We start from the raw sequence: 109,440 nt of genomic DNA, 5'->3' as shown, positions 1-109,440 counted from the left end.
CGCCCAGAAGGGCAGCAAGAAGTTTTCATTGGCAGGCCGGTCCTCCCAAACTGGGCCGCCACCTGCTGTCCAATCTCACAACAACAACTATGGAGGACCAAAACACCACAAAAAATACGGGAATGAACCTAGATGTCCGATTTCGGACATTTCAGGAAGGGCATCAGAACGATGAAGTGATCAATAAATTTCACAAAACCTAGCAGGTTTTACCTATTATTTCACAGAGGGAAGGACCGCCGAGGAATCCGCCATTTCCCACCTAACTATCTAGAATACCTATGTAAAATATCAGCCATCACCGAGATAGATGAAAGGGGCATCAGGATTAACGCCAATCAGCTTTCGAAAAACAACATAGCTCTGTGCATATTTTGTCAATTTTGGCCCGGGAATTGGTCCATGACTGGAATTCATGGCGCACTCTGCTAGTCTCAATACGGGATTTCGGCACGCTTTTCGGGAGGAATCATGGAGGCCAAACAGGAAACGATACTGTCGCTACGGCACAGTACGGGTCATGACAAATCTCGATTCTCCCAGATAAACGTTGCTTTTCTCTCTTGTTTGCCGTGAGGCATCCAGAACAAGGGCCTACCTCAGATTGCAGAGCGATCGGCTTGCCCTTTCAAATCTGCCACCCGAATGGGCAAAAACAACTAATCTACCCGCCAAAGTGATCATGATTGTCATTTTCTGTTCTTTTTCTGGAACATTCTTGACTTTTTATGTATGAAATGGACAGATATATGTATTAGCTCTGATAGATTGCGTTCATTTATCGACTTACTGTGACCGACGAATGAAGCCAACTTGGCGGGTCATTGCATCTGGAGGAGATGCCAGACCATTGGGGCGCTCTACGTCATTGATCCGCTGAGCCCATGGAGGAATAGAATGTCTGTAGAAAGACCCCGCATTGGTGTTGTAGCTCTGGGGCGCCCAACATTCGATGTGCCGTTTGCGGAAGAAATTCTCGCCAAAGCCTGGAAGACGCTTGAAGGCATCAACGCTGAACTGATTGGCCAGCCGGAACTCCTTTTCGACGCCGACGCCGTACGTGGCGCGCTCCCTGCCCTAAAAAAACAGCAGCTCGACATGCTGCTTCTTCTGCAGGTTACCTTTACCGATGCGACCATGACAGTTGAGCTGGGCAAGGAAATTGATGCCCCCCTCGTCATGTGGTCGTTCCCTGAAGCGCGCACAGGCGGCCGTTTGCGCCTGAACTCCTTCTGCGGTGTGAACCTTGCAAGCCACGCGCTGAGCCGCAACGATCTGAGCATCGACTATGTTCACGCAGACGCGGACAGTGAAGCAGCCAAGGAAGAACTTTCCATCTTCGCCCGCGCTGGTGCAATCGCGAACGATCTGCGTGGCACCAAGTTGAAGCTCGTTGGCCAGCACCCAGACGGCTTCGATGCCTGTAACTTCAACGAGGAAGAACTTAAATCCAAGTTCGGCGTTGAGGTAGACCGGATCCCGGTAATCGACTTCATCAACGAAGTTAAAGAGCTTCCTGACGAAGTAGCGGATGCCCCATATGAGCGCCGCGCAAAGGACTTCCCGAACCTTGCCGAGCTGGATCAGGACGCAACGCGCAAGACCCTGAAGGTTTACTCCAAGCTTCGCGCCGAAGCCGACGAGAAGGGGTACAAGGGCATCGCCGTTCGTTGCTGGCCTGACTTCTTCACCGAATACGGTTGTGCAGCCTGTGGTGCTCTGGCTCTGCTGAATGAAGACCGTACCCCTGCTGGCTGTGAAGCCGACATGATGGGTGTTGTCACCTCTCTGACCCTGCAACATGCTGCTGGCGGCAGCGTCTTCAACACCGACCTGGTGGACGTGAACACCGAAGACGACACCGTTGTATTCTGGCACTGCGGTCAGGCCCCCATCGACATGGCGGACACTGATCAGCCAATTCAGGGCACAATTCACTCAAACCGCAAGCTGCCACTGCTTTCTGAGTTCGCTCTGAAGCCTGGACGCATCACCATGGCCCGCTTTAGCCAAGGCCACGGCAAAATGCGCCTGCTGCTTGCAGGTGGCGAAATGATCAAGGCACCACTGGCTTTCTCCGGCACAGCGGGTACCGCAAAGCTGGACGTTCCGGTCAAGCAGTTCCTTGACACCATGATCAATGAAGGTCTGGAACACCACACCGCTCTGACTTACGGCGAACACCGCCCGGTTATGCGCGCTGTCGCCAAACGCCTTGGTATTGAGGTCGTTGAACTGACCTAATCCAGTGCGCGATGGGGAGCGATATTAATTTTGGCTCTGTCTGCTCCCCATCCCGTTGGCTTGGATTTCTAAAACAAGGAAATCTTACAATGTTAGAAGCCATTGAAAACGGGCTTAACAAGATCAACGAACCACTGGGCAAGCTCGGGAGCTGGATCGGGGGAAGCCTGCTGGTCATCATGACCCTTATCGTGCTGCTGCAGGTGCTGTTCCGCTATATTCTGAACATGCCACTCAGCTGGACCGATGAGACCTCGCGTTTCATGATGATTTACATGACATACCTGTGTCTGCCGCTCATTTACTTGCAGGATAAAAACATTGCCATGACCTTCCTGATCGATGGTCTGAACGGCAAACGGGTGAAACATCTTCTGATGTTGTTCATCCATATCCTCGCAATCGCCGCTTTCCTCGTCTGGATCAAGTTTGGTTACGACTTCTACCTGAGAGGACAGAGCAACGCGGACAGCTTGCCAATCAAGATGTACGTCATCTATGCAATCCCGCCGCTCATGATGTCTGTGACGATCCTGTCAGCCATCCAGAAAATCATCAGCGAGCTTCGGTTGTTCGTGTACTTCCACTCACTCGATGAAAAGCCTGCGGCTTGATTGGTGCATGCGGACAATAAGGTAGAAACAACATGGTCTCTCCAATCTTTGCCCTCTACTTTCTGATCCTGCTGTTCGTCGGTGTCCCAGTGCTGTTCGCGCTTGGCCTCGCCCCAGCGATCGCCCTTTTCCAGGCAGATCAGATCCTCTTCATGAACATGCTGTATCAGCGTCTCTACGCTGGTCTGGACAACTTCCTGCTGCTGGCTTTGCCTTTCTTCATGCTGGCAGGTGAGTTCATGGTGAACGGCGGTATCACAAACCGTATCATCACCTTCTCCCAGACAATGGTGCAGCACATGCGCGGCGGCCTTGGTCACGTTGTGATCATTGCATCCACCCTGTTCGGCGCCCTCACCGGTTCTGCTGTGGCCGCAACCTCCGCCATTGGCAACATGATGATCCCGGAAATGGAACGCTACAAGTACGACCGTACTTACGCAGCTGCTCTGACTGCTGCAGCGACCGTTCTCGGCACCATCATTCCGCCCTCCGGCATCATGCTCATCTATGCCTTCGTCATGAACACCTCTGTTGCAGCGATGTTCATGTCCGGTATCGTTCCCGGCCTGCTGCTCTGCGGCGCCCTGATGCTGGTAAACCGTTGGCAGATCGTAAAGTATCCTGACGTTGAGCAGTTCCCTCGTGCAACGCCTGCTGAACGCATGGCGGGTTTCAAGGTCGCGATCCTGCCACTGCTGACCCCCGTTATCATTCTGGGCGGCATCTATGGCGGCATCTTCACCCCAACAGAAGCCGCTGCAGTTGCCGTACTCTACGCCTTCATTCTGTCTGTATTTATCATGCAGATCCTGAAGATGAAGGACGTGTTCCCAATGTTCATTCGCATCGCAATCAACGCGGCTGCGATCCTGATCATTGTGGCAGCAGCCAGTGGTTTTGCCTCGGCAATCAGCCTGTCCGGTGTTGCGAAGGATATCACCACATTCTTCTATTCCATCACCGACAACCCGTATCTTCTGTTCTTCATCATGAACATCTTCCTGTTCATCGTTGGCATGTTCCTGGATGCGGGCCCGGCGATTCTGATTTTTGCACCGATCCTGGCACCAATCATGACCAATCTGGGCATTGATCCGGTTCACTTCGGTGTGGTCATGGTGGCCAACCTGTCCATCGGCCTCGCAACTCCACCAATGGGACTGGTGTTGTTCGTTGCCTCTGGTGTGTCAGGCGTGCCGCTTCAGAAGATCTCCAAAGCAATCATTCCATTCCTGATTGCAGAGTTCCTGGTGATCTTCCTGATTTCGTTCTTCCCAGTTCTTGTCATCGGTCTCCCTCAGATGCTGGGCATGATGTAAGGCGGGATTTCTCGGAGGAAGCTGGCGCTCAACCTGTTCAGCAAGCGCCTGCCACTCCACATATTACTTGGAGGTAAGTATGAAACTCAAAGCACTTGGTCTCTCTCTTCTGACCTCAGTTTTTCTTGCTGCGGGAGCACAGGCAGCAGATTACAAACTGACAGTGCCACACGTAACGAACATCGACAGCTATAACCACCAGTCGCTGCTCGTGTTCAAGAACTTCGTTGAATCCCGCTCCAACGGCGCGATTGAAGTCGAAATCTACCCGTCTGGTCAGCTCTGCTCCACGGCTCGTGAGTGTCTTGCTGGTGTTCAGGCTGGCATGTTCGACTACTTCCAGACCACCATTCCAGAGCTCGCCAACTATTGGGCTCCAATGGGCGCATTCGACCTGCCTTACATGCTCCGCGATGACCGCGTTGCAGAGTGCGTATACGACAACGAAGACTTCCTGGCTGACATCCGCACAAACATTCTGGAAGAAACCCAGAACCTGCGCGTGATGATGGTTTCCAACTCCGGCGGTTGGCGTAACTTTGCAACCACCAAGACCCAGATCAAGTCACCTGACGATGTAAAGGGTCTGAAGCTGCGTACCGTTCCAGCTCCAATCCAGCAGGAACTGGTTAAGGCTCTCGGTGGCGCGCCTACCCCAATCTCTTGGCCAGAAGTTTACACCGCACTGTCTACAGGCGTTGTTGATGGTACAAAGAACGGTATCGTGGACATCACCACAATGAAGTTCGAGGAATCCCTGAAGTACATCGTGCTCGACGGTCACGCATACATGGGTGGCGTCTGGGTCATGAACAACGAAAAGTTCAACGGCTTCCCAGAAGAACTTCAGCGCGTTGTAATTGACGGCGTACAGGCACAGAACCAGTTCCTGCGCGCCTATCCAAAGTGGAAAGAATTCGACGCTTACGAAGTATTCCGCAAGGCTGGTGGTACTGTTTACACCCCAACTGCAGAAGAAAAGAAGGCTTTCCAGGAAGCAACCGCACCAGTGCGTGAATTCTTTGCTAATGCAAGTGGTGAAGAAGGCCAGGTATGGCTCGCTCGCTTTGAAGATGAAATCAAGGCTTGTGAAACTTCTATCGAAGCAGACTACGCGACTGCTGCGAAGTAATGATCAAGAAGGGTGGGTTAAACCCACCCTTCACTTCTGAACAAGAAACCAGTGCTGCTTGAATACTTAGCGCACTATTCACCGATTTTCGGCTCGCCGCAGCTCGAACACGTTACGGTACACACTCATGCAAATCGAAAAACTCGAGGCCGGCTTCGTGCTTTCGCACAAGGGTCAGGTCATCCTTCGTCATAGCTTCGACAATCCTACTCTGTTCCTCGGCGCGGGCTCTGCGAACTTTGATATGTATCGCGGTAACTTCGACATTACCGACTACGTGATCGAACGCCTGCCAATGCGCGCTTTTACTATCGAAGAAGCAGCGGGCAAGGCCATCATTACTTTCAGCGCTGAGGGTCAGGACTACATCGTCTTTACCGCTGAAGAGACCGCTGAAGGCCGTTTGAAGATCGCATTCACCAGCAAAAAGCCGGAAATGAACCGCTTCTGGCTGCGCATTGCCGCAAGCGCTGAAGAGAAGGTGTATGGCTGTGGTGAACAGCTGACCTACTTCAATCTACGTGGCCATAACTTCCCGCTGTGGACCTCCGAGCCAGGCGTTGGCCGCAACAAGGATACGTATGTCACATGGCAGGCGGACGTTAAGGACCGCGCCGGTGGTGACTACTACAACACCAACTATCCGCAGCCGACCTACGTCTCCAGCGACAAGTACTTTGCGCATCTGCAAACAACGGCGTATGCGGATTTCGACTTCCGTCACACTGACTTCCACGAGCTTCAAGCCTGGGACATTCCAGAGTATCTGCTCGTTGGAAAGGAAGACACATTTGCTGAACTGGTCACCAACATTTGCGGCGTTTTCGGCAACCAGCCAGAGCTCCCAGACTGGGTTTTGGACGGTGTGATCCTCGGCATTCAGGGTGGTACCGACATCACCATCGAGAAGGTCAACCGCGCAAAGGAAGCTGGTGTTAAGGTGGCCGGTGCCTGGTGTCAGGATTGGCAGGGCATCAAGATGACCTCCTTCGGCAAGCGCTTGCAGTGGGACTGGCAGTGGAACAAAGATCTGTATCCAGGTCTCGACACCAAGATCCACGAGCTGAAGAAGGAAGGCGTTCGCTTCCTCGGGTACATCAACCCCTACGTTCTGGAAGACTTCCCACTCTACAACGAAGCCAAGGAAAAAGGCTTCCTTGCTACCAAAGAAGACGGCAGCAAGTACGTTGTTGACTTCGGCGAGTTCTATTGCGGTGTTGTCGACTTCACCAACCCGGACGCTTTCGAATGGTACAAGGGCGTCATCAAGAAGAACATGATCGACTTCGGTCTGGACGGCTGGATGGCTGACTTTGGCGAATACCTGCCAACCGACTGCTACCTGTCCAACGGCAAATCCGCCGAGATCGAGCACAACAACTGGCCGACCCGCTGGGCACAGTGTAACCACGAAGCGATCGAGGAAGCAGGCAAGACCAACGACATCCTGTTCTTCATGCGTGCAGGTTACACCGGCATTCAGGGCTACTGCCACACCCTTTGGGGCGGTGACCAGTGTGTGAACTGGAACATTGACGATGGTATGCCATCCGTCATCAACGCAGCTCTGTCCTCCGGTTTGATGGGCAACGGCATCCACCATTCCGATATCGGCGGCTACACCACCTTGCACGGCATGAAGCGTGATCGCGAGCTGTTCATGCGTTGGGCTGAATTTTCTGCGTTCACGCCAATCATGCGCTCGCACGAAGGCAACCGCCCGGGCGACAACCATCAGTTCGACAGTGACGATGAAACCCTCGCACATCTGGCAGCGATGACCCGCATCTTCACTCACCTGAAACCGTACATCAAGGCAGCTTCAAAGGAGAATGCTGAAACCGGTATGCCTGTGCAGCGTCCGCTGTTCATGCACTATGAGGACGATGCTGAATCCTATGATGTGATGTACGAGTACCTGTTCGGCCGGGACCTGCTGGTGGCTCCGGTTTACGAGCAGGGTGCAACCACGCGTAAGCTGTACCTCCCAGCCGACGAATGGGTGCACGTATGGAGCGGCGAAACCTTTACAGGCGGTTGGGTTGAAGTGAACGCCCCAATCGGTCAGCCACCCGTGTTCTATCGCAAGAACAGCGCTGACGTGGCGCTCCTTTCCAAGATCGCTGAAGCGGCTGACTATAAAGCCTAATCTTCCGAGCGATGTTTCAGAGCAAAAGAACCCGTTCTTCTTTCGAAGGACGGGTTTTTTGTTGTTTGAAACCTGAGCGTTTTTGGGAGATCACCCCCTACGAGCGCGTTACTCCTCGGCGGTCTGGGCGGCTTTCATACGCGCTGATATCAGCTTCATAAGCTTGCCGTTTCGCGGAAGTTTGTCGGCTGTTCCCATATCCATGCGCCAATAAAAGTGGCCGGCTTTCAGATCGGTCGGCAGCTCATAATCCATGCCTTCCCACTCATCTTCGCGAAACGCATAGAACGCCCAATGGCCTACATGGGCATCGACGGCGTCCATCACATCCTCAAGATAAGTCGCGCAATCCTGCCACTGGCGCATACAGCCAAACTCAGCGGCCACAATGCGGTTCGCGCTCACCTGGTTCCTTTTCGCCCAATCGAAGGCCATGGAGATGTGCTGTCTGACAAGCTCTCTGTCCCAGGTAACCCATTGTCCGTCGTATTTTGTCACCGTGCCGGGATAGCGATTTGGATCCTGACGCTTGAGGTTGGGCGCGCTCGTGGCATCATATGGCTCATACATGTGGAATGCATAGAGCACCTTGTCATCCATAAGCTTGGATGGCCAAGCAGCAAGGTTGCGCGGATTGGCGTAGTAGCCGGAATCCACCATGATGGGCGTCTCCTTGTCCACGCGGCGAATGCTTTTGATCACATTCTCATAAAACCCAGGCAGATGCCGTGCAGACCCCACATTCTCGATTATGAACCCGCGCGCTTCTTCCAAACGGCCATTCTCCGTAACCCCGGTGGTCTTTTCAGGAGCAGGTTCATTGAGAATGTTGTAGGCGGCTATCGCGGGGTGGTCCTTCAACTCTGCCGCAAGGTCCTGCCAGAACTGCGCGCTTTGCTCCCAGTATTGAGTGTCAGACCACAACCGATCATCAAACTTCCCTCCGTTTTGCTGTGTCCAACGAGCGCCCGGCAAAGACAAAGGCACCAAGACCACCTTCATGCGCTCTTGATGGGCTGCGTCCAGCACATCCTTCAGCACCTTGAGGTCAGCTTTGACAAGGCCGGTATACTTGTCCGCGTTACCAATGAGGAAGTCACGTTTCGCCCCCTGCCATTTACTAAAAGTAAGGCGCACCCACGTCGCGCCGGTTTTCTTTAGCGCTCGGAAGTAAGTGGCATCCGGGGGAGATGCATTAAAGCTGTTGCCGCCATGCTGGGGCGTATCCCAAAAGGACATGAGCGGAGCCGCGGCGGCAGGTGTCAACATAACAGCGCACGCCAGAACAACTGCTGTACTGGCGACTTTGAGTGAATGTGTTGCAGCCCACATATCAACTCCAATCGAAATTAAGGTGAAAAGATGTTCCCTACGTCATGCTGCAACTTTATGGCGCAATTGTGTATGCTGCACAAGAGCGTTGTTCTAGTTCTTTGGGCGCCTCTCCCTAAATGCCTTTGAGGGTGTCCTGCAGACTGCCGGTTGGAGTTACAATGTCATTGATCCGCCAACCAAATGGCAGCTTCTTGAGTTCATAACGCAACGCATACCGACTGTCGAAGTTCTGAAAAAAGACCTCAACCACGGCTGTGTCGCCGTCAATTTGCGCAGGCGTCAGCCGCAGGTTGGAGATCTGAATGTCGTTGCCCGGAACAATCGGGTTGAAGAACAGGCCCGGTGCCCCGTAAAGCAAATCGCCGCGTTGCTCAGCATAGGCGATCAAATTCAAAACGCGCGGCGTGAACCAGCTCTTGCGCAGCGGTTCGTCAAAAACCTCCGTCTTCGGTTCTTCCTCACCATAGATGGTGGCCAACATTTCGTCCGGGCCGGGTGACCCTTCTTTTTCCTTGGCGAGCGCGCGTTCAGCCGTGTCAAGCAGGTTCAAAAGCTCCTCCGACACCTCACCTTCAAAGGCTACATCCTCCAGCGCCGCATACTTTTCCAGTGCCTCTCTGGTCATGGGGCCCAACTTGCCATCAACTGGGCCAACCTCATATCCAAGGTGTTTCAAAATGCGCTGCGCCGCGAAGATCCGCAGACCTTCCTCGGTAAAAGGGGAGCTGGGCGGCGCGGAGGGCGTGCAAAGGCCCAAGTCCTCGTAGGTCTTGAGCGTCGGCGCGTGCTGGAAACGGCTGTTTGTCCAACTGTCAACGATTGCACCGACACCCACATCTGCACCGCAACCGCTCACACACGCCTCACCAGAGGCAGAACGAAACCGGATGCCGTTCTCATCCTCAGAAAGCTGAAACTTGCACGCAAGGTCGTCGTAGCGCCAAATTCCGTCCTCGGCCTTGTTCATCTCGCCAAGCACCGAGCAGTTCAGCCCGTTCTCGAACCAGATATCATAGCCAAAGCTTCGGGCGTTTTCTTCAGGCTCTCCAAGAATGAAGGTCGCATCAGTCTCAAGCGGCGAAACACAATCTTCTGTCACCTCCGCTGAGCAAAGCGTGGCCCCCTCCTTTGCTGCGTCTGCGCCAAACACGCGGGCATCACAAAAGATTGCACCGCGCCCTGCTTCAGGCTCAGGTATCAAACGATCTGCCTTTTGCGCAGCCTCCGCCGATGTAACCAGCGCCAGCAACATTGACAGCGCAAGATGGTTCGCCTTCAGTCCCGTCATGCCAATTTCCTTTGGCGTTCTCGTTTTCCGGTTCAGGCGGCCGTCCACCTCCCGCGCTTTGTGCGCCGGTTCTACTGAGGAACAGCCGCCGAGAGTTTACATAGAACCAAAATCCGAGACGAGAACAAATCCAACAGTTCTGAGGGACACATAGTCAAAGTAAACGAGACCTACACCGTGAGGTGGCGTTTCACCTCCGGAAGGTCCAGATCACTTCCAGGTCCAGAGTGAACAATTTCCCCCCGGTCGAGAATGTAGGCGGCATCTGCCAGTTCGCGGCAAAAGTCCAGATACTGCTCGACAAGCAGGATGGTCAGCCCCTCGCTTTTCAAAGCACTGATCGCCCGCCCGATATCCTTGATGATCGAAGGCTGAATCCCTTCCGTGGGCTCATCCAGCACCAGAAGACGGGGCCGTGTTACCAAGGCCCGCCCGATGGCCAGTTGTTGCTGCTGCCCACCCGAAAGGTCACCGCCCCGACGGGAGAGCATGTCTGCAAGCACCGGAAAAAGCTCGAACACCTTTTCCGGAATGAAGCGGTCCTTGCGGGGCAGGCGCGCAAATCCTGTTTCAAGGTTCTCTCGCACGCTCAGAAGAGGAAAGATTTCTCGCCCCTGAGGCACATAAGCGATGCCTCTGCCTGCACGGTCATAAGGCTTGGTGGCACCAAGCTGTACGCCGTCTATGCAGATCCTGCCAGACTTGATGGCTTGATGGCCGGTGATAGCCTGCAAGAGCGATGTCTTGCCCACGCCATTTCGGCCAAGCACGCAAGTGATGCTGCCCGGTTCCGCATGCAAGGTCACCCCATTGAGGGCGCGTGCGGCACCGTAATAAAGATCAACGCCTTCTACATCCAGTGTCAGCATGGCCTCACCTTCCCAAATAGCTTTCAATGACCTTCGGATCGGCCGCCACGTGGGCCAGACTTCCCTCCGAAAGCACCGCGCCCTCGGCCAGGCAGGTCACCTTCACATCAAGGTCACGAATAAAGCTCATGTCATGCTCCACCACGATTACAGAGTGGTTTCGGGAGATCTCGCGAAGCAGCTTGGCCGTCTCCACGGTCTCTGCATCCGTCATGCCTGCCACCGGCTCATCCACCAGAAGCAGCTTTGGGTCCTGCGCCAGCAGCATCCCAATCTCCAGCCACTGCTTCTGGCCATGAGACAAGTCCGCCGCCAACGCATCCTTGCGGTGTTCAAGCCGGATGATCTCAAGAATATCCGCGATGGAATTGCGCTCTTGCCCATCTTCTTTATGAAACAGGGTAGAGAAGACACCGCGCTTGCCCGTCATGGACAGCACCAGATTGTCCATGACCGTGTGGCTTTCAAACACGGTGGGTTTTTGAAACTTGCGCCCGATGCCGAGGTTGGCGATGGCCGCCTCATCATGCTTGGTCAGGTCCGTATCGCCTTCAAAAAACACGGAGCCTTCGTCAGGGCGTGTCTTGCCGGTGATGATGTCCATCATGGTGGTCTTACCCGCTCCGTTCGGACCGATGATGGCGCGCATTTCGCCTTTCTCGATCACCATGGAGAGATTGTTGATCGCCTTGAAGCCATCAAAGCTCACCGACACCCCGTCTAGGTAAAGCAGAGGTTTGCGTTCTTTCAGGCTCATTCGGCAGCCTCCGGTTTCGCAGGAAGGGGCTTGTCCGCATTCTTGCGCGGCATCTTTGAAGCAAGGCCTTTCAGCTGGCCCAAAAGACCAATCACGCCCTTTGGCATGAACAGGGTCACAATGACGAACAGGCCGCCGAGCGCGAACAGCCAGAGATCCGGGAACGCAGCGGTGAAGTAGCTTTTCCCGCCGCTGACAAGAAACGCGCCAATAATCGGGCCGATCAGAGTTCCACGCCCGCCAACGGCGGTCCAGATCACCACATCAATGGAGTTTGCCGGGGCAAATTCACCCGGATTGATGATCCCGACCTGCGGGACATAAAGCGCACCTGCAAGGCCCGCAATCATGGCGGACAGCACAAAGGCAAACAGCTTCACATGTTCCACGCGGTATCCCAAAAAGCGGGTCCGGCTTTCGGCATCCCGCACCGCAATCATCACCTTGCCCAGCTTGGAGCGCACGATCAAAGAGCACAACACCAGCGTCCCTGCCAGCGCCAAGGCCGAGAGCGCAAAGAGAACCGCCCGTGTGCCGCTCGATTGCAAGGAAAAGCCAAGGATATCCTTGAAATCCGTCAGACCGTTGTTGCCACCGAACCCCATATCATTTCGGAAGAACGCAAGCAGAAGAGCATAAGTCATGGCCTGCGTGATAATGGAGAGGTAAACCCCGGTCACGCGAGAGCGGAAAGCCAACCAGCCAAGCACAAACGCCAACACCGCTGGCACCACAACCACCATAACCATGGCGAACCAGAATTGGTCAAAGCCATACCAGAACCATGGCAGGTGCTCCCAGTTCAGGAAAACCATGAAGTCTGGAAGAACCGGGTTGGCATAGACCCCGCGATCTCCAATCTGGCGCATGAGATACATGCCCATGGCATAGCCGCCGAGCGCAAAGAACGCCCCGTGACCCAACGAGAGAATGCCGCAATACCCCCAAACCAGATCCAGCGCCAAAGCCAACATGGCATAGCACAGGTACTTGCCGAGCAGCCCAACAAGATAGTCCGGCACGTGAAGCGGGTGGCCGTCCGGCACCACCAGGTTTAACAGCGGCACCAGAACAGCAAACACCATCAGGGCAACGGCAACCCAAAACGCCCGTTTATCAAGCGCTTGAAACAGATAGCGGGAAATCATAGGTCCACCGCCCTTCCCTTAAGCGCGAACAGGCCGCGCGGTTTCTTCTGAATGAAGAGGATGATGAAGACCAACACCAGGATTTTTGCCAGAACCGCACCTGCGTATGGCTCAAGGAACTTGTTGGCAACGCCCAGTGTCATGGCCCCCACAAGCGTCCCCCACAAGTTCCCGACCCCGCCAAACACCACAACCATGAAGCTGTCGATGATGTAGGTCTGGCCCAAGTTTGGGGAGACGTTCGAGATTTGAGAAAGCGCGACGCCAGCCATGCCAGCAATGCCGGACCCCAGCGCAAACGTCATGGCATCCACCCAGGGCGTGCGAATGCCCATGGACGCTGCCATGCGCCGGTTCTGGGTGACCGCGCGCATCTGCAAGCCGAAGTGTGTGCGCTTGAGCACCATGAGAAGGACCGCAAACACCACCAGTGCGAACACCAAAATCCACAAACGGTTGGCCGTCAGCGCAAGTCCGCCAATCTCGAAAGCACCAGACATCCAATCTGGATTGCCCACTTCCTTGTTGGTGGGCCCGAAAATCGTGCGCACGGCTTGCTGCAAAATCAGCGAGACGCCCCAGGTTGCAAGTAGTGTCTCCAGCGGCCGTCCATAGAGAAAGCGGATAATTCCCCGCTCCATGGCAAGGCCCACGCCTCCCGCAACAAGGAACGCCAGAGGCAGAGCGAACAGCAGAGAGAACTCAAAGAAGCCCGGAAAAGATGTGCGGATCACCTCCTGCACCACAAAGGTGGTGTAGGCGCCCAGCATCACCATCTCGCCGTGAGCCATGTTGATGACACCCATCACGCCAAATGTAATGGCAAGACCAATCGCCGCCAGCAACAAAACCGAGCCGAGAGACAGGCCATACCAAACATTCTCCACCGCATCCCACATGGCGAGGGACTTTTCGATAGATTGAATGGCAAGCGCCGCGGCTTCGCTTTCAGCTGCCGTTTTCGCTTGCGGCAGGAAGCTGGAAACAAGAGCCAAAGCCTCTTGGTCCCCTTGCGCTTTGAACTTGCCAAGCGCTTCAAGCCGTTCCGCTTCACTCGCTTTAACGTTCTTTAGAGTGATGGCCGCAATGGCGCGCTCCTGTGCGTCTTTGACGGTTTCATCAGTTTCTGTAGCTACGGCTGCCTTCAGCAGAGGAAGGGCCTCCAAGTCCTGGGATTTGTAAAGCGCATTCGCAGCTTCCAGACGCGTACCCGCATCCTGGCTCTGGAGAGTCAGCCCAGCCACAGCGCCGCGGATCAAGCGCCGCAACTTGTTGTTTACTTTCACCTTCTTCAAGGATCGACTGCCAACGACCTCGCCCTCCTCCAAACTCAGCGGATCGAGCAGCTGAAGCCCGTCCTCCGCTTTGCGGGTGATGAACACGGCATTATCTGACTTTTTGAAGTAAACATCCCCAGCGGCAAGCGCCTCCAGAAACGGGACCACTTGCGCATCACCGGTTGCGGCCAATGCCTCAATGTGGTTGCCCCTGTCTTTCAGTTTGGCGCTGGCCAGCGCGCTGATCGTCGCCTCGAGCGACGTGTCCGATGCTTTGCCATGCCCCGTCGATGCAACGGTGGCAAGGAAACTCAACAGCACAGCCACGGCCAGCTTTCTCAATTGCCTCATGTATATCCCCGGTCCTTGCGAGCATGAATGCCAGCGGAAGCGGGCCCCTCGCCTCCGCTGGCTGTTCATTTTGAGCTTTTGTTAGTTGGTGGCAGAGCCACCGCACTGACCGGTTTCAACGTTGAAGTTGCCGCAGGAGAACGGCTTGCGCCAATCGGAGATGAGCTTGGCGGATTCCGGCAGGAAGTCAGACCAGGCATCGCCAGCCACAAGACCATCGGTCTCAGCCACGATATCAAACTGGCCGTCTTCCTGAATCTCCCCGATCAAAACTGGCTTGGTGATGTGATGGTTCGGCATCATGGCGGAATAGCCACCTGAAAGGTTCGGGACGGCAACGCCTATGATTTCGTCAATTACCGTGTCGACATCTGTCGTTCCGGCCTTTTCAACCGCCTTCACCCACATGTTGAAGCCGATGTAATGCGCTTCCATCGGGTCGTTGGTGACGCGGTCTTCGTCGCCGATAAAGGCCTTCCAGGTTTCAATGAACTCGGCGTTGATCTCCGTATCAACGGATTGAAAATAGTTCCAAGCTGCCAGGTGACCAACCAGCGGCTCGGTGTCGAGGCCCGCAAGTTCTTCTTCGCCCACGGAAAACGCCACAACCGGAATATCTTCAGCAGAGATCCCTTGGTTTGCCAGTTCCTTGTAGAACGGCACGTTCGCGTCGCCATTGATGGTGGACACAACGGCTGTCTTCTTGCCAGCGGTCCCGAAGGCCTTGATGTCGGACACAATGGTCTGCCAGTCACTGTGGCCGAAAGGGGTGTAGTTGATCAGGATGTCTTCGTCAGCAACCCCCTTGGCCTTCAGGTAGGCTTCAAGGATCTTGTTTGTCGTGCGCGGGTATACATAATCCGTTCCCGCAAGCACCCAGCGCTCCACCTCTTCGTTTTCAAGCAGATAGTCGACGGCCGGAATGGCCTGCTGATTTGGCGCTGCGCCGGTGTAGAACACGTTGCGCTGGCTTTCTTCGCCTTCATACTGCACCGGATAGAACAGGATGCCATTCAGCTCCTCAAAAACCGGCAGAACCGACTTGCGAGAAACTGAGGTCCAGTTACCAAAGACAGCAGCAACCTCATGCACTTCAAGCAACTCACGCGCCTTTTCAGCAAACAACGGCCAATCGGAAGCTGGATCAACAACAACAGGTTCCAGCTGCTTGCCCAGCAGTCCACCCTTCTTGTTCTGCTCTTCAATGAGCATCAGCATCACGTCTTTCAACGTCGTTTCAGAAATCGCCATGGTCCCCGACAACGAATGCAAGATACCCACCTTGATGGTTTCTTCTGCATGCGCCGCCGTTGTCATAACGGCTGAGGCCATAAGACCAAACAAGGCAGCAGACGCGACCTTCTTGCTGTGTTGAAACATTCCCACCTCCGGTTGATTGGAGGCGGCCCCTAAGGGAGAGCGCGGGGCCGCCTCGTTTGCGCTCGCCAACATTTCGAGCGTTGAATGCAACGCAAGCGGTGTGCCAAACCGGATAAATCAACCTAAGGTCGTTTGTAGTTCCTTGAATTTGTGAAGAAAATTCCAAGGAAAGTCATGAGGCGCCTAAAAATGTGCACGCTACAACAAAGAGTAATAAGACTAAATAATATGCAACTATTTGACGTGACTGTTTTCTAATCAGTCAATCTTCAGCCCAGTCTTTCTATCCAACTGCGCATAAAAAACCCCGGAGACCTGAGGCCTCCGGGGTCATGAAAATCAGATCAGCACAGCGCCGATTAGAAGTTCTTGTAGACTTCTGCAATGCCGAGGAAGTCAGCAGCTTTCAAGGAAGCGCCACCGACCAGCGCGCCGTTGACGTTAGGCAGTGCCAGCAGTTCAGCGGCGTTGGAAGGCTTCACAGAACCACCGTAAAGCAGGCGGATCTTGGAACCATCCTCACCGAAGCGCTCTTCAAGGCTCTTGCGCAGGGCTGCATGCACTTCTGCAACGTCATCAGCGGTTGGCGTCTTGCCGGTACCGATCGCCCAGATTGGCTCATAGGCTACAACGGTGTTTTCGCTGTTGGAGGCGTCTGGCAGGCTCTTGGTAACCTGCTCGGTCACAACTGCGATTGTTTCGCCAGCTTCACGCTGTTCCAAGCTTTCACCGATGCAAACAACGGCAACAATGCCTGCGCGCCATGCGGCCTCTGCCTTCGCAGCAACATCCGCGTCGGTTTCGCCGTAGCCTTCGCGGCGCTCGGAGTGTCCAACGAGTACATATGTACCGCCAGCATCAGCAACCATTTCAGCGGAGATATCACCCGTAAACGCACCAGAAACGGCGCTGTGGCAGTTCTGCGCACCAACTGCGATGTTCTTAACTTCAGCGAACTTGGCAAGCAGTACAGCAGGAGGGCACACCAGCATGTCGATTTTCTCGGCAAGTGCAGCATCGTAGCCAGCTGCAATCTTGGAGAACTCTTCAAAGGACTCAAGAGCCCCGTTCATCTTCCAGTTACCAGCAACAAGTGGACGGACAGTCATTCTGGATTCTCTCCTGTAATCAAGGGTCCGGTTGAACCGGGGCACTCTGCCCGGGATGTGGTCAAGACCCGGGAATCGTTCAGGTCGCAGTATACGCGAGGAGCGACCATAGGCCTTTAGTTTAATCGGTTGAATCAACAGGCGCGAGACAAAGTCTACCCAATGGGAAGACCCGCGACATTTCAACTCAAGTCTATCCCCTGCAAACCGGAGGAGAAAGCGAAAGGCCCCGGACATTCCCGAGGCCTTTCAATAGCTTATTTAAAGTCAGCAGCTTTACCGGAGGAGCCGAAGATACGGATCTTTTCGATCACTTTTTCCTTCATCATTTCCTCACCGCGGCCCATAGAAGTCGCCAATACGAATTCTTCCGGATCCTTCGCCCAGATTTCCTGAACCCCGTAAGTGAAGGCCTGACGCAGCTCGGTGTCCACATTCACCTTGGCAACGCCAAGACGGATCGCTTCCTGAACCTGCTCATCCGGCACACCAGAACCGCCATGCAGAACCAGAGGCTTTTTGACGATTTCTTTGATCTCTTTGATGCGATCAAAAGCCAGCTTCGGCTCGGACTTGTAAACGCCGTGCGCGGTACCGACAGAAATCGCCAAATAGTCAACGGTCGTGCGGCTGGCAAATTCCTGAGCTTCCTCAACGGTGGTGATCATCGCGTCTGCTTCATCAACGGTGATGTCATCTTCGGTACCGCCGATCTTACCGATCTCGCCTTCACAGCCAACGCCTAGAGCGTGCGCGACATCTGCAACAGCCTTGGTAATGCGAACGTTGTCTTCAAATGCGTAGCCGGAACCATCGAACATGAGAGAATGGAAGCCCGCGCGTGCGGCTGCCATGGTCTGCTCAAACTGACGGCTGTGATCGAGGTGGATACAAACCGGCGCAGTAATGTCGCGCATGAAGGTATCAATCATGTCCTTCATTTCCTGCAGACCCATGACAGAAATCACCTTCTGACCAACCTGGATCATGATTGGTGCCTGTTCTTCTTGAGCACCCTTCAGGATAGCGCGGATTGTCTCAGCGTTGTGTGCACTGAACGCGCCAATGGAATAACCATTCTCCCAAGCGCGCTGGATCATTTCTTTACCGGATACGTAAGCCATGTTGTTTCCTCGAACTGGGCTCCTAATGAACTTCCATAGAGTGGGGGGTGCCCGCCACCATCGTTCATTTTGGGTTGAGACACCCCGATCTGTTTCTTGTGTTGTTGCGTTCAACACTACCGCACTATGATCATTATCGAAAGTCTATATGATCATATATGAGCATTTAATGACACAAAAACACACCAATCTCCGTATTTCTACCAGAGATGAAGATTCTTGATGATCAACATCGCGCCCACCACCAGCAGCAAGCTATGAATGATGCCGTGATAGTTGATCTTGTATTTGTGCAAGAGGTGGTATGCGAACATGCCCACGGTCATGCCCACGATGAAAGCTGGCATCGCATAAGCGACGCGCTCCATCACATAAGCGTCGATCAGCCCCTTGCTCCAAAAGCCCGCAATCGCGCCAACCATCTGAAGCATGAAGAAGAACACCAAAGTGGACTTGGTCTGATCAGCGGTCCAAGGCTGCATGGATGTGTAGGCAATGACCGGCGGGCCCGGCTCCCCAACGCTGGCACCAAGAGCACCGGAGAAAAAGCCCGTACCAAGGGTGATTGGCGGCGAGGTTTTCTTGAAAAGTGGCGCTTTGGAAAACAGGGAATACAGGCTGGAAGCAATCAGCACGACACCCATCGTGATCAAGATCGCTTCGGCTGGCATGCGCTTTAAAAGGTCAGCCCCCAGAAACGAGCCTGGAAGAGAACCGACAAAAAGGATCAAACCGGTCTTCCATTGCACATGCTCGCGCATTTTCCAGACCAGCGGAAAGGTCACGAGCCAGCCGAAGATACCGGCAATAGGCACAGCTGCTTTTACGTCAATTGCCATCGACAAAAGCGGCACGCTGACCAGCGCAAGACCAAAACCGGTCAAGCCCTGCGTAAAGCTGCCCAATGCGATGATCGCAGAGACGATGAGTATTTCGATATACATGATGGGTTCTCAAAACAGCGGCCCCGCCCGACTTACGGAGCCGCTTTCTTGTTGCCTGAATGATCAGCGAGTACCAAACCGGTGAATGGTCTTGTGCTCGTAGATCTCGCCTGGATTCAGACGTGGTGATGGGAAGTGGGCCTTGTTCGGGCTATCCGGGAAGCCTTGTGTTTCAAGGCACAGGCCGCCGAATGCTTCGTACTTGTAACCGCTGCGGCCAAACCAAGGTTTGTTGGAAAGCTTGAAGCCATTGTAGAACTGGATTGCTGGCTGGGTGGTCAGAACGGTCATGAAGCGACCAGATTCTGGATCATACAAATCAGCCGCGAAGGTGTATTCGCCTTCTTTCTTCGCGCCGTTCAGAATGAAGTTGAAGTCGAACGCGCCGCCTTCAACCTTTTCCATGTTGTCGCCGATCTTTGCCGCGGTGCGGAAGTCCAGACCGGTGTCAGCTAGCTTCAGAATTTCCCCTGTCGGGATCATGTTCTCAGCAACCGGGGTGTAGAAGTCTGCACCCAGTGTCAGCTCGTGGCCCGCCACGCTGCCGCTGTCATGACCGGCGAGGTTGTAGTAGCTGTGGTTGACGAGGTTGATCACCGTTGGCTTGTCGGTGTGCGCGCGGAAGTTGTAGTGCAGCTGATTTTCTTCATCCAAACCAATGGTGTGGGTCACATCCAGCGTGCCGGGATAACCGGATTCGCCATCCACTGAGATACGATGGAAGTGAACAAGGATCGCGCCCTCGGTTTCTTCCAGATCATACCCCCAAACGTATTTGTCGAAACCCTTGGAGCCGCCGTGCAGGTGCTGAACAGTTGGCGGTTCGTTGGTTTCCAGCTGGTAGGTGTAGTCGTCCAGGCTGAACTTGCCGTCTTGGATGCGGTTGGCGAAGCGACCCGCAATTGCACCGAAGAACGGATGGCCAGCGAGGTACTTTTCGAGGGACTCATAACCGAGAACCACGTCTGCCGCCTTGCCATCACGGCCAGGCACCTCGATGGAGGTTACGATGCAGCCGTAGTTTGTAACGCTGACCTTCATGCCGTTTTTGTTGGACAGAGTGATGAGATCGACAACCTTGCCGTCAACCTCACCGAATTTCACGATGGTCTTTTCCATGGTGTTCGCTCCCTGTGCGCCTTACTTGGCTTTTGTTTCCAAGCCAGACAGCTGACGCAGCTGTTCCAGAACGGCTGTCCAGTCCTGACGACCGCGACCAGCAGAACGGCTGATGTTGTAAAGCTCACGAGAAGCAGCACCCATTGGCATTGGAACGCCAACCTGGTTTGCCAGATCCATTGCGATACCAAGATCCTTGTGCGCGAGATCGATCATGAATGCAGGATCGAGGTTGCCAGCCAGAACCTTGTTTGGCCATGTGGTGGTGAAATGGCCTTTACCAGCCGGTGTTCCGCTCATCACAGACATGGCCGTATCGAAGTCGAGGCCAATCTTTTCTGCCAGAGCAATTGCCTCAGCCGACAGCGCGTTGAGCGCGATACTCATGTAATTGTTGATGATTTTTACGCGAATGCCTTTGCCGGGGCCGCCCGCATCTACAGTGTCAGAACCCATCAGATCAAACAGAGGCTGTGCCTTGGCGATCTGCTCCTTCGTGCCACCTGCGAGGATCAGCAGCGTACCGGCGATTGCATGGTCAGAGGTGCGGCCCACCGGCGCTTCCATCATTTCGACGCCCAGCTTTGCAAGGTCAGCAATGAGGGCATCGGTTTCCAGCGGATGAATGGTCGACATGTCAATAACCAGCGCATCCTTGGCAAGACGGGACACAACACCCTCTGCACCGAGCAGCACGTCACGCACAAGCGCCCCGTTAGGCAGCATGGTAATCACGAAGTCTGCGCCTTCTGCGGTCTCTGCAGGGGATGCACATGCATCCGCGCCCTGTGCGCCAAGAGCAGCCACGGCTTCTTTATTGATGTCAAAAACCTTCAGGGCGTGGCCTCCCTTGATCAGGTTGGCAGCCATTGCGGCACCCATCTGACCCAGACCAACAAAACCAACAGTCGCCATACCAAGTCCTCGCTTGTGATCGTTTATGTTCGTTATCCAACATTAGACCCGATCACAGGCATAATTCAACACATTCTGATTGTTTTTTGGCGATTTTGATGGTATTTTTTCATCAAATGAGTGTTTATCCGTCAGTATTTGTATGTATTTTCGGCAAAACGACGCTCCCAAAGTCAGAAAAGGTAAGTCAATGACGATCGCATGCGTGGGGATCACCGTTCTCGACCGAGTGTTCCGAGTCTCTCAACTACCAACAACAGGCGGCAAGTTTGTTGCGAAAGACTATTTTGAAGTTGGCGGCGGGCCTGCAGCTACTGCGGCGGTCGCAATCAGCAAACTTGGTACGCCGGTTGAGTTCATTGGCCGCGTAGGAAGCGATGACGTTGCGCAGACAATGCTTCGGGAGTTCGCCAGCTACGGTGTTGGCCATTCTCACGTAAAGCAATTCGAGAATGCAGCCTCCTCGTTCTCCGCGATTTTGGTGGACGATGCAGGTGAGCGGATGATCATCAATTACCAATCCGCCCAACTGAGTCGTGATCCTGAGTGGCTCAAAAAGATCAGTTTCGAACAATTCCAATCAGTTCTATGTGACGTGCGATGGATACCGGGCGCCAAGTATGCACTAGAGCAAGCTAAGTGCCTTGGGATTCCAAGTGTTTTGGACGCTGACATTACACCGGAAGACATCACCGAACTGGTCGAATTGGCCGATCATGTTGCATTTTCCGAACCCGGATTGGCGAAATTCTCACAGGTTGATGATCCTTTAGAGGGATTGCGCATTGCTCAAACGAAAACCAATGGTAAAGTCTATGTAACTGTTGGCTCAAAAGGCTGCTACTGGCTGGAAAATGGCGAGCTTTGCCATCAACCGGGCTTCAAGGTTGATGTTGTCGACACCACCGGTGCTGGCGATGTGTTCCACGGTGCCTTTGCTCTGGCTGTCGCGGACAAGATGGATGCACGTGCTGCTGTCACTTTCTCCAGCGCCGTTGCCGCTTTGAAGTGCACCAAGCTTGGCGGCCGTGAAGGCGTGCCGGACCGGAGCACCGCTGAGGCGTTCATCAAGGCCAACACCTAAGAAATCACAGGGAGCTTCCCGCCATTGCAATTGATCTGGCACTTGGGCACCCTGTTCAGACTTGGAACAAAGACAGATGCCGGATGCCGTGATTGTAGGGAACCTTCGCCACGAAAAGCTGATCAAAGAGGTCAATGAGAAGGGATATGTCAGCGTTGAGGAGCTCGCCGAGCTGCTTGATGTGTCAGCCCAGACCATTCGCCGTGACATCAAGAAGCTGAGCGAGCAAAAGCTTGTTGTCCGCCATCATGGTGGCGCAGGCCGCAGCTCCAGCGTGGTGAATCTGGATTACGCTGTCCGTCAGGTTTCGGAAACGGAAGAAAAGGAAGCGATTGGCGCGGCTATTGCTGAGCAGATCCCGGACAATTCTTCCGTTTTCATTTCAATTGGCACCACAACCGAGATCATCGCGAAGCACCTCTTGAAGAAACAAGGCTTGCGCGTGATCACAAACAGCCTGCGCGTTGCCAATGTTCTCTACCAGAAGGCAGACTTCAACGTCATGGTGCCGGGCGGCAAGCTACGCAGCACCAATGGCGGCATCGTTGGCTCAACCGCGCTGGAGTTTGTCAACCATTTCCGCGTGGACTACCTGATCACCAGCTGTGGTTCCATTGATACCGACGGAACCCTTTTGGACTATGATTTCAATGAGGTCGTGGTGGTTCAAAGCATGATGAGGACAGCACGCAACGTGTTCATCGCGGCTGACTCCACCAAGTTCAGCACCACCGCTGCGGTGGAAGTGGGCCACATCAAGGATGCCACCGCGCTGTTCACGGACGCCACACCGCCAGCGGACATCAACATGCAGCTCAACCAGCACGGCGTGAAACTCGTTATCGTTCGCTAGGCGCACTCTCCATTTGTCAAAAAAAACCGCCGACGCATGTACGGCGGTTTTTCTTTTTTGAGCGAAACAATCACGCTTGGCTTGGCGCATCCTCTGATATCGGCCGGATCAGCACCTTGTCGATAGCCCGGCCATTCATGGCAGTCACTTCAAACTCCAGCGCACCAGCCTTCACCCGCTGCCCAACCTCCGGCAGGTGGCCAAGTTGCCACAGAATGTAGCCTGCCAGCGTTGCATACCGATCCGCGGCGTCCGACAGATCCACCTCAAGGGCATGAGAGATCTTGCGAATGTCAATCCAGCCGCTCACCAGCCACGACCCGTCGTCGTTCTTCTGCATCAGCAGCTGCTCTTCGTCTTCCTCCGGAAAGTCACCCGCGATCACTTCAAGAATATCGATTGGGGTGATGAGCCCCTCCATCTCGCCGTATTCGTCCACCACAACGGCCATTTGCAGCGGAGAGTTGCGCAGCTGTTCCATCAAACGCAGCACAGAGACGCTTTCATGCACGACCAAGGGTTGGCGCAGGGAGCGCTCGTAGTTGATCTCTCCATCCTCCAGAAGATCCCGCAGCAAATCTTTGGCAAGAGCAACACCGAGAAACTCATCTAGCCGGCCGCGCGCAATTGGGTAACGGGTATGGCCTCCCTCAAGGATCTTGCGGCGAATTTCGTCCTTGGGTGCAGTGACATCCAGCCATTCCACTTCAATGCGCGGCGTCACCGCAGAGATGGCCGGACGGTCCGCAAGTGTCAGAACGCCCTCGATCATCTCCTTTTCCTCCGAAGAGAACAGGTTGTTTTCCGCCGCGCGTTCCGCGATCAAGTCCGCGCTTCCGCCAAGAACCAGCTCTTCTCGCCCGCCGCCAAGCAGGCGCAGAACCGCCCCCGCCGTACGCTGGCGCAGGTCGCCTTGTGTTACCAGGCGATCTCTGTTGCGCCGAGCAACCTGATTGAGCGCCTCGATCAGGATGGAAAAACCAATCGCGGCATAGAGGTAGCCCTTCGGGATATAGAAGCCGAAGCCTTCAACCACCAACGAAAAGCCAATCATCATCAAGAAGCCAAGACACAGGATCACCACGGTCGGGTGACGGGAAACGAAGTCCATCAAGGGTTTTGCCGCAAGCATCATGACTCCGATGGCAATTGTCACCGCGATCATCATCACGGAGAGTTCATCCATCATGCCAACAGCCGTAATCACGCTATCCAGCGAGAAGATTGCATCCAGCACCACGATCTGAACGATCACTTGCCAGAACACGGCGTGGCCCAGTTTGCCCTCGCTTTTTTGAGTGATGCCTTCTAGGCGCTCGTGCAGCTCCTTTGTTCCTTTGAACAACAAGAACAAGCCGCCGAACAGCAGGATCAGGTCACGTCCGGAAAAGTCCATGCCAAACACAGAGAACAGCGGTGCCGTGAGCGTTACCAGCCAAGCGATCGATGTGAGCAACAGAAGGCGCATGATAAGGGCCAGAGACAGACCAATCAGGCGCGCTTTGTCACGCTGGTGAGGCGGCAGTTTGTCGGCCAAAATCGCGATGAACACGAGGTTGTCGATACCCAAAACAATTTCGAGTAACACAAGCGTTGCCAGACCTGCCCAGATAGCCGGGTCTGACATCCATTCAAACATCATATGTGTGTGTTCGGCGCGTTTTGGCGCTACCGCTCCTTTTCGTTGAATAGAGAGATAATGCTGATGCGAAGATGTGACAACGTGGTCACGTTCTGGCTAGAAATGCTCAGTTTCATCTAAAGTTGCAAACAGTTTCTGTTGGCACGACCCGTTAATAACACTCTGTTCCTTGATATAGGTAGAGCGCGTTTGTTTTCATCAGCCCCTTTGAGATGCGAAGAGCCGCCAAAAAATTCAAGGCCGTTGTCTTCCCAATATCGTCTGTCTTGCAAAACTTACTCAAAAGCGCCCTACTATAACTCTGAGATCACGCCGCTGTTCAGCATAGCCGGGTAAGGAGTTTCGTTCCATGAGCCGCATTCGTATTGCCGTTGTGGGCCTTGGCATGGCCGCCCGCCCTCATTTTTTGGCCCTCACCGCTTTACAAGACGAAGTGGAGCTAGCGGGCGTTTACAGCCGCACGCTGGAGACCACAGAGGCGCGAGCTGCCCGACTGGGGTGCAAAGCCTACCCCAGCCCGCAGGCAATCGCTGAAGACCCGACGGTTGACGCAGTGCTGCTGCTCACGCCCCCGAACCAGCGGGTCGAACTGGTGAAGCTGTTCGCTGCGGCGGGAAAACACATCCTCTGCGAAAAGCCCCTGGAACGGGATTTGGAGGCGGCCCGGCAGATCGTTAAAATCTGCCACAAGGCCAAGGTCAAGTTGGGCGTTGTTTTCCAGAACCGGTTCAAGCCGGGTGCGCTGCACCTGAAGAAACTCATGGATGAGAACGCACTGGGAGATCTTGCTTTGGTCCGCGCGACGGTGCCGTGGTGGCGAGATCAGGCGTACTATGATGAGCCGGGTCGCGGCACCTATGAGCGCGATGGCGGCGGCGTTTTGATCACGCAGGCCATCCATCTTCTCGACATCATGTTGGATACCATCGGACCGGTCGCCCACGTTCAGGCCTTGTGCGGCACCAGCCGACTGCATGACTTGGAAGCGGAAGACTTTTGCAGCGCGGGCTTTGAGTTTGAAGGCGGTGCCCTCGGCAACCTTTTGGCGACCACGGCGACCTTCCCCAGCCAGCCGGAAAGCCTGATCATTGACGGCACCAAGGGAACAGCGCTGCTGCAAGGAGAACAGCTTGTTTTGCATTGGCGAGATGGCATCGAAGAGCGCATTGGCAACCCACCTGAGACCGGTGACGGAACCGACCCCATGGACTTTTCGAGTGCTTGGCACGAAGCCCTCATAAAAGACTTCGCCGGGGCAATCCGTGAAGACCGATCACCCAATGCTTCTGGTGGGGCGGCACTGGAAGTGCATGCCCTCATAGCCGCACTCACTGAATCATCCGAGAAAGGGACAAAACTGACGGTGCCCTCGACAGGCTTCTACAACAAGCGCCTTAGTCCTTGACTTTTCACCACATTCTTTGACTTGGGGGTGCGACGTCTTGCCCAAAACACAAAAAAAGCAGCCAAGCTGCTTTTTTAGTAAAGAGGTCGATGTCAGCTGCGGGCGCTGCTTCTTATATTTACCCTGACCACGTGCATAATTTTCTACGTTCTTGATGGGCGATCAGTTGATTTACCCTAGTATTACCTTAGTGATGATGCAAGTAAAATCTGGATAACTGAGCATTTGCATAAACTATAGGCATTACTTTCGCTCACAGTTTACCGGTTCTTAACATTTGCCTCTGCGTTATTTTTGCCCGTATACACACTAAGGAAATCGTTTTCTCTGCGGCATAAGGTGCAATGCGTAGTTGAGTTCTCCAGTAAATACCGTAGTCCCCCTCTGTTAAATTGAGGTCGCGCAAGTATGCTGTGATCTCTTCAATATCTGGCACGACCGCCCCACCCCATAGGGAGAATCAACGATGCTGAAAGACAAACAGATCAATTACATAGAGTTGCCCGCAAGCGACCTTTACGCCATCAAGACGTTCTACGGCACCGTGTTCGGCTGGACCTTCAAGGATTTTGGCGAAGAGTATGCCGCCTTTAACGACGGCACCATGTATGGTGGCTTCTATCACGCCGACCTGAAATCTTCCTCACAAGAGGGGGCCGCGCTCGTGGTGCTCTATGCTGAGCAGCTGGAAGACATGCTGGAGCAGGTCCAGACCCATGGCGGCACCATTGTCAAAGAGATCTTCTCTTTCCCGGGCGGACGCCGCTTCCATTTTGCAGACCCTTGCGGAAATGAACTGGCCATCTGGTCAGAAAAGTAACACCCGCTCTCAACCCGGACCGGTGGCCGCCTTTTCAGCGGCCACAAGTGTCATCAGCGATGCAGCACCCAGAATAGCAAATCCCATAACGATTGGGGTCAGGCTGTTATCGTAGAATGAACCGATAATCATCGACAAAAACAGACCAATAAAGGTGGAGACGCTGCCAACCATCGTGGCCGCGGTTCCTGCCACATGGCCAAGGGGCTCCATGGCCAACGCATTCAGATTGCCAAAAAGTAGAGGCAAAAAGAAAAAGGTCAACGTCAAGTAGACCATGAAGGTCCACAGTGGCGGCTGCCCGCCCAAAAGCATGACAGGCCCCAAAAACAGTATGGATATAACCACCACGCCGGAGAGCGCCACCTTGCACAGCAGCTGCATTCCAAAGCGGCGCACGATGCGACCATTCACAACCGAAGCTGCGCCAAAAACCAGCGCCAACGATGAGAAGTAAAGCGGAAACAGCTCGTTGATGCCATAGATGCCGCTGAAAATCGGCTGAGCGGTCGCCAAATAGGTCATGAAGCTTGCAAAAATCAGTCCAGTCCCGACGGTATAAAGCATGGTCGGTCGGCACCTGGCGATTTCCATGGCCGCCTGCCCGATGGCGCGCGGCGAAATGGGGCGGCGATGCTCAGGGGCCAAGGTCTCGGGCTGACGAAGCGCAAGCCACAGCGTCGCCACAGAAGCCTGCACCAGCATGGCATAAAAGATCGTCGGCCAATGGGCCACCATGAGGGTAATCTGGCCCATCATTGGTGCAACAGCTGGAACAGCAATGAATACCGCCATCACAAAGGACGTAATTCGCGCCATCTCGCGGCCCGAGTATTGATCGCGGATCAAGGCCACAATCACAACTTTCGGTGCCGCAGCGCCCGCCCCTTGCAAGAAGCGTCCCGCCAGCAGCATTGGCAGGCTTGTTGCCTGAGAGGCCAGCAAAGCCCCTGCCACAAAGATGCCCATGCCGATGTAGATGGCAGGTTTGCGGCCAATTCGATCGGATACCGGCCCAAAAACCAGCTGTCCGACCGACATACCCAGAAACACAAAGGTTACAAGAAACTGCAGGTGGTTTTGATCGGCCACATTCAGATCAGTCGCAATATAGGGAAACGCCGGCAAAATCGCGTCTACGGAAAGAGCAACAAGCGACGTAAGCAACGCCATCAGCGCAACGAATTCAGCAGTGCCAAGGGGCCTGCCTTGAGAGAGTACAGCCTGTGTCATGAAAACTCTTGTGGCGTGACCTACGTAATAGGACGGTTGCACACCCTATCCCGTCTTTGAAGGCAAGATCAAGACGCTGTTTACCAGCCAAAAGCCGTGCAATGGTGCCATCGGGCTCATCGCTGAGCACACCTCAATGGTGCATAGTGCACGGCAACAGGTGTCGCCGCCGCAGGACCATCAACAGTGATCGAATATCTCAGCTTTAGCCCAAGTAAATTCTCTTTTATTGCAGATTTGTGAAAAAGATCGCCGCGGACCTTCTTAATAGATCCAGTATATTCTTTGACACGCAAAATAAACTGATGCGGACCGTATCAGGCGCTTAAACGCATCACCACTAATAAACATGACGCATACGGCAACCTTACTGAATTGCGAGCAATACTTGGAGTTTTCATAAAACTGGTTGTTTTACTTAGTTTCCCAAGGTAGCTTATTTTTAAAGACAAGTGATTAAACGCCCATTTCAACCTTGAGTAAGGGAGTTTGGTTCATGGAGACTCTGGAAAGAGCATTACTGTGCACTGAGAATTTTTCCATCGATCGCGTGTCCCACACGCGTGATTGGTATCTGGTCGGTGACCTCTGTATGGGGCACCTCTACATTGAAGAAACAACAACCAACTCCATGTGTTCCGGCAGCGGTGCCGGTTACAGCCTGACCCGCGCTCATTCTGTTATGGAGATACTTAACCGCTCCCCCATGGACGAGGTAAAGTCCGCGCTTGAAAGCCGCCTTTTTGACGTCTTTCGGGAGAGCGCCTGACAGTATTCACTGGCCCCATCGCGCCACACAATTGAAAGGCAGCGCAAGTTAAAGATGCGCTGCCTCACCATCCTCCGATGCACGGGCTACCACTCCGCGATGGAACCATCCTCATGACGCCAGATCGGGTTCTTCCAGTTGCTGGCATCCTTGGAGCGCTCTTCAACAAACGCCTCGTTGATCTCCACGCCGAGACCCGGCTTTTCAAGCAGCGGCAAATAGCCATCAACGATCTGAAGCGGTGAAGGATCGACCATGTAGTCGAGCACGTCGTTTTCCTTGTTGTAGTGGATCCCCATGCTTTGCTCCTGGATGAACGCATTGTGGGAGACGAAATCCACCGTCAAACAGGCAGCCAGCGCAATTGGCCCAAGGGGGCAGTGAGGCGCCAGTGCCACATCATAGGCTTCCGCCATTGTCGCGATCTTTCGAGCTTCGGTAATGCCGCCGCAATGCGACAGGTCCGGTTGCAGCACATCTACATATCCGCGCTCCAACACGCCCCGGAACTCATAGCGAGAGAACATGCGCTCGCCCGTTGCAATCGGGTAGGAGACGTTTCCGGCGATCTCTGGCAAGGCGTGCAAGTGTTCCGCAAGCACGGGCTCTTCCACAAACATGGGGCGGAACGGCTCCAGCTCCTTCATAAGAATTTTGGCCATTGGCTTGTGTACGCGGCCATGGAAATCCACTGCAATGCCAACGCCCATGCCCACCGCTTCACGGGCTTCGGCGATACGCGCCACCGCATCATCAACCTTTTCATAGCTGTCTATGATCGCCATTTCCGGGGTGCCGTTCATCTTGAACGCCGTGAAACCTTTCTCGACCACTTCCTTCGCCTGACGGCCAATCTCGTTAGGGCGATCCCCTCCGATCCAGCAGTACATGCGCATCTTGTCCCGCACGGCCCCGCCCAGCAGCTCGTGTACGGGCACACCGAGCGCCTTGCCTTTGATGTCCCAAAGCGCCTGATCAATGCCTGCGATTGCACTCATCAAGATCGGGCCACCACGGTAGAAACCACCGCGATAGAGCATTTGCCAGATGTCTTCCACACGGCGTGGATCCTTGCCAATGATGTACTCGGAAAGCTCATGGACCGCAGCTTCCACCGTTGCGGCACGCCCTTCCAGCACGGGCTCCCCCCAGCCATGTACGCCTTCATCTGTTTCAATCTTCAAAAAGCACCAGCGAGGTGGTACGCGCCACGTCTTGATCCCAGTGATCTTCATTGGTCATCTCCCTGTTTGACTTGAAAATAAAATGCCGTCCCGCTCTTCAGGATTTCAGCCGGGCATGGCGCATCTCGCCAATGGCCTCCGCGGTAAGGGTGTCACCGAGATCGTTGGCGCTGCGCAGCAGGATCTTGCAGGAACACTCAAAGGCCGCATGCACATCACGAAGTCGAATGGCCTCAACCAACGCGCGGTGCAGCTCCAGGCTGGATGCCATATCGCTCTCGGCCTGCTGTGTGGTACGGCGAATACTGCTGAAAAAAGCCGGGCGCAGGCTCTTGGAAAACTGAAGCCAGATCAGGCTTTGCGATGCACGATACACCGCCTCGTGCAGGTCAATATCCCAATCGCTCAGACTGCGTCCTTGGTAGTGCATCTTGCCGCTCTCATGGGCTTGGACCATGCCCTCCAGAGCCGTTTCCATGGCAGCAAGGTCGCTCGCCTTTGCCTTGAGCGCCGCTTCTGCGGAAACATAAGGCTCGGTTGTCACGCGAAAACGGAACATCTCGCGGGAAAACGGCAGACTGTCATCACTATAAGCTGCAATCCACGACGCAACGGTTGGGGCCAGTATCATCCAGTCTTCATAGGGCTGAACATAGGTTCCCTGCCCCGAAGTGCGGCTCACGATACCATAGGAAACCAGCTCACCAAGGCAACTGCGGATGGTTGCGCGGCTTACGGCATACTGTGCGCACAACTCCAACTCTTTCGGCAGCAGACCACCCGGCTTGATGCCCCCGGAGAACAAAAGTTGAGCGAGGCGTTCAAGCACCTGCGCCTTGCGGTCTGAAGCTCCAGTACCAGCCATGAACAATCCTCCCGAGCAATGTCACCATAACCTATGCTATGTCTGACATAGCTTCAAGATAAATCGACAGCGCCGCCGAAAGGCGCCGTGTCAATCGCAGATCATGCCCCAATCACGCTCCAATCATGCCCATGGAGCGCGCAGTTGCGATGGCCTCGGACCGGCGTTTGCAGCCCAGTTTTCTGTAGGTGTTCTTGAGGTGAAACTTGACCGTAGCCTCTGAAAGGCCGAGCATATTCGCGGCGTACTTGTTGGAGGCCCCCTCGGCAACAATCATCAGGACGCGCCGTTCCATGCGGGTCAGCGGATCGGTCTCGTCCTTGCGCTCCGCCCGTGCGGTTTCATCGGCCTTGGTCAGCGAGTTGAGCGCGTCCTGCAGCTGGTCGCGGGACAAGATGAACGAGCGGATCTGGCGGTCATTGACCAGCTCCTCAAGGAAAATGATATCCTCGTAGAGCGAGCCGATGGAGTCCGATCGCGCGGCATCAGAAAGCAATTGCAGAAACACCGTCGACGCCAGCGTTGTGTTCTTCTGTCTGCGCGCCACAAATGCCTTGACCGAGGTCAGCATGCGGGCCTGATTGCGCGTCACCTCGTAATTGCCCAAGAACATGTCGAGCTGCTCCAGCAGCTCCGTTTTCTTTGGCCGCTCGAAAGCAATCTGGCGCATCCACGTAAGCGCCACCGAAATTTCGTTGGCATCTGTCAACTTGGCCAGTTCCTGCTTGGCGCTTTCAACCCACTGCCGGGTGATCCGGCCTTGAATGGTCTCAAGATGCTGCTCGGCTTCAATCCAGCGCCCGTTGTCTTGCAGCAATTCCACGCGGCGCATGATCATGGTGAAGCGGAAATGCGGAGCCTGCCAGTGGTTGACGCGCCACCCTTCCAGGAAACTGCGCGCTGGCCCCATGCCGCGATGGCGGTTCAGCACCTGCGCACCAAAGTAGACGGCAGAATCCGCAAGGCTAGGCCACATCTCGCCAATGGCAAATGCTTCCATGTCCCGATCGATGAACGTCAAGAGCGGCTGTGGGTCGCCCCTTTCATAGGCAATGCACCCCTTCACCAAGCGGTTGAACCGGCGCTCGGTTTCGGCTTCCATACCCATGCTTTCGAGCAGCTTTTCCGCCTCTTCCTGCATGGCGGCCGCCCGCGGGATCTCCCCTTCCTTTAGCGCAATGTTGCACTGGTAGATGCGCACACTCACCATCAGCAGGGGCACTTCCGCCTGCTCGTAGTGATAAATCGCCCACTTGGCTATCTTCTCAGCCTCTTCCATCTCTCCCGTTCGCATGTGCAGCTCCATCATCGAGTGATAAAAGCTGCCGCGAGAGAAATGGTCCGTGCTCGGAATTTCGCGGATCAAACCATCCAGCAAATGAACGGTTTCCTCTGAGACCATCTGGTCTTCATAGGTCGCCAGAATAAGGCGGACAGAGCGCAACAGCACGGAGAACTGCTGTGTGGCCCTGAACGCCGTGCTCAAGTCCGCATAGTCCTCGCCGAAGGCATCACTCATGATTTTCATGGCGCGACCGCTATCGCCTGCCTTCGCCGCAGCCAGTGCGCGGCTGGAGATCACCGCCTCGCTGCCATTGTCCGCTGCAAACCCGCGCAGCACATCGGCAAATGCCTGCCGCCCATAGCGAAACAGAAAGAACGGCCCCCCGTGACGCGCAAACAGACGCGTTGCTTCTTCCTCACGCCCGGCCAATTGCAACTCGCATATAGCCTGCGGTACCATCTTGTTTTCATAGAGCAAGGAAGAGGTGACAAGGCGAACCGGGGTTTCCTCATGCTCCTTGATGCGCAACCCGACCGCGACGCGGGCCGCGTCAACAAGGCGCGGCAATGCCCAGCACAGCTTGTCGCCGTGGGAGGTGATCAGTGGCTGAAAGTGCCGCTTCACTTCAAAGACTCGGTCTTTCAAAGCAGCGTCGCAGCGCAGCCCATCCTCGTGCTCCAGCACAAGACGCAAAACCGCCAGCTCTTCAAGGCTCGCCTGTTGCAAAAAGTAGGTCAGGAGAAACGAGACCGCCCGCTGTTCAGTCAGCGCACTGTCCTCCAAAACAGCCCGGATAAGCCACGGCCATCCGCGCGTATCGGCATAGAGCTGCTCCGCCTGTTCTTCCGGCAAGATCTCGCCCAGCTCTGCCCTGGACAAACAAAGGTCCTGCCACGAAAACACCCGCGCCGTCCCATAGAGCACAAGCTTGTCGCACCAAGGCTGGTTCCAGTTGGGCCGGCGCGTCAAAATGCACTTTTCAAGCTGCTCATCCAGCACGCTGCGCGCCTGCACCTCCCCCATGAGAGTGCGCATATCGCAGATCGCCGCTTGGTGGTTTTTGCCAAGGCGATAGCTTGGCGCCAACGTCAACTCAACGTTCAGGCGTTCAGCTAGTCGCTGAACCAGCGTCGTCTTGCCACTTCCTGCGGGCGCTTCAATCACCGCGACAGGTTCCGGCGCGGCGATGATTTCTTCAATCAAAGCCGCGTGTTTTTCGTCAAGACGCACCCAAATCCGGTCGCGCTGGTCAGCAGGCAAGGCAAGCAACAGATCACTCATTCTTTGCAGGTTTCCTGCATATATGGTCATATTACGCAGAAAACCGGCAGATGTTTCCGTCAGGCTTCCAAAGCTTTCTTGCCCGACAAAAGCAAGTACCGCTTTTTCCTCGGGTTTCCTTCAATATGAGGGGATCGTAGCCTGACACAATAACAGGAAACCCGAGGGCACACTTGGTCATTGGTACTAGGCATTTCGCAGTCGCATGCTTCCTTTGTCTGCTGGCAGGCTGCCAGACGGATGAAGAAAGGCTGCCCAAGGCTTTCTCAACCGAGGTCGCAATCCCGCCGGGCGGCTATCTGCTCACAGTCGCCACCAATCCAATTGGCGCGCGCTGTCATCTGGCCGGACAGCCCAACACCCTTTTCATCGAGCCGACACCGGGCTACATGGTCATCCCACCAGGCTATGAGAACAACGATCTCGTTTGTGCAGCGCAAGGCTACACCACTTTTCGCGGGGAATGGATCTCGCAGCCCTATCCAGCCACCAACAAAATCTTGATCGAGGTTCTGCTAAGCCCCGATGCCTAGCAAAAAGCCAGAGCGCGTGGCTCTGGCTTCAAGGGTCATCTAGGCCGCTGCGACGGGGTAGTCGGTATAGCCCTTTTCATCACCGCCATAGAACGTGGCATGGGCATCATAGCCCACAGGCGTGAGTGCAATCCCGTTTCGCAGACGATCAACGAAGTCCGGATTGGTAATGAACGGCTGACCGAATGCCACCAAATCCGCGTGGTTCTTGTCCAACAGCGCCTGCGCCTTTTCCTGTGTCAGCTTGCCTGCAACCATGATTGGGGCAGGATAGATCTGGCGCACCTTTTCGCGAAAGCTCTCCGGCACTTCGGTATAGGTGGAGATGTTCTCGCTGAAATGGATGTACGCCAGCTTGAGCGGAGCCATTTTTTCCAGCGCCTTCAGTGTCAGGTCAACAATCTCGTCGTCAGGCTCGGCAAAGCCCTCCGTCACAAACGGAGAGAGGCGAATAGCCGTCTTGTCGGCACCAATTGCACCCGCCACCGCCTCAACCGCCTCCAGCATGAAGCGCATGCGGTTCTCCTGAGTGCCACCATAGGCATCTTCGCGGTGGTTGCTTGCCTTGCGAAGAAACTGGTCGATCAGGTAGCCATGGGCACCGTGAAGCTCCACGCCATCGAAACCCGCCGCGATGGCGTTCTTCGCCCCTTGCACAAAATCGGCAATCGTCTGCTTAATGTCTCTGCCGCTCATGGCCCGCGGAACGCCGGTTTCAATCATGCCGTAACCGCCTTCAGGAAGAGGCCCGAACACCTTGTCTTCGTCTTTCAGCGCCGAGGGTGCCACAGGCTGCGCGCCAGCAATGGTCTCATGAGAGCGACGGCCCACATGCCAAAGCTGAACAAAGATCTTGCCGCCTTTTTCATGGACTGCGGAAGTCACCTTCTTCCAGCCCTCGATCTGCTCAGGCGTATAGATGCCGGGCGTCATGGAATAGCCCCGCGCAACCGCTGAAATTGGTGTCCCCTCAGAAATGATAAGGCCCGCACTGGCGCGCTGTGCGTAGTAGGTGGCCATCATGTCATTGGGCCGATCGCCCGGCTGCGACGTGCGCGAGCGGGTCATTGGGGCCATGGCGATACGATTAGAGACCTCAAAGCCTCCATGGCTAAAACGTTCAAACAACATTTGAAAACTCCTTGCACGGCACCGCCTCAATGCGCGGGAGGTGAAGCGGTGCCGGGCGTCAGGTCAGGCAGAAAAGGTCGGATAGTCGATCAAGCCTTTGGCACCGCCACCGAACAAGGTGTTCGGATCATGGGTCGCAAGGCTTTGGTTGTTCTTGATGCGCTCTGGCAAATCCGGGTTCGCCACAAAGGGCCGCCCAAATGCGATCATATCCGCAAGACCGTCCTGAAGCGCTTGTTCCGCGCTTTGCGGTGTATAGCGGCCCGCATAAATCAGCACGCCCTTAAACGACTCACGCAGAGCACGCTTGAATTCAATCGGCGTGTCCGGCGCATCATCCCAGTCAACCTCCGCAATATGCAGATAAACGATCCCACGCGCATTCAGGAGCTTGGCAGCCGCCGTATAGGTTTCAATCGGGTTGGCATCAACAGTGCCATTCAGCGTGGTCAATGGCGCAAGGCGCACTCCGACGCGGTCTGCACCAATGGCGTCGATCATGGCGCTCACAACTTCATCCAGAAAGCGCAGCCGGTTTTCAAGGCTGCCGCCATATTCATCAGTGCGCGCATTGGATTCTGAATCGATAAACTGGTTGATCAGATAGCCGTTGGCTGCATGCAGCTCGATGCCGTCAAAACCTGCCTCAATGGCGTTAAGCGCGGCCTGACGGTACTCGCCAACCACCTCTTTGATCTCGTCAACGGTCATCTCGCGCGGCTTGGCGGAGAGCACAAAGCCCGGTGCATCCGTTCCGTTGTCGACAAACACCTTGACCCCTTCCGCCTGAATGGCTGAGGAAGAAATCGGCTGCCGGCCGCCAATGTTATCGAGGTGCGTCACCCGGCCCACATGCCAAAGCTGGGCAAACATGGTGCCGCCCTTGGCATGCACCGCATCCGTCACAGTGCGCCAACCGGCAATCTGCTCCGGGGTATAGATGCCCGGCGTCCAGGCATAGCCTTTGCCCATCTCTGAGATCTGCGTCCCTTCGGAAACGATCAGGCCTGCAGAAGCTCTTTGCGCGTAGTATTGTGCCATCAGGTCATTGGCCACATCGCCCGGCTGGCTGGCGCGGGAACGGGTCATTGGCGGCATGACGATCCGATTTGCGAGCTCCCGATCGCCAAGTTTGATAGGGTTGAACAGTGCAGCGGTCATTTTCTTAAATCCTCTAGCGATTTGAGCGCACCCTACTCCGCGCAGATCGCTTGATTAAGAGGAGCGCAGACAAATCAGTTTTGCATTTGACGCAAAAAACAGCACCGCCAACCCCCAATACGCAAAAGAACGCAGAACGCCCGGGCTTTTAGTCTCTCAGCCAAACCCTTGCGGGACGGCGATGTTTCGCCTCACTTCATGCACGAGAAACCCACCCTTGTCGCAATTGCTTAATTTATAGGCACAGATTTGCCATCCCGCAAAACAGGCCGCGTGCATCAGGCCATGCTCACAACCCTGAATCCCTCGTAGATTCAGTGGGTTGAAGGGCTACCAACTCCGCATTCTAGTATTGGCACGTAGCTTGCTAAACCCACCGAGGACGAACGCAGATTGGGCACGTTTTGGCTGTGTTCGGCCAAGGGAGACCTTTAGATCAAAAGATTGGATAATAACCATGACCGCACATAACCTGGCAGAAAAGCCGACCCCCGTTGCGGGGCTGCAGCGCACTGCCGGTGTGGGTCGTATTGCGTTTAAACCTGCACCATCTGAAGATCCAACAACAAGCGCCACACGCCTTGAAACCCTCTATCAAGAGGGAGCCGCCAAGGTGCGCCTGCCCAAAGTCTATAGCGACATGGCCGAGGCTGTGCTCATCAACACCAGCGGCGGTTTGACAGGCGGCGACGTACTCGACTGGTCGGTAGAAGCCGGGGTCAACACCCGCTCCGTTCTGACAACTCAGGCCTGTGAGAAAATCTACAAGGCCAGTGAGGGGACTGCCAATGTCACCTCGTTCCTCTCTTTGGACAAGGGATCGGAACTTCACTGGCTCCCGCAGGAAACCATCCTGTTTGACCGCGCTTCCCTCTCCCGTCAGATGCATGTTCACATGGCAGAGGATGCCCGTTTTCTTGCGGTCGAGGCCGTCATTTTGGGGCGAGACGCCATGGGTGAGCAGGTGGAAATGGCCCATTTCAGCGACCGCTGGCGCATTCATCGTGGTGGCAAGCTTGTTCATGCGGACGACCTTCTGTTCTCTGGCGAGGTTACGAAAATCGCGGCAGGCAGCAGCACTCTGGCCAGACAACGGGCGTTTGCCTCCGTTGTTTATTTAGGGCCTGAAGATCAAGAGGTGCTTGAGGCCCGGTGTGACGCGCTGCGGCCCAAAACACCAGACCTTTCCTTTGGCATCAGCACTGTCAACGGCAAGATCACAGCGCGGCTCACTGCCGCCACAGGGTTTGATCTGCGCCAGAAGCTGATCCCGTTTTTGCAGGGCCTGCGCCCCGAGCGCGCATTGCCCAAGCTTTGGAGTTTGTAAGGAGTCCCAATGAACCTCACCCCTCGGGAAAAGGACAAACTGCTTGTTGCCATGGCCGCCATGGTTGCCCGCGCTCGCCTGGAGCGCGGGGTCAAGCTCAACCATCCGGAAGCTGTTGCCATTGTGACAGACTATGTTGTTGAAGGTGCCCGCGACGGCCGCAGCGTAGCCGATCTTATGGAAGCAGGTGCCCATGTGATCACCCGTGATCAGGTGATGGAAGGCATTCCAGAGATGATCCATGACATTCAAGTGGAAGCCACTTTTCCAGATGGCGTCAAACTGGTCACCGTCCACGAGCCCATTCGGTGAATGGTGACACAACACGGCGCAAAAGGAGGAAAGTGCCATGCTGGAAATGAGACCCGGTTGTGAATGCTGCGATCGCGATTTGCCCGCCGACCAACAAGGCGCCTTCATCTGCACTTTTGAGTGCACATTTTGTGCGCACTGTAACGACAGTGTCCTGAAGGGCACCTGCCCCAACTGCGGCGGTGAGCTTGTCCCTCGCCCTGCGCGTCCAACCGCCTTGCTTGGCAAGTTTCCAGCCCAAACCCGACGAACTCTAAAGCCTGAGGGCTGCGCCGCCTGATCGATCGAACTCAAGAACAACATTAGCAGGAACGCGGGCATCCAAAATAACCCGCTCATACCTGTCCATCCCGAGGGGAACCCGATGAAAAAGCTTATAGCACTCACCGCAATAGCCACTCTCGCTGGCGTCACGACCGCTGCGGCCCATGCGGGCCATGAAAACACATCCAGCTTTGTTTCCGGCCTCCTGCACCCGCTCGGGGGGCTGGACCACATGCTCGCCATGATCGCGGTGGGCATCTGGGCCGCTCTTGTCGGCGGAAACCGCATCTACTGGTGGCCTGTCTCGTTTGTCGCTGCCATGCTGCTTGGCTTTGGGCTCGCAGCTGCGGGTGTTTCCATCCCGCTCATCGAGCCGGGAATCCTTGCGTCCGTTGTTATAACCGGTCTGTTGATTGCATTGGCTCTGAAGCTGCCATGCGCCGTTGGTTGCATCATCGTTGGCCTGTTTGCTCTGTTTCACGGGGCAGCTCACGGTCTTGAAGCGCCGGGCGGAAGCCTCGTTGGCTACGCACTTGGTTTTTCTGTTGCCACCTCCTGTTTGCTTCTTGCCGGGCTTGGCTTTGGCACGGTGGCAACTGGCAAGGCTGGCAAGACGATCCTTCGGGTTGTTGGCGGCCTGTTCGCTGCTGGCGGTCTTGCGCTCGCGTTTACCGCATAAGGAGCCTTCATGATCCCCGGAGAAGTTATTGTCGCCAGTGGCGACATCACCCTCAACGAGGGCGTGGACAGCATCACGCTCAAGGTGGCCAACACTGGCGACCGCCCGGTTCAGGTGGGCAGCCATTATCACTTTGCCGAGGTAAATGCCGCCCTCACTTTTGACCGAAAGGCCGCACAAGGACAGCGCCTCGACATTGCCCCCGGCACCGCCGTGCGCTTTGAGCCTGGGCAGACCCGCGAAGTTCACTTGATCCCCGTTGGGGGAACGCAGACCATTCAGGGCTTCCAGATCAAACCAAGCGGAGGGGCGTGACCATGGCAACTTCCATTTCTCGCGCCGCCTACGCAGACATGTTCGGCCCCACCGTGGGCGACAAGGTCCGCCTTGCTGATACGGAGCTTTTCATCGAGGTGGAGAAGGATTTCACCACTTACGGTGAGGAGGTGAAGTTCGGCGGCGGCAAGGTCATCCGCGATGGCATGGGCCAGAGCCAGCTGTCCCGCGCCGAAGGGGCCGTCGATACGGTCATCACCAACGCCTTGGTGGTCGATCATTCCGGCATCTACAAAGCCGACATCGGCCTCAAAGACGGCCGCATTGCCGCCATTGGCAAGGCAGGCAATCCGGACATGCAGAGCGGCGTCGACATCATCATCGGTCCGGGAACGGAGGCCATTGCTGGAGAGGGAAAGATCCTGACAGCCGGCGGCATGGACGCGCACATTCACTACATCTGCCCCCAGCAGATCGAGGAGGCCCTAACCTCTGGCGTCACCACCATGCTTGGCGGCGGCACGGGTCCGGCCCATGGCACCTTGGCAACCACCTGCACGCCCGGTCCGTGGCACATCGCTCGGATGATTGAGGCGGCAGACGCCTTTCCCATGAACCTTGCGTTTGCGGGCAAGGGCAACGCTTCCCACCCCAAGGCGCTGGAGGAAATGGTGCTTGGCGGGGCCTGCGCGCTGAAGCTTCATGAGGATTGGGGAACCACCCCGTCGGCCATCGATACCTGCCTCAGCGTGGCAGACAGCTACGACGTTCAGGTGATGATCCATACGGACACGCTGAATGAAAGCGGCTTTGTGGAGAACACCATCGATGCCCTGAAGGGCCGCACCATACATGCCTTCCACACGGAAGGTGCAGGCGGGGGCCATGCGCCGGACATCATCAAGGTCTGCGGCCTTTCAAACGTCCTGCCGTCCTCCACCAACCCGACACGTCCTTACACCCGCAACACCATTGCCGAGCATCTGGACATGCTCATGGTCTGCCACCATCTGGACGCCAACATTCCCGAGGACGTGGCCTTTGCCGAAAGCCGCATCCGCAAGGAAACCATCGCCGCAGAGGACATTCTGCACGACATGGGCGCGTTCTCCATCATCGCCTCGGACAGTCAGGCCATGGGCCGCGTGGGCGAACTGCTGATCCGCACCTGGCAGACTGCCGACAAGATGAAGCGTCAGCGCGGCGCTCTTCCGGAAGAAACCGGCGACAATGACAACGTTCGCGTCAAGCGTTACATCGCCAAGTACACCATCAACCCCGCCATCGCCCACGGGCTGTCACGGGAGATCGGTTCCATCGAAGTGGGCAAACGCGCCGACCTGGTGCTCTGGACACCGGCCTTCTTCGGCGTGAAGCCAGACATGGTACTTACCGGCGGCACCATCGCCATGGCCATGATGGGTGACCCCAATGCCTCCATTCCAACACCGCAGCCCGTGCACTACCGGCCCATGTTCGCGGCCTATGGCAAGAGCCTGACAAACTCCTCTGTCACCTTTGTCAGCAAGGCGGCTCTGGATGCGGGCCTCCCGGAAAAACTGGGCACCGCCAAACAGATGCTCGCGGTCAACAACACCCGGTCGGGCATTTCAAAAGCCTCCATGATCCACAACAGCGCCACGCCGCACGTGGAGGTAGACCCCGAAACCTATGAGGTTCGCGCAAACGGTGAGCTTCTCACCTGCGAACCGGCAGAAGTGGTTCCCATGGCGCAAAGGTATTTCTTGTTCTGATGTTTACTGCACATACATTCAAACGCGCCGGAGAGTATTCTGGCGAAGTTCTTGGCACCGTCACACTCTCCCATGACGAACGCCATCTGCGCCGCAAGGTGCTCACCACTGATACAGAGGTGAAAGTCCTGTTCGAAGTAGCTGATGCCGTCTCGTTTGATGAGGGCGACGCCATTGAAACAGAAGGCGGCACATTCGTCGTGATAAAGGCCGCTGTGGAGCCGCTTTACGAAGTCAAAGCCCGCGACGCCCTGCACCATTCTCAGCTGTGCTGGCATCTGGGCAACCGGCACCTGCCCTCGCAGATCGAGCTGGACCGCATCGTGATCCTCAAGGATCACGTCATCAAGGAAATGCTCGAAGGCCTCGGCGCGACCATCACCGAAATTGAAGGGGCGTTCTCACCGGTCCGCGGCGCTTATCACAAGTCCAACCGCAGCAGCTCTCATTCACACAGTCACGGCCACAGTCACCATCATTCGCATGACCACAGCCATAACTGATCCCGATGGCCGAACGGCGCTTTTGCGGCTGCTCACATGGCTGTCGCCCGCGTTCCCGATCGGTGCATTCTCCTACAGTCACGGCGTGGAAACTGCCATCAACGCGGGAGTTATTCAAAGCGCAGAAACGGCAAAGGAGTGGCTGCAAGGCGTACTCAACCATGGTTCGGGCTGGAACGATCTGCTGGTTTTGGGACAAAGCCATGCAGCTGCCACAGAAAACGACAGCGCCCGGCTGGCAGAGGTGAACAGCCTTTGCCTTGCCATGGCACCCAGTGCAGAACGCTATTTGGAAACACAGCGGCAGGGCACAGCATTTCTCACCTACGCACAGCCGTGGATCGGGCAGTCAGACCCCATGGCAGCAGCGGTTGGAAAGAGTGCCGCACTGCCAGTGGCGGTTGGGCTTGCAGCAGCGCGAACACACATCCCCCTTGAGGAGCTGAAACTCGGCTACCTGCAGAGCTTCACCAGCAATCTGGTCTCGGTGTGCCTGCGCCTTGTGCCCCTTGGCCAATCGGAGGGCGTGCAATTGCTCGCCGATCTGGAACAGACCTTCATCAACCTCACAGAGCGTTCACAAGGGGCCACTTTGGATGCTCTTGGGAGCGCTGCCATCCTGTCAGACATCGCCAGCATGGCGCATGAAACCGAACCTACAAGGATTTTTCGATCATGAGCGGATCATACGGACCTTTGCGCGTCGGCATTGGAGGGCCTGTTGGTTCAGGCAAAACCACGCTGACGGAAAAGCTTTGCCTCGCCTTTCGCGACCAGTTTTCCATCGCTGTTGTGACCAACGACATCTACACCCGCGAAGACGCCACAGCGTTGGTGCGTGCGCAGGCCCTGCCTGAAGACCGGGTGCTGGGGGTAGAGACCGGCGGCTGCCCGCACACCGCCATTCGCGAAGACGCCACCATCAATCTGCAGGCCATTGATCAACTCATAGAGCGGCACCCCGGTCTGGACATGGTCTTCATAGAAAGCGGCGGCGACAACCTGGCGGCCACCTTCTCACCGGATCTTGCAGACATCACCCTCTATGTGATCTCCGTGGCGCAGGGCGAGGAGATCCCGCGCAAAGGGGGCCCCGGCATCGTGCGCTCCGACATGCTCATCATCAACAAAAAGGACCTTGCACCTTATGTGGAAGTCGACCTTGGCGTCATGGAGCGGGATGCAAAGAAAATGCGCGCCAGCAAGCCGTTTTGCTTCACCGACCTGAAGCGCGGGGATGGGGTCGACGAGGTCGTGACTTTCCTCAAGGAAGTCGGCGGTCTGGTTGCAGTGACAGGAACCAACGATTGATGCTGAACCTCAAGAAACTTGGCAGCGCAGATTTGCCGCTGGCATTGGAACCGCTCACTCAAACACTCCACGCAGCGGTTCACGCCGGTGCCAGCATCAGCTTCATCCTGCCGTTTACACCAGAAGCCGCCCGTCGCTTCTGGCAAGAAAAGGTCTTTCCCAGCGTTGAGGCGAACCGCTGTTTGTTGCTCTGCGCCTATTGGGAGGAAGAGCTGGCAGGCACCGTTCAGCTTGACATCGACATGCCGCCCAATCAGGCCCACAGGGCAGAAGTGGCCAAACTGATCGTGCATCCTTCCCACCGCCGCAAGGGTATTGCGCGCGCGCTCATGATCGCACTGGAAGAGGAAGCCCGCGCCCACGGCAAGACCTTGATCACGCTGGACACCCGCACCGGGGATAGCGCCGAGCCGCTCTATGCATCCCTCGGCTATGAAACAGCAGGCAGCATCCCAAACTTCGCCAAGGCCCCGGACAGCGACCGCCTCGACGCAACAACGTTCATGTACAAGATCATCTAGACACGAGCTTCAACCACTCTCCATGACCAGCATGATGCGGGCATGAGGGCTGAGGGCCTCATAAAGGTGTGGCTCATCTCCGGGAAACGCGTAGTAATCGCCTTGCTGCAGCACCTCTTCAGCGCCTTTTGGTCCGGCCCGCACCTCCCCTTCCATGACAATCAGGTGCTCCAACGTGCCGCGTGGATGGGCCTTGTTGCATTGAGGCTTTCCAGCAGAAAGCGCCACCTGATAAATGTCGTGGCGTGTCTGCGGTGCGCAAGAAGCCAGAAGCACGGCTTGAAACGCCGAGCTTTCCGCGTCAATGCGCTTGCCCTCTCCGGCACGGATCAAAGTCGTTCGTGCCGGTGGCGCTTCAAACAAAAAGCTGAACGGAATGCCAAGGGCCGTCGCGATCGCCCACAAGGTCTCGACACTCGGGTTCCCACCGCCCGCTTCCAACTGCGACAGCGTTGATTTTGACAGGCCCGCTTTGGCAGCAAGCGCAGAAAGGGACAGGCCAGCCTTGGTCCGCTCGCGGATAATCGCTGCGGCAATGGCCGCCGTCATGGCCTTTTTCGCGCTTTCGCTCATGTCCATTCTTCCATTCCCTAATAAAAGCGTCTGTTTGCAGCGGCCGTCAGGCGTAAGTGCGTAGCGCCCAAATCGCCACGATGCCAATGGCCATGGTAGCGGGCAAACTGCGCGTAAGAAGCGCCACCATAACTGCAATTCCACTGGCGATCAGCTCAGCGCTCTCGCCTTTCACAGTAAACAGCGCCACAAGCGCCACAATCAGGCACCCGGGCAGCGCAGAAAGAAACCGCGCCCAAAAGCCTGTCTGCGGCAACCGCTGACCCAGTGCCCAGCCACAGAAGCGAATGAGAAACGTCAGCGCAGCAAGCCCGACGATGACCAGCCATGTCTCGCTCATCTGCGCACTCCCGCCACTGTTGTTCCTGCCAGCGCTGCGACGATCAACACCCACGTCTCGCTCAAGACACCGGAATAAAGCCCAATCACCACAACGGCCACCACGCATAGCCATGGCAAGAGATCCTGCGGCCCGCGCCAGAGTGAGCGCGCAATCGCGATGAACGCCGCTGTGAAGGCAAAGTCGAGGCCCAACGCTTTGGGGGATGGAATGGACGTTGCCACAACGACGCCAGCCACGGTGGAAACCAACCAGATCAACAGTAGTGCCATTCCGCCGCCAACCAGATACCAATAGCCCGAGGCACCACCACGCTTTTGCCGAGCCAACATCATGGCCCAGTTCTCATCGGTGGTCAGATGCAGCCCAAGCACCAGTTGCCACAGCGGCCTTTGAGAAAAAACGTTGCTAACAGAAGCCGTAATCAGCAGCAACCGAAGGTTCAGCGCAAGACCTGCAATGATTGCGGCCGCCGCCCCGGCACCGGCCATCAGACGTTCCACCGCCACAATCTGCGCCGATCCCGCAAACACGAATGTGCCCATAAAGCCAACTTCAAGGCTCGACAGCCCCGCTTGAGCGGCCAGTAGACCGAACGCCAAACCGTAGAAGCCAACGCCGACAGCAAGAGGTGTTATCTCGATAAACCCCTTCCGTGCCTCGCTGAAATCCGATTGTTCCAAAACCATAGGGGACACTCCACTCAACAAATCGTTCGGTAAAGTGCACATACGTTCGTTTTAATGTCAATATTGTTCGCTATGTCGTACGCGACATCAATTCAATACGATTGCCCCAAGGATCCGCAGTGAAGAAACGGTCATAGCCTTTCAGGTGCGCATCATGCTGCATCGGGTAACCACTCGCTGCCAACGCCTTCTGCAAAGTGCTGAGATCATCGCATAGAAACGCCGGGTGCGCTCTCAAGGCGGGCTGGAACCTCTCATCCGCGCCCAGATGTAGGTGCACTGTTCCTGCACGAAGCCAAAGCCCACCTCGTTACTTCAAGACAAGCGGCTTTTCGACTTCTTCAAAGCCAAGAAGGTCAATGTAGAATTTGCGGGCGGCGTCCTCCTGATTTTCAGGGATCGCAATCTGCACATGGTCCAGCGCCAATATTGCCATATACTTGCCCTCCAAGCTGGCTAATATGATTATTGAATACATCAGTATACAACTTAGCCACAAAATGCAGGGAGGGACAGCCATGATCGCCGTTATTTTTGAGGTGGAGCCAGAGCCCGGCCAGAAAACAGCCTACATGGAAATTGCGAAGCTGCTGCGAGAGGAGCTGGAGCGGGTGGATGGTTTTTTGTCCGTCGAGAGGTTTCAAAGCCTCACCAACGAAAACAAAATTCTGTCCTTGTCCTTCTTTCGCGACGAAGCCGCCGTCAAGGAATGGCGGAACAAAGCCGCCCACCGGATCTCGCAGGCCCGCGGGCGCAATGGCATTTTCAAGGGCTATCGTCTGCGGGTTGCTCATGTACTGCGCGACTACGGCATGACCGATCGGGCACAGGCTCCTGACGACAGCCTGCACTACCACGATCACATGTAGCACTCATACTCAAGTGATGACATTGGTCGGGTGCCCACGCTTGTAGTTCTCGATGTGCCCGATCAGCTGGTCCCACAGGGTTTGCATGGCCTCCTCAGAGGCCCACGCCACATGGGGCGTGATGATCACATTCGGGCGCTTAGCAATTTTCATGAGCGGATTGTCACTTGCAGGGGGCTCGCTGGTAAGCACGTCAAAACCGGCACCGGCAATCAGCCCTCTGTTCAGCGCCTCTACGAGGGCCGCCTCATCAACCAGCCCACCCCGCGCCGTATTGATCAACAGCGGGCGCTGCGCCATCTGCTCGAACTCAGCCAAGGAGATCAAACCTTCCGTTTCCGGGGTCAACGGACAATGCAGGCTCAATACATCACTCGTGGCCAGGACCTCTTCAAAGGGCAGATAGCCCGGCTTTGAAACTTGTCCCCCTTTCCTCCCGGCGTAGACGACTTCCATTCCAAGCGCCCTGCCGATGGCACCTGTCGCCTCCCCAAGCGCACCGCCGCCAATGATGCCAAGCCGAGAGCCAGACAGATCTTTGATGGGGTGAGTGAAAAAACAGAACTGTCCGGATTTTTGCCAGACCCCATCGATGACATCCTGCCGGTAGCCGACCAGATTGCGTCGCAGTGCAAAAATCAACGCAAAAACGTGCTCAGGAACCGTCTTTTGTGCATACCGACGCACATTCGACGCAACCGCACCATGAGCCCGGCACGCCGCTACATCGAGAATGTTATAGCCGGTTGCAGCTACGGCGATCATCTTGAGGTCAGGAAGGTGTTCGAGATGATCTGCGCGAATTGGCACCTTGTTGGTGATGGCAATCTCTGCCCCCTTCAACCGTTGGACGACCTGGTCCGGTGCTGTTTGCTCAAACTCCTCCCAAGAATGCGCAAAGGAAGGGTGATTAATTGTGACCGTTGGTCCAATTGTTCCCCTGTCCAGAAAGACAATCTTAGTCATCTTCGCAAATCCCCCATATTCGCCGGTATGCTCAACTGCGTCCAAGTGATACCCCCTTCGCCATGGAAAAGCCACGGCCCACTTTTAATCAGCAAGAAGAACACGTTAGCACACCGGCCAAGCACTGCCGCGCTGTGACAAAGCCCCCATACGACCACCATCTCGCCCCCGAGGAGAAATGCCATGAGACACCCCCTCCCCTTGCTTTGCACTATGCTCCTCACACTTGGCGCACAAACGGGAACAAGTATGGCGCTGGAACCTTCCTTTGACTGCCAACAGGCCTCTGGCGAAGTTGAATCCATTATCTGTGAAGACGGCGAGCTGGCAGCGCTCGATCTGAAGCTGAGCGATCTTTGGAAGACAGTGGCTCAGCAGGAGCAAACGTTGGCCGCAAAAGGGGAAAAAGCCATTGTGAACCAGTGGCAAGCGACCCAGCGTGGGTGGATAAAGGGCCGAAACGACTGCTGGAAAGCAGAGGACATCAAAGCCTGCGTCCAGACTGCCTATGAAGATCGTCTCTCCACGCTTGAGGTGCTCTACAGCCTTGCACCTCTAGTGAACGCGGTCACTTATGCCTGTGACGGTGAACCGCCTCGGCGCATTTCTGCAAGCTTTTACAACTCGTTGAAGCCGGGTGTACGGTTGGAACGCGGCGAGGAAGTCACGGTGGGGCTGTTGCAAGTCTCCGGGTCCGGCGCGCGATATGTGGCCGACTTTGGCGTGCAGTTTTGGATCAAGGGCGACAATGCCTTGGTCAGCTGGCCGCAGGGCACCGAGTTTTCTTGTCACGTCCTTGATGAGGGATAAGTTTCGCCGCTAAAACAGCAAACGGTCCTTTTCTGGGGGAATAACTCCGGCGCCTTATCGCAGGCGATCCCATGTTGGCAGCCCCTCTGTTCAGGGCGCTCCGGCGTTTCAGGGCTGTATGGTGCGCCGATTTTGCTTCTGGGCATTCCTCCGCTTCAATCTGGATAAGCCTATACGCCACATTCGATAAATTGACATTATACGCCACACTGTATAATATGAATTTATATCGATCAGCGTATAGGACCGATCCATGAACGCGCCCGCCCGCACCCCAGAACAACTGGGAACAGTGATCAGGAATGCCCGAAAGGCCCAAAATCTTAGCCAAAATGCGCTTGCGCAACGTGTCGGCGTGCGTCAAGGCACCATATCTCAGATTGAAACCGGTCACGCCGCCTTGAGGTTGGAGACGCTGCTATCGGTCCTCGCAGCGCTGAATCTGGAGCTGCAGGTGGCGACCCGCTCAAAGGGCAGCATGGACGCCATTGAGGATCTGTTCTAATGGGCCGCAAACCTGCCTATAAGCCTTTGAAAGTGCTCTTGAACAACCGAATGGTTGGAACGCTCTTCAAAGCAAAAAGCGGTTCTGTTTCATTCACTTACGATGCTGAATGGTTGGACTGGCCCCACCGTTTCGCCATCTCTTTGTCCCTTCCGCTGCGGCCTGACGCCTACACGGGCGAAGTGGTCACGGCGGTCTTTGAGAACTTGCTTCCAGATTCTGAACTCCTTCGCCGACAAGTGGCCGAGCGTGTGGGCGCGCGCGGCACCGATGCGTACAGTTTGCTGACCCAGATCGGCCGGGATTGCGTGGGAGCCCTACAGTTTTGGCCGGACACAGACCTGCCCCCCTCAGATACGACGCGCATCAATGGCTCGGCCCTATCGGAGGAGCAAATTGAACGTCTTCTCAATGGGTTGGCCCGCGTACCACTGGGCGTTTCCACCGAACAGGACTTCCGCATTTCAGTGGCCGGGGCACAAGAAAAGACGGCGCTATTGCGTCATGACGGCGTTTGGAAACAACCGCATGGCACAACACCGACCACCCACATTCTCAAGCCAGCAATCGGTCATCTGCCCGGCGGCATTGATCTCACCACCAGCGTTGAAAACGAATACTACTGCCTGACACTGCTTGAAAAGCTCGGTTTCCATGTGCCAGCGGTAGAAATACAGCATTTTGGCGAGCGAACCGCGTTGGTCATTGAGCGGTTCGACCGTCGCCACACCAAAGATGGCCGCCTTCTGCGCTTGCCTCAGGAAGACTTCTGTCAGGCGCTATCTGTTCCACCCACTCTCAAGTATCAAGCGGAGGGTGGGCCAGGCCTTGTCCAAATGCTGCGGCTTCTGAAGGGCAGCGACACGCCACGGGAAGATCAGCTCACGCTCATCAAGGCCCAGCTTGTGTTCTGGCTCATGGCTGCAACAGATGGACATGCCAAGAATTTCAGTGTGTTCCTCAGCCCAGGAGGCGGATTTCGCCTTACCCCGATCTATGACGTGCTAAGCGCCCAGCCGAGCGTTGATGCCCGCATGATCGAGCGCAAACAGCTGAAGCTTGCGCTCTCGCTCGGGCGTTCAAACCACTATCGTTTCGACCGTATCAACGCCCGTCACTTCAAAGAAACGCTGAGGGCCGCCACCCTGCCCGAAGCCTTGTTCGTAGAAGCGCTTGAGCAGGTTGCAAATGCCCTGGAGGCAGCCCTCACAAATCAGGAAACTACTTTACCCCGTCAGTTTCCCGGCGAAATTCATGAATCAATTTCACGCAACATGAAATCTCGTCTGGCGGTTCTATTGGCTTCTTCCAATACTCAGAGCTTTTGAACCTTCAAGCACATCCACACGAGGTCATTGGCCCAGTTTCCGCCCTTGAGTTCGCGCGACATGCGTCGCAGTGCCTTTTGAAACCCAGCCTCCGGGATTGCATCCCGCACCAAACGCACCTGCTCGGAAGACAGCCCCTTGCGAATGCGCCCACCCGATGCATCCACCCAGTCGGCCTTTCGCACGGCGTTGATTACGTCAGCATTGGGACCACGGTACCAGAACAACTTATGATGCCACTGGATGATGTCCCAGACCAGAATGTTGTCCAGATCCCAGCCAAACCGCCGACTATCACGGCCAAATCGCTCCAAAGACGGCTTGACGTAGTGTAAGGTTGAATGGGTCCACAGGCCGATGTGATGATAAACCAGCGCCGCTTCAATCTCTGGTCGAAATGTCTCATCACCATCCAGAAAGTGCAGCGTATACGTCAGGTTGCGATAAATGTGGCCCCGATAGCCGTCGTAGTCCTGCCCCAAGACGCCCGCAAATGGCGCCAAAAGTTGCTCCACACTGTTGGAGTAATCGATGACCTCGATATCATCTGTAATCATGGTGAACAGCCTCTTAATTCGACTAGGCCGAGCATAGGAATCGATAGTTTACAGAACCGTGAATCATGAACTCAGTTTGATGATAGCCATGTTCACAGCCCCGACATGTTGGAGAGCTAAAGGATTGCCAGCCAACGCTAAATCAATCTCAAAAAACTCGGAGCTCGTTGTGCCTAAACTGACGGCAATCAGCGGCGTGGGTGGCAAGTTGCCCGCTGCGTTTCTGATTCACCTCCAAGGGAAACAGATTCTTCTGGATCTGGGTGAAGGCCCAGAGCCGGGTGTTCTACCTAATTTTCACGGTGTCGATTCCATCGAGGCCGTGGTTCTCAGCCATGCCCACGTGGACCACGCAGGCGCGTTGTCGCTGCTCCCGCAGCTCGGCAACCCCAGCGTTTATGCCAGCGCTGCAACCTGGTCGTTTCTGCAAGACGCCCCTGTACCGGCCTCCAACCGGCACGTGTTGCCACTTGAAGGTGCAATAAGTGTGGGTGGTACGACACTCACCGTTGGCCAGGCGGGACACGCCCCCGGTGGGCTTTGGCTTCATTTGGATGCGGGCGATGGGCTTCTCTACATGGGCGATCACAGCGTTGAATCCGCGCTTCTGCCATTCGACAGGCCGCCAAGAGCAGGTGTGGTCATTGCCGATGCCTCTTATGGAGACCGAAACGACAGTCTTTGCGATCAAATCGAGGCCGTTGTAGAGGCCTCTCGTGGAGGCGCAGTTCTGTGCGTACCAACGGGCGGACGGGGCCCTGAGATGGCCGTGGCGCTCCACCAAGCGGGTCTTCCGGTAAAGCTCGACGCTCAAATCGCTAGCGAACTGCGCTACTTGAGCCGCCCCAACAGCGGGTTGATACGACCTGAAGCGCGGCAGTCGCTTGCGGCTCTTCTTCAGGCCCCCCTTGCCGAAACCAGCGCCAGCCCCCTAGACGTGATCGTGGCGACAGGGCCAAACGCAGACTATGGGCTGAGCCAGGCTCTGGCGAATGGGGATACGAGCGGCTTTCGCTTCATCTTTACTGGTTTTGTGCCAAACAACTCTCGTGCCCGCCAATTGCTGGACGCCAAAAAGGCCCAATGGTTGCCCTGGAACGTACATCCTCGTATGAAGGACATCGTCGCGTTGGCTGATGAGACGCAGGCGAAAAAAGTGGTACCAGCGTTCCTTGAGAAGGATAAAGCCCCCAAACTCTTGGCCAAGCTCGGAGAGCGGCTATGTTGGGACCGTATAATTCCGCTGACCCCGGCAAGCGCGGACTGCCACAATGAGAGGACGCTTGATGTCTGACAACAGCCTGACAACCCCACTTTCCGACGAGAAGAAAGAGGACCTGACGCCTGTTGCCATTCCCGTCTACCATCTGAAGGGCTATCCGGCGATTTCCCTGTTCATCGGCAACAAGGTGGCAGCGAGTGATCCAGAACTGCTCATGCGGGAAGGCATCACATCCACAATGAACTTCGCCGTCAACGTGGAGATGCTTCCGCTCACGCTGCCGAACGGCGTAGCAGTGCGGCGCACACATATAGGCCTGATTGATGGTAACGGCAACACGGCCCACCATTTGCTCTCGGGTGTATTTGCGCTTGCGGGCGTTATTGGACAGGCCAGCCCTGGCAAAGACCACTACCCCCCTCACCGTCAGGGGAACGTGTTGATCCACTGCCGTGGCGGCCGTAGCCGGTCAGCCACTGTTCTTGCACTCTACCTGCACCTTTGCCAAGCCTCCGAGTTCCCGAGCTTCGAGGTGGCGCTGGAGCATGTGCGTGCATGCCGTGGGCTGGACCAGACCTATCCCCTTCGTCCGATGATTGACCTGGCCCATACCGCACTGGAACTGCTGCCTGCACGAGAGATGTTCTGCTGCCCGGAACTGCGCGATTAATCTGCGCAGCGGTCTCAGTCAGGCGTCCTTTACACCCAGCGCGCCAAGCGCCATCTGCGCCAGATCACGCGCAATTACATCACGGTCATCCTGCGTCTGATTTGGACGCGGGCTGTACCAGATGGAGGGGCTGTTGAGCAGCGTTATCAAGCTATGCACGGTCAACGAAATCGGGCGCTCTGCAAAGACGCCTGACTTCATGCCCTTCCGCAGCACTTCCCGGAACAGGTTTTCATAGGCTGTACGCTTGTCGATGATCTCTTGAATCTGGCGGCGCTCATCCGGCGTGGTTGAACGGTTGAAGAACACCCGGAAATCCTCCGAGACCACACGGTGGAAACTGTGGTGCCCCAAGATGAGCTGGACGTGGGTGAAGGCCATTTTCTTCATGGCTTCCAGCGGGTCGTCGATACTGTCCACGATGGGCGCGATCTGATCGAACATCAGAGACACAGAGCGCATGCGCACGGCACAAAGAAGCTCTGACTTGGACCGGAAGTGATGGTAGATCCGGCCTTTTGTGGCGTGGAGATGCCGCGCAATATCGTCAATAGACACCGCGTCCGCACCATAATTTGCAAAGCAATCTGCCGCAGCTTCCAGAATTTCGAGCTGAGACTTATTCATTTCCGCAAGCATTCCTATCCCTCCAGACTTAAGGGCTTTCAAGTTCCGCCCCTCAGAGATGAACCTCTGAGGGTGTTTCGGTTAGATCCCGCGCCATGCTGCCCAGTAGGCGTAGCGCGGGTCCGAATTGGTCTATGGTCCCCGGGTTGGAAGCCGTGCCGTTTGCCGCCCGGTGCAAGATACCCTGCACGATGGCCGCAAGCCGAAACATGCTGAAGACCAGATAGAAGTTCCAATTGGTAACGCCAGACCAACCCCGGCGCTGGCAGTATTCGGCGACGTATTCCCGCTCGCTTGGCAGGCCTTGCGACGCCCTGTCTATGCCTGCAAGCCCCCGCAACATCCCCTTATTGGGCAGTCGCCACTGCATGCACTGATAGGCAAGATCTGCGAGCGGATGCCCCAAGGTAGACAGTTCCCAGTCCAGTACCCCGATGACCTCAGGCCGACCGGGTGCGAACATCAGATTGTCCAATCGGAAATCCCCATGGACCAGTGACACTTGCCCATCATCGGAAACCATATTGGCCTGCAACCACGCAATGACCGCTTCCAGGTCCGGTTGGGGGTCGGTCTCGCTGGCACGATACTGACGGACCCAACGATCGGTCTGACGCTCGAAATAGTTCCCCGGCTTGCCGTAATTCGCCAAACCGACGGCTTCCGGCTGCACTTCATGCAACGCGGCCAAGGTGCGGTTCATGGCTAAGAACAAAGGACGGCGGTCTTCGCGTTGCAGCTCTGGCAGCGCGGGATCCCAGAAAATCCGCCCATCCAGAAACTCCATTACAAAGAACTGCGCGCCAAGAGGCGATTGTTCACCAGAGAGGTGATAGGTACGCGGCACTGGCACATCCGTGTTTTCCAGCGCGGACAGGACGCGGTATTCGCGGTCGACTTGATGGGCTGAGGCCAGCAGATCGCCCGGCGGTTTGGCTCTGAGAACAAAGGTGCGCTCACCCGAAGTGACCTTGTAGGTGGGGTTTGACTGCCCGCCAGCGAACTTTTCAAAGCCGTCCAGCGTCGTGAAACCGGGCACATGGTCAGCCAGATAACGCTCCAGCTGCACCGCATCATAGCTATGCACTAGTCCTGCCATGGCCGCCCCCTCTCCGGCTGAGTTGTACCGTGACTATTCATCGCGTGGCGCCTTCATGATGTTCGCGACATGATCAAAAGCGGAAGCCGACGAATAGGCCTGCGAGAGATCTGAAATGCGCTCAAACCGCGCTGCAATGCCTTCTGGTGTGCGATCCGCCTGCGCAAGGTGCAGGCCCTGCGTTTCCACCATGCGCGCGACTGAATAGGACCCACCCGCCGCCATCATGACCGTCTTGTTGGGCGCCCCCTCAGAACACAGGAAAACCACCGCAGGAGCGATGTTTTCCGGGCTGAGCATATCAACCACCGAGGGATCCATGAGGTTCTCTGTCATGCGCGTAACGGCCGTAGGCGCGATGCAGTTGGTATGGATGTTGTACTTCGCCCCTTCCAGCGCCAGCGTGTTCATGAGCCCCCACAGGCCTGCTTTCGCAGCACCGTAGTTCGCTTGCCCGAAGTTGCCACAAAGGCCAGAGGGAGACGTCGTCATGACCACGCGGCCATACCCCTGCTCCCGCATAAGAGGCCAAACCGCTTTGGTGCAAACCGCAGCGCCGGTAAGATGAACGGCAATGACCTTGTCCCAGTCAGCCATTTCCATTTTGTGAAAGGACTTGTCACGCAAGATGCCAGCGTTGTTGATGAGGATATCGACCCGACCGAAGGCATCGACAGCTGCCTGCACCATCGCCGCGACTTCATCAGCATTGGTGACATCCGCGCCATTTGCAATCGCCTTAGCGCCCAGAGCCTCTATCTCCGCGCAGACGGCTTCGGCCGCGGAGGAAGAGCGGCCCTGCCCATCCACGGCACCGCCGAGGTCATTGACCACCACATTTGCGCCGCGCGCTGCAAGCGCCAAAGCATAGGCGCGGCCCAGACCGCCACCTGCGCCTGTTATTACTGCTGTTTTGCCAGAAAAATCGAAAGTCATGAAATTGCCTCTTCAAAATAAATCAGGGTTAGCCAGTCGCCAATCAGAGCAGGCGTCTCAGCGCCTTCAATTTCAATCTTGAAATGATGGGAAAGCAAAACCCGCTCTTTGCCTTTGGGCGTTACCGATGAAAGCGTGAACCAGCCACGAATGCGCTTGCCACTTGCGACCGGGCTCAAAAAACGAATTTTGTCAAAGCCATAGTTGACGCCCATAGATTGGCCGAGGAGACGCGGCTGGACTTCCATCGCCATCTTGCTCGCCAGTGAAAGACTGAGGAAACCATGTGCGATGGTACCCCCAAACGGAGTTTCCGCTGCAGCCCGTTCCCGATCCATATGGATGAACTGCGTGTCCATGGTCAGATGTCCGAAATTGGATATCATCTCTTGGCCCACCGTAATCCAACTGGATGGTTGCAGCTCGGCCCCTATGGTTTGTTTGAGTTGGTCGAGAGTTACGTTCATAGCCCCCTCAACTCATATCGAACAGGCTCGTGCCCGTTGCCACGTGAATGCCACCACACAGAGGCAGCACGGCGCCGGTTACATATGACCCCGCTTTGCTGCACAAGAACAACGCAGCACCGCCAACATCTTCAGGCCTTCCAATGCGGCCAAGAGGGACATTCTCTCCCACTCGCGCTGCTTTTTCCTCAGTGCCCGTGGCAAAGCGGGTCATCTTCGACTGAAACGGACCCGGCGCAAAGGCATTGACCGTAATGCGGTCAGCTGCCAACTCCTTAGCAAGGATCTGGGTCAGATGGTGTACCGCAGCCTTTGAGGCCGCGTAGGAATATGCGCCATCGCCAATGGGGGTTGATCCCATGACAGACCCAAGATTGATAACGCGGGCTGGCTCATCCCCTGTTGCCGACGCCTTCAAAAGCGGTAAGAGGCAGCGTGTAAGGTGAAAAAGACCAGCAACATTAACGTCCATCACCTTCTGCCAGGCCTCGAAGGGAAACTTTTCGAGCCGCTCCCCCCATGTGACGCCTGCATTGTTGACGAGTATATCCAACTTACCCGTACGACCGCGCACCTCTGCGACCAGAGCTTCAACGCTTTGCTCTGATGACACATCCGCTTGAAACGCTTCGACAACGCCCCTTGGGTCTTCCCCATTTATGCGCTGCGCAGCCTCCTCAACCGCATCAAGCTTGCGAGAACAAATTAAAACCCGCGCCCCTCCATGCGCCAGCGCTGACGCAATCATGTAACCGATGCCTGTCCCACCACCGGTCACAAGCGCGACCTTTCCCGAGACACTGAACAGATCTTCAAGGTAACTCAAGTGATCCTCCTCCCAGATTGCCCCGTCAGGTTGTGGTTCAAGCTACCTGTAGTAATGCCACAGAAATTTCTGGCTTACATCAGAGGTCCAACTTACTTGACCTTCCGGGACGTAAAAAACATACTCAGTAGTATGTTTGCGTATGCCTCAGTTTGTAAAGGGGAAACTGCTGCAGCCTGACCATCCTTACGAGTAGGTTTCATCGGGCATGGGAGAGACTTGAGACCGCTTCGAAGGACCATTTATTCATCGATTTCAGGGAGAAAAACATTATGCCGGCTGCCATGGATCTAGGTGCCAGTGACAAAGTTAAACCTTTGATTGCAATGATTTCCGAAATGATACAGGACGAGGTTCTTCCGCTTGAGCAAGAGTACTTCGATGAAGTGCCACGCGAAGGACGCTGGACCTTCACAGCAAGACAGACCGAAATCCTTGAGGGGCTAAAGGCAAAGGCCAGAGAGCGCGGCCTTTGGAATTTCTGGCTTACTGATTCGGAAAGAGGCTACGGACTGACTACCGTGGAGTATGCCTACCTGGCAGAGGAGATGGGAAAGTCTCGGCTGGGCCCGGAAGTGTTCAACTGCAATGCACCGGACACGGGCAACATGGAGGTTCTGGAACGCTATGGCACCCCTGCCCTCAAGGAGCGTTGGCTTACGCCCCTTCTAAATGGACAAATCCGCTCTGCATATCTCATGACGGAGCCGGATGTGGGCTCTTCTGACGCCACGAACTTGCGCATGTCCTGCATCCGAGATGGGGATAGCTATGTTTTAAACGGCGAGAAATGGTGGGCCTCCGGCGCGGGCGATCCCCGCTGCGCAGTTTACATTGTCATGGTCCATACACCGACGGACAGCGGAAAGCATCGGCAACATTCGATGATCGTTGTCCCGTCTGATACGCCGGGCATTACGAAGCTGAGGCCAATGGAGGTGTTCGGCCACGATGACGCGCCGCATGGACACATGCACATTCGATTTGAAGAGGTTCGTGTTCCAGCTGAAAACATGTTGTTGGAGGAAGGCGCTGGATTTGAAGTCGCTCAAGGGCGCCTTGGACCGGGCCGCATTCACCACTGCATGCGTGCAATTGGCCTTGCAGAAGCCGCTCTTGAGACCCTGTGCAAACGCGCCCTCACCCGCGAAGCATTTGGCAAGCCTCTGCACCAGCTTGGAGCAAACCACGACATTATTGCCTTATGCCGCATGGAAATTGAACAGGCGCGGCTACTCTGCCTCAAGGCTGCGTGGATGATGGACCACGCAACACCCAAAGAAGCAGCCATTTGGATCAGCCAAATCAAGGTAGTCGCACCGCGCATGGCACTGAAGGTTACGGACGAAGCCATGCAGCTGCTGGGTGCCAAAGGCATTAGCCAAGACACGACACTTGCCCAACAATGGACAAACCTTCGAACCCTTCGGTTTGCCGACGGGCCGGACGCTGTACACCGACGCCAGATTGCTAGAGCGGAACTCCGAAAGCACACCCCTGAACGCATCTGATTGTCGGCAGCCTGCCGGTCTTCATCTTCAGGACCGGCAGGCATCTTTCAACCTATTTGCTTGCTACCGCGCTCGCTGAGCCACAATATCAACGATCTTTCTCGTCACATTATAGGCTGCGCGGAACGCTGGCACTGGCAAAAACTCAAAGCGAGAGTGAAAGTTGTGCCCGCCTGTGAAGTAGTTCGGAACAACCAAGCCCTTTTCAGCGAGGGCTGAACCATCCGTCCCGCCGCGCATGGCTATGGTTTTCGGCGCTACACCGACAGCTTCCATCGCCTCATAAATTTGCGCAATCGCGCGATGACTTGGCTTCACCGAGTTAGAGATGTTTCCATAGACATCTGTTAGTTTGCACGTGATGTTCGCCCGCGGATATTCAGCTTTGAGCTCTTCAACTGCAGCAAGGACAAACTCCTTTCGGCTCCTAAAGTTGGACAGATCGTGATCCCGGATATTCATCTGAAGTTGACAGCTGTTCTGATTTCCGGAAACACCTCCGAACCACCAGAAACCTTCACGACCCTCTGTTTCCTCGGGCGTCTGTTTTCTATCGAACTTTGCGATAAAATCTTGCGCCACCAGGATGGGGTTAACCAAAACACCCTTCGCCGTCATTGGGTGTGCAGTCACGCCTTCGATAGTGACAGTGACTGATGCGGCATTGAATGTCTCGTAAACGACCTCTCCAATTTCTCCGCCGTCAATTGTGTACGCATACTCGACTGGGAAGTCAGATAGTTCCATTCGCTTTGACCCGACCAATCCGATTTCCTCATCCGGAACAAACGCGACGTAGATATCTCCGTGAGGCTCTCCCGTTTCATATAGTTCTTTCAACAGGGTCATAATGATGGCTATCGCGGATTTGTTGTCGGCACCGAGCACACTCGTTCCATCCGAAAAGATGATCTCTTGACCGACGTAGGGCGCTGCTTCCGGATGCTCTACGGCTTTAAACCAAATGTTCTGCTCTGAATTCAGGCAAAGATCTTCACCATCATACGTCAGAATTTGCGGGCGAACGTGAGGAGACAATGAAACGTCTACAGTGTCCATGTGCGCGCAAAACCCGACTTTATCAACGCCCTGAACAGTCCCGGGCAAATAGCCTGTCAGGATGCACTCCTCTGAGAGTTTGATGTTTTTAAGCCCAATTGCTTTCAGCTCGGCTTCGAGGCAACGAGCGCTTTCCCATTGCCCAGATGAAGAGGGGATGGTGTTGGCGCGCGGATCACTCTGGCTTGAGATCTTCAAGTATCGGAAGAAATTGGAAATGAGTTGCTTGTTAAGTTCGTCCGCCATATTTACCTCTTGAATGTAATTTCTGAAATGCATGGCCTAGCTATAAGCCATTCTGTATTGCTAGCAACAGCAGATCCGCGAGAAAGTTGACAGCTGTCAACGCGTAGATGGGAGTGCTGTCTTGGCCGAGACAGGTGAGGGCAGTTGACAGCTGTCAACACGCCTTTCACTTGGCCGATGTAGGTAGAACAAGGATGTCTATGGTTGTGCTACCCTTAAGGTGGAAGACACCGCAAGAGGGGAGGGCACATGCCAAAGAAAGCACCAGTTGAGCTGGACCTATACCTACCAATTGATCTGCCTGAAGACATAGCCATCTTGTTTTCAAAGTGCCAGGCAAAGCTTGGCCTGATCCCAAATGTGCTTGTTTCCTATGCCCACCGACCGGAGAAGCTTCGCGTATTCTCCCAATACTATAACGAGCTCATGCTCGGGCACTCAGGGCTTACGAAGGAAGAAAGAGAAATGATCGCCGTCGTGGTTTCATCTGCAAACGACTGCTGGTACTGCCAAGTTGCACATGGGGCCGCACTGCGCCAATACACCGGAGATCCAGTTTTGGGTGAAGCGATTACCCTAAATTATCGGTACGCAGATGTTACCGACCGACAACGGGTAATGCTCGATTTTGCCATGAAGTTAACAACGAAAAGCGCGGAACTAACCGCCGATGATCGCGACCTTCTCCGCGAGCACGGCTTTTCAGAGGAAGATATCTGGGACATATGCGAGGTTGCGAGTTTCTTCAATATGAGCAATCGCTTGGCTTCCGCCACCGGTATGAGGCCAAACCATGAGTATCATTTCCAAGCCCGTGAGCGTGGGGCGGACAAAGCATCATAGCTCGTTCGCTTAGGGCCGGGCCGCCCCGTCTCTACTAGGAATAAGAAGTTGACCTCGTGAGCGCGGTGTGACATTAATCGTCTATCGACGATATAGGAAGTAGCAAGAGTGTCAGACCAAGTTTGCTGTCCAACCATAGTTCCTGTGTTGGATCAACCATTGCTGGATCAAGAGCTGGCCTCCTTGTGCAAGGCCCTGTCCCATCCTGCGCGGGTGAAACTCATTCGCATAATGTTGGCGCAGAGCGGTTGTGTAGGGCAGGATCTGGTGTCCGCACTTGGGCTGGCGCAATCCACCGTATCTGAACATATCCGGATTTTGAAAGAAGCTGGTTTGGTAGACGCAGAGAACCAGCGACCCAAAGTGTGCTACTCCGTCAACGAGGCCAAGTTAAAGCGTTACCAACACCTTCTTGCGGATGCCCTAGGCTAAAAATTTGCCCATTTACATCGCCTATCGACGATTAACGGAGAATGACATGTCTCTATTTGAACGATACCTGACCGTATGGATCGCGCTGGCCATGGTGAGCGGCGTAGCCGCAAACGCCATGCTTCCAAGTTTGTTCGCCTGGATCGCCTCTACTGAGATCTACGGTATCAACCTTGTGATTACCATTCTCATATGGCTTATGATCTATCCGATGATGATTGCGGTGAAATTCACGGAGGTCAGAAACTGCTTTCGCCAGCCGCAAGGGCTGATGATCACAATCATAATGAACTGGTTGATCAAGCCATTCAGCATGGCACTGCTGGCAATCGTCTTCATGCGCTTTGTGTATGCAGGTCTCATCGAAACGGAAACCGCAGACGCCTATATCGCTGGAATGATTTTGCTTGGGGTTGCACCGTGTACAGCAATGGTGTTCGTCTGGAGTTACCTTACAAAAGGCAATCCTGGATACACCGTAACCCAGGTCGCTGTGAATGATTTGATCATGCTTTTCGCATTTGCTCCAATCACGGCACTGCTTCTTGGCCTCTCCGAAATCTTTGTTCCTTGGGATCTCCTGATAATCTCTGTTTTCCTGTTTGTGGTTCTGCCGCTCGGGGCAGGGGTGCTAACACGACAGTTGTTAAAAACGGAAGCCGCAATCCAAAGGTTCACAGTGAGCCTGAAGCCTCTTTCCATCTTCGGATTGGTTGCGACCGTGTTTATCCTGTTCGGACTGCAAGCCGATAACATTCTTAGCAACCCAACCGACATCGTACTGATCGCAATACCGCTGATCATTCAAACAGTCCTGATTTTCTACCTTACTTACAAGTGGATGGAGCGTTGGCGCCAACCGCATAACATCGCCGCGCCCGGCGCAATGATCGGTGCCTCCAATTTCTTCGAGTTGGCCGTGGCTGTAGCCATTGCTCTTTTTGGTGTGCATTCGGGAGCAGCATTGGCCACCATCGTTGGTGTTCTTGTTGAAGTGCCTTTGATGCTTGCACTTGTCCGCTATGCCAACCGAACACGAACTTCATACGATCTTGCTGTCGGTGAAAACAGCGAAGTGACTGCAAAATACTAGCAAGGGCAGGGGAGGGGACCTCCCGGAAAAAATCCAGACAGAGAGTTAAATTATGGCTCTCTGTCTGGATTTTTTATTGGGCCTTAGAAGCTATGCTGTCGTAATCAGCGTCTTCGGACAGCGTATCTGCTCTCAGAATTTTTGAAGCCCACGGACCGCGGCTTTCAAAAATGGTATCACATAAAATTCCAGCTTCGGCTCTGTAGCTCTTGTGTGCCAAACCGATCCGCAGGAAATCTATATCGGGCTTCCTGCCCCGTAAGACGACTTGACCGGCTTGGCAGAAAGACGAAGCAGGGATCAAGCATTCGCAAGGCCGGACCGCGCGGCGGCGAGCCAATTGCATACCCAGCAAACTGCCTTTGCCCTGAACGTTACAAGGACTAAACCTGACCTGACACCCAGACACACCAAGTGGGAAGCTAAAGATCCAAAATCGGCCCAAACCCGAATTGTTGAGAGTTTGCACCATACCCATGTCAGGCATGCCACCCCCTAACTTTCAGCCAGTCCGTAAAGCGATTTATGCAGCAGCAACTTTCCATCAATTGCTCGGTCAATACAGGCGCGGAAATAGCCGCCAGGGCTGGAAATCGCTTCCGGATCGCGCAAGGCTTTCTCGGCAGTCATCGCAAGAACTGTCGCCGCCATCTTGTCGCCAACCCTAGAGACGGCGGAGTTCCAGCCACTTAAAGACAAGCCAACTAGCAGACATGTTTGCTCGGCCGACGCAACCAGCCTTGCCCAGCTTGTAAACTTCACCCCAAGGGTTTCTTGAAGGTTCGCCGTTGCCAACTCAACCAAGCCAATGGAGACTGCTGAGAGTTGCGGGTTCAGCTCTCCCTGTTGGCTAACGCCAGTAAAGCCAACAGCGGATCCTTCTTTTAACGGTGATCGTGAGGCGGCACGCGGTTTGCGGATTTGCTCCTTTTCAGGAGCATTATCGCCGGAGGCGTTGGTTTCGATGTCATCGGCGTCAGCCGATGTCCTTTTTTTACTATCTATAGAGTTTTGAGAGTTTGTATTATTATATGGAGTGACATCAATGTCACCCTCGGGTGGCATTACTTTAAAAATCACATCACTTCCATCTGTTGCCAATGCCTCCAAGAGCTGCTCATAAAGGCTTTGCAGGATCTCTGCCCTCTCCAGGACATGGCATGGCCGTGACATGGCTTCTGCCAAGGACTGGGCAAACTCTATCGCCAGATTGGCATCACCAACGCCCAGATCCAGCATGTCCTGAATGGCACGGGACAACCGGTTTACACTGCGCTTGGCCTCTTGCTCCGCTTTCAACCGGGCAGCGAACTCTGCCGCAATTCTCTTGAGTTCCGCGACACGTTGGCGTGCAGGAGAGAAGTCCAGGCCATAGCCCCGATCAATTTCGCCAGTGGTGTCATTGCGATAGATAAACCGCCGGCCTGTGGAACTGTCCCGGTAGGCAAGAACGCCAGCCTCGACGAGCTTCTTAAGGCATCTGACAACCGTGCGTTTGGAACGGCACACATATTCCGCAAGTTTCTCATTTGAGATCGCGACGAGAGGCCGGCGGTCAGTCTTCCAGTCATCTGCCTTGGTCAGGCCAATGAGAATATCGAGTACATGGTAGGTCGTTCCATCAATCCCGAGGGCAGGGGCCGACTTCTTCAACGCGAGCGCAACCTCAGCCTTGGTCGTTTCAACAATGTCATTGGCCATAGCCAGCCGCTGAGAGGCCAACATACCGGGAGTAAGCTTCCTAAACGAAGCAACTGCATGAGTTCGCATGACAGATCCATTCACGGAAGCAAATGCAACCGCGTCCTGACGGATTAACCGTGGGGATAATGGGAATCAAACCGGCTGAAAGGCGCACTTAGTCGTTTCAAGGGATATTCGTCCCTTGATTCGCGCCGCCACATTGTCGTAGGATGCTCTTGCTAAGGATGATCCTGACCAGGTGGCTCACCTGTTTGGGTTATAGATTTAGGTCTTGCTGATTGCCGTCAGCAAGGCCTTTTCTATTTCGGGCCTACCTCATCACTGACCCTCCTCCCCATGCTCTTCCTCGAACTGCCGAACCAGCTCCTCCATACGCTCCATTAAATAGGATGCCAGAAGAGGGTGGGCGCGGTGATCAACGGTGAAGCTGGTCGCTTTAGGTCCTTGCTTGAAAGCAACGCGCTTTTCGCCAAACCACCCTTTGCGCGATGACGAGGAGACATCCGTTACCGGTGAGGTTTGCGCGTTGTTCTGCTCAGGTGGCGTTTGAGCCTCCGACGGGGTTTCGTTCAACGCCTCCAAAATGGAGATGAAACGCTCATCGCTATCCAGTTCCCCAAAAGCCTCGGAGGCAAACAACCACTCTACGGCCTTCTGGTGGCCTGGGCTCAGCGAGCCATCCTCATGGAAATAACCGGCGAGTTCTTCCCAGCGCGGACGGCCAATCTTGGGTGCGGGGCCAATGCGAACAAGGAAGTCCTCCGGCATGGTTGCCGCCAGCTTTCGGTACTTCGAGACAAGTGATTTGTCCTTGTTGATGGCCTTGCAGATAACGGATTGCGGATAGTCTGAGGAAAGGCGCAGCACGAAAAGGCAGGTTTCTATGAAACTGAGATCCTTGCGCTCATGGTTTTCCTGCCCCTGAGCAATCAAAAGTTCTTCATCGGTGAGTTCGCGGACAACCCCTCGCACCGGCATTCCCAGTTCACGGCAGGCCCGCCAACGACGGTGGCCATAAGCGATTTGGAAACTATCGGCTTCAGAAGGGTGCGGACGCACCAGGATCGGAACTTGTTGCCCTGTCTCTTTGATTGATGCTTTCAGCGCTTCAAAGGCAGGGTCATGCTCCACAACCATTCGATCCGGAACAAAAGAGGGCTGTACCTTCGCCGTATCCAACTCGACGACAGCAACAGACGTCGAAAGCTTGCCCGTAAGCTCATCGACCTCAACGCGCAGCTTGTCGCGTTCATCACGGATAAGATTAATCTCAGCAGCACCGATGGCACCAGAAGAAAGGCGAGGGCGCGCTGAGGCACCGGCGGCCACCATGCCAGCCATGCCTCCGCCGCCAAAAAGGTTATCTAGCGCATTCTTCCGGTCTTTGGCTTTGCTCATAGCTTGCGACCCCATGAAGTTCTCATCAGCTCTTCAATCTCGCTGTTAACGGTATCAATGCTTTCCAGCGCTCGCTTCAACGTCTCGCGACCAATTGCGCCCGGTTCCAGCTCATAAAGAGACTTTTTCTCAAGACCCGCATTCGCCACTGCAGTGGACTCCAGTGCAGGTGCGGTCAAAACGTCTTCTCCGAACAGTGCCCGCAGCAAACCAACAACGCGCGTTTGAGGGCTGTCGTTCGGATTATGGCGCGTGACCAGGAAACGCATCCAGTCAAGGCTCATTTCACCGCCATTGTTTTCAATAACGGCCATCAAATCGGAAGACATACCAAGAAACTGGTTGCAGCTCGCCAAATCAAGCATCTGAGGGTGAAGTGTAATCAAAAGGCCTGTCGCGGCGAAAAGGGCTCCGAGCGTAAGGAAGCCAAGTTGCGGAGGACAATCAATCACAACAACATCGTAGCGATCGTTAACTTCCATGAGCACGTTTTTCACGCGACGGAAGAAAATATCATCCCCCGTAGAGGCGCCAGATGCAATTGCAGAAGGAACTATATGTTCGAACTCTGCCAGTTCCAGATTGGCGGGAACGAGATCCAGATTGTCAAAATAAGTGGGACGAATGACCTCCGATAACGGACGACGCTCGTCATCATAGCGCAGAGCGCCGAAAATGGTGCAGTTCGGCTCCACATCAAACTCGGGCTGGATGCCGAACATGGCGGAAAGGGAGGCCTGCGGATCCAGATCGATGGCAAGCACCCGATACCCGCGCAACGCCAGATAGTGCGCAAGGTGTGTGCTGGTGGTTGTCTTGGCTGAACCTCCCTTGAAGTTCGCGCAAGCCACAACCTGCAACGGCTCACCTTCGCGGCGATAGGGCAGGATGTTTACCGCTTCATCACCACGTTTGCGGGCGGCCAAAACCTGACGAATCTCATTGATCTGCTCTAGAGTGTAACTCCTGCGCCCGTTTGCTAGACGCGTTGGGCTGGGCCCCTCACCATCCAGGTCGAGCTGGCGAATTGTAGATTCAGAAACGCCAATCAAACGCGCCACATCGACGGAAGAAAAAGAGCGCAGCTTTTTGTGCGCTTCTGGAGGATACAGCTCCTGACGCAAACGATGGAGCTGACCCGAAAGGATCTGCGAATAGCGGGAAATCTTCTCCGACGGCGTTTCGTCGCGAGTAAGAGTAGTATTGCCGTATTGCACGTGTCTCAGCCCCCAAACGGAAAGTTGGCTCAAAAAGCCTCCATATGCGTCTGGAGAGTACTAGAGCCACTTATGAGTGCAATCCCTTTTTGGTTAATGCACTTTAACTTTTCGGTGGGTTTATGGGGTTCGCAGCGGAATTATCTTTATTTAACAATTTATTAGGCGACATCGCATCGTTTCACCAGAAACGTGCAAAACCGCACGGAGCCGCAGAATTCTTGCCAAAGAACGGTGTCGCGAGAGTGGCTTAGCTTTCCTTGCTCAAAAAATCCGAATCTTACACACGTATTGGACGCTTGAAGCAAATGCCTCTGCAGATGATGCTCATTTGTGAAATATATTAAGTAGAAAACATCTCAAGATACAACCAAGTGACCTGCACCCCTGTGACTTGCATCACCCTTTTATCGTTTGTGTAGAATCTTTCACGTCTTTCACAACTGGCACCTACTGCAGGGTGCGACCGATTGTGCATTACCAAGCGTTTACATCAATTTCGTATGGCCGACACCAGCGGTTTTGGTAGTTTCCATTAGGCACTTCGTGCCCTGTGATCATTCACAGACTTTCCCAAAACGGCCCATCCTCTGATGCAAGGGTCTATGACACAAAATGGTAACGGACCACCTCAAGATGCGTGACCTCTCACCACTCGCTTCCCCGGCGCTCGCGCCGGAACGGCGCAGCACTCCCGGCTCTCTGATCGACAGCGCACAAGCATACCTGCGTGAGGACATTTTGACGGGACAATTGGTGCCAGGACAGCGTCTGAAAATCAAAGAGCTCAGCGAAAGCCTAGGTATTGGGCCTACGCCGCTCCGGGAAGCCCTTTCAAAGCTTGCTTCAAACGGCCTGGTGCAAAGTGAAAGCCACAAGGGCTTCTTTGTCCCAACCGTTTCAGAGCAGGAACTGGAAGATCTTCTGACACAACGCATGACGATTGAAACGGCGGCTCTTGCTGCCTCGATCGAGAGTGGCGACAAGGCTTGGGAAGACCGTGTCGTTACAACCTTTAATCAGCTCACAGAAGTTGAAACAAACCCATCTCCTGACCCTCGTCGACAGTGGCTCCGTTGGGAGAATGCAAACCATAATTTTCACCGCGCATTGGTCGGCGGCAGCGAGTCCAAATGGGCTCCAATGCTGCTGGAAATTCTATACGATCAAACAGAACGCTACCGCGGCTTGAAGTACCCGGACCTGAGTTACACTGCACAAGCCAGTGAGGATCATCGGGCAATAAAAGAAGCCGCACTTGCACGTGATGTTGAAGCTGCCGTTGGCTTGTTGAAAGATCACATCGGCCGGATGAAGTTCCCTCTCATTGACTGAGGGTGGATACAATGAAACCCTTTCGGGGCAAATAATTCAGGGTTTCGAGGGCGCCATTGGCGCCCTTTTCCGTTAATTAGGGGGGTACGCTAGACCTAAGCTACCTCACTGGGGCCTTCGTTATAAACTTGAAGCTCTTTCAACAACCTGTCGAGTTTGACCTGAGGGTTGAGTTCGCGGTCCAGAACATGGGCCAGCATGGCCTCGACGGAGGCTTCAAGTTCACTTTCTGTTGCAGTAACCCCGCCATGAAACACATAGGGACTGAGGTAGACTGCCTTAGCCAACAAGAAAGTCTGCTGGAATGGCTTCAAAAACTCGTCCATCGAGAAGTTGTTGTAGCCTCCCGCATGATAGCTGACCTCTGGTCCACCTGTTGAGGTTAAAATCAAGGCCTCCTTGCCAGCCAGCTTGTCGCCATCGGGGCCGTAGGCAAAGCCGTATGAAAGCACTTGGTCGATATATGCCTTCATGATGGCTGGCGCAGAATACCAATACCACGGAAATTGAAGTATAATTCTATCGTGGCCTAATAAAAAGCTCTGCTCCCTATCAATATCGAATTGATAATTCGGCCCTACTACGACTTCGGAAAGAAGGCGCTGTGTTACACCTTTTTCTTTTGCAAAAGCTTTGTACCAAAGACTGTTGATTTTTGAATTCTCAATATCTGGGTGTGCATTTAACACGAGCGTTTTCATTTGACTTTTCTACCTCACAAGTGATCGAACCAACGTTCAACACAAGAGGTAACGCCGCCTCTTTATTCGATAAAGCCCTGTATTTTGACTTCATTAGTGTATAATATACACCAATGAGACTTCCCCTGACCCATTTGGAGATCTTCTCCGCCATTGCCAAGCTGGGTTCTTTGCGAGCGGCCGCGGAGCATCTTGGATTGAAAGCTTCCACCGTCAGCCATCAACTGAAGAAACTGGAAGAGGATATGGGCGTTGCTTTGTTTGTGAGAACAACCCGTTCCATCCAGTTAACAGAGGCTGGACGGGCTTTACACGAAGGCACGCAGCCCGCCTTTGAGCAACTCTCTGCGGCCCTCCAGGAGGCCCTGAGGACGGGGAAAGGTGCGCGAGGCGCACTGCGCATCAGCCTGCCGGAGCTGGCCTATCAGCTGATCCTAAAGCCCATCCTCCCCCAGTTCATGCAGGCCTTCCCGGAAATTGAGTTGGAATTTAATTTTTCTGATGGTCTTGCAGATGTTATCGGCGAAGGATTTCACGCTGGCATCAGGTTTGGCGATCTAATCCAGCAGGATATGGTTGCCATTCCGCTTACCGGTCCCCTGAAGACCAGTGTGGTTGCCGCCCCTTCATATTTGAAGACCACTTTCGTACCCGACCATCCTCGCGAGCTTCTTGGGCACAACTGCTTGCGTTATCGCTACCAGACATCGCGAAAGTTCGCCGATTGGGACTTTAAAACGGACGGAGGCCGCATTACCGCAAATGTGAGCGGCAATATGGTGACAAACAGTTTGCCTGTGCTGCTTGAGCAAGCGCGATCAGGTGTCGGTCTTGCCTACATGCCACGCGCCTTGACGAGCGCGGACCAAAAGAATGGCACCCTTGTTGAACTCCTCAAGGAATTCAGCATAGATCTCGCGGCACTGCACCTGTACTTTCCAAAGGAATACCGCAGCATCACACCACTGCGGTCCTTCATAGATTTCCTCAAGCCTCTCAGGCTTCCCGATCGTGACCAAGTCCACCCGTTATAACCAAGTGCGTCCCGAAGACAGGCCCGCAAGTTCACAAAGATCAGCTGTTTGCATCTCCCTTGGGCGGTGGTAGCCAACCATCATCAGCCTGTCTCGCGACATCGTTGTTATCCAGCTTCATGACATCCAAGAGCTGCTCTCCGCGTGATTTGATTGTGTCAAGGTAGTGTTGATCCACGCCCTCAGTGATCCATCGATCACGAAGCTGGTCCAAGGTTTCCAAATCATGCGAACGAAACGCCCGTGACTTCCGCTCTGCAAGAAAAGGATGCAGACCCAATAGCACAAGTGCCTTTCGCCCCATGGTTATGGAGCTTTCAAACAGCTCCCGTTCGGCAACATGAGCCCCTGCGATCTCAAGCTCGTAAACATGATGCCGATCGAAAGCTCGTGCAACGATTTTCAAATGCGGATAAGTCTTGGCAACATGCTCCACCATCAGGGTTTGTTGGTCGCGGTTATCAATTGCAGCGACAAACAGCTTTGCTTCTTCCAGGCCTGCGGCGTGGAGAAGGTCAGGGCGGGACGCGTCTCCGTAAAAGGTCTTGATGCCTACGCGGCCAAGGGCTTCGATCTCTTGAGGATCATGGTCAAGAACGATGACCTTGTAGCCTGAGCTCATGAGAAGCCGGGCCACGACCTGGCCATATCGCCCAACACCGGCCACAACCACGGGACCCGTTTCGTCAATGATGTCGGCTTTTCGCTCATTTTTCTCGACCAAACGCGGTGCGATAACCCTGTCATGCACTATGAACAGCGCGGGTGTGATGAGCATTGTAATGGCCACAACGAGCGTCAGCATCTTGGCAAGGTCTGGAGGGATTGCGCCTGCGCTTAATGCAAAGCCAAATAAAACAAACGCAAACTCACCAGCCTGAGCCAGCCCCAGCGAAAAAAGCCATCTATCAGCTGTTGGCAACCTGAAGCCCACAGCGAGTATGTAAAGCACAATAAATTTAAGTGATAGAATGCCAAACGCGAGCCCGAAGATTGTTCCAGGCGCGCCAAAAAGCAGCTCGAAGTCTACGCCCGCCCCCACAGAAATGAAGAAGAGGCCAAGTAGCAACCCCTTGAACGGATCAATATCACTTTCGAGCTCATGTCTGTATTCACTATCCGACAATACGACCCCGGCGAGGAATGTCCCCAGTGCCGGCGAAAGGCCTACGGCCTCCATGAGCAAAGCAATTCCTATCACCAACAACAGAGCGGCTGCCGTAAAGATCTCCCGCAACTTTGCCTCTGCTATGAAGCGGAAAACTGGCCGTATCAAGTAGCGCCCAGTGCCGATAATCGCGGCAATTACAACAAGAATAACGAGTGCTTGGAGCCATCCGGGCAAAGCTGAAAGCACATTGTGCCCCGTCTGCGCTGTGTGGCTGCCATCTCCACCCAGAGCGTGAGAGACGGCCAGCAATGGCAATATTGCTAGCATCGGAATGACCGCAATATCCTGAAAAAGCAGCACGGAGAAAGACGACTGCCCCCCAACTGTCTTCATCTGCCCCTTTTCATTGAGCGTTTGCAGGACAATCGCAGTTGACGAAAGTGCGAGCGTCATACCAATGGCAAGCGCAGTTTGCCATGGAAGCGAAAAGGCAACGCCGAGCCCCCCGATCAGCGCTGTACTCAGGAGCACTTGAAGCCCGCCGAGCCCCAAGAGCTTGGCACGCATCTTCCAAAGCATGGCAGGCTGAAGCTCAAGTCCAACGAGAAACAGCATCATTACAACACCGAACTCGGCGAAGTGTTTTACTTTTTCGGTTTCAGAGCCCACGACCCCCAACAACGGGCCAATAACAATGCCTGCGATCAGATACCCTAGAACGGAACCAAGACCCAAACGCTTTGCAATCGGAACCGCGATGACTGCAGCGACCAAATAAACAAAGGCATCTTGCAGCAGGCTCATGATGCTGTCTCCGAATCATCTGGAAGTAGTATGTTATCCAGGTCTTGGGCTAGACTGTTGCCCCGTTCCGCCCGCTCGAGATCCACACGGTCATTAACGAGCGCAACCAAGAGCCGGTGGTAGTCAGCCAGATGTTTTTCCAGCCGTCCATCCTCACGCGCATGTCCGGACGCATAGATTTCAAATGGAGGAAGAAACCGCATTTTGCACAAGCGGGCAGTTTCTTCGAAGGGTGCCAGCAGGTCTCGCAGTTCACGCCGATAAGCCCCGTCGGGACGATAGGCCGAACGGCTGGCTCCGCAAGTCACTGCATTGAAAAAGAGTTTCCCGGCGAGAGCTGTACCGTGAGAGCCATAAGCGAAACCGTGTTCCAGCACGAGATCTTGCCACTCCTTTAGAAGTGCAGGTACGGAATACCAATAGAGTGGATGTTGGAATGCCACAATGTCGTGGTCGAGCAATCTCTGCTGCTCTTTTTCTACACTAATATCAAAGGTTGGGTATTCGGCGTAAAGGTCGACGAGCGTGACATCATCAAGGGAACGGGCGATGGCTGACATCGGGAGATTCATCTCAGAGCGGTCATTGCGCGGATGCCCGTATAGAATGAGAACCTTCTTCATCTCTGGTTTTCCGTGCCATTGGTTTTGGCAAAATATTTAAATTTCTCGATATTTCGCAGGCACTACCATGAGCGCAAGTGCTTGGCAACAACGTGATCGTCAATGCTGTTACATCACATGTTAAGTGGCAAATGATCCAGATCAGCTGTTTCCTGTTTATAGTCAGCTATCGATTCGCTCGCAAAAAATCGATAACCAATAATCTTCAATGCGATCGGACTACAGCAGGCAAGCGCATAGCTACATTGAACGACCTGTGGAGCACTGCATCATTTCCCCAGCAAAGCACAGATGCTTTCTTAATGGTTATTAATTTTTCATAGCATTCCTGTTGTTTATCGTGGTGAATTGAGCCATCAAACCAGCTTGCTGACGCTAGTGGATGAAGCCCCACGTCTTTTTTGCAAAAGCTATTAGCGGATGCGCTTAGCGGAAAATCAAAGCTGGTATTTAAAGAGTTTAGATTGGCACAACCTAGTGGGATTATGCCGACAAACCTCCGACCGGTGGCGCGGTCTGACATTGCTGTGAATTAAAGCGGGTTAAAAAGTGATTGAAATTGTTGGTTGGTCCCTGCGAGTACCCGGTGGTTCAAACAAGTCTGAACTCTGGTCACTCTTAAAAAACGGTGCGTGTTCGGTTACCCAAATACCGCAGGACCGCTGGAATTCTTTTCGCTATTACCATCCAAGGTACTCTGAAGCTGGCAAGACCTACACATTTGCGGCCGGGGTTCTGGATGATCTTTGGGGTTTCGACCCAACTCTGTTCGGTATTTCGCCTCGTGAAGCAGAGCAAATGGATCCCCAACAGCGCCTGTTATTGGAACTTACGTGGGAAGCCATCGAAGATGCTGGCGTCGCGCCATCTTCCCTAGCGGGTGAAAATGTTGGTGTGTTTGTCGGCACATCCGCTCTGGATTATGGTGCGGAGAGCCTGTTTGATCCTAGCGTCGCTACCGGCCATTTCATGACAGGCAATACCCTGTCCATTATCGCGAACCGCCTCTCTTACATTTTCGATTTCAAAGGCCCCAGCTTCGCGGTCGATACTGCGTGCTCCTCTTCACTGGTGGCTATGAATGAAGCCGTCAACGCTCTGAACTCCGGGCGCATCGACACGGCTGTGGTCGCAGGCGTAAACGTCCTCGCAAGCCCCTTCCCATTCGTTGGCTTCGCGCAAGCAACAATGCTGTCACCAGATGGTCTGTGTAAGGCTTTTGATGCCGATGGAAAAGGATATGTGCGGGCCGAAGGCGGGTTAGTTTTTGTTCTGCGTCGAAGCGACGCCGCTCGCTGGAAAGGCCAAAAATCGCATGCTGATATTGTCGGCGTGGATGTGAACTCAGATGGCCGCACTGTTGGCATGTCGTTACCATCCGAGGATTACCAGGCCGAGCTCCTTACAAGAATTTACGAAGAGAATGGCATCAAGCCCACAGACCTTGCTTTTATCGAGGCACATGGAACCGGCACACGGGTAGGGGACCCAGCAGAAGCAGGCTCGATCGGCCGCGTTTTGGGGCAAGCGCGCACTACTCCTTTGCCCATTGGCTCCATAAAAACAAACATTGGTCACTTGGAACCCGCATCGGGCTTGGCTGGTGTCGCCAAGTCGATACTCGCGCTGCAAAACAACTATCTTCCAGCTAGCCTGCACTTTGATACACCGAATCCAGATATTGATTTTGCCGGTCTCAATCTATCCGTTGCCTCAGAAGGCCTCGCCCTGACAGCGGGCAAAAAGCGACGGTATGCAGGCGTAAACTCCTTCGGTTTTGGTGGTACCAATGCCCATGTCATTCTAAGCGACCCCTCTGCCCCCCCTTTGGAGAGTGAAGGTCCTTGTCAGGCCAGCATCTTGATGTTGTCAGCGCAAACAAAAGACGCGCTTCGCGACCTTGCCTCATCCTATGCGGAGCGGCTGCAGTCGACAAACACAACAGACCTCAACGTATTCAAAGCCGCTGCCTACCATCGCCGGCAGTCACTTTCAGAAAAGCTGATGGTTCTTGGGAATGATACGAAGAGCATCATTTCCTCACTGAAGACTTTTGCTGAGGATGAGACGGCAGACAACGTAATCCATGCAACTAGCGAAAGCGCCACAGGAAAGTGTGCATTCGCCTTTGCAGGAAATGGCGCGCAGTGGGCAGGCATGGGTGTTGATGCCTATGAACGCAATTCTGCTTTCGCTAGCACTTTCGACAGGGTTGATGCGTATTTTCGACCCCTAGCAGGCTGGTCTCTCCGCGAAGCACTTACAGCCCCACAGTTGGAGGCACGGCTTAAGCAAACAAGTGTCGCACAACCTCTCCTGTTCGCCGTTCAGGTAGCCCTTTGCGATGCCCTGGCGGCATACGGTTTGAAACCAGACATGGTGTTCGGGCACAGTATTGGTGAAGTCGCTGCGGCTGCAGTAGCTCAGTGTCTGCCTTTGGAAGAAGCGGTGTGCCTGGTCTACAATCGTTCTATTCATCAGGAGAAAGTAGCCGGTAGCGGCACAATGGCTGCTCTGGTACTACCAGCGGACAAAGCCGAGGCCGCAATCCGCGAAAGCGGCTTGAAAAGTCTGGAAGTCGCGGCCATTAACAGCCCGAAATCAGTAACTATTTCTGGCTCTTACGAAGATGTGGACGCTTTTGCAAAGTTTGCTAAGTCAAAACGCTACGTACTTCGTAAAGTCGCTCTCGACTATCCATTTCACAGCTCGTTGATTGAACCTGTAGAGGCGCCATTTAGAGCTTCAATGCAGGCGCTCAACCCTGCTACGGCGTCGGTCACATTCTACTCAACGGTCACCGGCGACGCAATTACTGGCACTGATCTTACCGTTGACTATTGGTGGCAGAACCTTCGCAACACCGTACGCTTTTCAGAGGCAGCTGACAGCATCCTGCGCGATGGAGCCACACTGTTTATCGAAATTGGCCCAAAACCAATTTTGCAGGGATACCTGCGTCAGGTCTCAAGTGAGGCCGCGGTATCTGCTAAGATTATCGACACACTCCAGACAACCGACTCAGAAGCGGCAGACCCAATACTGGAAATCGTTGCCAACGCGATGGCAAACGGCGCTGTTGTCGATGAGCAATCTCTGTTCGGCGCGAATCCATCCTCGCCTGTAGAGCTCCCAACTTACACCTTCCAGCACAAACGTTTTCGGTTTCAGAGCACCGGCGAGAGCAATATCGAACTCTTCCGTGGAGGCGATCACGATCTCCTTGGTTGGAGAACCGATGGAGAAAGTACCGTCTGGACGACGCACTTGGATACCAAGGTCGTCCCGTTTCTGGCGGACCATGTGGTCAACGGGCAGGATATTTTCCCGGGTGCCGGTTATGTCGAGATGATGCTCGCAGCTGGACGACATGTCTACGGGCAAGATGAGATTGAAGTTCAAACAGTCGACTTGCTCCAGGCCATGCATTTTAGCGAGGAGTACCTCACAGAAGTTCAGACACGCGTCTTCCCAGAAACCGGGACTGTGGAGATCTACAGCAGACGTCGTTTGAGCGATGATGCTTGGATGCTGAACGCAACTGGCCGCGTTTATCGTGCAGTGCCAGCTGAACCAAAAAGACCACAGGATCACCAACGTCCTGCAGAGTTAATTGCTTCTGGAGAGGAGATTTACGCACGCGCCCGTAGACACGGCCTGGAATTTGGCCCTCACTTCCAGCGCGCGCAGATTATTTCAAAGCTTGCACAAGGACGTTATCGCGTACAACTCAGTACACTAGAAGAAAGCGGATTTGATCGCGGCAATTACAACATTCACCCGGCTGAGCTGGATGGCTGCTTCCACGGCCTTCTGGCGCTATTTGAAGCGCTCAGCGATCACGACAGCGCTGGCAAAACCTACATTCCCATCCACTTTGCTTCCATTCGACAGGTGAAGTCAGGTGGATCGCCAGAACTGGTAGATATTCGCGTCAAACGCGTATCACCACGATCTATACATGCAGATTTCCTGATTTATGATGGAGACGGCGATCTTCTCTGCAGTATCGTGGGGGGGCGTTTCAGAGCGACTGAGCTCGGTCGACGTGACAATCCTGCGGATCTTGTTTATCGGTTTGAGCCCAAGCACCTCCCGTTGCGTACCTATGCCGTACCAGCAGAACAAGCCAAGCATCTGACCATTGGTGCTCTCGAAACCGTTCTCTCGCGGGAAAATTCTACCCTTTCTCAGGAAGATCGAGAGCGTGAAAGTCAGTTGCTTCTTGAAGCAGCTGCGCAACGCAGTGCGTATGATGCAATTCGTCAACTAGCCGATAACAACGGCACTGTTGATCTCGCTCGCATTCCAATTGAAAACAAGACATTCGCTCGTCAGCTCATTCAGATCCTAATCGAGAGTGAAGCTGTTTCACAGACCGACAATGATTGTTTTGAACTTCAGGATGATTTCGATCTGCCTGAATACGATGTGCTTATCCGGAGCGTCATGCACGACAATCCTGACGAAGTGGCCAGTGCTTCTTTGTTGACGTACGCCCGCCGGGGGTTGTCCAATCTGGGAGTGCCGCCGCAATCACCGGAGGAAGAGCCATCTGCAGCCCTCTTGGACCACTTTTGGTTCTCATCACCGGGAGCGCTGGCTCGTACGGCCACAGCTGAAGCTTGGATCGTACCCTTCCTGAATGCTTGGCAAGATGGGGATCCGCTTCGCATACTTGACCTGGCAGGCTCCGGATTGAGTTTGGCTCGCTTCATATCGAACCGGGTAGATTCAAGTCTCCTATCGATAGTTATCGCCGAGCCAGATCACAAAAGCGCAGCCCGTCTACAAGCGACGGTAGAAGCCGGTTCAGACATTGAAGTTTGCGATGTATCCGAAGGATGGGGAGAAGTGCTTGATGGTCGCAAATTTGATCTGATCATCTCCACCGGTAGGCTTCATCATTTCAGCGCGGCCAAAAACCCGCTCAACAGGCTTGCAGAAGCATTGGCGGAAAATGGCCGTTTTGTTGCAGTGGAAGGTGCATCAGACACCCTTCAAGATGTTGTTTTCGGGAAAAAACCGCATTGGTTCGAAAACAGCGTTTCGCCCGACTTTCCGGTGGGGCCAATGATGAGTGCTCAGGGCTGGGCAATGCACCTACGCACCAATGGCTTTGCTGAGATCGAAGCTTCTCAAAAAGTCATCAGCGGAGCCAATCTGTCATTTGTAACCGCAACAAAGGTTGAGCTATCTTCCTCATCTGACACTACAAATACGGAACATGAACCGGAAACCTGGCTAATTCTGTCAGGAGGCACGCACGGTGAACTCGAAACTGCATGCGCTCTTTTAAATGGGGCTCTGGCCAAGGGCATCTCAGCTAAGCACTTGGTAAGTGATGGCAACGCTTTTGATGCCAAGGCCGAAGAGCATTGGGATGCACTGCTTTCTGAGATGGGCACCACAGGCCATACACGCATCATTGATCTGTTTGGTTCGATGGCAATTGACCATACAGCTAAAGATCAAATCGCTGAACGTGCTCTGGTTTACATGGCGCTGGCCAAAGCAAGTAAAGGACGGCAGGTTCAATGCGTTTTGGTCGCAAGTGGCGGGCCTACTGTTCCATCACCGGCGCACATCTCACCAGTGCAAAGCGCCATATGGGCATTTGGTAGAACGCTTGCAAATGAGGCCCCCGAACTGAAACCTACGCTGATTGATGTTGATTTCAGGAAAGAGGCAAAGACGATTGCGGCACAAATTCTGACAGCGATTGGCGAGCTCGGCGATGAGCGCGAAGCATCGCTAAACAACAACAGTTTGGTTGTACCAAGAGCGGTCAGGGGCTTTTCCAAGAAGTCGTGGCAGCCAGCAAAAACCATGGCTTTGTCTTTTGATCGGCCAGGATCTCTGGACAATTTGCAATGGCACTCTTTTGAGCGAAGAGAACCTGAAGCGAACGAGGTGGAGATTGAAGTGGCAGCTACGGGGCTGAACTTCAGAGATGTAATGTGGACCCTCGGCATGTTGCCGGAAGAGGCATTGGAAGACGGCTACGGCGGCCCGTCTCTCGGCCTTGAAGTCTCCGGTCACGTGACGCGGGTGGGCAGCGCTGTAACCAGTGTGAAGCCAGGAGATCAGGTTATTGCATTCTCATCTGGAGGGTTTGCAACTCACATTTCCGTACCAGAATTTTCTGTTGCCCCGATACCTGAAGGCCAGGACCTTGTTGCAGCAGCCAGTGTACCCGTAGCCTTTTTGACTGCCTACTATTCGTTGATCCACTTGGGTCACCTTCGTGAAGATCAATGGGTATTGATTCATGGTGGTGCCGGTGGTGTAGGACTAGCAGCGCTCCAGATTGCAAAATGGGCAGGAGCTCAAGTAATTGCGACCGCCGGTTCAAACGAAAAGCGGGATCTTTTGAAGGTTCTCGGCGCGGATCATGTTCTTGACTCCAGATCGCTTCAGTTCTCACGGGAAGTTATGGAAATTACCAGTGGCGAAGGTGTGCACGCGGTACTTAACTCTCTTGCAGGGGAGGCCATGGAGCGCAGCCTTCAAACGGTTCGCCCCTTTGGATGTTTCCTTGAACTGGGCAAACGAGATTACTATGCCAATACCAAGATAGGGCTGCGCCCTTTCCGTAGAAACCTCTCCTACTTCGGCATCGATCTCGATCAAATCCTTTTGTTTGATCAAGACTTAACCGGCAGGCTGATCAAGGAAGTTTTCGAGTTATTGGCGGACGGCACATTCACTCCACTACCGCACCGTCGGTTTGAGGCAAGAAGTGTGCAAGATGCCTTCCGTCTCATGCAGCGCTCAGGCCACATTGGCAAGGTTCTGGTTGTTCCACCTCAGAGCAACGAGATCCTGGTACCACCGCAAAGAAAGCCCATCCAGTTTTCTTCGGCTGGGTCTCACTTGGTAATTGGCGGGCTCGGCGGGTTCGGCGGAGAAATCGCTACCTGGCTGGCAGATAACGGCGCACGGGAAATCGTTCTAACAAGCCGCAGTGGTGTTGTAAGCGACGAGCATGAACGCGTAATTGCCAACCTTGGTTCGCGCGGTGTCTCTGTCAAAGTCAAATCGTGCGACGTAACTGATCGTTCGGCCCTGGCAAATCTGCTTGAGTCCCTTCGAAAGCAGGGCCCTATCAAGAGTATCATTCATTCGGCGATGGTGCTTGACGATGGTATTCTTACACAACTTGATGAAGAGCGTTTCAAGAAAGTTCTTTCTCCAAAAGTGGAGGGAGCCCAACTGCTGGACGAGCTGACCCGCAACGATCCCTTGGAACAGTTCATTCTGTTTTCTTCAGCAACAACAATGATCGGGAACCCCGGCCAATCCCACTATGTGGCAGCAAATGGCTTTTTGGAGGGCATCGCTCGGAAACGTCGGCAGGCAGGTTTCCCAGGAATAGCCGTTGGGTGGGGAGCAATCGGCGATGTCGGCTTTCTTGCACGAAATGCAGATGTCTCCGACAAGCTCTCCCGTCATTTGGGATCTGCAACAATCCGTGCGCGAGAAGGTCTTGATATTCTTCTGTCCGCGCTTTCACAGGACGACGGCGCGCCGGATGGCGCAGTTGTCCATGTTGGACGTTTCGATTGGCCCTCTGCTTTTTCTTCGCTGCCGCTCCTGAAAACACCGACATTCACCAAGCTGTCGGAACAATTCAGTACTGCAGGCGACAGTCACGATCAGGTGGATATCCACCAGATGATTTCTGGCAAAACTGAGAAGGAAGCGATTGAGATCATTTCAGCTCTGCTCGCTGGAGAAATTGGGCGCATCCTGCGGCTACCCACAGACGAAATCAGTTCGACGAAACCGCTTGCTGAGTTTGGCATGGACTCACTCATGGGCCTCGAGTTGCGAATGGGAATTCAACAAAAGTTTGGTGTCGAGATCCCACTGGTATCGATCACTGGCGGCACGAACATTGAGGACTTTGCAGCGCAAATTCTGAAGCGCGTTGGAGGCGAGAGCGAAACGCAATCGGCATTCGATTCAACCCATGAGAACCTTGCCGGTCAGCATGTGGATGCGTCTTTGAGTGAAGAACAGAAGACGGCACTACGTAAAGCACTGGAAGACCAGGAAAACAAGGTGGCGAGCATTCTGCAATGAGCACACATAAAGCACCAAAATTGCTGAGCACGAGCGAACGCGCAGCCGCTTTAGCAGCTGTGCGGCGAAAGAAAGCAACGTCATCCAATGACTCTGCAAGCTTCAAGGCAGCAGAGCCACGGAAACGCAAAGCGCCTTCCTTCTCCTCTTTACCTGGTTTTCAGGAAATGCGTATTCAGAGGGCAGCTGCAGATCTTTTGGGCGTAGATAACCCGTTTTTCCGTGCGCACGATGCCCGGGCTGCAGCGACAACGCTCATAGATGGGCAAGAGTACTTGAATTTTGCAAGCTATGACTATGTTGGCCTTAACGGGCATCCGGAAGTGGTTGCAGCGGCAAAGCAAGCAGCAGACCACTACGGCCTATCTGCAAGCGCGAGCCGAGTTGTAGCCGGGGAAAGACCAATCCATTCAGAACTTGAGGCAAAGCTCGCTCGGCTTCATGGCGTTGAGGATGCCGTTGCATTTGTCAGCGGCCACGCGACAAACGTTTCGGCAATCGGTCAGCTGATGCAGCCCAATGACCTGATCCTTCACGACGCCTACATTCACAACAGTATTGTAACGGGTGCAAAGCTTGCAGGCGCTGTTCGCCAAGCATTTCCTCACAATGATCTTGAAGCGCTGGAAAATCTGCTTGCATCTCGAGCCCATAACCATGAACGCGTTCTTATCGTCGTTGAGGGCGTTTACTCCATGGATGGAGACTACCCGAACCTGAAGCGCCTTATCGACATTAAGGAGCGATACGGCGCGTGGCTCATGGTAGATGAAGCCCACTCCATAGGTATTCTTGGAGAAAAGGGACGGGGGCTAGCGGAGCACTTCCGCGAAGACCCTAAAAAGGTCGATATTTGGATGGGAACCTTCTCCAAAACCCTGGCCAGCTGCGGTGGGTACATTGCGGGCTCCAAGGACATGGTTGAATACCTCAAGTTTACCGCATCAGGCTTTGTTTTCAGCGTTGGTTTGTCACCTGTTCTTGCTGCCGGTGTCTCAAAGGCCATCGATGTTATGGAGCGTGAACCAGAACGCGTTGTCATGGCACAAGCCAACGGCGCATACTTTCTCGCCGAGGCAAAAGCAGCAGGACTGGATACAGGTGTCAGCCAAGGCTGTGCAGTTGTGCCAATCATGATAGGTGACTCACTCAAAGCCACGGTCATTGCTGCCAAGCTTTTGGAAGAAGGCGTCAATGTGCTTCCAATCATTTATCCGGCGGTTCCTGAAAAGGCGTCGCGCCTTCGCTTTTTCATTACAAGCGAGCATAGTAAAGATCAGTTAGACACTGCGATCCGCGCTCTTCGAAAGACACTGGATGACTATGACGCCAATCCAATATCCATTGAGCATTTAGCAACCATGATGGCTGGTTAAAAACTAGCGTTCGTAATTGAACCGTTTCCCGGCCTTCTTGCGCAGCTTCCAAGGAAGCAGGTAGCCCAGCCTAATACTTAACGCCAGCAGGGCGGGGAACGGGTAGAACGGCTTCCTTTTTTCGACTGCACATCTGACTTTCTTGGCGGCTGCCGATGCTGAAAGTTCTAGCGGGCGCCAGCTCTTGTAAAGATCCGCCATCGGGGTCTTGATGTATCCGGGGCAGACCACTGAAACGAAGACGCCGTAGTCATCCAGATACTCGCGCATCGCTTCGCCATAGGCGATGATCCCCGCTTTAGATGCACCATAGGCTGGCCCATCCTTGATAGGCTGCATGCCCGCCAAAGAGCTTATAAGTACGATTGTTCCTTTACCGGCTTTTTGCATATACGGGGCCACGGTCGTAACCACGTTTACGACGCCGCCAAGATTTGTATTGATTTGCGCTAAGGCGACCTCTGCTGATTCAATCGAGCCATCCTCAGAATGACTACCGGTAACTCCTGCATTCGCAATGACCAAATCTATGCCGCCCTCGGACAAAATTGGCGCTAGCGCCATGCGAACAGACTCGGTCTCACTCACATCAGCGATACAAGACCAAGTTTTCGCTCCCCTTTTTTCACAGAGCGTGCAAACCTCCGACAACCTTTTGCTGCTCCGTGCCATGAGCACCAGATCAACATCCTGTTCAGCAAATTCCAACGCTATGGCTTTCCCCAAGCCTGAGCTCGCCCCCGTAATTAGTACACGCATGGAGTGCGTCCTTTTCGATCCCGACTCATACCAAGGCTACTTGCCGTCCGCTCCCTTAAGAAAATCCGCCCTCAGGTATGATCTCAACCTGTTTTACACCGCTATTTCAAACTAACTATTTTTAACCAGTCACTTATTGTAAATACTGGCACGGTATCCTATCAAAACGTAGTTTTCGGTGTACTGATTCAGGGGCTAGCCGCGCAATTCGGCCTATATTGGAATGGTTTTGATTAAAACGATGTTCTCAACACTCAGAGATGTCTCTCCAAGCCTCTTAGGCAGTCTTCTCGTTTTGCTTGGCGCTTTAGGCCTTTCAGGATGTAGTTTCGTCCCAGGTACTGGCCCGATGTCTCAAGAAATAGTTGAGCAGTCTCGAGAAGTGGAACCTGAAGCATTCCAATTTGAACTTATACCTCTCAACGAGAGAACAATGGCTCATATCCTTGCACATCAACGCAGTGGATTAGGGGCGAAGTTTTCAAGTGCCAAATGGGCGCCTCGGCATATTGTCGGCATTGGTGACGTTGTCTCAGTGGTCGTTTGGGAAAAAGGAGGCGACAGGCTGTTCTCAGACGGGCAAATGGGTACGAAAACCGAGCTTGGTCCGTTTATGGTAAGCCAAGAAGGGACCATAACAGTTCCCTACATCGGAAAAGTTCACGCCTCAGGAAAATCCGTGTCTCATCTTCAAGAGGCAATTCAACTCGCCCTTGAAGGGCAGGCTACAAATCCTCAGGTTATTGTTACGCTTAAGAGCAACACCAGCAGCTTGGTAACACTCAACGGCGACGTGCGCCAGCCCGGGCAAGTCCCTTTGGCTCTTCATGGTGAGCGCCTGCTCGATGTACTCGCCCGCGCTGGCGGAAGTGCTACACCCGCGAGCGAAACTTACGTTACTTTCATTCGCGGCCAGAAGCGCGCGGAGCAATTGTTGAAAAACGTATATGAGCGCCAAGCCGAGAATGTGTATGTTCGACCTGGTGATCAAATCATTTTAAGCCACAACCCTCAAACTTTCACGGCTTTTGGTGCCGTTTCTAAAGTTGGAGAATACCCAATACAGGCAGGTGAAGTGTCTTTGATTGAAGCTCTCGGTCGTGTCGGAGGTCTCTCAGAGAATTCTGCTGACCGCTTGGGTATGTTCGTGTTTAGATATGAAGACGCAGACCTCGTGCGCGAACTGCAGCCTGATGTTCGCACCGAAGATGGCGGCATGATCCCCGTTGTATATCGTATCGACATGAGGCAGGCTGGATCATATTTTTTGGCACAGCAATTTAATGTGCAAAACAGTGATATTTTGTACGTCTCCAACTCGTATGGCGCAGAGCTGACCAAATTTGCACGTATTCTAAGCACAACTGCAGGCGTAGTGCGCTCGACCACTGTTATTAGCTTTTAGGCCCCAAAGACCGTGTGCCTAATTTCTATAAACAGGAGCATTTGCAGGATGCCGTGGGTATTTGATGCAATTGCAACAACTGTTGGGTTTAATTTTTAACACTCTCAGTGCAGTAATATACCGTCGTGATCAGCGATGGAATATAGAAGTCCATTGGAGGCGAGAAAATAGTGAACGCGGAACAAGCAAAGGCTGCTCCTTCTCCCGCCACCGCTGCAAAACCCAAAGAAACCCCAAAGCCGGTTCCACAGGCTGTGGCCTCTAATGTCGTTCAAAAGACGAACACATTACAAAAAGAAACCGGAAATACGAATCTTGGTGCCCCGGCCCAGGACACGCCGCCCCCACCTTCACGGAAGGGCGGCTCAGTAGTTCCGCTCCCTATCAGGGGGAAACCAGACGCCCAAAAGGCTGTTAAAGAGTCAATCCGCTTCTTTTCAATGGCGGGCCTTCGACCTCAACAGAAACGACGTCGCCTACTTTGGTTGTCATTTTTGGTTTGTGTGGTCATTCCAGCGTTTATGGGAAGCGTCTATTTTCTTTTTATTGCTTCAGACCGGTATGTCGCGAAAGCAGGATTTGCCATCAGAAGCTTGGACGGCCCATCTGTTGGTGGAGATATCCTTGGAGCGTTTACTGGCCTTGCTTCTACTGGGTCGACGACAACAGATTCCTATATGGTCATGGACTACCTCCACAGTCGAGAAATTGTCGAGCGGCTCTCGAGGGACATGGGTATTCGGGAGAAGTATTCTGCCGACAATGTGGATTTCTTCTACCGGCTTGACGCCACGCTTCCTGTCGAAGATTTGGTAAACTACTGGGAGTGGATGATTTCCGCTAGTTTTGATACCCACTCATCAATTATCAACTTCGAAGTAGAAGCGTTTACACCGCAAGATGCTGAACGAGCAGGTCGGCTCATTTTGGGATACATTTCTGAACTGGTGAATGATATTTCCGAGCAGGCCCGACAAGATACTGTACGGTTTGCTGAGGAAGAAGTATCTCGTGCAGAGCTTCGGTTGAGGATGATTAGAAATCGCATGTCTGAGTTCAGAGAGACCGAAAATGCGATTGATCCATCACTTAACGCCGAGGTCCAAGTTCAACTAATTGCCCGTTTGCAAGAACAGTTGACTGATACTCGCGCGCGCCTCGCCACTCTGGAAGGCACTATTGATGAGAGTTCGCCGACTTTGAGGCAACTGCGCCGCCAAGAAAAAGCCATTCTCGGCCAGCTTCAGCAACGTCAAAATGAAATTGGCGGCGGGGGCCAATTTGAGGATAGTTCACTTCCGAACACAGATCGCCTCTCGCCACTCTCTTCTATGATTGCCAGCTACGAAGAATTGGAACTGGAAAATCAGTTTGCACAGAAGGCCTACGTTGCAGCGCTTGCATCATTGGAACAATCTCGTGCGGAAGCTGATCGTCTCCAGCGGTATCTCGCTGTCTTTGAAAGGCCAGCAACTCCAGAACAAGCCATCTATCCCCGTAGAATAACCAACACTCTCCTCTTGATTGTTGGATTGATTATCGTTTGGTCCATTGGCACTCTGATGGTCTACTCGGTAAGAGACCATCTTCGATAACTGCACACGAATTGGCTGCAATGGAGAACGTTCTTCTAATCCAAACGAGAGTAGTCGGCGCTCTGGTACTACGAGAGACCCGCACAACTTTCGGCAACTCCCAACTCGGTTACTTCTGGGCCATTGCGAACCCAGCGTTAGGAATTGCCGTGTTGGTTGGACTTTTCTCAATGATTGGGCGCGTTCCCCCCTATGGCGATAGTCTAGCGCTGTTTTTTGCAACCGGTTTATTGACATTTGAGCTTTATAAAAAGCTCTCCAGTTCGCTCATGGGCGTGTTTGACAGTACTAAAGGGTTGCTAGCCTACCCTTTGGTGGCCGAAACGGATGTGGTGCTGGCCCGCGCACTATTAATATTTGCAACCTATATTTTCATCATGTTTTTGTTCTACGGAACATTGATTTTATTTGATCTGGCAAGCTATCCGCGGAACGCCGATCAAGTACTCCTGGCTGTCCTCGCAACCTCCTTACTTGGAGTTGGTGCTGGATTGGTGAATGCTGTACTAATGCGCTTGTGGTCAACCTGGAAGCAAATTGAGGGCATACTGAGCAGACCACTTTTTTTTATATCCGGTATATTCTTCATTCCATCGGCGTTTCCACCAAGTATGGTTAACTTAATCTCATGGAATCCGGTTCTGCATTGCGTAGAATGGGTGCGCGAAGGGTATTATCCGAATTACAACAGTGTGGTGCTCAACAAACCATACTTGCTTTCAATCGCTTTGACGCTTTTATTGGTGGGGTTGGGAGCAGAACGACTATATCGAAAGAAGCGCATTTAGAATGATAGAGTTTCAGAACGTATCGAAGACTTATCACCTAAAGGGCGTTACCAAAGTTATTCTTGACGATGTTTCATTTCGATTTCCCAAAGGTCGTAATGTAGCCATTCTAGGCCACAACGGTGCTGGCAAATCAACGATGATGCGACTCTTGGCCGGCGCAGAACTACCCGACTCCGGAGCCATTCGTCGTCACGTTAAGGTGTCTTGGCCTCTTGGATTTGGCGGCGGCTTTAATGGTGACATGACGGGTATGGAAAACATCCGTTTTGTTGCGCGCATGTATGGTGAAGACACGGAGCGTGTCATTGAGTTCGTTGAAGACTTTTCCGAGCTGGGAAAGTCACTCACTCTGCCGATCAAAACTTACTCAAGCGGCATGAAGGCGAGACTGGCATTCGGTGTAAGTATGGCTATCGATTTTCGCTACTACTTGATTGATGAAGTCACAGCTGTAGGCGATGCCCGCTTTAAGCGCAAATGTGACGAAGTGTTTGAACAAAAACTGGAACGATCGAATATTGTGATGATTTCCCATAGTATGGGCGCGATCAAAAAGCTTTGCGATATGGGCTGTGTTCTAAACAATGGAAGGCTGCACTTCCATGACAGCGTCGATGAGGCGATTGAGCACCACAATCATAATCAAAGTACCTAAAGTAAAAGAAAATATAGATTGGCGTACATTTGACATTGTCCCGCAAGAGTTTTCTTTTCCTGCAATCCCATCCTTCTCGTTTCGGGCGAACTCTATACGACCACATGAGAAGGACCGGCCATAATTGCGCGATTGTAAACCTGTCACTAGGTGATTGGTGGTTTAGGATGGGAACACCCTCGCACAACTATTGGGGGCGACTGCGTTCCTGGCGAGAATATCTGGAACGTCTGGTGGACCTGCATCAAATAACGGACATAGTTTACTACGCTGACCGGCGACCGTATCACCGAATAGCACAGGCCATTGCACGTGAACGGGGAATAAACGCTTACGCCTATGAGTTTGGTTATCTGAGACCCGATTGGATAACACTTGAGAAATGGGGTATGGGAGCTTATTCGCATTTCCCCGATGATCCTCAAAAAATTCGCAGCCTTGCAGCTAATGTTGAGGTTGAATGGCCTAGCGACCGTTATCCGCACCCCTTTATTCAAGAAGCCACATCAGAGGTCGTTTATAATCTAATCCCTGTATTTTTCCCTTATCTCTATCCATTTTACGAAAGAGACAGGTACTACCACCCAATAAAAGATTACTTTAGCTATATTCCGCGCCTGGCACGGTCAAGAAAGTCAGAAACAATGGCGGACCAAATAGTTGAAGAACTAACCGCGTCAAACCGGCCCTATTTTGTGGTGCCTCTACAGATGCAAAGCGACTATCAAATTCGTCATCATTCGCCTTATGTACATCTTTCAGAGATGATAGATGAGGTAATGCAAAGCTTTAAGCACTACGCTCACAAAGATGCTCTCTTAGTATTCAAAATACACCCATTTGATAACAACTGCGAAAACTGGCCGAAGGTTATATCAGGGCTTGCTAGCCACTATGGGTGCCGTGAGCGCATACGCGTTCTCGATGGGGGAAACCTCCATCAGTTGCTGGCACATTCACAGGGCACGGTTTTGGTGAACTCAACAACAGGTTTGCAGGCGCTCAACTTGGGGATCCCCGTCAAGACGCTCGGAATTGCGATCTACGATGTAGAAGGACTGACATGCCAGCTGCCCCTAGATAAATTCTGGAACAACGCAACGAAACCAGATCCAGCGCTTAACCAGGACCTGCGAAAACTGCTCGCAGCCAGCATACAGGTTCATGGTAGCTTTTTTACTCCAGCCGGACGTGAGGCAGCCGCAGAAGAGTTCACAGATCGCCTTGTGAATGGCACGGTCAACAGCCATGGTGCCTACGAAGAGATACCCCCGCGCCTTGAAAGAGCTCGAAAGATAGGGGTACCCATACCAGACGATAGCTATTGGAGCGATAAATGCTGAGCCACCAGCCAGCCAAGTCCATACTCTTTTTGCAGGGACCGCTCTCAGACTACTTTTCTCAGATTGCGTCTTTTTTGAAGACTGAAGGACATCAAGTCCACCGAATAAATTTTTGCGGTAATGATCGCATTGACTGGCATCACGATGGCGCAGAGGATTTCACAGATCCACCGTCAAGCTGGGAGGACTTCTTGTCATCCTTTTTAGACAGGACAGAAGTCAACGCTATTGTTTTGCACGGCGACCGGCGATTTTATCATCAGATTGCGAGCAAAGTTGCACGGGAGCGGGGGATAGAAGTCTATGCGACCGAACTCGGCTATCTCAGGCCCGATTACATGACAATAGAGAAGTCCGCATGCTCTGCTTGCTCGCACTTCCCAACTGATCCTGCAGCTATCTTTGAAATTGCCGCCAAAGTGCCCGAGGTGCGCGATGGTACAATTTACTTTGGTTCCATGCTGTCTCAAGTCATGCAGGAGTTGCGATTTACGTTTTTTAACACCCTGTTTCATCGCAACTTCCCGCACTATCTCAATCACCGTCTCGAGAGCCGGGCCACAGTATACGCGGGGTGGCTACAAGGCCAGTTGAGCAAAAAGCGACGTGCCAAGAAAGCCCTTAAGCGACAGAACACCCTTATAGGCGCAAATGAAAAGTACTATCTAGTAGCGCTGCAGTTGGAAGGGGATTTTCAGATAAGAGAGCACTCGCCTTTCAATGGGATGGGCGATGCTATCAAGTACATTGCACAGTCGTTCGCAAGGTGCGCGCCTAAAGATGCAAAGCTGATTTTAAAAACCCATCCTTTAGAGTTCAGGCGCGCAAAACTGCGCGACGCAGTCGAAGCTATTTCTCAAGAACTAGAGATACCGGCCCGACTCGAACTCATCGATGGCGGCGATCTGACGTCTCTTTGCAAACATTCACAAGGCTTCGTTACGGTCAACAGCTCTGCTGGTTTAGATGCGCTCAAAGCTGGAACCCCCACTATGGCGGTAATGCCCACTATCTATGATGTACCGGGGCTAACCTTTCAGGGTTCATTAGACAACTTTTGGGCCATGGGCACCAGACCAGATGCAACGCTTTTCGCCGCGTTTGTTCGCGCCCTTGCCGGAACGATACAGGTCCGCGGGACCCTTTATAACAAGGCAGGCAGGCGTCAAGCTGCAAAGGAGACTGCAGCTAAGATTTCAATGGGTACAGTCAATGCGCCAGGGGCGTTTATCCCCATTCCCCCACGGTTACACAAGGCGGAGAAGAACGGCGTAACTTACCCCTTGGCTTCCCAACGGGTTTCGGTTTAGATCTCCCGACATTCTGGGCAACGGTAATCAAATGAGCAAAAATCCTCTCGGGGCTGGGGAGGGTATCAAGCGCGTGGTCGTGTGTTCAAAGTCCAGCGTCTATACCCATACAGTACTCAAAAAGCTGCAGGTTGAACCGAGCATTCAACTTGTCGGTCTTGTCGCATCAAGTCGTCTGATGAAGAAGGGCGAGCGCGGGTGGCGTGGGGTCTGGCACCTGGTTCGGCGAACAGGCGTTCTCTACGCTGGATATCTGGGAGTTGTCACGACCCCATGGTTACGGCTGCCTCACGTCCCAAAATGGTTTGGTATGGACCGGTGGGCACAACTACTCGCATGCCCCCTTCATCAAACAGAAGATGTGAACTCAAGAGAGACGCAAGAGTTCTTAGAGCGAGCTAAACCTGACGTGGTGCTTTCTGTTCATTTCAATCAAATTTTTTCGGCTGAGGCGCTCGAAAACAAAAACTACGATGTTTTGAATATTCATCCTGGCATACTTCCAGGCAACAGGGGAGTGGACCCCGTGTTCTTCGGCTTGCTGCGCCGGGAATCAAATTTCGGGGTCACGCTTCACCGAATAGAAGAAAAGATCGATGCTGGAGAAGTCATCTCGACTGCCAGCAAAGCTCCTCAACGGCGCGCACTCTTTAGTACAAATCTGGACCTCTTCGAAGAAGGCGGAGAACTCTTCAAAGCACACATAAAGAACGAACCGAGCATAAAGCTCCAGCCAAATGCTGCAGCCGAGCCGTCTGGCAGATATGACAGTTGGCCTTCCTCAAAGATGGTATGGCGGTTTTTATTCTCCGGAAACCGTCTCTAGGAAAGCCCTTCCCTCCTAGCTCAGGCTCAATATTTCCCACAACCGGGCGGGCAGAAATAGGCGGCTTGCGCGTTAAGGTATTGATCAAAAGGTGCAATATCTTCCGCTTCCAAGCGCTCCCATTCCACTTCTGACTGCTTGGCCTGTGTAGAAAGGTCTGCCTCTCGCACTTCGTCCATCGGGGTTACCTTGAAGTGCGAACTTTGCGCCTCGGAGATTGCAGAGATAAAGGCCTGATGAGATCCATATTCGCGCACCTTTTCAAGAACCTGCGCAGATGGCGTCAATTCAGGGTTTTCAATCTTTGCGAGCTGCGCTGCTACAGAAGCGCCAAAAGCCTCGCCGCCATGAACCTCATCAAACAGAACCGCCATGTCCTGAAGACCTTTGAACAGTTCCCTCGCGGCTTCTACCAATGTGATTTGCTGCTGGTAACCCGGTAGTTGCAACCCCGGCTCTCGTCCTCTTTCGGCAACAACAGCCGTGCGCTGAGCATACGCCTTTCGCTCCTCGGCGTTAATGCTTGGGCTGTCCGCGAAGGCCATAAAGGTCAGGAACAGGTTCAGGAAGTTCGCCTGTTCATCGTCTATGCCCACCGGCAGAAACGGATTGATATCAATCGAGCGCAGCTCCACGTACTCAACGCCTCGGCGACATAGAGCCGTGATCGGCCTCTCATCCCCAAGCGCGTTTCGCTTCGGTCGCACGGAACCGTACAGCTCGTTTTCGAGTTGCAGCTGATGGGTGTTCATCTGCTTGTAGGTATCACCCTCCACAACCCCAATCTGCTCGTAAAGGCTTTCGGAGGTCCCCAGCGCAGCGCGCAGGCCGTCCAAATAGTCTTCCATATTGTTGAAGCGAATATCCAATTTGCCTTGGACCACGCTGGTGTAACCAATATCGCTCATTCGTAGCGACGTAGCATACGGGCCATACAGAGTATCGTGCCCCATCAAACTCAAGCGCTCAGAGCCTTCCGGTAGGTAGCTGATGTCAACGGCAGGCGAGGCACCAAACAAATAGAGCAATAGCCAACCGTGGCGTTGAAGGTTTCGTATTAGTGCCAGATACCCGTCGCTGCGGAAGTCCTGAAGAGATACGCCGACGCCCATTCGCACATGCATGCATTGCCACAACTCTTCAGGTAGCGAAAAGTTGTAGTGAATGCCGGAGATCGTCTGCATCCGCTTGCCGTAGCGATTTGCCAACCCCTTGCGATAGAGGGTCTTGATGCGCGCAGCATTGCATTCGCCATAGCTGGCGATAGGTATTTCGTCATCACTGCTGATTACGGGCGGCATGCTCGCATTCCAGAAATACTCACCAGCCTCCAAGCGCTGCGCCGTAAATGCATGGAGGTCCTTCAGAAAGCGAATGCCCGCTGACATGTCACTCACTGCAGGCGTGATGAACTCTAACTGAGCCTCTGAAAAATCCGTGGTGATGTGCTTGTTTGTAAGAGCTTTCCCGACCTTAGGTGGATGTTCGGTTTGAGCAATGTGGCCATTGGATGCCACTCTCAGAGACTCTTTCTCTATGCCCACGCGGATTTTTTTCAGGTTGTTGCGCACAGTGTCACAACATAATCCTATCCACTTATTCTGCGCCAAGGTCGTCATTGCAAAGCTTTCTTCAAGATCTTCAAGCACCAAAAAAGGTGTCTCAGGCCAGTTCCGTTGTTTTTTGCTGCTCAATGGCGTCAACGACCATATGCAGATTTTGACTGAAGTGCCCGGCGAATTCTATAGGGAGCGATTTCATGATCTTTGCCAATCGATCGCTTTGATATCTAGAAATCGTATCAACGCTGTCCTGCCCCAGCTGTGTCAATTCCAGGCGCTTGATACGGGCGTCGACCTCATCCGGCGCGACTTTCAGAAAGCCGCGTTGTTCCAGTCTTTTCACAATGCGAGACGCGCCACTCTTGGAGACACCAACAGTATGACAGATGGCTTGGGTGGGACAGGAAGGGGCTTGCTGTATACCGCGCAGCGTCAAAAACTCTACAAAGGACAGCCCGGGGAGTTCCGGAGCTGCGGTACACTGCGTACTAAAATGCCAAGCAAGCGCAAGAAGTTGACTATAGATTTCATCGGAGGTGCCCTCCGTTCTGTATTCCATGCCACATCACCACAGGCTCGTAATCATCAGAATTGATTTCGGGCATTCAGTTGTACATGTCAACCATCTCGATTGAAGCGGCAGTCACAAGTGAGAGATATCTTCTTGAGCAGACCAATTTGTGGTTCCGCGACCACACCTCTAGCCGTTTGCTGGCAAGCCTCAGCATCAGGCCCGCGAAGTGCTCGAAAACAATGCTAACGGGCACTCGGAAGCGTCAAAAGCATGTTTTATCAACCCCCATCAGGGCAAGGCCAATTGCATGAGGAAGAATTACGAGGAGAACAATGTGGGTTGCCGTTGGCACCCATGTGGTTGTTGTGCCTGTAGCCAAGCCGTCGGGATCAGCAATGACATCATGTATTCTGCGCCGCCAACCTTTTGTGCTATAATGAGTTTCAATCTCAAGCTTGGCCGGAATAGCCCATTGGCGTGACCCTGTGTGTAAGATCACCGGCTGTTGCCGATCTGGGAAAACGTTTGTTTTACCCTGACCGCAGATCGCCACCCATCAAATCAAGTGGCTTTGAGGAAACTTCAATTTTCCTCTAAGGAAATGTTAGCGAAGTGCCATGGAAATGACATGGGACGCGATTAGAAAGCGGGTCGTCCTCGCGTTGTTTGAGTAACCGACAAATGCGTTGAACTCAAAAACAGCCAATCACGCAGCGGTATACGTTTGAGTACCAAGTTCTGTTTTGGAAAGAACAGCAGTATATCAGTGCTGTGATGTTTCTCAGAGGTCTGAACGGTAAAGAGCCGCGTAGATGAGAAAACACCAACCGAAAGGTCGATACGGGAGTGACATGAAAACGGTTGTAGAAGGTACGATTAAACACTGGCCGGTTTCTGTAATGGCAGAACAACTGGAAAGTGGTGATGGGGTGAGCATTTACTGTTCACCGGAGGAAACACACGAAGGCCGTGTAACGCCCAAGAAGGTTGTAGACCTCTGCCTTCGCAGCGACGGTGAGTATTTCTCAATGGCTATGGCTATGAAGCGCCTCCGAGAAAATGGTTTCCGCATTGCCATCGACTGATCAGCATGATCAGTGAATGACTTGCGTTGTAGCCCTCAAGCGATGCTTGGGGGCTTTTGGTTTTTGTAAGCAATGGGCTTGAAATCCGATCGTTTTGCCGGTTCTCTCTGAGCACAATCCACCTCAAGCCTGAGACGTCCAACTCCCATGAGCGAAGCACCTGAGCCTTCAAACCCGCCCTTGGATTTCACGAGAGCGCTGGAACTTGCTTTGAACGCAGCCGAGCAAAAACCGCTGCAAACGGACCATTGTCCAATAGAGCAATCGTTAGGCAGGGTCGTCGCGTCCGATCAAATAGCTAAGAGCGACCTACCAGCTTTTGATAACTCGGCCATGGATGGCTTCGCGCTCCCGGTAGGTACGGCAAGATCCAAGCCGCCACATCAGCTCAAGGTGATCGGAACCATCGCTGCAGGCGCTCAAGAGGGCGCGGGGCATCCGGTATCTGGCGAGTGTTTGCGCATCTTCACAGGTGCGCCGGTGCCGCCTTGGTGTGAAAGTGTCGTCCCAGTGGAAGCCTGTGACGTTGAGGGCGATACAATCACAATCAAGGAACACGTCTCACCTGGAGCCAACATCCGGTGCAAAGGCGAGTATCTGAAACCCGGCGACATCTTAATTACCAAAGGAACCCGTTTGGAGCCCCGGCATATCGGCCATCTTGTCGCAAACGGCTTTTCAGCGATAGAGGTCTACCAGCCTTTGAGGGTCGCCATTTTTTCGACTGGTGACGAACTTGCTGCAGCCAAGCAAGCAACAGCACAAACACAGATCCACGACAGCAATAGGCCCATGCTCATTGCCTATGCCAAGGCGATGGGTGCACAGGTCGTTGATCTGGGGATTCTTGGCGATGATGCGCAAGCAACTACCGCCTTGTTTGAAAAGGCCAAGAGCAACTATGACTTACTGATATCATCGGGTGCGGTGTCAGTTGGCCCACGGGACTTCATCAAGGACGCTGTGATAGCGGCCGGGGGCACAATTGAGAGTTGGCGTGTGGCGATCAAACCCGGAAAACCGATCCTGTTTGCTCGCTTGGGACAGTTGGCCTACACCGGTTTGCCCGGCAATCCTTTGGCAGCCCTTATCGGGTTTGAGTTCTTTGTCCGCCCGCAAATCCAAAAAATGAGCGGAGAAGCTTCACCCGGCGACCTTCATCTTCAGGCGGTCTCTGGCTTCGAATGGCAGCGAAGGCCGGGTCGAACGGAGTTCTTCCCAGTACGCGTTATCGGCATCAACGAAGTCGGCCTACCCGTTCTGGCTCGGCACGCCACACACGGTGCTGCATCACTCCACGAGATCGCGCAGGCAGATGGCATCGGTATGGTTTCTCCCAGTACCACTCAGATAGTGCAGGGCACCAAGCTCATGTGGCGGCCATTTCCGTCTGCAACCCTCTCGCCATTCCCATGGCTCTCCAAATAAAAAGGCCGGGCTTTTCACCAGTCCGGCCTAATGGGGTTGTTGCGCCAAAAACCTCAGGAAGAAGCCGCCAGCGCCATTACTTTTTGCAGCACTGCCTTGTAATTTTCAGTGCCCTGGGCACCTGTAACGAGGTGCTCAAGATTGAAAACCACCGCTGGCACGCCCCGTATGCCACGGGCTGTCCAAAAGTTCTCCTCCTCGCGCACTTCCTGAGCGAAGCGCCCGTCCTCTAAAACTGCCTGGGCCTCAGCCACGTCCAGATTTACGCTGCCTGCAACCTCTGCCAGCACCTCAGGATCACTGACATCCCGTCGGTCTGTGAAAAAAGCTGCAAACAAGGCCATCTTCAACTCATGTTGCTTGCCGAAATCCTGAGCCCAGCGAAGCAGTTGATGGGCGCGAAAGGTGTTATACATGCGCATGTCATCGGCATAGTTGAAGGCGAAACCCAACTCGTTCCCCATTTGGGTCAGTTGGTCACGCGCCTTTTTAGAGCCTTCAGGCGTGGTTCCATACTTTGCGGCAAGGTGCTCTCTCAGGTTTTCGCCTTCTGGTGCCATACCGGGGTTCAGCTCAAACGGGTGCCAATGAAGCTGAGCAGTTGTGCCGGTCTCCAAAAGCGCCCGCTCCAATTGCTTGAAGCCGATTATGCACCAGGGGCACACGACATCAGAAACAATATCGATGCGAACATCCGCTGATTTTTGAGACATCGGAGAGCCTTTCTTTTGAGTTCGAAGCAGCGCCGCCTGCAGTTTACTTTTTCACATCGCTGGCAAAACGCGCAGCATTTTCGGCGGCGAAGGCACCATCGTCCTTTTCACCCCAAAATACCGGCACCGGCTTTGGAATTTGAAGGGCACGCTGAACGGCTGGACGCGCATCAATTCGCTCAAACCACGCCTTCAAGTTGTCTAATCCATCCACCGAGACATTAGCCCATGGATACGCTCGGGCCCACGTGTAAGTTGTCATGTCTGCAATTGAATAGGCGTTTCCGACCAGCCACTCCCGCCCTTCAAGCCGGGTGTTCAAAACCTCCAGGAGACGGCGGCTCTCATCCACGTAACGGCGAATGGAAAACGGTTCTTCATTGCCATTTGGCGCGGCGATGCGTTGAAAATACATGGCTTGCCCCATCATGGGGCCAATGCCTGCCATCTGAAACATAACCCATTGAAGGGTTTCGGATTTTTCCTTCGGGTCGGAAGACAGGAATTTGCCGTACTTCTCCGCCAGATACCAGAGGATTGCGCCGGACTCAAAAACAACGAAATCATCATTGCTGCGATCTACGATTGTCGGAATACGCCCGTTTGGGTTCAGCATGACGTACTCAGGTGCTTTTTGTTCCTTTTTGGAGAAATCAATCGGCGTCAAATCGTAGTCGACACCAGCCTCCTCCAGAAAAAGGATGGGCTTCCAGCCGTTCATGGTCGAAGCTGTATAAACATGAATGTCAGGTTGAGACATGGGTCTACTCCAACAAAGGGTGTCGCATTTGGCCCCAACGTGGTAGATCAGAGTTCAAATAGCAACCAGTATACTTTTGGTAACCTAGGATTTTCTGATGAAGGCCAAGATTGTCCATGATGGGGAAGGGCGGAAGCAGGCCGTGAATGCCTGTAGTGCCCCGTGTCCGATTGAACGGGGTATGCGCATTCTCGGCGGCAAATGGACAGGCTCAATTCTGTGGCACCTCAAAGATGAACCTGTCCGCTTCAATGACCTTGCTCGCATGATCGGCGGGGCCAGCAAGAAAATGATCACCGAACGCCTGCGCCAACTGGAAGATTACGGGCTGATCGAACGCCGGGTCCTGGACACTTCACCGGTGGCTGTTGAATATCAAATCACACCATTTGGACAAACAGCATTGACGTTCCTTGATGAATTGCGGCGGTGGTCCGATGAGCTGCCACCCGCCTTAAGTGAACGCATTGCCGCCGAATGACCGCCGCAGGTCTATCTTGCGACCCGGATAGGGCTTGATAGGGTGGACTTTCCAAGAACAAGGGGGAGTTCATGAAATTTCTGCGGTTTGGAGAAAAAGGCGCCGAGAAACCCGGCTTTGTTCACAATGGTGAGATCAAGGATCTTTCTGCGCACGTTTCGGAACTATCGGGCCATAATCTCGACCCTGACAGTCTGGCGCAGGTGGCAAGGCTTGATCTGGATGCGCTCCCAACTGTGCAAGATGCGCCGCGCTTAGGGCCCTGTGTTTCGGGCACAGGAAAGTTCATCTGCATCGGCCTGAACTACTCCGATCACGCAGCCGAAGCTGGCATGCAGGTGCCACCCGAACCCATCATCTTCATGAAGGCAACCTCAGCTATCAGTGGCCCTAACGACCCGATCGAGTTGCCGCGCGGCTCCACAACCACAGACTGGGAAGCAGAACTAGGCGTCGTCATTGGGCGCCATGCCAAGTATGTGAGCGAAGAAGACGCGTTGGATCACGTCGCGGGCTATTGCATTGTCAATGATGTTTCCGAGCGTACCTATCAAACCCAGCGGTCCGGACAGTGGACCAAAGGCAAGTCCGCAGACACGTTCGGCCCGGTTGGTCCGTGGCTGGTCACGCCAGATGAGCTTGGCGATCCTCATGCGCTTTCAATAAGGCTTCAGGTCAACGGCATCATTCGGCAAGAGGGGTCGTCGTCGACAATGGTCTACCGAATTCCGTTCCTCATATCATACCTATCCCAGTTCATGAGCCTGCATCCGGGGGACATCATCGCGACCGGAACGCCTCCCGGCGTTGGCATGGGCATGAAGCCACCTGCATACCTGCAAGACGGGGATATAGTCCATATCGAGATCGAGGGGCTCGGCACGCAAACCCAGCGTGTGAAGGCAGCTGATAGCTAGCGTGCCTCAACCATGGAAACTGCTCATCTAAAAAGCAATCGCGCGGAGAATACGTTTACTCTCCGCGCTGCATTGTGCGTTTTGGGCGCTATTTCGGACTAGCGTCCCTGAAAGATTTCATGTGATCTTTTCAGCAATGGCTCCATCTGCGATGCAAGATTGCAGTAGACGGTTTCATTGATGTCCTTGTAGAGCGCTACGTTCTCAGGAATAGGCGTAAAGACATCGCGCTTGCGCACCATGTGCTCGACAGCTTGCTCCCGATCAGGATAGATCCCCAATGCCAGCGCCGCACATATCGCTGCACCGACGCTTGCGGATCCATTGACCTCATTGCGGTAGGCAGGCACACCATAGACGTCTGCAAAGATCTGCATGAACAACTCGCCGTTGGATCCGCCACCGCTGACGATGATCTTCTCCAGTTTGATGCCGCGTTCATCACACATGGCTTGGGTGTTGTTCTTCATGGTCATGGCGATCCCCTCCAAGACGGAGCGGAACATGTGCTCACCTTTGTGGGTACCGTTGAAGCCAATCATCATACCGCGCTCGTGTAGGCGGGTAGGGTGCGAGAGCCAGTGGAGGACCGTGTACAAACCATCACAACCGGGGCTAACCTCTTCAGCAGCCAGCTTGTTGAGATACGCCTCTGGAGACATCCCAGCACCTTCAGCCGCTTCAACAATGTCCTTGCCCAGCAGATCCTTGATCCAGGTAACGGTAGCCATGCCACGGCGAATACCATTGCTTTCATAAAGGAATTCACCTGGTGTAGCCCCGGGGTTGGCGAAGTACGCATTGGTGTCAAAGCGGTTTTCTTCGCCAACCATCATGGAGGTGATGTAGGTGCCAAGGGATACCAGCGCCGTGCCATCATTCACCAGACCAGCGCCAAGTCCTTCCACCGCCTTGTCATTTGCCGTGGATGCCACCGGCACACCCTGTGGGATGCCCGTTGCTTCGCTCGCAGCCGCTGTGATTTCGCCAACGATCGTCGCTGGGTCTACCAGATCGAAGAGCATCTCTCTAGGCGTGGTGTAGCTGTCGAACGTTTCCTTGTCGTCATACCACTCCAGCGTAACTGGATCGATAGGCCAAGGCCCAACGTAGTTGGAGCGCGTGTCCTTGGTGGCACCAGTCAAGCGATGGGTCAGATATCCCGTTGTGGTTGTCACCCAGCGAACCGCATCATCTTCATGTTCATAGGGGCGGGATAGACGCATATCCATCCAGCTTTGAACAGGAGAGACCAGGTTGCCGTCCTCATTCATGAGCGCACGGCAACAACGAATAGACCCCAGTCCGACACCGATGATCTTGGTTCTATCGCCCTTGAATTTTTCAAAAACCTTGTGACACGCGTCTTTCAAGCTATCCCAAAGATCATCATCAGGATGCTCAGCGCGATTGTCACCATACAAGACGATGGGACGCAACTTCACCGTGTGCGAACAGATCTCTGCACCAAGCAGATCGAAAATAGCGACCTTGGTGCTTTGTGTACCGCCATCAATGGCGAGAATGTATTGTTCTTCAGTCATTTACAACAAGTCCAGTTAGCGCATCAGATAGCCACCGTCCACGGTCACGGTGGAGCCGTTGACGTAGTTAGATGCAGCACTTGCGAGGAAGATGGTTGCGCCCATCAGGTCGGCAGTCCATCCCCAGCGGTTTGCCGGAATGTGCGAGAGAATTTCCGCATTCCGCTTTTCATCGCTGCGGGTCATCTCGGTCAGCGGGGTCGCGAAGTAGCCCGGCGCTATTGCGTTCACCTGAATGTTGAACTGAGCAAGCTCATCACACATGGATTTGGTCAGACCAACGATCCCGTGTTTGGTAGATGCATAAGCCGGAGACCACTGCCCACCCAAGAAAGAGTAGAGGGAGGCAATGTTTATGATCTTGCCGCTCTTCTGTTTGATCATGAAGGTGCAGCATTCGTGGATCATCTCAAAGGCAGCTGTCAGGTTTACCGCAACCATCTTGTCCCACTGAGCACGACCATACTTGGTGATGTCCTGTTCGTTGATGCTGATCCCCGCACAATTAACCAGAATGTCGATGCTGCCCCACTTGTTGACGCAATGTTCAACAACACGCTTGCACTCGCCTTCCGCAGTAATGTCAGCCTCGACGAACTCATATTCAACACCACAGCCCTCCACCAGCTTGCGGGTCGTCCCATCGTCATCGCAAAGGCTAGGAACCAGGACATTTGCACCAGCGTTGGCAAGCGCCGCACTAAAGGCTTGCCCCAGACCGCCATTACCGCCGGTAACGATCGCATTCTTGCCCTTCAGCGAAAAGAAATCCATATTGAAATCAGTTATTTGCATTGATTTGCTCCTCCCGTATCTTCTCGAGCAGTTTTTCTACAAATATAACCGCATCCCCTTCGACAACGATGTCTGAGAGGCTGCAGATTGGTGCATCCGGGTTGGTGTTGACTGAGATGATGTACTCAACCTCATCCAATGCAACGACGTGCTGGATAGCGCCATGTATCCCAAGTGCCAGATACAGGCGCGGACTGACCGTCTTGCCTGACTGTCCCACTTGAACACTTCTTGAAATTAGTCCTCGGTCCACGATGGCCCGGCTTGCAGCCACCTTGCCGCCAAGCGCTTTTGCCAAGGGCTCAAGCAGTTCAAAACCCCGCGCCACACCGCCACCGCCAGAAACCAGAACATCTGCTTCACGAATATCGTAGGAAAGCTGCTTGCTCTCCCTCTTGATCTGGCGGATGCCACCTAGCCGATAACGCAATCCCTTGGGCTCAATGACTTGCGTTGCCTTGTTTTGCTGCATGCCAGGGCCACGGAACACTCCGGGGCGAACAGTAAGCATGACCGGGCCATCACCCTGCATCTCAATGGCAGCCATCATCCGGCCACCATAGGCTGGACGCACAAGACGCAGCTTGTCGTTCTCCCGAGAAATCTCGGTTACATCAGCTACGAGACCACAATTGATCTTCATGGCGACACGGGGAGCCAACATCTTCCCAGCTGCCGTGGCTGCCACGATGATGCTGTCAAACTGGTGCTCAGCATGCAGCCCAGCAACAACATCCGCCAAAGCCATCTGATCGTGAGCCTGAAGTGCCTCATCCTCAACACTGATGACCGTGTCGAACTGGCCGACCAGCGAACCGACGTCGCCGTTGATCACAACCGCATAGGTCTCGAACGGCTGCGGCCCATGGATCTGACCAGCCACTGCCAGCAGTTCCGGCGCGAGCCTTTCGTTGTTCTGCTCTATGAAGATGAGTGCTCGGTTCATGCTAAAGAAATCTTTTTTCTTTCAGAAACTTGAGTACCGTTTCCACGCCATTGTCGTCCGCGGCGACCCTTAGCTGGGCACCGCTTTCATATTTTCTGGTGTAGGCCTTGGCCACTTTGGTCAAAGACCCCTTGAGCCCAACTTCGCCCTTGGCAAACCCAAGCTCGTCATTGCTCAAAACCTTTATGCGGTCCGTTACGTCTTTCTTTCGGTCCTTGAAGCGCACGTGTGGCAAACGACACTTGCTCTTTCGGGAAAAACTCAAAATGGCCGGCAGGTTCAGCTCATAGGTCGTAACTGCCTCTTCATCGTCGACTTCCACCACCGCGCTTTCAGAGCAGAAGCTGTCTTCTTCCACCGTGGTGATGCCGGAGATTTGTCCCAAGCCGAGGATCTCTCCAAGTTGCGGAGGCACATGAGAGGTGTCTCCGTCAATCGCCTGGCTTCCGGTCAAAATGCAGTCATACTCAGTAGTCGCCAGGTAGCGGCCCAGGATACGACTTGTTACCCAGCTGTCGCTGCCGGCATAAGACCGGTCGGAGATGATGGTCCCCTGATCCACCCCCACACGGAGGATGTCTTCAACCAGCGGGACCACGGAGGCGGGGGCCATTGTCAGCACTTCGATGAAGATTTCAGGATTTCGTTTCTTCATCTCAAGGGCGAAACCAATGGCGCACCCGTCGTCCGGATTGATCATCATCCGGCTGCCCTCCCGGATGAGGACGTGCTTTTCGTGATCGTACTCAAAGCGATCCACATCCGGGACAAACTTCACTACACAAACAAGTTTCATCAGCTTTCAGGTACTGGTTTGATTTCAGTATCTACAACCGTTGCCGGCTTATTGATCCGCGCATGGATCAGGGCAAGAATTGCACCAACGACGCCGAGGCCAGCACTGACAATGAAGTACGCGTTGTAGCCGCCAGTGTCGCCGAAAGTGTTCCATAGGAACGTGTTCAGCTGAGGCAGGATGATGTCAGGCAGGTAGCCCACAAAGGAGATCACACCAATGGCTGTACCCATCATGGCTACGCTGATGCCGCATTGACCCAACAAGGACCAATAGGTTCCGCGAATGGCATAGAGGAAGGCGCCAAGAGCGACGATAACCACGTAGAAAAGGGACCCGGAAGTCACCGGCAGAATGGTAAGAACAACCAGCAAGGAGGCCGCACCGAGCATGGCACAGCAGATCACCTGCGCTCTACCAAAACGGTCGGCAAGGAAACCACCCACAAAGCCACCCACAGGGCGCATCCAAAGAACGATGGCCGTCACGGTACCAGCTGTTACCGCATCCACGCCCACATTGGTCTGCAAGAAGCCACCGAGATAGTAAACGGTCCAGAAAACGGCATAACCCATGAAGATGATGCTACCCATCAAGAACACGTTGCCGTTCTTGAGAAGCACGCCAATTTTGCTGAGCTGGAACTTTTCAGATTCTGCCCGTTCGCCGCTGTTTTCAGCGTGCGCAAGCAAGTTCTTTTCGCTATCAACGAAGAAGATGACAAGAACTGCAGTCGCCAGAACGATTGCCGAGTAGAGGTTGATCACCGCCACGAGCGCGGATGTCTTGTCTTCAACGCCGACGCTGGTGCCCAGGATTGATGCAAAGATGGCAAGGCCGATTGTGCCCATGACAGCTTCAACGACGCCACGTCCGCCGTCCATAATGCCGAAGAAACGACCTTCTTCATTGGCGCGCGCGAGCATCTTGACCATCTTCATGTGTGCACTCCAGAAGGTGAACACAGTGAAGAAGCCCCAAAGCAGGAAGATGATGCGAACTTGAGATTGATCTGGAACTGTACCGAACCAGAAGCCGCAAATAGCTGTGCCAAGTAGAGAAATTGCAAGCAGCCATTTGGCCGAGAAGCGGTCGCTCAACAGACCACTGGGGATGTACCCAACAACAAAGGTCATGCCCAAGACAGAATAGAAATTATTCAAGTCTGGCAGAGACAGGTTGAAAACTTCTAGGATTGTCTCTTGATAGTTGGTGCGCAAATAGACAATAGGAAAAATTGCCCCTGCTGCAATAACAACCAAGAAAAACTGGAAATAGCGTTTAAAATTCTCTGTTTGCATAGGTTCCTCCCACAAATAGAGATCGTTTTTGAAGGGGCCAGCAGGAAATCAAGCTCCCACATGACCTGCTGGCCCTTGCTCAGAGGCGATTAGTCCTGCTGATAGATGTACTTGTTCAGCTCCTTCACCGGATAAATGGTGCCGTGGTTCATGATGCCTTTTGGATCAAAGGCTTCCTTGAGCTTCTCAAGCATGTAGTAAGCGCTACCATGCTCATCCTTGGTCCATTCACTGCGGTATTTCCCGATACCGTGGTGGTGACACATGGAACCGCCGTGTTTGAGCGTTTCTTCCACGATGATCTTCTGGATAGGATGGTGGTAGGTGATCAACTCGTCTTCTGGCTCGCAGTTGATCTTGTAGTTGTAGACGAAATACATGTTCGTCCCATTCAGATAGCTGTGAGACGAGTGACCACCAAGCATGGTCAGATCGTCAGCACGCTCGAACTCAGCGCGAACCCGAGCTATGACCGCGTCATAGATTTTCGGAATTGTCTCCCAATCCGCAGAAATCTCAGTGGTATAGCCTGCATGAGACGCATTGGTACGCATCTCGGCATACTCATCATCGATGTCTTGCTGTGACCAGTTCAGGTGATTGAACCAATCCTCGATCAGCTTGCTATCGACTTGCTTGATGATGCCTTCTTCGAATTTCTTGACTGCCTCTTCAATGGCTACGCCTGTTGCCTCGACGATACCCTTCGGGCCTTCTGCCATGAACAAGACAATGCACTTGCCTTCGTAGAAATGGTAGAAGTGTTGCGCTGCATCTTCTTCAGAGTAGGCACGTGCAACGGATGGACGGAAACCATTGACCATCACTTCGCGCAGGATCTTGATGCCCGTTTCAATGTCCTTGGTCAGGTAACCATAGAACTTGTTGTTCTCTGGGTAGTACTTGAAGATTTTCACTGTGACTTCGGTGATGTAGCACAGCGCACCTTCGTTACCGATCACGATGTGGCGGATGTCTGGACCGCCAGCGCGACGGGACACATTCTTGACGCGAGAAACAGTGCCGTCCGGGAACACGCATTCCAGACCAACCACCATATCCTCGATACCGCCGTAGAGGGTAGAGAACTGGCCAATGCTTCGTGTCGCCACCAGACCACCAAACTTGGCCACCGGCTTGGATTGCGGTGAATGACCTGTGGTGTATCCCAGCTTGCGCAGCTCGTCTTCGAGAACCTGTAGCGGCACGCCTGCCTGAACAGTAGCCTGACTGTTATAGGTGTCGATCTTGACGATCTGGTCCAACTTTTGGGTATCAATGACCAGCGTGGTGTCTTTCCAGTTTTCCAGACCACCTTCAGTCGCGGTCATGCCCGCGCGCGGAATGACGTTGATGTCGTATTCATTACAGAACTTCAGCAGTTCGCTGACCTGCTCTGCAGTCTTTGGGTAAACAATGGCGACCGGCGCAGGGACATCAAGAACGTTTCTTGCAAAAGCATACTTCTTGTATCGATCTGCGGAGGCCACGTACAGATCATCTTCGTTGGTGTTGATCTGCTCTGGGGCAACCAGTTTCGCCAACTGCTCGACAACGGCTTTTGGATCCAAATCCCTTACTCCCTCTTGAGATGGAAAACTTTCTATCGGCTAAGAAGGAGCCTACCCGCATGAGGGAGATTCATCAAGAAATAATGGAATATTTTCTATTATACGGCATCATTTTCTTCTCAAATGGAAACTTTTCCATTTGGAGTGCAGAAAATTTTCCATTACACTGGGCAATTATCGGACTTATCCACCCTAGACACCAAGAAACGGGGCGCTTCTTGATAAATATCGATTTTGACGCATTGAACCCGTTGGAGCAACGAATCCATGCCGTCCTGAAAGAACACAGTGAAACTACGTCAACCATTCGTATTACGGAAGCGGCGGAGCTCTGTGATTGCTCTGTTTCCAAGATATCGAAATTTGCCAAAAAGCTCGGCTTTGCCAATTACAAACAGTATTTGGATTTCCTCTATGAGCGTGAAACTGTCGAAAGCAGCAAGCCATCAGAGATCCTGCGATTGCAGCACTTCCTGCAGAACTTCGATCAGCGAAAGGTAGAAGAGGTGGGCGAGATGATTGCCGCCAGCAAGAAGCTGGTGCTGCTCGGCTACGGACCATCTCTGCTATGTGCGCAATATTTCGAATACAAGCTGAAGACATGTACAAATAAAGTCTGCATCGCAGCTCCGGATGACCTGACCGCGACCACCATGACCGATGAAGATACGTTACTTCTCATCTTCACCGTAACGGGCACCTTCAAGTCCTTTGAAGGCACTTACAAGGAAGCAAAACGCAAGGGCGGCAAGGTGGCCATCATCGTGGAGGAATACAATCCAACCGTGGTGACCCATTGCGACAAGGTCTTCTGTTTGACGCAGGAAGCTCAATCCAGCGACCTGAAGCCCTATGAAAAAACAAGAACGCTGTTCTTCATCTTTATGGAGGAGGTCATTCGGCACCTGATGAAAAAAGCCTAGGCGGAGTATTTCGCCAAAAACTACATAAGCTTCGCGCATCATGGGAGGAAAAATGAGCAATCGAAGCATAAGGCCTTTGGTGTTCTGGCCGCCGTTCTTGCTGCTATTTGCAGCAGTCGCCGCCAGTTACATAACACCCGATCAATTTTTGAGTTTCACGACCTCGATCAACAGCTGGATCCTTGATCGCTTCTCTTGGCTGTTCAGCCTTGGCACCCTCTTGATGGTCGTTACCTGCGTCTGGGTCTATGTTTCACCGTTGGGAGCGGTGAAGATTGGCGGCAAGGACGCAACCCCCATCCTCAGTCGTTGGCGCTGGTTCTCAATCGCGCTGTGCACGACAGTTGCAATCGGGATTCTGTTCTGGGGCACGGCAGAGCCGATGTATCACCTCCATGGTCCACCTGCTTCTTTGGGCTTGGAGGCAGGTTCTCCTGAAGCAGCAACTTTCGCGATGTCGACCATGTTCTTGCATTGGTCGTTTACCCCCTATGCCATTTATACAATTCCATCGCTCATGTTCGCTCTGGCGTACTATAATCTGAAACTGCCCTATTCTCTTGGCTCTGCTCTTGCGCCGATCCTCGGCAGAAAACTGCAAGGCCCAATGGGACAAGTGCTTGATGCCGTAGCACTTTATGCATTGGTTGCAGGTATGGCTGCGTCTCTAGGAACCGGCATTCTGACGCTCGCAGGCGGCCTCGACAATCTGATAGGTACAGGCACGACACCCGTCGTCCTCGGTGCTTTGACCACGCTCATTGTAGTCAGCTTCATCATTTCCGCCGCCAGCGGGCTCAAAAGAGGGATCGCGATCTTATCCAGCCTGAACACGCGCTTCTTCTTTGTATTCTGCGCCTTCGTGTTCATTTTCGGCCCCACCAACTGGATTCTTTCCATGGGCGTTGAAGGGTTTGGTGACTACATCGGCACCTTTTTCCAGAAAAGTACCTTCACTGGCATCGCCGCCAGCGACCCCTGGCCACAATGGTGGACCATATTCTATTGGGCAAACTGGCTTGCCTGGGCCCCCATCGCCGCGCTGTTTCTCGGCAAAATCTCCCGAGGTTACACGGTACGCCAGTTCATTTTGACAAACCTTGTGTTCCCTTCGCTTTTCGCCTGCGTCTGGATGTCCATCTTCAGCGGTTCTGCGCTGTTTTTCGACATGCATGGGAATGGCTTGTTGCACAACGCCCTGACGAACACCGGCGCGGAATCCGTTGTCTACACAATGCTCGAGCAGCTCCCGCTTCCCGGCATCACAGCTGTGATTTTTGTGTTTGTGTCCTTCCTGTCCTACGTGACCGCTGCAGACTCGAATACTGAAGCCATGGCGAACCTCTGCGCTGAAACGCCAAGCGAAAGTCCCGAGCGTGCAGACTCGGCAGGCTCCTCAACACTGGTGTTGAAGGTTGTTTGGGGAGCAACCATCGGCATCATCGCTTGGTTCATGACAAGCTATGCCGGGGTCGATGGGATCAAGATGATGTCAAACCTTGGTGGGTTGCCCGCCTTGTTCATCGTGCTGGGGTGCAACGCATCGCTCATTTATGTGATGACATCAAAGAAGTTCGAGCTGCACCCCGACGCGCAGCCCGCACCTGGTGCCCGCCTCTCAGAGGACCTACTGGATGAACTCATTGGGGAGGGAGGCAAAAAGCCCGCCTCAACCTGATGCGCGAAAAAGGGGCGTCAGGAATGCAAATCGCATTCTGGCGCCCCCACATCAATGTGCTTCCAGTCGGCTGGAGCTTGCAGCCTACTATAGAGGTTAAATCGCTTTGGTTGACTCTCGCTGGATCACAGAACAAGCGATGGGCTCAGGGTTCCCAACGCCGTCACGATCAAAAATGAGACCTACGGCGGACGCCGCCAGTGCGTCGATTGGCTGCCTGGCGGTTGTAAGGCTCGGGATAACCAAGGCCGCCAGCGTAATATCATCAAAACCAGTTACCGATAGATCATCGGGGACGTTGAGTTTGAGATCGCGCGCGCACCGCAAAATACCGATCGCCTGTTGATCGCTGGCGGCCGCGATCGCTGTCGGACGCTCCGCTTGAGGCTTTCCAGCCAGAACACAGCGCCCCATTTCCTCTCCGGAGTCAAAACTGAACTGGCCTTCATAAACGCTCAAATCGATGGGGTCTTCAGGGCGGCTCAGCTCTGTAATCATAGAGAGGAACCCGTCTTTTCGGTCTCGCGCAACCTTGGTGGAAAGGGGACCAGCGATATAGGCAATGCGGCGGTGACCAAGCTTTACAAGTAGCTCTGCAATCTTCCTTGAACCGCCATAGTGATCTGCCGTGACCAACGGATAGGTGCCAAGCATACGGTCCAGTGCGACAATGGGCACATCAGCTGAGTAATTTCGGCAGGCATCAGAGGTTGCCACCAGAATAACCCCTCTCACAGCGCGGTTTAGGAGCGCTGTAATCTGAGTTTTCTCATCCTCTGGAGAACCGTGAGAGTTCGCAAGCATCACGGAGTGATTTCGTCTTGCTGCCTCCATCTCGACAAACTTGGCGAGCTGGGCGAAGAACGGATTGGTGATGTCCGGAACCACGAGCCCAATTACATCAATGCTGTTGGTACGCAGCGCCCGAGCGGCAAGGTTCGGCTTGTATTGCAGCGATTTCATCGCCTCAAGTACGCGCATTTTCAATGGATGCTTGACCGTTTCATTCTTCGCCAGAACGCGAGAAACGGTCCCGACTGAGACGCCGGCCTTTTGCGCTACGTCTTTTATGGTCGGCATCAAAACACCTCATTTCCATTGCCGCGTCGACCCATCAGTTGCGTTCAGGTTGCCAACGCTTCCCTTGGTGCTACGACAGCAGCTGACAGGCTGAACAATAGGCCAGGCGGGAAGCTTTCTCGGCAGATCTTCCGGGGCACCGGTTGAACTTACCCGGCGCCCCAAAAGACAAGGGGCGCTTCAACTCGCCGTGTACTTTGCGCGGTAGTAGTCAAGCACAACGGCAATGATGATCACAACGCCGGTAATCATTTGGCGCATGAAGTCGCTGAGGCCGATCAAGATTAGGCCGTTGGCGAGCACACCGATGATGAACGCACCGAGAAGAGTACCGATGACGGACCCACGCCCGCCGCTAAGGCTGGTACCGCCGATGATCACCGCCGCGATGGCGTTCAGCTCGAAACCAATCCCTGCAATTGGGCTGGAAATGTTCAGTCGTGCCATATAGACCACCGCAGCAATTCCGGCTGTCAAACCGCATATTGTAAACGCGGCCACCTTGTACCAATAGACAGAATGCCCGGCGAGGCGCACGGCCTCTTCATTGTTGCCGATCCCATAAAGCAGGCGGCCGAACACCGTGAAGTTCAGGATAAACCAGGCGATCAACACCAACACCACCGCCACCATGAACACAACGGGCACGCCATAGACCATGGCTGAACCGAAATCTTCAAAGGCGAGAGGGAAGGAATAAATCGTCTGCGCGTCGGAAACATGCAGCGCCGCACCACGAGCGATATTCAGCATACCCAGCGTGATGATGAATGACGGCAGCGACCAGTAGGCACTGATGACCCCGTTGAACATCCCGCAGAGCACACCAATCAACGTAGCAGCAACAATGGCCAGGGCAATTGCCTCAACAGGCCCAAAGCCGGGCAGGGTGATTGCTTTGCCCGCCACGACGGCAGCAAACGCCATGACCGAGCCTACCGAGAGGTCGATGCCGCCGATGAGAATGACGAAGGTCATCCCCACGGCCAAGATCAGGTTGATCGTGATCTGCGTCAGAATGTTTGTAATATTGTTAGGTGTCAGAAAGTGCTCTGTAAACACCGCGAAGAAAAGGATGAGCGCCAAGAGCGCAAGCCCAATCCCGGCATTGTTCAAGACGGATCGTAAGGTTACGCGTCTAGGCTCCTGAGCAACATCGCCGCTTGTTTGAGTAGTCATGGTTTTTCTCCTCCTGGCCTATTGATGCTGCCCATACGCCAGCTTCAGGATGTTTTCCTCTGAGAATTCATTGCGCTGGAGTTCGCCTTGAACTTCATGTTCGGCAAGCACCAGGATCCGATCCGCAAGCGTCATCAGCTCAGGCATTTCTGATGACACCACAAGAAGCGCCACACCTTCCCGAGCAAGATCTTTCAAGATGCTGTAGATCTCGGCCTTGGCCCCCACGTCCACCCCGCGGGTTGGCTCATCAAGCAGAAGGACCTTCGGGTTGCGTGCAAGCCACTTGGCCAAAACCACCTTTTGCTGGTTCCCGCCTGACAGGCTTGAGGCTGGATCAGCAGTCTTGCCGTATTTCAGCTTTAGCCTCGCACCGCCCTCGCGCGCCTGCTTGTTCTCTGCGGCGAACTGGATGATGCCAGAGGTCGCAACCTCCATGAGGTTCACGAGAGAGACATTTGCAGCAATCGGCATGTCGAGGATGAGGCCCTCGTCTTTTCGATCCTCCGTCACAAAGCCGATACCGGACGCAATTGCATCCTTTGGGCCTTTGAAACGGACTTCCTTGCCATCCCGGTAAACGCTGCCGGAACGAATGGGATCGATACCGAAAATACCCCGCAGGATCTCAGTTCGGCCTGCACCGACAAGGCCTGCAATCCCAAGGATCTCGCCGTAGCGAAGGTCAAAGGAGATACCCTTGTCCTTGCTGTTGGCAGCGGTACACATGTCCACCACCTTGAGGGCCACTTCGCCGTAGCACTGTTCTTTGGTCGCGTCCGTCATCTGCGCTTCCAGATGCCGTCCCACCATGCGCTGAACCACTTTCTCCGGCGTCATGTCCGCAATCTGGTCTGTGGCAATTGTCTTGCCGTTGCGAAACACGGTCACGCGGTCACATAGCGCAAAAACCTCATCAAGATGGTGCGAAACAAAGACAATGGTCACACCTTCGGTCTTGATGTTCTCGACGATCTCGAACAACCGCTTGGTCTCGCGCTCGGTCAACGTTGCGGTGGGTTCATCAAGGATAAGGATTTGGCTTTTGGACTGCAGCGCGCGTGCGATTTCCACCAGCTGACGGTGCGCGATCCCGAGAGAACTGACAGGAGAACGCACATCAATGTCGGAAAGACCAATAGCGTCCAAGGCTT

General features: G+C 54.0%; 100 protein-coding genes (1 of these 100 running past the window's edge). 49 read left to right on the top strand and 51 right to left on the bottom strand.

Annotated elements, in window-relative coordinates; translation table 11 throughout:
* The 6 genes from Q3Y58_RS12715 to Q3Y58_RS12690 form a co-directional block, all read left to right on the top strand.
* Positions 1 to 203: hypothetical protein (locus Q3Y58_RS12715; protein ID WP_319622508.1), on the top strand; the 203-nt coding region annotated here is incomplete at its 5' end.
* A gap of 694 nt (positions 204 to 897) precedes the next feature.
* On the top strand, positions 898 to 2,244 hold the full coding sequence (locus Q3Y58_RS12710) for an L-fucose/L-arabinose isomerase family protein (protein WP_319622507.1): 1,347 nt from the start codon (positions 898 to 900) through the stop codon (positions 2,242 to 2,244).
* A gap of 89 nt (positions 2,245 to 2,333) precedes the next feature.
* Positions 2,334 to 2,858, top strand: coding sequence for a TRAP transporter small permease (locus tag Q3Y58_RS12705; RefSeq protein ID WP_274219849.1), 525 nt, complete (start codon positions 2,334 to 2,336; stop codon positions 2,856 to 2,858).
* Positions 2,859 to 2,890: 32 nt separating this feature from the next.
* Complete coding sequence (locus tag Q3Y58_RS12700; protein WP_274219848.1) at positions 2,891 to 4,180, top strand: TRAP transporter large permease; 1,290 nt, start codon at positions 2,891 to 2,893, stop codon at positions 4,178 to 4,180.
* Between the two features lie 79 nt (positions 4,181 to 4,259).
* Positions 4,260 to 5,312 carry a TRAP transporter substrate-binding protein gene (locus Q3Y58_RS12695; RefSeq protein WP_319622506.1) on the top strand — a complete coding sequence of 351 codons (1,053 nt, stop codon included), beginning with the start codon at positions 4,260 to 4,262 and terminating at the stop codon, positions 5,310 to 5,312.
* Between the two features lie 127 nt (positions 5,313 to 5,439).
* Positions 5,440 to 7,461, top strand: a complete 2,022-nt coding sequence (locus tag Q3Y58_RS12690; protein ID WP_319622505.1) for an alpha-glucosidase — start codon at positions 5,440 to 5,442, stop codon at positions 7,459 to 7,461.
* A gap of 108 nt (positions 7,462 to 7,569) precedes the next feature.
* Here Q3Y58_RS12690 and Q3Y58_RS12685 read toward each other — a convergent pair whose 3' ends face one another.
* The 12 genes from Q3Y58_RS12685 to yihU all read right to left on the bottom strand — a co-directional run bounded on the left by Q3Y58_RS12685 (position 7,570) and on the right by yihU (position 21,104).
* Positions 7,570 to 8,730 (bottom strand): glycoside hydrolase family 5 protein, encoded by a 1,161-nt coding sequence (locus Q3Y58_RS12685; protein WP_319622504.1) that lies wholly within the window; start codon positions 8,728 to 8,730, stop codon positions 7,570 to 7,572.
* Positions 8,731 to 8,908: 178 nt separating this feature from the next.
* Complete coding sequence (locus Q3Y58_RS12680; protein WP_319622503.1) at positions 8,909 to 10,084, bottom strand: peptidoglycan-binding domain-containing protein; 1,176 nt, start codon at positions 10,082 to 10,084, stop codon at positions 8,909 to 8,911.
* A 170-nt stretch (positions 10,085 to 10,254) separates the two neighbouring features.
* Positions 10,255 to 10,953 (bottom strand): urea ABC transporter ATP-binding subunit UrtE, encoded by a 699-nt coding sequence (gene urtE, locus Q3Y58_RS12675; RefSeq protein WP_319622502.1) that lies wholly within the window; start codon positions 10,951 to 10,953, stop codon positions 10,255 to 10,257.
* 4 nt (positions 10,954 to 10,957) lie between these two features.
* A complete protein-coding gene (gene urtD / locus Q3Y58_RS12670; protein ID WP_319622501.1) occupies positions 10,958 to 11,710 on the bottom strand; it encodes an urea ABC transporter ATP-binding protein UrtD in 753 nt (250 codons plus the stop codon).
* On the bottom strand, positions 11,707 to 12,858 hold the full coding sequence (gene urtC, locus Q3Y58_RS12665) for an urea ABC transporter permease subunit UrtC (protein ID WP_319622500.1): 1,152 nt from the start codon (positions 12,856 to 12,858) through the stop codon (positions 11,707 to 11,709). The genes urtD and urtC overlap by 4 nt, the downstream gene beginning before the upstream one ends.
* The gene (gene urtB / locus Q3Y58_RS12660; protein ID WP_319622499.1) at positions 12,855 to 14,486 is read right to left on the bottom strand and encodes an urea ABC transporter permease subunit UrtB; all 1,632 of its coding nucleotides are present in this window, start codon (positions 14,484 to 14,486) and stop codon (positions 12,855 to 12,857) included. Before urtB ends, urtC begins: the two co-directional genes overlap by 4 nt.
* An 81-nt stretch (positions 14,487 to 14,567) precedes the next feature.
* The gene (gene urtA, locus Q3Y58_RS12655; RefSeq protein WP_319622511.1) at positions 14,568 to 15,818 is read right to left on the bottom strand and encodes an urea ABC transporter substrate-binding protein; all 1,251 of its coding nucleotides are present in this window, start codon (positions 15,816 to 15,818) and stop codon (positions 14,568 to 14,570) included.
* Between the two features lie 407 nt (positions 15,819 to 16,225).
* Positions 16,226 to 16,975, bottom strand: coding sequence for a triose-phosphate isomerase (gene tpiA, locus Q3Y58_RS12650; protein WP_319622498.1), 750 nt, complete (start codon positions 16,973 to 16,975; stop codon positions 16,226 to 16,228).
* A gap of 257 nt (positions 16,976 to 17,232) precedes the next feature.
* The gene (locus tag Q3Y58_RS12645) at positions 17,233 to 18,099 is read right to left on the bottom strand and encodes a class II fructose-bisphosphate aldolase (protein WP_319622497.1); all 867 of its coding nucleotides are present in this window, start codon (positions 18,097 to 18,099) and stop codon (positions 17,233 to 17,235) included.
* A 200-nt stretch (positions 18,100 to 18,299) separates the two neighbouring features.
* Positions 18,300 to 19,043, bottom strand: a complete 744-nt coding sequence (locus Q3Y58_RS12640; RefSeq protein ID WP_274219837.1) for a sulfite exporter TauE/SafE family protein — start codon at positions 19,041 to 19,043, stop codon at positions 18,300 to 18,302.
* Positions 19,044 to 19,106: 63 nt separating this feature from the next.
* Complete coding sequence (locus Q3Y58_RS12635) at positions 19,107 to 20,162, bottom strand: aldose epimerase family protein (RefSeq protein ID WP_319622496.1); 1,056 nt, start codon at positions 20,160 to 20,162, stop codon at positions 19,107 to 19,109.
* A 21-nt stretch (positions 20,163 to 20,183) separates the two neighbouring features.
* On the bottom strand, positions 20,184 to 21,104 hold the full coding sequence (gene yihU / locus Q3Y58_RS12630; RefSeq protein WP_337994509.1) for a sulfolactaldehyde 3-reductase: 921 nt from the start codon (positions 21,102 to 21,104) through the stop codon (positions 20,184 to 20,186).
* 163 nt (positions 21,105 to 21,267) lie between these two features.
* Between yihU and Q3Y58_RS12625 the strand changes: the two genes are divergently transcribed.
* Together Q3Y58_RS12625 and Q3Y58_RS12620 are read left to right on the top strand one after the other, a co-directional pair.
* A complete protein-coding gene (locus Q3Y58_RS12625; protein WP_319622495.1) occupies positions 21,268 to 22,161 on the top strand; it encodes a sugar kinase in 894 nt (297 codons plus the stop codon).
* Between the two features lie 76 nt (positions 22,162 to 22,237).
* On the top strand, positions 22,238 to 23,014 hold the full coding sequence (locus Q3Y58_RS12620) for a DeoR/GlpR family DNA-binding transcription regulator (RefSeq protein ID WP_274219833.1): 777 nt from the start codon (positions 22,238 to 22,240) through the stop codon (positions 23,012 to 23,014).
* Positions 23,015 to 23,084: 70 nt separating this feature from the next.
* Here Q3Y58_RS12620 and Q3Y58_RS12615 read toward each other — a convergent pair whose 3' ends face one another.
* Positions 23,085 to 24,656 (bottom strand): TerC family protein, encoded by a 1,572-nt coding sequence (locus tag Q3Y58_RS12615; RefSeq protein WP_319622494.1) that lies wholly within the window; start codon positions 24,654 to 24,656, stop codon positions 23,085 to 23,087.
* A 349-nt stretch (positions 24,657 to 25,005) separates the two neighbouring features.
* Here Q3Y58_RS12615 and Q3Y58_RS12610 point away from each other — a divergent pair, with 349 nt between their 5' ends.
* Together Q3Y58_RS12610 and Q3Y58_RS12605 are read left to right on the top strand one after the other, a co-directional pair.
* Complete coding sequence (locus tag Q3Y58_RS12610) at positions 25,006 to 26,061, top strand: Gfo/Idh/MocA family protein (protein WP_319622493.1); 1,056 nt, start codon at positions 25,006 to 25,008, stop codon at positions 26,059 to 26,061.
* A 466-nt stretch (positions 26,062 to 26,527) separates the two neighbouring features.
* Positions 26,528 to 26,881: a VOC family protein gene (locus tag Q3Y58_RS12605; RefSeq protein ID WP_274219830.1), complete on the top strand. Its 354-nt coding sequence runs from the start codon at positions 26,528 to 26,530 to the stop codon at positions 26,879 to 26,881.
* Between the two features lie 9 nt (positions 26,882 to 26,890).
* Here Q3Y58_RS12605 and Q3Y58_RS12600 read toward each other — a convergent pair whose 3' ends face one another.
* Positions 26,891 to 28,114: a multidrug effflux MFS transporter gene (locus tag Q3Y58_RS12600; RefSeq protein WP_319622492.1), complete on the bottom strand. Its 1,224-nt coding sequence runs from the start codon at positions 28,112 to 28,114 to the stop codon at positions 26,891 to 26,893.
* A gap of 496 nt (positions 28,115 to 28,610) precedes the next feature.
* Between Q3Y58_RS12600 and Q3Y58_RS12595 the strand changes: the two genes are divergently transcribed.
* Positions 28,611 to 28,883, top strand: coding sequence for a hypothetical protein (locus Q3Y58_RS12595; protein ID WP_274219828.1), 273 nt, complete (start codon positions 28,611 to 28,613; stop codon positions 28,881 to 28,883).
* 86 nt (positions 28,884 to 28,969) lie between these two features.
* Here the strand turns inward: Q3Y58_RS12595 and dgoD are convergent, their stop codons facing one another.
* From dgoD to Q3Y58_RS12580, 3 genes are all read right to left on the bottom strand, one after another.
* Entirely contained in the window at positions 28,970 to 30,118 is a 1,149-nt protein-coding gene (gene dgoD, locus Q3Y58_RS12590) for a galactonate dehydratase (RefSeq protein WP_319622491.1), read from the bottom strand.
* Between the two features lie 46 nt (positions 30,119 to 30,164).
* The gene (locus tag Q3Y58_RS12585) at positions 30,165 to 30,932 is read right to left on the bottom strand and encodes a FadR/GntR family transcriptional regulator (protein ID WP_319622490.1); all 768 of its coding nucleotides are present in this window, start codon (positions 30,930 to 30,932) and stop codon (positions 30,165 to 30,167) included.
* A gap of 112 nt (positions 30,933 to 31,044) precedes the next feature.
* The gene (locus Q3Y58_RS12580; RefSeq protein ID WP_319622489.1) at positions 31,045 to 33,498 is read right to left on the bottom strand and encodes a LuxR C-terminal-related transcriptional regulator; all 2,454 of its coding nucleotides are present in this window, start codon (positions 33,496 to 33,498) and stop codon (positions 31,045 to 31,047) included.
* Between the two features lie 173 nt (positions 33,499 to 33,671).
* Between Q3Y58_RS12580 and Q3Y58_RS12575 the strand changes: the two genes are divergently transcribed.
* Positions 33,672 to 34,031, top strand: a complete 360-nt coding sequence (locus tag Q3Y58_RS12575; protein ID WP_319622488.1) for a hypothetical protein — start codon at positions 33,672 to 33,674, stop codon at positions 34,029 to 34,031.
* Between the two features lie 39 nt (positions 34,032 to 34,070).
* Here the strand turns inward: Q3Y58_RS12575 and Q3Y58_RS12570 are convergent, their stop codons facing one another.
* Both Q3Y58_RS12570 and Q3Y58_RS12565 read right to left on the bottom strand, forming a co-directional pair.
* Positions 34,071 to 35,162 (bottom strand): alkene reductase, encoded by a 1,092-nt coding sequence (locus Q3Y58_RS12570; RefSeq protein ID WP_319622487.1) that lies wholly within the window; start codon positions 35,160 to 35,162, stop codon positions 34,071 to 34,073.
* A gap of 63 nt (positions 35,163 to 35,225) precedes the next feature.
* Positions 35,226 to 36,323, bottom strand: coding sequence for an alkene reductase (locus Q3Y58_RS12565; protein ID WP_319622486.1), 1,098 nt, complete (start codon positions 36,321 to 36,323; stop codon positions 35,226 to 35,228).
* 457 nt (positions 36,324 to 36,780) lie between these two features.
* On the opposite strand from Q3Y58_RS12565, the gene Q3Y58_RS12560 reads away from it, so the two are divergent.
* From Q3Y58_RS12560 to Q3Y58_RS12515, 10 genes are all read left to right on the top strand, one after another.
* Positions 36,781 to 37,650, top strand: coding sequence for an urease accessory protein UreD (locus Q3Y58_RS12560; protein WP_319622485.1), 870 nt, complete (start codon positions 36,781 to 36,783; stop codon positions 37,648 to 37,650).
* 9 nt (positions 37,651 to 37,659) lie between these two features.
* Positions 37,660 to 37,962, top strand: a complete 303-nt coding sequence (locus Q3Y58_RS12555) for an urease subunit gamma (RefSeq protein WP_274219820.1) — start codon at positions 37,660 to 37,662, stop codon at positions 37,960 to 37,962.
* A 37-nt stretch (positions 37,963 to 37,999) separates the two neighbouring features.
* On the top strand, positions 38,000 to 38,242 hold the full coding sequence (locus Q3Y58_RS12550; protein WP_274219819.1) for a DUF1272 domain-containing protein: 243 nt from the start codon (positions 38,000 to 38,002) through the stop codon (positions 38,240 to 38,242).
* Between the two features lie 84 nt (positions 38,243 to 38,326).
* Entirely contained in the window at positions 38,327 to 38,905 is a 579-nt protein-coding gene (locus Q3Y58_RS12545; protein WP_274219818.1) for a HupE/UreJ family protein, read from the top strand.
* A gap of 9 nt (positions 38,906 to 38,914) precedes the next feature.
* Positions 38,915 to 39,220 carry an urease subunit beta gene (locus Q3Y58_RS12540; RefSeq protein WP_319622484.1) on the top strand — a complete coding sequence of 102 codons (306 nt, stop codon included), beginning with the start codon at positions 38,915 to 38,917 and terminating at the stop codon, positions 39,218 to 39,220.
* A 2-nt stretch (positions 39,221 to 39,222) separates the two neighbouring features.
* Positions 39,223 to 40,935: an urease subunit alpha gene (gene ureC, locus Q3Y58_RS12535; protein WP_319622483.1), complete on the top strand. Its 1,713-nt coding sequence runs from the start codon at positions 39,223 to 39,225 to the stop codon at positions 40,933 to 40,935.
* Entirely contained in the window at positions 40,935 to 41,438 is a 504-nt protein-coding gene (locus Q3Y58_RS12530) for an urease accessory protein UreE (RefSeq protein ID WP_319622482.1), read from the top strand. Before ureC ends, Q3Y58_RS12530 begins: the two co-directional genes overlap by 1 nt.
* On the top strand, positions 41,419 to 42,117 hold the full coding sequence (locus tag Q3Y58_RS12525; protein ID WP_319622481.1) for an urease accessory protein UreF: 699 nt from the start codon (positions 41,419 to 41,421) through the stop codon (positions 42,115 to 42,117). The genes Q3Y58_RS12530 and Q3Y58_RS12525 overlap by 20 nt, the downstream gene beginning before the upstream one ends.
* Positions 42,114 to 42,749: an urease accessory protein UreG gene (gene ureG, locus Q3Y58_RS12520; RefSeq protein ID WP_319622480.1), complete on the top strand. Its 636-nt coding sequence runs from the start codon at positions 42,114 to 42,116 to the stop codon at positions 42,747 to 42,749. The genes Q3Y58_RS12525 and ureG overlap by 4 nt, the downstream gene beginning before the upstream one ends.
* The gene (locus Q3Y58_RS12515; RefSeq protein WP_319622479.1) at positions 42,749 to 43,270 is read left to right on the top strand and encodes a GNAT family N-acetyltransferase; all 522 of its coding nucleotides are present in this window, start codon (positions 42,749 to 42,751) and stop codon (positions 43,268 to 43,270) included. Before ureG ends, Q3Y58_RS12515 begins: the two co-directional genes overlap by 1 nt.
* Before the next feature lie 9 nt (positions 43,271 to 43,279).
* Here the strand turns inward: Q3Y58_RS12515 and Q3Y58_RS12510 are convergent, their stop codons facing one another.
* The 4 genes from Q3Y58_RS12510 to Q3Y58_RS19525 form a co-directional block, all read right to left on the bottom strand.
* Positions 43,280 to 43,843, bottom strand: coding sequence for a helix-turn-helix domain-containing protein (locus Q3Y58_RS12510; protein WP_319622478.1), 564 nt, complete (start codon positions 43,841 to 43,843; stop codon positions 43,280 to 43,282).
* Positions 43,844 to 43,889: 46 nt separating this feature from the next.
* Entirely contained in the window at positions 43,890 to 44,183 is a 294-nt protein-coding gene (locus Q3Y58_RS12505; protein WP_319622477.1) for an AzlD domain-containing protein, read from the bottom strand.
* The gene (locus tag Q3Y58_RS12500; protein WP_319622476.1) at positions 44,180 to 44,872 is read right to left on the bottom strand and encodes an AzlC family ABC transporter permease; all 693 of its coding nucleotides are present in this window, start codon (positions 44,870 to 44,872) and stop codon (positions 44,180 to 44,182) included. The genes Q3Y58_RS12505 and Q3Y58_RS12500 overlap by 4 nt, the downstream gene beginning before the upstream one ends.
* A 310-nt stretch (positions 44,873 to 45,182) precedes the next feature.
* Positions 45,183 to 45,308, bottom strand: a complete 126-nt coding sequence (locus Q3Y58_RS19525; protein ID WP_413697819.1) for a VOC family protein — start codon at positions 45,306 to 45,308, stop codon at positions 45,183 to 45,185.
* An 82-nt stretch (positions 45,309 to 45,390) separates the two neighbouring features.
* Here Q3Y58_RS19525 and Q3Y58_RS12490 point away from each other — a divergent pair, with 82 nt between their 5' ends.
* Entirely contained in the window at positions 45,391 to 45,741 is a 351-nt protein-coding gene (locus tag Q3Y58_RS12490; RefSeq protein WP_319622475.1) for an antibiotic biosynthesis monooxygenase family protein, read from the top strand.
* A gap of 9 nt (positions 45,742 to 45,750) precedes the next feature.
* Here Q3Y58_RS12490 and Q3Y58_RS12485 read toward each other — a convergent pair whose 3' ends face one another.
* The gene (locus Q3Y58_RS12485) at positions 45,751 to 46,707 is read right to left on the bottom strand and encodes a D-2-hydroxyacid dehydrogenase (protein ID WP_274219804.1); all 957 of its coding nucleotides are present in this window, start codon (positions 46,705 to 46,707) and stop codon (positions 45,751 to 45,753) included.
* 249 nt (positions 46,708 to 46,956) lie between these two features.
* Here Q3Y58_RS12485 and Q3Y58_RS12480 point away from each other — a divergent pair, with 249 nt between their 5' ends.
* The 3 genes from Q3Y58_RS12480 to Q3Y58_RS12470 all read left to right on the top strand — a co-directional run bounded on the left by Q3Y58_RS12480 (position 46,957) and on the right by Q3Y58_RS12470 (position 49,350).
* Positions 46,957 to 47,517 (top strand): MliC family protein, encoded by a 561-nt coding sequence (locus Q3Y58_RS12480; protein ID WP_319622474.1) that lies wholly within the window; start codon positions 46,957 to 46,959, stop codon positions 47,515 to 47,517.
* A gap of 253 nt (positions 47,518 to 47,770) precedes the next feature.
* Positions 47,771 to 48,022, top strand: a complete 252-nt coding sequence (locus tag Q3Y58_RS12475) for a helix-turn-helix domain-containing protein (RefSeq protein ID WP_274219802.1) — start codon at positions 47,771 to 47,773, stop codon at positions 48,020 to 48,022.
* Positions 48,022 to 49,350, top strand: a complete 1,329-nt coding sequence (locus Q3Y58_RS12470) for a type II toxin-antitoxin system HipA family toxin (RefSeq protein WP_319622473.1) — start codon at positions 48,022 to 48,024, stop codon at positions 49,348 to 49,350. The genes Q3Y58_RS12475 and Q3Y58_RS12470 overlap by 1 nt, the downstream gene beginning before the upstream one ends.
* Here Q3Y58_RS12470 and Q3Y58_RS12465 read toward each other — a convergent pair.
* Positions 49,338 to 49,907 (bottom strand): hypothetical protein, encoded by a 570-nt coding sequence (locus Q3Y58_RS12465; protein ID WP_319622472.1) that lies wholly within the window; start codon positions 49,905 to 49,907, stop codon positions 49,338 to 49,340. The genes Q3Y58_RS12470 and Q3Y58_RS12465 overlap by 13 nt on opposite strands.
* A gap of 169 nt (positions 49,908 to 50,076) precedes the next feature.
* Here Q3Y58_RS12465 and Q3Y58_RS12460 point away from each other — a divergent pair, with 169 nt between their 5' ends.
* Both Q3Y58_RS12460 and Q3Y58_RS12455 read left to right on the top strand, forming a co-directional pair.
* Positions 50,077 to 51,201 (top strand): MBL fold metallo-hydrolase, encoded by a 1,125-nt coding sequence (locus tag Q3Y58_RS12460; protein WP_319622471.1) that lies wholly within the window; start codon positions 50,077 to 50,079, stop codon positions 51,199 to 51,201.
* Positions 51,194 to 51,799 carry a dual specificity protein phosphatase family protein gene (locus Q3Y58_RS12455; protein ID WP_274219798.1) on the top strand — a complete coding sequence of 202 codons (606 nt, stop codon included), beginning with the start codon at positions 51,194 to 51,196 and terminating at the stop codon, positions 51,797 to 51,799. Before Q3Y58_RS12460 ends, Q3Y58_RS12455 begins: the two co-directional genes overlap by 8 nt.
* Before the next feature lie 18 nt (positions 51,800 to 51,817).
* On the opposite strand, the gene Q3Y58_RS12450 is transcribed toward Q3Y58_RS12455, so the two are convergent.
* From Q3Y58_RS12450 to Q3Y58_RS12430, 5 genes are read right to left on the bottom strand one after another with little or no spacing between them, the layout of a single operon-like run.
* Complete coding sequence (locus Q3Y58_RS12450) at positions 51,818 to 52,426, bottom strand: TetR/AcrR family transcriptional regulator (RefSeq protein ID WP_319622470.1); 609 nt, start codon at positions 52,424 to 52,426, stop codon at positions 51,818 to 51,820.
* Between the two features lie 52 nt (positions 52,427 to 52,478).
* The gene (locus Q3Y58_RS12445; RefSeq protein WP_319622469.1) at positions 52,479 to 53,525 is read right to left on the bottom strand and encodes a phosphotransferase; all 1,047 of its coding nucleotides are present in this window, start codon (positions 53,523 to 53,525) and stop codon (positions 52,479 to 52,481) included.
* 33 nt (positions 53,526 to 53,558) lie between these two features.
* A complete protein-coding gene (locus tag Q3Y58_RS12440) occupies positions 53,559 to 54,461 on the bottom strand; it encodes an SDR family NAD(P)-dependent oxidoreductase (RefSeq protein WP_319622468.1) in 903 nt (300 codons plus the stop codon).
* Entirely contained in the window at positions 54,458 to 54,928 is a 471-nt protein-coding gene (locus Q3Y58_RS12435) for a MaoC family dehydratase (RefSeq protein ID WP_319622467.1), read from the bottom strand. Before Q3Y58_RS12435 ends, Q3Y58_RS12440 begins: the two co-directional genes overlap by 4 nt.
* Positions 54,929 to 54,935: 7 nt before the next feature.
* The gene (locus Q3Y58_RS12430) at positions 54,936 to 55,754 is read right to left on the bottom strand and encodes an SDR family oxidoreductase (RefSeq protein ID WP_319622466.1); all 819 of its coding nucleotides are present in this window, start codon (positions 55,752 to 55,754) and stop codon (positions 54,936 to 54,938) included.
* Between the two features lie 272 nt (positions 55,755 to 56,026).
* Here Q3Y58_RS12430 and Q3Y58_RS12425 point away from each other — a divergent pair, with 272 nt between their 5' ends.
* Positions 56,027 to 57,265 (top strand): acyl-CoA dehydrogenase family protein, encoded by a 1,239-nt coding sequence (locus tag Q3Y58_RS12425; protein ID WP_413697818.1) that lies wholly within the window; start codon positions 56,027 to 56,029, stop codon positions 57,263 to 57,265.
* 63 nt (positions 57,266 to 57,328) lie between these two features.
* Here Q3Y58_RS12425 and pepT read toward each other — a convergent pair whose 3' ends face one another.
* Positions 57,329 to 58,570, bottom strand: coding sequence for a peptidase T (pepT, locus tag Q3Y58_RS12420; RefSeq protein ID WP_319622465.1), 1,242 nt, complete (start codon positions 58,568 to 58,570; stop codon positions 57,329 to 57,331).
* Positions 58,571 to 58,819: 249 nt separating this feature from the next.
* Here pepT and Q3Y58_RS12415 point away from each other — a divergent pair, with 249 nt between their 5' ends.
* From Q3Y58_RS12415 to arsB, 3 genes are all read left to right on the top strand, one after another.
* Positions 58,820 to 59,413: a peroxidase-related enzyme gene (locus tag Q3Y58_RS12415; RefSeq protein WP_319622464.1), complete on the top strand. Its 594-nt coding sequence runs from the start codon at positions 58,820 to 58,822 to the stop codon at positions 59,411 to 59,413.
* Positions 59,414 to 59,521: 108 nt separating this feature from the next.
* Positions 59,522 to 59,845 carry an ArsR/SmtB family transcription factor gene (locus Q3Y58_RS12410; RefSeq protein WP_319622463.1) on the top strand — a complete coding sequence of 108 codons (324 nt, stop codon included), beginning with the start codon at positions 59,522 to 59,524 and terminating at the stop codon, positions 59,843 to 59,845.
* A gap of 46 nt (positions 59,846 to 59,891) precedes the next feature.
* The gene (gene arsB, locus Q3Y58_RS12405; protein ID WP_319622462.1) at positions 59,892 to 60,938 is read left to right on the top strand and encodes an ACR3 family arsenite efflux transporter; all 1,047 of its coding nucleotides are present in this window, start codon (positions 59,892 to 59,894) and stop codon (positions 60,936 to 60,938) included.
* 495 nt (positions 60,939 to 61,433) lie between these two features.
* Here arsB and repC read toward each other — a convergent pair whose 3' ends face one another.
* From repC to repA, 3 genes are all read right to left on the bottom strand, one after another.
* On the bottom strand, positions 61,434 to 62,708 hold the full coding sequence (gene repC / locus Q3Y58_RS12400; RefSeq protein ID WP_319622461.1) for a plasmid replication protein RepC: 1,275 nt from the start codon (positions 62,706 to 62,708) through the stop codon (positions 61,434 to 61,436).
* A 252-nt stretch (positions 62,709 to 62,960) separates the two neighbouring features.
* Positions 62,961 to 64,040: a plasmid partitioning protein RepB gene (gene repB, locus Q3Y58_RS12395; protein WP_319622460.1), complete on the bottom strand. Its 1,080-nt coding sequence runs from the start codon at positions 64,038 to 64,040 to the stop codon at positions 62,961 to 62,963.
* A complete protein-coding gene (gene repA, locus Q3Y58_RS12390) occupies positions 64,037 to 65,257 on the bottom strand; it encodes a plasmid partitioning protein RepA (RefSeq protein WP_274219858.1) in 1,221 nt (406 codons plus the stop codon). The genes repB and repA overlap by 4 nt, the downstream gene beginning before the upstream one ends.
* 636 nt (positions 65,258 to 65,893) lie before the next feature.
* Here repA and Q3Y58_RS12385 point away from each other — a divergent pair.
* On the top strand, positions 65,894 to 66,592 hold the full coding sequence (locus tag Q3Y58_RS12385; RefSeq protein ID WP_274219786.1) for a GntR family transcriptional regulator: 699 nt from the start codon (positions 65,894 to 65,896) through the stop codon (positions 66,590 to 66,592).
* Positions 66,593 to 66,687: 95 nt separating this feature from the next.
* Here the strand turns inward: Q3Y58_RS12385 and Q3Y58_RS12380 are convergent, their stop codons facing one another.
* The gene (locus tag Q3Y58_RS12380; RefSeq protein ID WP_319622459.1) at positions 66,688 to 67,293 is read right to left on the bottom strand and encodes an NAD(P)H-dependent oxidoreductase; all 606 of its coding nucleotides are present in this window, start codon (positions 67,291 to 67,293) and stop codon (positions 66,688 to 66,690) included.
* Between the two features lie 113 nt (positions 67,294 to 67,406).
* On the opposite strand from Q3Y58_RS12380, the gene Q3Y58_RS12375 reads away from it, so the two are divergent.
* Positions 67,407 to 68,327: a LysR family transcriptional regulator gene (locus Q3Y58_RS12375; protein ID WP_319622458.1), complete on the top strand. Its 921-nt coding sequence runs from the start codon at positions 67,407 to 67,409 to the stop codon at positions 68,325 to 68,327.
* A gap of 40 nt (positions 68,328 to 68,367) precedes the next feature.
* Here Q3Y58_RS12375 and Q3Y58_RS12370 read toward each other — a convergent pair whose 3' ends face one another.
* Entirely contained in the window at positions 68,368 to 70,242 is a 1,875-nt protein-coding gene (locus tag Q3Y58_RS12370) for a monovalent cation:proton antiporter-2 (CPA2) family protein (protein WP_319622457.1), read from the bottom strand.
* Positions 70,239 to 70,865 (bottom strand): NAD(P)H-dependent oxidoreductase, encoded by a 627-nt coding sequence (locus tag Q3Y58_RS12365; RefSeq protein ID WP_319622456.1) that lies wholly within the window; start codon positions 70,863 to 70,865, stop codon positions 70,239 to 70,241. Before Q3Y58_RS12365 ends, Q3Y58_RS12370 begins: the two co-directional genes overlap by 4 nt.
* 549 nt (positions 70,866 to 71,414) lie before the next feature.
* Here Q3Y58_RS12365 and Q3Y58_RS12360 point away from each other — a divergent pair.
* The gene (locus tag Q3Y58_RS12360; RefSeq protein WP_319622455.1) at positions 71,415 to 78,953 is read left to right on the top strand and encodes an SDR family NAD(P)-dependent oxidoreductase; all 7,539 of its coding nucleotides are present in this window, start codon (positions 71,415 to 71,417) and stop codon (positions 78,951 to 78,953) included.
* Positions 78,950 to 80,329, top strand: a complete 1,380-nt coding sequence (locus Q3Y58_RS12355; RefSeq protein WP_319622454.1) for an aminotransferase class I/II-fold pyridoxal phosphate-dependent enzyme — start codon at positions 78,950 to 78,952, stop codon at positions 80,327 to 80,329. Before Q3Y58_RS12360 ends, Q3Y58_RS12355 begins: the two co-directional genes overlap by 4 nt.
* A 3-nt stretch (positions 80,330 to 80,332) precedes the next feature.
* On the opposite strand, the gene Q3Y58_RS12350 is transcribed toward Q3Y58_RS12355, so the two are convergent.
* On the bottom strand, positions 80,333 to 81,088 hold the full coding sequence (locus Q3Y58_RS12350; RefSeq protein ID WP_319622453.1) for an SDR family NAD(P)-dependent oxidoreductase: 756 nt from the start codon (positions 81,086 to 81,088) through the stop codon (positions 80,333 to 80,335).
* Positions 81,089 to 81,311: 223 nt separating this feature from the next.
* On the opposite strand from Q3Y58_RS12350, the gene Q3Y58_RS12345 reads away from it, so the two are divergent.
* The 7 genes from Q3Y58_RS12345 (at position 81,312) to Q3Y58_RS12315 (ending at position 89,013) form a co-directional block, all read left to right on the top strand.
* Positions 81,312 to 82,493 carry a polysaccharide biosynthesis/export family protein gene (locus tag Q3Y58_RS12345; protein WP_319622452.1) on the top strand — a complete coding sequence of 394 codons (1,182 nt, stop codon included), beginning with the start codon at positions 81,312 to 81,314 and terminating at the stop codon, positions 82,491 to 82,493.
* 170 nt (positions 82,494 to 82,663) lie between these two features.
* Positions 82,664 to 84,088 carry a lipopolysaccharide biosynthesis protein gene (locus tag Q3Y58_RS12340; protein WP_319622451.1) on the top strand — a complete coding sequence of 475 codons (1,425 nt, stop codon included), beginning with the start codon at positions 82,664 to 82,666 and terminating at the stop codon, positions 84,086 to 84,088.
* Positions 84,089 to 84,108: 20 nt separating this feature from the next.
* Complete coding sequence (locus tag Q3Y58_RS12335; protein ID WP_319622450.1) at positions 84,109 to 84,876, top strand: ABC transporter permease; 768 nt, start codon at positions 84,109 to 84,111, stop codon at positions 84,874 to 84,876.
* A gap of 1 nt (position 84,877) precedes the next feature.
* Positions 84,878 to 85,534, top strand: coding sequence for an ABC transporter ATP-binding protein (locus Q3Y58_RS12330; RefSeq protein ID WP_274219775.1), 657 nt, complete (start codon positions 84,878 to 84,880; stop codon positions 85,532 to 85,534).
* Between the two features lie 167 nt (positions 85,535 to 85,701).
* Positions 85,702 to 86,877 (top strand): capsule biosynthesis protein, encoded by a 1,176-nt coding sequence (locus Q3Y58_RS12325; protein ID WP_319622449.1) that lies wholly within the window; start codon positions 85,702 to 85,704, stop codon positions 86,875 to 86,877.
* Positions 86,871 to 88,187 (top strand): capsular biosynthesis protein, encoded by a 1,317-nt coding sequence (locus Q3Y58_RS12320; protein WP_319622448.1) that lies wholly within the window; start codon positions 86,871 to 86,873, stop codon positions 88,185 to 88,187. Before Q3Y58_RS12325 ends, Q3Y58_RS12320 begins: the two co-directional genes overlap by 7 nt.
* A 31-nt stretch (positions 88,188 to 88,218) precedes the next feature.
* Positions 88,219 to 89,013 (top strand): formyltransferase family protein, encoded by a 795-nt coding sequence (locus tag Q3Y58_RS12315; protein ID WP_319622447.1) that lies wholly within the window; start codon positions 88,219 to 88,221, stop codon positions 89,011 to 89,013.
* Positions 89,014 to 89,039: 26 nt separating this feature from the next.
* On the opposite strand, the gene gshA is transcribed toward Q3Y58_RS12315, so the two are convergent.
* Both gshA and Q3Y58_RS12305 read right to left on the bottom strand, forming a co-directional pair.
* Positions 89,040 to 90,632 carry a glutamate--cysteine ligase gene (gene gshA, locus Q3Y58_RS12310; RefSeq protein WP_319622509.1) on the bottom strand — a complete coding sequence of 531 codons (1,593 nt, stop codon included), beginning with the start codon at positions 90,630 to 90,632 and terminating at the stop codon, positions 89,040 to 89,042.
* A gap of 43 nt (positions 90,633 to 90,675) precedes the next feature.
* Complete coding sequence (locus Q3Y58_RS12305; protein ID WP_274219771.1) at positions 90,676 to 91,134, bottom strand: MarR family winged helix-turn-helix transcriptional regulator; 459 nt, start codon at positions 91,132 to 91,134, stop codon at positions 90,676 to 90,678.
* 806 nt (positions 91,135 to 91,940) lie between these two features.
* Between Q3Y58_RS12305 and Q3Y58_RS12300 the strand changes: the two genes are divergently transcribed.
* Entirely contained in the window at positions 91,941 to 92,174 is a 234-nt protein-coding gene (locus Q3Y58_RS12300; RefSeq protein ID WP_274219770.1) for a hypothetical protein, read from the top strand.
* 147 nt (positions 92,175 to 92,321) lie between these two features.
* A complete protein-coding gene (locus Q3Y58_RS12295) occupies positions 92,322 to 93,602 on the top strand; it encodes a molybdopterin molybdotransferase MoeA (protein WP_319622446.1) in 1,281 nt (426 codons plus the stop codon).
* 53 nt (positions 93,603 to 93,655) lie between these two features.
* Here Q3Y58_RS12295 and Q3Y58_RS12290 read toward each other — a convergent pair whose 3' ends face one another.
* The gene (locus Q3Y58_RS12290; RefSeq protein WP_319622445.1) at positions 93,656 to 94,315 is read right to left on the bottom strand and encodes a DsbA family oxidoreductase; all 660 of its coding nucleotides are present in this window, start codon (positions 94,313 to 94,315) and stop codon (positions 93,656 to 93,658) included.
* A gap of 43 nt (positions 94,316 to 94,358) precedes the next feature.
* The gene (locus tag Q3Y58_RS12285; RefSeq protein WP_319622444.1) at positions 94,359 to 95,075 is read right to left on the bottom strand and encodes a glutathione S-transferase family protein; all 717 of its coding nucleotides are present in this window, start codon (positions 95,073 to 95,075) and stop codon (positions 94,359 to 94,361) included.
* 97 nt (positions 95,076 to 95,172) lie between these two features.
* Between Q3Y58_RS12285 and Q3Y58_RS12280 the strand changes: the two genes are divergently transcribed.
* Both Q3Y58_RS12280 and Q3Y58_RS12275 read left to right on the top strand, forming a co-directional pair.
* Positions 95,173 to 95,556 carry a winged helix-turn-helix transcriptional regulator gene (locus Q3Y58_RS12280; protein ID WP_319622443.1) on the top strand — a complete coding sequence of 128 codons (384 nt, stop codon included), beginning with the start codon at positions 95,173 to 95,175 and terminating at the stop codon, positions 95,554 to 95,556.
* Between the two features lie 71 nt (positions 95,557 to 95,627).
* On the top strand, positions 95,628 to 96,473 hold the full coding sequence (locus Q3Y58_RS12275; RefSeq protein WP_319622442.1) for a fumarylacetoacetate hydrolase family protein: 846 nt from the start codon (positions 95,628 to 95,630) through the stop codon (positions 96,471 to 96,473).
* A 98-nt stretch (positions 96,474 to 96,571) separates the two neighbouring features.
* On the opposite strand, the gene Q3Y58_RS12270 is transcribed toward Q3Y58_RS12275, so the two are convergent.
* The 6 genes from Q3Y58_RS12270 to Q3Y58_RS12245 form a co-directional block, all read right to left on the bottom strand.
* Entirely contained in the window at positions 96,572 to 98,017 is a 1,446-nt protein-coding gene (locus Q3Y58_RS12270; RefSeq protein ID WP_319622441.1) for an FGGY-family carbohydrate kinase, read from the bottom strand.
* A 15-nt stretch (positions 98,018 to 98,032) separates the two neighbouring features.
* A complete protein-coding gene (locus tag Q3Y58_RS12265; protein ID WP_319622440.1) occupies positions 98,033 to 98,812 on the bottom strand; it encodes an SDR family oxidoreductase in 780 nt (259 codons plus the stop codon).
* On the bottom strand, positions 98,799 to 99,758 hold the full coding sequence (locus Q3Y58_RS12260) for an electron transfer flavoprotein subunit alpha/FixB family protein (RefSeq protein WP_319622439.1): 960 nt from the start codon (positions 99,756 to 99,758) through the stop codon (positions 98,799 to 98,801). Before Q3Y58_RS12260 ends, Q3Y58_RS12265 begins: the two co-directional genes overlap by 14 nt.
* Before the next feature lies 1 nt (position 99,759).
* The gene (locus tag Q3Y58_RS12255; protein WP_319622438.1) at positions 99,760 to 100,554 is read right to left on the bottom strand and encodes an electron transfer flavoprotein subunit beta/FixA family protein; all 795 of its coding nucleotides are present in this window, start codon (positions 100,552 to 100,554) and stop codon (positions 99,760 to 99,762) included.
* On the bottom strand, positions 100,554 to 101,855 hold the full coding sequence (locus Q3Y58_RS12250) for an MFS transporter (protein WP_274219760.1): 1,302 nt from the start codon (positions 101,853 to 101,855) through the stop codon (positions 100,554 to 100,556). Before Q3Y58_RS12250 ends, Q3Y58_RS12255 begins: the two co-directional genes overlap by 1 nt.
* A gap of 89 nt (positions 101,856 to 101,944) precedes the next feature.
* Positions 101,945 to 103,426 carry an FAD-binding oxidoreductase gene (locus Q3Y58_RS12245; protein ID WP_274219759.1) on the bottom strand — a complete coding sequence of 494 codons (1,482 nt, stop codon included), beginning with the start codon at positions 103,424 to 103,426 and terminating at the stop codon, positions 101,945 to 101,947.
* Between the two features lie 59 nt (positions 103,427 to 103,485).
* Here Q3Y58_RS12245 and Q3Y58_RS12240 point away from each other — a divergent pair, with 59 nt between their 5' ends.
* Together Q3Y58_RS12240 and Q3Y58_RS12235 are read left to right on the top strand one after the other, a co-directional pair.
* Positions 103,486 to 104,349, top strand: coding sequence for a MurR/RpiR family transcriptional regulator (locus tag Q3Y58_RS12240; protein WP_319622437.1), 864 nt, complete (start codon positions 103,486 to 103,488; stop codon positions 104,347 to 104,349).
* Between the two features lie 52 nt (positions 104,350 to 104,401).
* The gene (locus Q3Y58_RS12235; RefSeq protein ID WP_319622436.1) at positions 104,402 to 106,027 is read left to right on the top strand and encodes a BCCT family transporter; all 1,626 of its coding nucleotides are present in this window, start codon (positions 104,402 to 104,404) and stop codon (positions 106,025 to 106,027) included.
* Between the two features lie 96 nt (positions 106,028 to 106,123).
* On the opposite strand, the gene Q3Y58_RS12230 is transcribed toward Q3Y58_RS12235, so the two are convergent.
* The 3 genes from Q3Y58_RS12230 to Q3Y58_RS12220 all read right to left on the bottom strand — a co-directional run.
* Positions 106,124 to 107,107 carry a LacI family DNA-binding transcriptional regulator gene (locus tag Q3Y58_RS12230; protein ID WP_319622435.1) on the bottom strand — a complete coding sequence of 328 codons (984 nt, stop codon included), beginning with the start codon at positions 107,105 to 107,107 and terminating at the stop codon, positions 106,124 to 106,126.
* Between the two features lie 180 nt (positions 107,108 to 107,287).
* Positions 107,288 to 108,286, bottom strand: a complete 999-nt coding sequence (locus Q3Y58_RS12225; RefSeq protein ID WP_319622434.1) for an ABC transporter permease — start codon at positions 108,284 to 108,286, stop codon at positions 107,288 to 107,290.
* Positions 108,287 to 108,304: 18 nt separating this feature from the next.
* Positions 108,305 to 109,440, bottom strand: partial view of a sugar ABC transporter ATP-binding protein gene (locus tag Q3Y58_RS12220; RefSeq protein WP_319622433.1) — the 3' portion only. Its footprint extends 412 nt past the window's final position; 1,136 of the gene's 1,548 nt are visible here — the last part of the coding sequence; its start codon lies beyond the right edge, outside the window — the gene reads right to left on this strand; it ends in the stop codon at positions 108,305 to 108,307.

The organism is Nesiotobacter zosterae (assembly GCF_033843645.1).
GTDB lineage: Bacteria > Pseudomonadota > Alphaproteobacteria > Rhizobiales > Stappiaceae > Pseudovibrio > Pseudovibrio zosterae.
The sequence above is the reverse complement of the archived record's forward strand: the minus strand, read 5'-3'. Positions and strand labels throughout refer to the sequence as shown.

Excerpts from the sequence above, each read along its gene's own strand:
- Q3Y58_RS12525 (WP_319622481.1), top strand. The coding sequence starts at position 41,419 with ATGACCACAGCCATAACTGATCCCGATGGCCGAACGGCGCTTTTGCGG.
- Q3Y58_RS12375 (WP_319622458.1), top strand. The coding sequence starts at position 67,407 with ATGAGACTTCCCCTGACCCATTTGGAGATCTTCTCCGCCATTGCCAAG.
- Q3Y58_RS12455 (WP_274219798.1), top strand. The coding sequence starts at position 51,194 with ATGTCTGACAACAGCCTGACAACCCCACTTTCCGACGAGAAGAAAGAG.
- Q3Y58_RS12585 (WP_319622490.1), bottom strand. The coding sequence starts at position 30,932 with ATGGCTGGTACTGGAGCTTCAGACCGCAAGGCGCAGGTGCTTGAACGC.
- Q3Y58_RS12705 (WP_274219849.1), top strand. The coding sequence starts at position 2,334 with ATGTTAGAAGCCATTGAAAACGGGCTTAACAAGATCAACGAACCACTG.
- Q3Y58_RS12350 (WP_319622453.1), bottom strand. The coding sequence starts at position 81,088 with ATGCGTGTACTAATTACGGGGGCGAGCTCAGGCTTGGGGAAAGCCATA.
- Q3Y58_RS12365 (WP_319622456.1), bottom strand. The coding sequence starts at position 70,865 with ATGAAGAAGGTTCTCATTCTATACGGGCATCCGCGCAATGACCGCTCT.
- dgoD (WP_319622491.1), bottom strand. The coding sequence starts at position 30,118 with ATGAAGATCACTGGGATCAAGACGTGGCGCGTACCACCTCGCTGGTGC.
- Q3Y58_RS12545 (WP_274219818.1), top strand. The coding sequence starts at position 38,327 with ATGAAAAAGCTTATAGCACTCACCGCAATAGCCACTCTCGCTGGCGTC.
- urtE (WP_319622502.1), bottom strand. The coding sequence starts at position 10,953 with ATGCTGACACTGGATGTAGAAGGCGTTGATCTTTATTACGGTGCCGCA.
- Q3Y58_RS12275 (WP_319622442.1), top strand. The coding sequence starts at position 95,628 with ATGAAATTTCTGCGGTTTGGAGAAAAAGGCGCCGAGAAACCCGGCTTT.
- Q3Y58_RS12380 (WP_319622459.1), bottom strand. The coding sequence starts at position 67,293 with ATGAAAACGCTCGTGTTAAATGCACACCCAGATATTGAGAATTCAAAA.
- Q3Y58_RS12490 (WP_319622475.1), top strand. The coding sequence starts at position 45,391 with ATGATCGCCGTTATTTTTGAGGTGGAGCCAGAGCCCGGCCAGAAAACA.
- Q3Y58_RS12415 (WP_319622464.1), top strand. The coding sequence starts at position 58,820 with ATGCCAAAGAAAGCACCAGTTGAGCTGGACCTATACCTACCAATTGAT.
- Q3Y58_RS12680 (WP_319622503.1), bottom strand. The coding sequence starts at position 10,084 with ATGACGGGACTGAAGGCGAACCATCTTGCGCTGTCAATGTTGCTGGCG.
- Q3Y58_RS12645 (WP_319622497.1), bottom strand. The coding sequence starts at position 18,099 with ATGGCTTACGTATCCGGTAAAGAAATGATCCAGCGCGCTTGGGAGAAT.
- Q3Y58_RS12515 (WP_319622479.1), top strand. The coding sequence starts at position 42,749 with ATGCTGAACCTCAAGAAACTTGGCAGCGCAGATTTGCCGCTGGCATTG.
- Q3Y58_RS12560 (WP_319622485.1), top strand. The coding sequence starts at position 36,781 with ATGACCGCACATAACCTGGCAGAAAAGCCGACCCCCGTTGCGGGGCTG.
- urtC (WP_319622500.1), bottom strand. The coding sequence starts at position 12,858 with ATGATTTCCCGCTATCTGTTTCAAGCGCTTGATAAACGGGCGTTTTGG.
- Q3Y58_RS12325 (WP_319622449.1), top strand. The coding sequence starts at position 85,702 with ATGGGAACACCCTCGCACAACTATTGGGGGCGACTGCGTTCCTGGCGA.
- Q3Y58_RS12600 (WP_319622492.1), bottom strand. The coding sequence starts at position 28,114 with ATGACACAGGCTGTACTCTCTCAAGGCAGGCCCCTTGGCACTGCTGAA.
- Q3Y58_RS12265 (WP_319622440.1), bottom strand. The coding sequence starts at position 98,812 with ATGCAAATAACTGATTTCAATATGGATTTCTTTTCGCTGAAGGGCAAG.
- Q3Y58_RS12225 (WP_319622434.1), bottom strand. The coding sequence starts at position 108,286 with ATGACTACTCAAACAAGCGGCGATGTTGCTCAGGAGCCTAGACGCGTA.
- Q3Y58_RS12500 (WP_319622476.1), bottom strand. The coding sequence starts at position 44,872 with ATGGTTTTGGAACAATCGGATTTCAGCGAGGCACGGAAGGGGTTTATC.
- Q3Y58_RS12485 (WP_274219804.1), bottom strand. The coding sequence starts at position 46,707 with ATGACTAAGATTGTCTTTCTGGACAGGGGAACAATTGGACCAACGGTC.
- Q3Y58_RS12290 (WP_319622445.1), bottom strand. The coding sequence starts at position 94,315 with ATGTCTCAAAAATCAGCGGATGTTCGCATCGATATTGTTTCTGATGTC.
- Q3Y58_RS12305 (WP_274219771.1), bottom strand. The coding sequence starts at position 91,134 with ATGGAATACAGAACGGAGGGCACCTCCGATGAAATCTATAGTCAACTT.
- Q3Y58_RS12255 (WP_319622438.1), bottom strand. The coding sequence starts at position 100,554 with ATGAAACTTGTTTGTGTAGTGAAGTTTGTCCCGGATGTGGATCGCTTT.
- urtD (WP_319622501.1), bottom strand. The coding sequence starts at position 11,710 with ATGAGCCTGAAAGAACGCAAACCTCTGCTTTACCTAGACGGGGTGTCG.
- Q3Y58_RS12445 (WP_319622469.1), bottom strand. The coding sequence starts at position 53,525 with ATGGCAGGACTAGTGCATAGCTATGATGCGGTGCAGCTGGAGCGTTAT.
- Q3Y58_RS12240 (WP_319622437.1), top strand. The coding sequence starts at position 103,486 with ATGAGGGAGATTCATCAAGAAATAATGGAATATTTTCTATTATACGGC.
- urtB (WP_319622499.1), bottom strand. The coding sequence starts at position 14,486 with ATGAGGCAATTGAGAAAGCTGGCCGTGGCTGTGCTGTTGAGTTTCCTT.
- Q3Y58_RS12690 (WP_319622505.1), top strand. The coding sequence starts at position 5,440 with ATGCAAATCGAAAAACTCGAGGCCGGCTTCGTGCTTTCGCACAAGGGT.
- Q3Y58_RS12435 (WP_319622467.1), bottom strand. The coding sequence starts at position 54,928 with ATGAACGTAACTCTCGACCAACTCAAACAAACCATAGGGGCCGAGCTG.
- Q3Y58_RS12620 (WP_274219833.1), top strand. The coding sequence starts at position 22,238 with ATGCCGGATGCCGTGATTGTAGGGAACCTTCGCCACGAAAAGCTGATC.
- Q3Y58_RS12640 (WP_274219837.1), bottom strand. The coding sequence starts at position 19,043 with ATGTATATCGAAATACTCATCGTCTCTGCGATCATCGCATTGGGCAGC.
- Q3Y58_RS12250 (WP_274219760.1), bottom strand. The coding sequence starts at position 101,855 with ATGCAAACAGAGAATTTTAAACGCTATTTCCAGTTTTTCTTGGTTGTT.
- Q3Y58_RS12330 (WP_274219775.1), top strand. The coding sequence starts at position 84,878 with ATGATAGAGTTTCAGAACGTATCGAAGACTTATCACCTAAAGGGCGTT.
- Q3Y58_RS12280 (WP_319622443.1), top strand. The coding sequence starts at position 95,173 with ATGAAGGCCAAGATTGTCCATGATGGGGAAGGGCGGAAGCAGGCCGTG.
- Q3Y58_RS12685 (WP_319622504.1), bottom strand. The coding sequence starts at position 8,730 with ATGTTGACACCTGCCGCCGCGGCTCCGCTCATGTCCTTTTGGGATACG.
- Q3Y58_RS12610 (WP_319622493.1), top strand. The coding sequence starts at position 25,006 with ATGAGCCGCATTCGTATTGCCGTTGTGGGCCTTGGCATGGCCGCCCGC.
- Q3Y58_RS12335 (WP_319622450.1), top strand. The coding sequence starts at position 84,109 with ATGGAGAACGTTCTTCTAATCCAAACGAGAGTAGTCGGCGCTCTGGTA.
- Q3Y58_RS12385 (WP_274219786.1), top strand. The coding sequence starts at position 65,894 with ATGCGTGACCTCTCACCACTCGCTTCCCCGGCGCTCGCGCCGGAACGG.
- Q3Y58_RS12480 (WP_319622474.1), top strand. The coding sequence starts at position 46,957 with ATGGCGCTGGAACCTTCCTTTGACTGCCAACAGGCCTCTGGCGAAGTT.
- Q3Y58_RS12450 (WP_319622470.1), bottom strand. The coding sequence starts at position 52,426 with ATGAATAAGTCTCAGCTCGAAATTCTGGAAGCTGCGGCAGATTGCTTT.
- Q3Y58_RS12475 (WP_274219802.1), top strand. The coding sequence starts at position 47,771 with ATGAACGCGCCCGCCCGCACCCCAGAACAACTGGGAACAGTGATCAGG.
- Q3Y58_RS12570 (WP_319622487.1), bottom strand. The coding sequence starts at position 35,162 with ATGTTGTTTGAACGTTTTAGCCATGGAGGCTTTGAGGTCTCTAATCGT.
- Q3Y58_RS12565 (WP_319622486.1), bottom strand. The coding sequence starts at position 36,323 with ATGACCGCTGCACTGTTCAACCCTATCAAACTTGGCGATCGGGAGCTC.
- Q3Y58_RS12605 (WP_274219830.1), top strand. The coding sequence starts at position 26,528 with ATGCTGAAAGACAAACAGATCAATTACATAGAGTTGCCCGCAAGCGAC.
- repB (WP_319622460.1), bottom strand. The coding sequence starts at position 64,040 with ATGAGCAAAGCCAAAGACCGGAAGAATGCGCTAGATAACCTTTTTGGC.
- Q3Y58_RS12540 (WP_319622484.1), top strand. The coding sequence starts at position 38,915 with ATGATCCCCGGAGAAGTTATTGTCGCCAGTGGCGACATCACCCTCAAC.
- Q3Y58_RS12550 (WP_274219819.1), top strand. The coding sequence starts at position 38,000 with ATGCTGGAAATGAGACCCGGTTGTGAATGCTGCGATCGCGATTTGCCC.
- Q3Y58_RS12295 (WP_319622446.1), top strand. The coding sequence starts at position 92,322 with ATGAGCGAAGCACCTGAGCCTTCAAACCCGCCCTTGGATTTCACGAGA.
- Q3Y58_RS12595 (WP_274219828.1), top strand. The coding sequence starts at position 28,611 with ATGGAGACTCTGGAAAGAGCATTACTGTGCACTGAGAATTTTTCCATC.
- Q3Y58_RS12270 (WP_319622441.1), bottom strand. The coding sequence starts at position 98,017 with ATGACTGAAGAACAATACATTCTCGCCATTGATGGCGGTACACAAAGC.
- Q3Y58_RS12615 (WP_319622494.1), bottom strand. The coding sequence starts at position 24,656 with ATGATGTTTGAATGGATGTCAGACCCGGCTATCTGGGCAGGTCTGGCA.
- Q3Y58_RS12285 (WP_319622444.1), bottom strand. The coding sequence starts at position 95,075 with ATGTCTCAACCTGACATTCATGTTTATACAGCTTCGACCATGAACGGC.
- arsB (WP_319622462.1), top strand. The coding sequence starts at position 59,892 with ATGTCTCTATTTGAACGATACCTGACCGTATGGATCGCGCTGGCCATG.
- Q3Y58_RS12345 (WP_319622452.1), top strand. The coding sequence starts at position 81,312 with ATGGTTTTGATTAAAACGATGTTCTCAACACTCAGAGATGTCTCTCCA.
- Q3Y58_RS12300 (WP_274219770.1), top strand. The coding sequence starts at position 91,941 with ATGAAAACGGTTGTAGAAGGTACGATTAAACACTGGCCGGTTTCTGTA.
- Q3Y58_RS12695 (WP_319622506.1), top strand. The coding sequence starts at position 4,260 with ATGAAACTCAAAGCACTTGGTCTCTCTCTTCTGACCTCAGTTTTTCTT.
- Q3Y58_RS12315 (WP_319622447.1), top strand. The coding sequence starts at position 88,219 with ATGAGCAAAAATCCTCTCGGGGCTGGGGAGGGTATCAAGCGCGTGGTC.
- repC (WP_319622461.1), bottom strand. The coding sequence starts at position 62,708 with ATGCGAACTCATGCAGTTGCTTCGTTTAGGAAGCTTACTCCCGGTATG.
- Q3Y58_RS12425 (WP_413697818.1), top strand. The coding sequence starts at position 56,027 with ATGCCGGCTGCCATGGATCTAGGTGCCAGTGACAAAGTTAAACCTTTG.
- Q3Y58_RS12530 (WP_319622482.1), top strand. The coding sequence starts at position 40,935 with ATGTTTACTGCACATACATTCAAACGCGCCGGAGAGTATTCTGGCGAA.
- Q3Y58_RS19525 (WP_413697819.1), bottom strand. The coding sequence starts at position 45,308 with ATGGCAATATTGGCGCTGGACCATGTGCAGATTGCGATCCCTGAAAAT.
- ureG (WP_319622480.1), top strand. The coding sequence starts at position 42,114 with ATGAGCGGATCATACGGACCTTTGCGCGTCGGCATTGGAGGGCCTGTT.
- Q3Y58_RS12555 (WP_274219820.1), top strand. The coding sequence starts at position 37,660 with ATGAACCTCACCCCTCGGGAAAAGGACAAACTGCTTGTTGCCATGGCC.
- pepT (WP_319622465.1), bottom strand. The coding sequence starts at position 58,570 with ATGGCGGACGAACTTAACAAGCAACTCATTTCCAATTTCTTCCGATAC.
- Q3Y58_RS12700 (WP_274219848.1), top strand. The coding sequence starts at position 2,891 with ATGGTCTCTCCAATCTTTGCCCTCTACTTTCTGATCCTGCTGTTCGTC.
- urtA (WP_319622511.1), bottom strand. The coding sequence starts at position 15,818 with ATGGCCTCAGCCGTTATGACAACGGCGGCGCATGCAGAAGAAACCATC.
- Q3Y58_RS12505 (WP_319622477.1), bottom strand. The coding sequence starts at position 44,183 with ATGAGCGAGACATGGCTGGTCATCGTCGGGCTTGCTGCGCTGACGTTT.
- Q3Y58_RS12260 (WP_319622439.1), bottom strand. The coding sequence starts at position 99,758 with ATGAACCGAGCACTCATCTTCATAGAGCAGAACAACGAAAGGCTCGCG.
- Q3Y58_RS12470 (WP_319622473.1), top strand. The coding sequence starts at position 48,022 with ATGGGCCGCAAACCTGCCTATAAGCCTTTGAAAGTGCTCTTGAACAAC.
- Q3Y58_RS12710 (WP_319622507.1), top strand. The coding sequence starts at position 898 with ATGTCTGTAGAAAGACCCCGCATTGGTGTTGTAGCTCTGGGGCGCCCA.
- tpiA (WP_319622498.1), bottom strand. The coding sequence starts at position 16,975 with ATGACTGTCCGTCCACTTGTTGCTGGTAACTGGAAGATGAACGGGGCT.
- Q3Y58_RS12230 (WP_319622435.1), bottom strand. The coding sequence starts at position 107,107 with ATGCCGACCATAAAAGACGTAGCGCAAAAGGCCGGCGTCTCAGTCGGG.
- Q3Y58_RS12580 (WP_319622489.1), bottom strand. The coding sequence starts at position 33,498 with ATGAGTGATCTGTTGCTTGCCTTGCCTGCTGACCAGCGCGACCGGATT.
- Q3Y58_RS12235 (WP_319622436.1), top strand. The coding sequence starts at position 104,402 with ATGAGCAATCGAAGCATAAGGCCTTTGGTGTTCTGGCCGCCGTTCTTG.
- Q3Y58_RS12440 (WP_319622468.1), bottom strand. The coding sequence starts at position 54,461 with ATGACTTTCGATTTTTCTGGCAAAACAGCAGTAATAACAGGCGCAGGT.
- Q3Y58_RS12465 (WP_319622472.1), bottom strand. The coding sequence starts at position 49,907 with ATGATTACAGATGATATCGAGGTCATCGATTACTCCAACAGTGTGGAG.
- ureC (WP_319622483.1), top strand. The coding sequence starts at position 39,223 with ATGGCAACTTCCATTTCTCGCGCCGCCTACGCAGACATGTTCGGCCCC.
- Q3Y58_RS12635 (WP_319622496.1), bottom strand. The coding sequence starts at position 20,162 with ATGGAAAAGACCATCGTGAAATTCGGTGAGGTTGACGGCAAGGTTGTC.
- Q3Y58_RS12510 (WP_319622478.1), bottom strand. The coding sequence starts at position 43,843 with ATGAGCGAAAGCGCGAAAAAGGCCATGACGGCGGCCATTGCCGCAGCG.
- gshA (WP_319622509.1), bottom strand. The coding sequence starts at position 90,632 with ATGACGACCTTGGCGCAGAATAAGTGGATAGGATTATGTTGTGACACT.
- Q3Y58_RS12625 (WP_319622495.1), top strand. The coding sequence starts at position 21,268 with ATGACGATCGCATGCGTGGGGATCACCGTTCTCGACCGAGTGTTCCGA.
- Q3Y58_RS12320 (WP_319622448.1), top strand. The coding sequence starts at position 86,871 with ATGCTGAGCCACCAGCCAGCCAAGTCCATACTCTTTTTGCAGGGACCG.
- Q3Y58_RS12370 (WP_319622457.1), bottom strand. The coding sequence starts at position 70,242 with ATGAGCCTGCTGCAAGATGCCTTTGTTTATTTGGTCGCTGCAGTCATC.
- Q3Y58_RS12355 (WP_319622454.1), top strand. The coding sequence starts at position 78,950 with ATGAGCACACATAAAGCACCAAAATTGCTGAGCACGAGCGAACGCGCA.